102 protein-coding genes, 1 tRNA gene and 3 pseudogenes (2 of these 106 only partly in view) are annotated in these 113,943 nt (G+C 71.4%); 62 read left to right on the forward strand and 44 right to left on the reverse strand.

Going from position 1 to position 113,943, the window contains the following annotated elements; all coding sequences use genetic code 11:
• Together ACWD5D_RS15510 and ACWD5D_RS15515 are read right to left on the reverse strand one after the other, a co-directional pair.
• Positions 1 to 140: the start of an LON peptidase substrate-binding domain-containing protein gene (locus tag ACWD5D_RS15510; RefSeq protein WP_451373201.1), read on the reverse strand. It extends 601 nt beyond the left edge of the window; only the first 140 of its 741 coding nucleotides appear in the window; the start codon lies at positions 138 to 140; its stop codon lies beyond the left edge, outside the window.
• A 451-nt stretch (positions 141 to 591) separates the two neighbouring features.
• Positions 592 to 2,169 (reverse strand): oxidoreductase, encoded by a 1,578-nt coding sequence (locus tag ACWD5D_RS15515; protein ID WP_451373202.1) that lies wholly within the window; start codon positions 2,167 to 2,169, stop codon positions 592 to 594.
• Between the two features lie 203 nt (positions 2,170 to 2,372).
• Between ACWD5D_RS15515 and hisD the strand changes: the two genes are divergently transcribed.
• The 9 genes and pseudogenes from hisD to ACWD5D_RS15560 all read left to right on the forward strand — a co-directional run.
• Complete coding sequence (hisD, locus tag ACWD5D_RS15520) at positions 2,373 to 3,698, forward strand: histidinol dehydrogenase (RefSeq protein ID WP_451373203.1); 1,326 nt, start codon at positions 2,373 to 2,375, stop codon at positions 3,696 to 3,698.
• The gene (locus ACWD5D_RS15525) at positions 3,695 to 4,804 is read left to right on the forward strand and encodes a histidinol-phosphate transaminase (RefSeq protein ID WP_451373204.1); all 1,110 of its coding nucleotides are present in this window, start codon (positions 3,695 to 3,697) and stop codon (positions 4,802 to 4,804) included. The genes hisD and ACWD5D_RS15525 overlap by 4 nt, the downstream gene beginning before the upstream one ends.
• Positions 4,801 to 5,394 carry an imidazoleglycerol-phosphate dehydratase HisB gene (gene hisB / locus ACWD5D_RS15530; protein WP_031166423.1) on the forward strand — a complete coding sequence of 198 codons (594 nt, stop codon included), beginning with the start codon at positions 4,801 to 4,803 and terminating at the stop codon, positions 5,392 to 5,394. Before ACWD5D_RS15525 ends, hisB begins: the two co-directional genes overlap by 4 nt.
• Positions 5,395 to 5,398: 4 nt before the next feature.
• A complete protein-coding gene (locus ACWD5D_RS15535) occupies positions 5,399 to 5,563 on the forward strand; it encodes a hypothetical protein (protein WP_451373205.1) in 165 nt (54 codons plus the stop codon).
• Entirely contained in the window at positions 5,554 to 6,201 is a 648-nt protein-coding gene (hisH, locus tag ACWD5D_RS15540) for an imidazole glycerol phosphate synthase subunit HisH (protein WP_451373206.1), read from the forward strand. Before ACWD5D_RS15535 ends, hisH begins: the two co-directional genes overlap by 10 nt.
• A 3-nt stretch (positions 6,202 to 6,204) precedes the next feature.
• Positions 6,205 to 6,927, forward strand: a complete 723-nt coding sequence (priA, locus tag ACWD5D_RS15545) for a bifunctional 1-(5-phosphoribosyl)-5-((5-phosphoribosylamino)methylideneamino)imidazole-4-carboxamide isomerase/phosphoribosylanthranilate isomerase PriA (protein ID WP_451373207.1) — start codon at positions 6,205 to 6,207, stop codon at positions 6,925 to 6,927.
• A 16-nt stretch (positions 6,928 to 6,943) separates the two neighbouring features.
• The gene (locus ACWD5D_RS15550; protein WP_451373208.1) at positions 6,944 to 7,336 is read left to right on the forward strand and encodes a RidA family protein; all 393 of its coding nucleotides are present in this window, start codon (positions 6,944 to 6,946) and stop codon (positions 7,334 to 7,336) included.
• A 24-nt stretch (positions 7,337 to 7,360) separates the two neighbouring features.
• A complete protein-coding gene (gene hisF, locus ACWD5D_RS15555) occupies positions 7,361 to 8,116 on the forward strand; it encodes an imidazole glycerol phosphate synthase subunit HisF (protein ID WP_451373209.1) in 756 nt (251 codons plus the stop codon).
• 37 nt (positions 8,117 to 8,153) lie between these two features.
• Positions 8,154 to 8,783: pseudogene (locus tag ACWD5D_RS15560) on the forward strand (MFS transporter); the annotation flags it as partial.
• A 34-nt stretch (positions 8,784 to 8,817) separates the two neighbouring features.
• On the opposite strand, the gene ACWD5D_RS15565 reads toward ACWD5D_RS15560, so the two are convergent.
• Complete coding sequence (locus tag ACWD5D_RS15565) at positions 8,818 to 9,216, reverse strand: VOC family protein (RefSeq protein WP_451373210.1); 399 nt, start codon at positions 9,214 to 9,216, stop codon at positions 8,818 to 8,820.
• Between the two features lie 9 nt (positions 9,217 to 9,225).
• Positions 9,226 to 9,861, reverse strand: a complete 636-nt coding sequence (locus tag ACWD5D_RS15570) for a TIGR03085 family metal-binding protein (protein WP_451373211.1) — start codon at positions 9,859 to 9,861, stop codon at positions 9,226 to 9,228.
• Between the two features lie 153 nt (positions 9,862 to 10,014).
• On the opposite strand from ACWD5D_RS15570, the gene hisI reads away from it, so the two are divergent.
• From hisI to lgt, 11 genes are all read left to right on the forward strand, one after another.
• Positions 10,015 to 10,416, forward strand: coding sequence for a phosphoribosyl-AMP cyclohydrolase (hisI, locus tag ACWD5D_RS15575; RefSeq protein WP_451373212.1), 402 nt, complete (start codon positions 10,015 to 10,017; stop codon positions 10,414 to 10,416).
• Positions 10,417 to 10,427: 11 nt separating this feature from the next.
• On the forward strand, positions 10,428 to 11,906 hold the full coding sequence (locus ACWD5D_RS15580; RefSeq protein ID WP_451373213.1) for an anthranilate synthase component I: 1,479 nt from the start codon (positions 10,428 to 10,430) through the stop codon (positions 11,904 to 11,906).
• A gap of 52 nt (positions 11,907 to 11,958) precedes the next feature.
• On the forward strand, positions 11,959 to 12,597 hold the full coding sequence (locus ACWD5D_RS15585; RefSeq protein WP_451373214.1) for a TIGR02234 family membrane protein: 639 nt from the start codon (positions 11,959 to 11,961) through the stop codon (positions 12,595 to 12,597).
• A 186-nt stretch (positions 12,598 to 12,783) separates the two neighbouring features.
• Positions 12,784 to 13,041: an HGxxPAAW family protein gene (locus ACWD5D_RS15590; protein ID WP_451373215.1), complete on the forward strand. Its 258-nt coding sequence runs from the start codon at positions 12,784 to 12,786 to the stop codon at positions 13,039 to 13,041.
• A 243-nt stretch (positions 13,042 to 13,284) separates the two neighbouring features.
• Positions 13,285 to 13,686 carry a DUF2752 domain-containing protein gene (locus ACWD5D_RS15595; protein WP_451373337.1) on the forward strand — a complete coding sequence of 134 codons (402 nt, stop codon included), beginning with the start codon at positions 13,285 to 13,287 and terminating at the stop codon, positions 13,684 to 13,686.
• 134 nt (positions 13,687 to 13,820) lie between these two features.
• Entirely contained in the window at positions 13,821 to 14,630 is an 810-nt protein-coding gene (gene trpC, locus ACWD5D_RS15600; protein ID WP_451373216.1) for an indole-3-glycerol phosphate synthase TrpC, read from the forward strand.
• Between the two features lie 22 nt (positions 14,631 to 14,652).
• The gene (gene trpM / locus ACWD5D_RS15605; protein WP_451373217.1) at positions 14,653 to 14,847 is read left to right on the forward strand and encodes a tryptophan biosynthesis modulator TrpM; all 195 of its coding nucleotides are present in this window, start codon (positions 14,653 to 14,655) and stop codon (positions 14,845 to 14,847) included.
• A 284-nt stretch (positions 14,848 to 15,131) separates the two neighbouring features.
• Positions 15,132 to 16,421 carry a tryptophan synthase subunit beta gene (gene trpB, locus ACWD5D_RS15610; protein ID WP_451373218.1) on the forward strand — a complete coding sequence of 430 codons (1,290 nt, stop codon included), beginning with the start codon at positions 15,132 to 15,134 and terminating at the stop codon, positions 16,419 to 16,421.
• The gene (trpA, locus tag ACWD5D_RS15615) at positions 16,418 to 17,236 is read left to right on the forward strand and encodes a tryptophan synthase subunit alpha (protein ID WP_451373219.1); all 819 of its coding nucleotides are present in this window, start codon (positions 16,418 to 16,420) and stop codon (positions 17,234 to 17,236) included. Before trpB ends, trpA begins: the two co-directional genes overlap by 4 nt.
• Before the next feature lie 128 nt (positions 17,237 to 17,364).
• On the forward strand, positions 17,365 to 18,138 hold the full coding sequence (locus ACWD5D_RS15620; protein WP_451373220.1) for a DsbA family protein: 774 nt from the start codon (positions 17,365 to 17,367) through the stop codon (positions 18,136 to 18,138).
• An 84-nt stretch (positions 18,139 to 18,222) separates the two neighbouring features.
• Positions 18,223 to 19,239, forward strand: coding sequence for a prolipoprotein diacylglyceryl transferase (gene lgt / locus ACWD5D_RS15625; RefSeq protein ID WP_451373221.1), 1,017 nt, complete (start codon positions 18,223 to 18,225; stop codon positions 19,237 to 19,239).
• A gap of 106 nt (positions 19,240 to 19,345) precedes the next feature.
• Here lgt and ACWD5D_RS15630 read toward each other — a convergent pair whose 3' ends face one another.
• The 7 genes and pseudogenes from ACWD5D_RS15630 to ACWD5D_RS15660 form a co-directional block, all read right to left on the reverse strand.
• On the reverse strand, positions 19,346 to 20,158 hold the full coding sequence (locus tag ACWD5D_RS15630) for an HpcH/HpaI aldolase/citrate lyase family protein (protein WP_451373222.1): 813 nt from the start codon (positions 20,156 to 20,158) through the stop codon (positions 19,346 to 19,348).
• Positions 20,155 to 21,378, reverse strand: a complete 1,224-nt coding sequence (locus ACWD5D_RS15635) for a CaiB/BaiF CoA transferase family protein (RefSeq protein WP_451373223.1) — start codon at positions 21,376 to 21,378, stop codon at positions 20,155 to 20,157. Before ACWD5D_RS15635 ends, ACWD5D_RS15630 begins: the two co-directional genes overlap by 4 nt.
• A complete protein-coding gene (gene rbsK / locus ACWD5D_RS15640) occupies positions 21,375 to 22,271 on the reverse strand; it encodes a ribokinase (RefSeq protein ID WP_451373224.1) in 897 nt (298 codons plus the stop codon). Before rbsK ends, ACWD5D_RS15635 begins: the two co-directional genes overlap by 4 nt.
• The gene (locus ACWD5D_RS15645; RefSeq protein WP_451373225.1) at positions 22,268 to 23,629 is read right to left on the reverse strand and encodes an ADP-ribosylglycohydrolase family protein; all 1,362 of its coding nucleotides are present in this window, start codon (positions 23,627 to 23,629) and stop codon (positions 22,268 to 22,270) included. The genes rbsK and ACWD5D_RS15645 overlap by 4 nt, the downstream gene beginning before the upstream one ends.
• Positions 23,617 to 24,801 carry an ADP-ribosylglycohydrolase family protein gene (locus tag ACWD5D_RS15650; protein ID WP_451373226.1) on the reverse strand — a complete coding sequence of 395 codons (1,185 nt, stop codon included), beginning with the start codon at positions 24,799 to 24,801 and terminating at the stop codon, positions 23,617 to 23,619. The genes ACWD5D_RS15645 and ACWD5D_RS15650 overlap by 13 nt, the downstream gene beginning before the upstream one ends.
• A gap of 8 nt (positions 24,802 to 24,809) precedes the next feature.
• Positions 24,810 to 25,922: an ADP-ribosylglycohydrolase family protein gene (locus ACWD5D_RS15655; RefSeq protein ID WP_451373227.1), complete on the reverse strand. Its 1,113-nt coding sequence runs from the start codon at positions 25,920 to 25,922 to the stop codon at positions 24,810 to 24,812.
• 578 nt (positions 25,923 to 26,500) lie between these two features.
• Positions 26,501 to 27,517: pseudogene (locus ACWD5D_RS15660) on the reverse strand (ADP-ribosylglycohydrolase family protein); the annotation flags it as partial.
• A 277-nt stretch (positions 27,518 to 27,794) separates the two neighbouring features.
• On the opposite strand from ACWD5D_RS15660, the gene ACWD5D_RS15665 reads away from it, so the two are divergent.
• From ACWD5D_RS15665 to ACWD5D_RS15675, 3 genes are all read left to right on the forward strand, one after another.
• Positions 27,795 to 28,526: a VIT1/CCC1 transporter family protein gene (locus ACWD5D_RS15665; protein ID WP_451373228.1), complete on the forward strand. Its 732-nt coding sequence runs from the start codon at positions 27,795 to 27,797 to the stop codon at positions 28,524 to 28,526.
• 406 nt (positions 28,527 to 28,932) lie between these two features.
• The gene (gene gltB, locus ACWD5D_RS15670; protein ID WP_451373229.1) at positions 28,933 to 33,525 is read left to right on the forward strand and encodes a glutamate synthase large subunit; all 4,593 of its coding nucleotides are present in this window, start codon (positions 28,933 to 28,935) and stop codon (positions 33,523 to 33,525) included.
• Complete coding sequence (locus ACWD5D_RS15675) at positions 33,518 to 34,981, forward strand: glutamate synthase subunit beta (RefSeq protein WP_451373230.1); 1,464 nt, start codon at positions 33,518 to 33,520, stop codon at positions 34,979 to 34,981. Before gltB ends, ACWD5D_RS15675 begins: the two co-directional genes overlap by 8 nt.
• A gap of 118 nt (positions 34,982 to 35,099) precedes the next feature.
• On the opposite strand, the gene ACWD5D_RS15680 is transcribed toward ACWD5D_RS15675, so the two are convergent.
• Positions 35,100 to 35,975: a rhomboid family intramembrane serine protease gene (locus tag ACWD5D_RS15680; RefSeq protein WP_451373231.1), complete on the reverse strand. Its 876-nt coding sequence runs from the start codon at positions 35,973 to 35,975 to the stop codon at positions 35,100 to 35,102.
• A 142-nt stretch (positions 35,976 to 36,117) separates the two neighbouring features.
• Here ACWD5D_RS15680 and ACWD5D_RS15685 point away from each other — a divergent pair, with 142 nt between their 5' ends.
• Complete coding sequence (locus ACWD5D_RS15685) at positions 36,118 to 36,843, forward strand: vWA domain-containing protein (RefSeq protein ID WP_451373232.1); 726 nt, start codon at positions 36,118 to 36,120, stop codon at positions 36,841 to 36,843.
• A 65-nt stretch (positions 36,844 to 36,908) separates the two neighbouring features.
• Positions 36,909 to 37,520 (forward strand): TetR/AcrR family transcriptional regulator, encoded by a 612-nt coding sequence (locus ACWD5D_RS15690; protein WP_451373233.1) that lies wholly within the window; start codon positions 36,909 to 36,911, stop codon positions 37,518 to 37,520.
• Between the two features lie 56 nt (positions 37,521 to 37,576).
• On the opposite strand, the gene ACWD5D_RS15695 is transcribed toward ACWD5D_RS15690, so the two are convergent.
• A complete protein-coding gene (locus tag ACWD5D_RS15695; RefSeq protein WP_451373234.1) occupies positions 37,577 to 38,458 on the reverse strand; it encodes a hypothetical protein in 882 nt (293 codons plus the stop codon).
• 92 nt (positions 38,459 to 38,550) lie between these two features.
• Entirely contained in the window at positions 38,551 to 40,308 is a 1,758-nt protein-coding gene (locus ACWD5D_RS15700) for a glycoside hydrolase family 35 protein (protein WP_451373235.1), read from the reverse strand.
• Between the two features lie 99 nt (positions 40,309 to 40,407).
• On the opposite strand from ACWD5D_RS15700, the gene ACWD5D_RS15705 reads away from it, so the two are divergent.
• The 5 genes from ACWD5D_RS15705 (at position 40,408) to ACWD5D_RS15725 (ending at position 47,573) form a co-directional block, all read left to right on the forward strand.
• On the forward strand, positions 40,408 to 41,286 hold the full coding sequence (locus ACWD5D_RS15705; RefSeq protein ID WP_451373236.1) for a helix-turn-helix domain-containing protein: 879 nt from the start codon (positions 40,408 to 40,410) through the stop codon (positions 41,284 to 41,286).
• 56 nt (positions 41,287 to 41,342) lie between these two features.
• A complete protein-coding gene (locus ACWD5D_RS15710; protein WP_451373237.1) occupies positions 41,343 to 41,699 on the forward strand; it encodes a chorismate mutase in 357 nt (118 codons plus the stop codon).
• Positions 41,700 to 42,056: 357 nt separating this feature from the next.
• Positions 42,057 to 44,537 (forward strand): aminopeptidase N, encoded by a 2,481-nt coding sequence (gene pepN, locus ACWD5D_RS15715; RefSeq protein WP_451373238.1) that lies wholly within the window; start codon positions 42,057 to 42,059, stop codon positions 44,535 to 44,537.
• A gap of 286 nt (positions 44,538 to 44,823) precedes the next feature.
• Positions 44,824 to 46,182 carry a pyridoxal phosphate-dependent decarboxylase family protein gene (locus tag ACWD5D_RS15720; RefSeq protein ID WP_451373239.1) on the forward strand — a complete coding sequence of 453 codons (1,359 nt, stop codon included), beginning with the start codon at positions 44,824 to 44,826 and terminating at the stop codon, positions 46,180 to 46,182.
• On the forward strand, positions 46,179 to 47,573 hold the full coding sequence (locus ACWD5D_RS15725) for a lysine N(6)-hydroxylase/L-ornithine N(5)-oxygenase family protein (protein WP_451373240.1): 1,395 nt from the start codon (positions 46,179 to 46,181) through the stop codon (positions 47,571 to 47,573). Before ACWD5D_RS15720 ends, ACWD5D_RS15725 begins: the two co-directional genes overlap by 4 nt.
• 21 nt (positions 47,574 to 47,594) lie before the next feature.
• Here ACWD5D_RS15725 and ACWD5D_RS15730 read toward each other — a convergent pair whose 3' ends face one another.
• Positions 47,595 to 49,406, reverse strand: coding sequence for a bifunctional metallophosphatase/5'-nucleotidase (locus ACWD5D_RS15730; protein WP_451373241.1), 1,812 nt, complete (start codon positions 49,404 to 49,406; stop codon positions 47,595 to 47,597).
• A 316-nt stretch (positions 49,407 to 49,722) separates the two neighbouring features.
• On the opposite strand from ACWD5D_RS15730, the gene pyk reads away from it, so the two are divergent.
• A complete protein-coding gene (gene pyk, locus ACWD5D_RS15735) occupies positions 49,723 to 51,159 on the forward strand; it encodes a pyruvate kinase (RefSeq protein WP_451373242.1) in 1,437 nt (478 codons plus the stop codon).
• A gap of 13 nt (positions 51,160 to 51,172) precedes the next feature.
• Here the strand turns inward: pyk and ACWD5D_RS15740 are convergent, their stop codons facing one another.
• Both ACWD5D_RS15740 and ACWD5D_RS15745 read right to left on the reverse strand, forming a co-directional pair.
• Positions 51,173 to 51,961 (reverse strand): helix-turn-helix domain-containing protein, encoded by a 789-nt coding sequence (locus tag ACWD5D_RS15740; RefSeq protein ID WP_451373243.1) that lies wholly within the window; start codon positions 51,959 to 51,961, stop codon positions 51,173 to 51,175.
• A gap of 80 nt (positions 51,962 to 52,041) precedes the next feature.
• Positions 52,042 to 52,124, reverse strand: a tRNA-Leu gene (locus ACWD5D_RS15745).
• Positions 52,125 to 52,216: 92 nt separating this feature from the next.
• Between ACWD5D_RS15745 and ACWD5D_RS15750 the strand changes: the two genes are divergently transcribed.
• A complete protein-coding gene (locus ACWD5D_RS15750; RefSeq protein ID WP_451373244.1) occupies positions 52,217 to 52,873 on the forward strand; it encodes an ANTAR domain-containing response regulator in 657 nt (218 codons plus the stop codon).
• A gap of 69 nt (positions 52,874 to 52,942) precedes the next feature.
• Here ACWD5D_RS15750 and ACWD5D_RS15755 read toward each other — a convergent pair whose 3' ends face one another.
• From ACWD5D_RS15755 to ACWD5D_RS15795, 9 genes are all read right to left on the reverse strand, one after another.
• Entirely contained in the window at positions 52,943 to 53,659 is a 717-nt protein-coding gene (locus ACWD5D_RS15755) for an ABC transporter ATP-binding protein (RefSeq protein WP_451373245.1), read from the reverse strand.
• A complete protein-coding gene (locus tag ACWD5D_RS15760; RefSeq protein WP_451373338.1) occupies positions 53,656 to 54,582 on the reverse strand; it encodes an ABC transporter ATP-binding protein in 927 nt (308 codons plus the stop codon). The genes ACWD5D_RS15755 and ACWD5D_RS15760 overlap by 4 nt, the downstream gene beginning before the upstream one ends.
• A gap of 5 nt (positions 54,583 to 54,587) precedes the next feature.
• The gene (locus tag ACWD5D_RS15765) at positions 54,588 to 56,420 is read right to left on the reverse strand and encodes a branched-chain amino acid ABC transporter permease (protein ID WP_451373246.1); all 1,833 of its coding nucleotides are present in this window, start codon (positions 56,418 to 56,420) and stop codon (positions 54,588 to 54,590) included.
• A gap of 5 nt (positions 56,421 to 56,425) precedes the next feature.
• Complete coding sequence (locus tag ACWD5D_RS15770; RefSeq protein WP_451373247.1) at positions 56,426 to 57,358, reverse strand: branched-chain amino acid ABC transporter permease; 933 nt, start codon at positions 57,356 to 57,358, stop codon at positions 56,426 to 56,428.
• 109 nt (positions 57,359 to 57,467) lie between these two features.
• Positions 57,468 to 58,700, reverse strand: coding sequence for a branched-chain amino acid ABC transporter substrate-binding protein (locus ACWD5D_RS15775; RefSeq protein ID WP_451373248.1), 1,233 nt, complete (start codon positions 58,698 to 58,700; stop codon positions 57,468 to 57,470).
• Between the two features lie 288 nt (positions 58,701 to 58,988).
• Positions 58,989 to 59,597 (reverse strand): Tat pathway signal sequence domain protein, encoded by a 609-nt coding sequence (locus ACWD5D_RS15780; RefSeq protein ID WP_451373249.1) that lies wholly within the window; start codon positions 59,595 to 59,597, stop codon positions 58,989 to 58,991.
• On the reverse strand, positions 59,594 to 60,088 hold the full coding sequence (locus ACWD5D_RS15785) for a hypothetical protein (protein ID WP_451373250.1): 495 nt from the start codon (positions 60,086 to 60,088) through the stop codon (positions 59,594 to 59,596). Before ACWD5D_RS15785 ends, ACWD5D_RS15780 begins: the two co-directional genes overlap by 4 nt.
• Positions 60,089 to 60,192: 104 nt before the next feature.
• Entirely contained in the window at positions 60,193 to 60,657 is a 465-nt protein-coding gene (locus tag ACWD5D_RS15790; protein WP_451373251.1) for a PaaI family thioesterase, read from the reverse strand.
• A gap of 56 nt (positions 60,658 to 60,713) precedes the next feature.
• Positions 60,714 to 63,020 carry an FdhF/YdeP family oxidoreductase gene (locus tag ACWD5D_RS15795; RefSeq protein WP_451373252.1) on the reverse strand — a complete coding sequence of 769 codons (2,307 nt, stop codon included), beginning with the start codon at positions 63,018 to 63,020 and terminating at the stop codon, positions 60,714 to 60,716.
• A 285-nt stretch (positions 63,021 to 63,305) separates the two neighbouring features.
• On the opposite strand from ACWD5D_RS15795, the gene polA reads away from it, so the two are divergent.
• The 5 genes from polA to ACWD5D_RS15820 all read left to right on the forward strand — a co-directional run bounded on the left by polA (position 63,306) and on the right by ACWD5D_RS15820 (position 70,466).
• Positions 63,306 to 66,029: a DNA polymerase I gene (polA, locus tag ACWD5D_RS15800; protein ID WP_451373253.1), complete on the forward strand. Its 2,724-nt coding sequence runs from the start codon at positions 63,306 to 63,308 to the stop codon at positions 66,027 to 66,029.
• Between the two features lie 395 nt (positions 66,030 to 66,424).
• Complete coding sequence (locus ACWD5D_RS15805; protein ID WP_451373254.1) at positions 66,425 to 66,862, forward strand: hypothetical protein; 438 nt, start codon at positions 66,425 to 66,427, stop codon at positions 66,860 to 66,862.
• Positions 66,863 to 67,341: 479 nt separating this feature from the next.
• Positions 67,342 to 69,087: a lytic transglycosylase domain-containing protein gene (locus tag ACWD5D_RS15810; protein ID WP_451373255.1), complete on the forward strand. Its 1,746-nt coding sequence runs from the start codon at positions 67,342 to 67,344 to the stop codon at positions 69,085 to 69,087.
• 224 nt (positions 69,088 to 69,311) lie between these two features.
• Entirely contained in the window at positions 69,312 to 69,446 is a 135-nt protein-coding gene (locus ACWD5D_RS15815) for an SPW_0924 family protein (RefSeq protein ID WP_451373256.1), read from the forward strand.
• Between the two features lie 27 nt (positions 69,447 to 69,473).
• Complete coding sequence (locus tag ACWD5D_RS15820; protein ID WP_451373257.1) at positions 69,474 to 70,466, forward strand: DUF3068 domain-containing protein; 993 nt, start codon at positions 69,474 to 69,476, stop codon at positions 70,464 to 70,466.
• On the opposite strand, the gene ACWD5D_RS15825 is transcribed toward ACWD5D_RS15820, so the two are convergent.
• Entirely contained in the window at positions 70,456 to 73,116 is a 2,661-nt protein-coding gene (locus ACWD5D_RS15825; protein WP_451373258.1) for an ATP-dependent RNA helicase, read from the reverse strand. The genes ACWD5D_RS15820 and ACWD5D_RS15825 overlap by 11 nt on opposite strands.
• A gap of 135 nt (positions 73,117 to 73,251) precedes the next feature.
• The gene (locus ACWD5D_RS15830; protein ID WP_451373259.1) at positions 73,252 to 74,091 is read right to left on the reverse strand and encodes a class I SAM-dependent methyltransferase; all 840 of its coding nucleotides are present in this window, start codon (positions 74,089 to 74,091) and stop codon (positions 73,252 to 73,254) included.
• A gap of 374 nt (positions 74,092 to 74,465) precedes the next feature.
• On the opposite strand from ACWD5D_RS15830, the gene rpsA reads away from it, so the two are divergent.
• From rpsA to ACWD5D_RS15850, 4 genes are all read left to right on the forward strand, one after another.
• Positions 74,466 to 75,956, forward strand: coding sequence for a 30S ribosomal protein S1 (gene rpsA, locus ACWD5D_RS15835; protein ID WP_451373260.1), 1,491 nt, complete (start codon positions 74,466 to 74,468; stop codon positions 75,954 to 75,956).
• Between the two features lie 420 nt (positions 75,957 to 76,376).
• Positions 76,377 to 77,315: a PAC2 family protein gene (locus tag ACWD5D_RS15840; protein ID WP_451373261.1), complete on the forward strand. Its 939-nt coding sequence runs from the start codon at positions 76,377 to 76,379 to the stop codon at positions 77,313 to 77,315.
• A gap of 87 nt (positions 77,316 to 77,402) precedes the next feature.
• Positions 77,403 to 78,020, forward strand: coding sequence for a dephospho-CoA kinase (gene coaE, locus ACWD5D_RS15845; RefSeq protein ID WP_451373262.1), 618 nt, complete (start codon positions 77,403 to 77,405; stop codon positions 78,018 to 78,020).
• Between the two features lie 180 nt (positions 78,021 to 78,200).
• A complete protein-coding gene (locus ACWD5D_RS15850; RefSeq protein ID WP_451373263.1) occupies positions 78,201 to 78,581 on the forward strand; it encodes a tetratricopeptide repeat protein in 381 nt (126 codons plus the stop codon).
• Positions 78,582 to 78,593: 12 nt separating this feature from the next.
• On the opposite strand, the gene ACWD5D_RS15855 is transcribed toward ACWD5D_RS15850, so the two are convergent.
• Positions 78,594 to 78,887, reverse strand: a complete 294-nt coding sequence (locus tag ACWD5D_RS15855; protein WP_451373264.1) for a DUF6343 family protein — start codon at positions 78,885 to 78,887, stop codon at positions 78,594 to 78,596.
• Positions 78,888 to 78,964: 77 nt separating this feature from the next.
• On the opposite strand from ACWD5D_RS15855, the gene ACWD5D_RS15860 reads away from it, so the two are divergent.
• From ACWD5D_RS15860 to ACWD5D_RS15870, 3 genes are all read left to right on the forward strand, one after another.
• A complete protein-coding gene (locus ACWD5D_RS15860; RefSeq protein ID WP_451373265.1) occupies positions 78,965 to 79,876 on the forward strand; it encodes an acyltransferase domain-containing protein in 912 nt (303 codons plus the stop codon).
• A 74-nt stretch (positions 79,877 to 79,950) separates the two neighbouring features.
• The gene (locus ACWD5D_RS15865; protein WP_451373339.1) at positions 79,951 to 80,631 is read left to right on the forward strand and encodes a class I SAM-dependent methyltransferase; all 681 of its coding nucleotides are present in this window, start codon (positions 79,951 to 79,953) and stop codon (positions 80,629 to 80,631) included.
• Between the two features lie 75 nt (positions 80,632 to 80,706).
• Positions 80,707 to 81,171 (forward strand): DoxX family protein, encoded by a 465-nt coding sequence (locus ACWD5D_RS15870; protein ID WP_451373266.1) that lies wholly within the window; start codon positions 80,707 to 80,709, stop codon positions 81,169 to 81,171.
• Between the two features lie 147 nt (positions 81,172 to 81,318).
• Here ACWD5D_RS15870 and ACWD5D_RS15875 read toward each other — a convergent pair whose 3' ends face one another.
• Positions 81,319 to 82,005 (reverse strand): RNA-binding S4 domain-containing protein, encoded by a 687-nt coding sequence (locus tag ACWD5D_RS15875; protein ID WP_451373340.1) that lies wholly within the window; start codon positions 82,003 to 82,005, stop codon positions 81,319 to 81,321.
• A gap of 86 nt (positions 82,006 to 82,091) precedes the next feature.
• On the opposite strand from ACWD5D_RS15875, the gene ACWD5D_RS15880 reads away from it, so the two are divergent.
• Complete coding sequence (locus tag ACWD5D_RS15880; RefSeq protein ID WP_451373267.1) at positions 82,092 to 82,862, forward strand: uracil-DNA glycosylase; 771 nt, start codon at positions 82,092 to 82,094, stop codon at positions 82,860 to 82,862.
• Positions 82,863 to 83,038: 176 nt separating this feature from the next.
• On the opposite strand, the gene ACWD5D_RS15885 is transcribed toward ACWD5D_RS15880, so the two are convergent.
• Positions 83,039 to 83,722: a GntR family transcriptional regulator gene (locus ACWD5D_RS15885; RefSeq protein WP_451373268.1), complete on the reverse strand. Its 684-nt coding sequence runs from the start codon at positions 83,720 to 83,722 to the stop codon at positions 83,039 to 83,041.
• A 151-nt stretch (positions 83,723 to 83,873) separates the two neighbouring features.
• On the opposite strand from ACWD5D_RS15885, the gene ACWD5D_RS15890 reads away from it, so the two are divergent.
• Both ACWD5D_RS15890 and ACWD5D_RS15895 read left to right on the forward strand, forming a co-directional pair.
• On the forward strand, positions 83,874 to 85,334 hold the full coding sequence (locus tag ACWD5D_RS15890) for an NCS1 family nucleobase:cation symporter-1 (RefSeq protein ID WP_451373269.1): 1,461 nt from the start codon (positions 83,874 to 83,876) through the stop codon (positions 85,332 to 85,334).
• A gap of 5 nt (positions 85,335 to 85,339) precedes the next feature.
• Entirely contained in the window at positions 85,340 to 86,062 is a 723-nt protein-coding gene (locus ACWD5D_RS15895; protein ID WP_451373270.1) for an aspartate/glutamate racemase family protein, read from the forward strand.
• 76 nt (positions 86,063 to 86,138) lie between these two features.
• Here ACWD5D_RS15895 and ACWD5D_RS15900 read toward each other — a convergent pair whose 3' ends face one another.
• Positions 86,139 to 86,609 carry a GNAT family N-acetyltransferase gene (locus ACWD5D_RS15900; protein WP_451373271.1) on the reverse strand — a complete coding sequence of 157 codons (471 nt, stop codon included), beginning with the start codon at positions 86,607 to 86,609 and terminating at the stop codon, positions 86,139 to 86,141.
• Between the two features lie 318 nt (positions 86,610 to 86,927).
• On the opposite strand from ACWD5D_RS15900, the gene ACWD5D_RS15905 reads away from it, so the two are divergent.
• From ACWD5D_RS15905 to ACWD5D_RS15920, 4 genes and pseudogenes are all read left to right on the forward strand, one after another.
• Positions 86,928 to 87,695, forward strand: a complete 768-nt coding sequence (locus tag ACWD5D_RS15905; protein ID WP_451373272.1) for a nucleotidyltransferase domain-containing protein — start codon at positions 86,928 to 86,930, stop codon at positions 87,693 to 87,695.
• Between the two features lie 125 nt (positions 87,696 to 87,820).
• Positions 87,821 to 88,429: pseudogene (locus ACWD5D_RS15910) on the forward strand (amidohydrolase family protein); the annotation flags it as partial.
• 117 nt (positions 88,430 to 88,546) lie between these two features.
• Positions 88,547 to 89,191 (forward strand): DUF899 domain-containing protein, encoded by a 645-nt coding sequence (locus ACWD5D_RS15915; protein WP_451373273.1) that lies wholly within the window; start codon positions 88,547 to 88,549, stop codon positions 89,189 to 89,191.
• Positions 89,192 to 89,365: 174 nt separating this feature from the next.
• Complete coding sequence (locus tag ACWD5D_RS15920; RefSeq protein WP_451373274.1) at positions 89,366 to 89,542, forward strand: hypothetical protein; 177 nt, start codon at positions 89,366 to 89,368, stop codon at positions 89,540 to 89,542.
• A gap of 52 nt (positions 89,543 to 89,594) precedes the next feature.
• Here the strand turns inward: ACWD5D_RS15920 and ACWD5D_RS15925 are convergent, their stop codons facing one another.
• Positions 89,595 to 90,020: a hypothetical protein gene (locus tag ACWD5D_RS15925; RefSeq protein WP_451373341.1), complete on the reverse strand. Its 426-nt coding sequence runs from the start codon at positions 90,018 to 90,020 to the stop codon at positions 89,595 to 89,597.
• Between the two features lie 176 nt (positions 90,021 to 90,196).
• The gene (locus tag ACWD5D_RS15930; RefSeq protein ID WP_451373275.1) at positions 90,197 to 90,853 is read right to left on the reverse strand and encodes an ATP-binding protein; all 657 of its coding nucleotides are present in this window, start codon (positions 90,851 to 90,853) and stop codon (positions 90,197 to 90,199) included.
• Positions 90,854 to 91,074: 221 nt separating this feature from the next.
• On the opposite strand from ACWD5D_RS15930, the gene ACWD5D_RS15935 reads away from it, so the two are divergent.
• Together ACWD5D_RS15935 and ACWD5D_RS15940 are read left to right on the forward strand one after the other, a co-directional pair.
• Positions 91,075 to 91,935, forward strand: a complete 861-nt coding sequence (locus ACWD5D_RS15935) for a helix-turn-helix domain-containing protein (protein WP_451373276.1) — start codon at positions 91,075 to 91,077, stop codon at positions 91,933 to 91,935.
• A complete protein-coding gene (locus ACWD5D_RS15940) occupies positions 91,936 to 92,190 on the forward strand; it encodes a DUF397 domain-containing protein (protein ID WP_451373277.1) in 255 nt (84 codons plus the stop codon). It abuts the gene before it with no gap.
• A gap of 283 nt (positions 92,191 to 92,473) precedes the next feature.
• Here ACWD5D_RS15940 and pdxR read toward each other — a convergent pair whose 3' ends face one another.
• Positions 92,474 to 93,922, reverse strand: coding sequence for a MocR-like pyridoxine biosynthesis transcription factor PdxR (gene pdxR, locus ACWD5D_RS15945; RefSeq protein ID WP_451373278.1), 1,449 nt, complete (start codon positions 93,920 to 93,922; stop codon positions 92,474 to 92,476).
• A 38-nt stretch (positions 93,923 to 93,960) separates the two neighbouring features.
• Here pdxR and ACWD5D_RS15950 point away from each other — a divergent pair, with 38 nt between their 5' ends.
• Complete coding sequence (locus ACWD5D_RS15950; RefSeq protein ID WP_451373279.1) at positions 93,961 to 94,512, forward strand: carboxymuconolactone decarboxylase family protein; 552 nt, start codon at positions 93,961 to 93,963, stop codon at positions 94,510 to 94,512.
• Between the two features lie 124 nt (positions 94,513 to 94,636).
• Here ACWD5D_RS15950 and ACWD5D_RS15955 read toward each other — a convergent pair whose 3' ends face one another.
• The 3 genes from ACWD5D_RS15955 to ACWD5D_RS15965 form a co-directional block, all read right to left on the reverse strand.
• A complete protein-coding gene (locus ACWD5D_RS15955; RefSeq protein ID WP_451373280.1) occupies positions 94,637 to 96,124 on the reverse strand; it encodes a glutamate synthase subunit beta in 1,488 nt (495 codons plus the stop codon).
• A 281-nt stretch (positions 96,125 to 96,405) separates the two neighbouring features.
• The gene (locus tag ACWD5D_RS15960; protein ID WP_451373281.1) at positions 96,406 to 96,885 is read right to left on the reverse strand and encodes an anthrone oxygenase family protein; all 480 of its coding nucleotides are present in this window, start codon (positions 96,883 to 96,885) and stop codon (positions 96,406 to 96,408) included.
• 130 nt (positions 96,886 to 97,015) lie between these two features.
• A complete protein-coding gene (locus tag ACWD5D_RS15965; RefSeq protein WP_451373282.1) occupies positions 97,016 to 97,708 on the reverse strand; it encodes a DUF2293 domain-containing protein in 693 nt (230 codons plus the stop codon).
• A gap of 71 nt (positions 97,709 to 97,779) precedes the next feature.
• On the opposite strand from ACWD5D_RS15965, the gene ACWD5D_RS15970 reads away from it, so the two are divergent.
• Entirely contained in the window at positions 97,780 to 98,412 is a 633-nt protein-coding gene (locus ACWD5D_RS15970) for a uridine kinase (protein ID WP_451373283.1), read from the forward strand.
• A gap of 58 nt (positions 98,413 to 98,470) precedes the next feature.
• Here ACWD5D_RS15970 and ACWD5D_RS15975 read toward each other — a convergent pair whose 3' ends face one another.
• Positions 98,471 to 99,598 (reverse strand): magnesium and cobalt transport protein CorA, encoded by a 1,128-nt coding sequence (locus ACWD5D_RS15975; protein ID WP_451373284.1) that lies wholly within the window; start codon positions 99,596 to 99,598, stop codon positions 98,471 to 98,473.
• A gap of 176 nt (positions 99,599 to 99,774) precedes the next feature.
• Between ACWD5D_RS15975 and ACWD5D_RS15980 the strand changes: the two genes are divergently transcribed.
• Positions 99,775 to 100,569 (forward strand): methyltransferase, encoded by a 795-nt coding sequence (locus ACWD5D_RS15980; protein ID WP_451373285.1) that lies wholly within the window; start codon positions 99,775 to 99,777, stop codon positions 100,567 to 100,569.
• A 324-nt stretch (positions 100,570 to 100,893) separates the two neighbouring features.
• On the opposite strand, the gene ACWD5D_RS15985 is transcribed toward ACWD5D_RS15980, so the two are convergent.
• From ACWD5D_RS15985 to ACWD5D_RS16000, 4 genes are all read right to left on the reverse strand, one after another.
• Positions 100,894 to 101,844, reverse strand: a complete 951-nt coding sequence (locus ACWD5D_RS15985; RefSeq protein ID WP_451373286.1) for a carbohydrate kinase family protein — start codon at positions 101,842 to 101,844, stop codon at positions 100,894 to 100,896.
• The gene (locus tag ACWD5D_RS15990; protein WP_451373287.1) at positions 101,829 to 102,737 is read right to left on the reverse strand and encodes a pseudouridine-5'-phosphate glycosidase; all 909 of its coding nucleotides are present in this window, start codon (positions 102,735 to 102,737) and stop codon (positions 101,829 to 101,831) included. Before ACWD5D_RS15990 ends, ACWD5D_RS15985 begins: the two co-directional genes overlap by 16 nt.
• Positions 102,738 to 103,023: 286 nt before the next feature.
• Positions 103,024 to 103,578: a methylated-DNA--[protein]-cysteine S-methyltransferase gene (locus ACWD5D_RS15995; RefSeq protein WP_451373288.1), complete on the reverse strand. Its 555-nt coding sequence runs from the start codon at positions 103,576 to 103,578 to the stop codon at positions 103,024 to 103,026.
• 52 nt (positions 103,579 to 103,630) lie between these two features.
• Positions 103,631 to 104,500, reverse strand: a complete 870-nt coding sequence (locus tag ACWD5D_RS16000) for a glycerophosphodiester phosphodiesterase (protein ID WP_451373342.1) — start codon at positions 104,498 to 104,500, stop codon at positions 103,631 to 103,633.
• 286 nt (positions 104,501 to 104,786) lie between these two features.
• Here ACWD5D_RS16000 and ACWD5D_RS16005 point away from each other — a divergent pair, with 286 nt between their 5' ends.
• The 6 genes from ACWD5D_RS16005 to ACWD5D_RS16030 all read left to right on the forward strand — a co-directional run bounded on the left by ACWD5D_RS16005 (position 104,787) and on the right by ACWD5D_RS16030 (position 113,034).
• The gene (locus ACWD5D_RS16005; protein ID WP_451373289.1) at positions 104,787 to 105,665 is read left to right on the forward strand and encodes an MHYT domain-containing protein; all 879 of its coding nucleotides are present in this window, start codon (positions 104,787 to 104,789) and stop codon (positions 105,663 to 105,665) included.
• Between the two features lie 40 nt (positions 105,666 to 105,705).
• On the forward strand, positions 105,706 to 107,862 hold the full coding sequence (uvrB, locus tag ACWD5D_RS16010) for an excinuclease ABC subunit UvrB (RefSeq protein WP_451373290.1): 2,157 nt from the start codon (positions 105,706 to 105,708) through the stop codon (positions 107,860 to 107,862).
• Positions 107,863 to 108,019: 157 nt separating this feature from the next.
• Complete coding sequence (locus ACWD5D_RS16015; RefSeq protein WP_451373291.1) at positions 108,020 to 108,598, forward strand: TerD family protein; 579 nt, start codon at positions 108,020 to 108,022, stop codon at positions 108,596 to 108,598.
• Positions 108,599 to 108,657: 59 nt separating this feature from the next.
• Positions 108,658 to 110,547, forward strand: coding sequence for a TerD family protein (locus ACWD5D_RS16020; protein ID WP_451373292.1), 1,890 nt, complete (start codon positions 108,658 to 108,660; stop codon positions 110,545 to 110,547).
• A 223-nt stretch (positions 110,548 to 110,770) separates the two neighbouring features.
• On the forward strand, positions 110,771 to 111,772 hold the full coding sequence (locus tag ACWD5D_RS16025; protein WP_451373293.1) for a TerC family protein: 1,002 nt from the start codon (positions 110,771 to 110,773) through the stop codon (positions 111,770 to 111,772).
• 161 nt (positions 111,773 to 111,933) lie between these two features.
• Positions 111,934 to 113,034, forward strand: a complete 1,101-nt coding sequence (locus ACWD5D_RS16030; RefSeq protein WP_451373294.1) for a calcium:proton antiporter — start codon at positions 111,934 to 111,936, stop codon at positions 113,032 to 113,034.
• A gap of 14 nt (positions 113,035 to 113,048) precedes the next feature.
• Here ACWD5D_RS16030 and ACWD5D_RS16035 read toward each other — a convergent pair whose 3' ends face one another.
• Positions 113,049 to 113,943, reverse strand: the 3' portion of a protein-coding gene (locus ACWD5D_RS16035) for an MFS transporter (RefSeq protein WP_451373295.1). It continues 377 nt past the right edge of the window; 895 of the gene's 1,272 nt are visible here — the last part of the coding sequence; its start codon lies beyond the right edge, outside the window; the stop codon is at positions 113,049 to 113,051.

The following is a 113,943-nucleotide window of genomic DNA, read 5'->3' on the forward strand; positions in this document are numbered from 1 at the left end:
CGGCGCGGTTCGTCCTCGGGGGTCTTCAGAAGTTCGCGCATCATGGCGCGATAGCGCTCCTCGAAGACGTTCAGAGGGAGGACGAGTCCCGGGAACAGCGCCGAGTTCAGCGGGAAGAGGGGGAGACGGACGGTGGTCACGGCGCCCCAGCCTAATGGTCGAAGACGTGACCGTGTCCGCGGTGCCCGCCCGAGGACCCCGGCGATGTCGGTGACAGCCCGGCCGCAGCGGTGCGCACGGCACCCGTTCCACGCTCTGTCAGCCAACAGCCGCCGCGGGCGCCCCCGCGCCTGCGGCAGCCGCGTCGGCCCTTCGGGTAGGCGGCCCTCGCTCACCCTTGCCGGAGTAGTCGCGTCGCCCTTCGGGCGACCGTCTCCGCCCGCCCCGGCCGCAACAGCCGTGTTGGTCCTTCGGGCAGCCGCCCTCCGCTCACCCCGGCCGCAGCAGCCGCGTCGGCCTTCGGACGACCGTCTCCGCTCGCCCCGGCCTTTGGACGGCCGTCTCCGCTCATCCCGGCCGCGAGCAGTCGTGTCGGTCCTTCGGGCAGCTGCCCTCGCTCGCCCCTGCCTCAGTAGCCGTGTCGGCCCTCGCTCACCCTCGCCGCAGCAGTCTCGTGGCCCCCGCCGCGATCGTCGTCGCCAGGATCCAGCCCAGCAGGATCATCGCCGCGGCCAGCCACAGCCAGCCGCCGCGCAGTTGCCACTGGCCGACCTGGCCCAGGTCGATCACCGGCAGCAGCAGGTCCAGCGTGAACAGGGCGGGGCTCCAGGTCGGGTGGCCGCCCGGGTTCACCGGTGGGTGGCCGGCGTGCGCGAAGGCCAGGGTGCCCGCCGCCCACAGCACCGCCATCCACACCGCGGCCCGGCCCGGCCGGTAGCCGTAGGCCACCGTCCAGTCCTGCGCGTACCCCCAGAGTTTGGCGGCCAGCGGCAGCGTCTCGCGGCGCCGGCGCTGCTTGGCGAGCAGCACCTCGCGCGCGTCCTCGTCCTCGCCGGCCGCGCGCAGCACCGCCGCCAGCCGCTCGTACGGCTCCGGGTTGTACTCGGCGGTGGCCGCCGCCACCCAGTCCAGCCGCCGGGTCAGCGGGAACGGGCCCTGCGGCACCAGGTTCTCGTACGCGAAACCGCCCATGTGCAGGTTGCCTGTTTCCGGCCAACTGCCCGCGTGGTCCACGAGGTTGACGACCCGGGCGCCGGACAGCACGACCTTGCCGCGCGGCGGCCTGTCCCCGAGGAAGCGCAGCTCCGGTGCCTGGACGCGGCGAAGGGACAGCTCCTGGTCGTCACTGAGGGCGAACCGGGCCCGCTCCATGTCGACGGCGTCCCCGAACCGCCCGTCGTCCAGCCGCAGTCCGCCCCGGCACTCGAACCGCTGGATCCGCGTCCCGCGCGCGGGCGTGGTCCCGCTCAGCATGGGGCTGCCCACACCGGCCGGGGTCAGGTACAGGGTGCGCTCCACGGTCAGCTGGGGGGCGTTCAGCGCGAGCCGGGCGTAGGGGTTGGACAGTCGGGCGCCGCGCAGGCTCAGCGATACCCCGACCTTGGCGCTGCGCAGGCTCAGCTCGCCGTGCGACTCCAGCAGCTCCGCCTGGAGGTCCTGGCCGACGGTCATGCCGTCCGCGGCGATCGAGCGGCCGCTGCGGTCCCGGTACACGACCGCCTGGTTGAGCAGCAGATCCGTGCCGATGTGCGCGTCGGTGAGCCGTACCCCGTTCTGGAAGCGGCAGCGCGGCAGATGCAGGTCGCCCTCGGTGTGCACCCGGGCCGCCTCCAGGCGCGGCACCGCGCAGTCCACCAGGCGCAGGGTCGTGAAGCGGGCCTCCGGCAGCAGGACCTCGTCGTCGAAGCGGCAGCCGCGCAGCTCCACGTACGGGGTGACCGTGCCGCCCGCCAGGTCCAGCGCGCCGGTGATCCGCACGCCGATCAGCTTCAGGGAGGGCACCCGGCCCGCGAGCGCAGGCGGGCCGTCCAGCAGCAGCCAGCAGACGATGCGCGCCCGCACGCTCCGCTCGGGCCCCCAGGGATGCCCGCCGTGCGGATCGTCCACGACCGCGTCCCCGGTGCTCAGGTCGTACACGCTGCCGTCGCGGAAGGCCTGCCACATGCCCGCCTCGGCCGCGGTCAGGTCCTCCGGCAGGTCCCCGGCGTGCAGGCCGGTCCCCTCGGTCACCCCGGTTCCCTCTTTCTCGACTACTCGCGGGTCACACCTCTCGTACAGGCCGTTGATGCCCGCTGAGTGACACCCGCAACACAAGACGTGAAGGGGATCTTCCGGGTTCCGGCCAGTGTCTGTAGCGGTCGTTGTCCCACGTTCTGTATCAGCCATTGATACGCGCCGACGACCCCCGGCGCCGGTCTGAGAGAATTGGGACTGTGATCTCCCGAATCGATCTGCGCGGCGACGCCCTCCCCGAGGGTCCCGCCCTGCGCGACCTGCTGCCCCGAGCCGACTTCGACGTCTCGGCCGCCCTGGAGAAGGTGCGTCCGATCTGCGAGGCCGTGCATCATCGTGGCGACGCGGCGCTGATCGACTTCGCCGAGAAGTTCGACGGAGTACGGCTGGAATCGGTCCGTGTCCCGGCCCAGGCGCTCATCGACGCGCTGGAGGCCCTCGACCCCGCCGTGCGCGCGGCCCTGGAGGAGTCCATCCGCCGGGCCCGCCTGGTCCACCGCGAGCAGCGCCGCAGCACGCACACCACCCAGGTGGTGCCGGGCGGCTCCGTGACCGAGAAGTGGGTGCCGGTCGAGCGCGTCGGGCTGTACGCGCCCGGTGGCCGCTCGGTGTACCCGTCGTCCGTGATCATGAACGTCGTACCGGCCCAGGAGGCCGGGGTCGAGTCCATCGCGCTCGCCTCACCGGCGCAGGCCGAGTTCGGCGGACTGCCGCACCCGACGATCCTCGCCGCGTGCGCGCTGCTCGGCGTGGACGAGGTGTACGCGGCCGGCGGCGCCACCGCCGTCGCGATGTTCGCCTACGGCACCGAATCCTGCCCGCCCGCGAACATGGTCACCGGCCCCGGCAACATCTGGGTCGCCGCCGCCAAGCGCTACTTCACCGGCAAGATCGGCATCGACGCCGAGGCCGGGCCCACCGAGATCGCGGTCCTCGCGGACGACACCGCGGACCCGGTGCACGTGGCCTCCGACCTGATCAGCCAGGCCGAGCACGACCCGCTCGCGGCGGCCGTCCTGGTCACCGACTCGGCCGAGCTGGCCGACGCGGTGGAGAAGGAGCTGGAGCCGCAGATCGCGGCCTCCAAGCACATCGAGGACCGGATCCGCCCGGCGCTGGCGGGCAAGCAGTCCGCGATCGTCCTCGTGGACGGCCTCGAGGAGGGCCTCCGGGTCGTCGACGCGTACGGCGCCGAGCACCTGGAGATCCAGACCGCCGACGCCGCCGCGATCGCCGACCGCGTGAAGAACGCGGGCGCGATCTTCATCGGCCCCTGGGCGCCCGTGTCGCTGGGCGACTACGCGGCCGGGTCCAACCACGTCCTGCCCACCGGCGGCTGCGCCTGCCACTCCTCCGGCCTGTCCGTGCAGTCCTTCCTGCGCGGCATCCACATCGTCGACTACACGCAGGACGCGCTGGCCGACGTCGCGCACCACGTGGTCACGCTGGCGGAGGCGGAGGACCTGCCCGCGCACGGCGCGGCGATCAAGGCGAGGTTCGGGTGGAAGGTACCGACGAGCAAGTGAGCTTCGGAATCGACGATCTCCCCGTACGGGACGAGCTGCGCGGCAAGTCCCCCTACGGCGCGCCCCAGTTGGACGTCCCCGTACGGCTGAACACGAACGAGAACCCGTACCCGCTGCCCGAGCCGCTCGTCGAGCGGATCGCGGAGCGGGTGCGCGAGGCCGCCCGGAACCTGAACCGCTACCCCGACCGGGACGCGGTCCAGCTGCGCACCGAGCTGGCCACGTACCTGACGAGGACCGGGAAGTACCCGCTCGGCATCGAGAACGTGTGGGCCGCCAACGGCTCCAACGAGGTCATCCAGCAGCTGCTGCAGACCTTCGGCGGACCGGGCCGCAGCGCCCTCGGCTTCGAGCCGTCGTACTCGATGCACGCGCTCATCGCGCGCGGCACCGGCACCGCCTGGATCTCGGGCCCGCGCACCGAGGACTTCGACATCGACCTCGGCGCGGCCGAGCGGGCCATCGCCGAGCACCGCCCGGACGTCGTCTTCATCACCACCCCCAACAACCCCACCGGCAACGCGGTACCGCCCGAGACGGTCCTCGCGCTGTACGACGCGGCCCAGGCGGCCAGGCCGTCGATGGTGGTGGTGGACGAGGCGTACATCGAGTTCAGCCACGGCGACTCGCTGCTGCCGCTGCTGGAGGGCCGGCCGCACCTCGTGATCTCCCGGACCATGTCGAAGGCGTTCGGCGCGGCCGGCCTGCGCCTCGGCTACCTCGCCGCGCACCCCGCGGTCGTGGACGCCGTACAGCTCGTCCGGCTGCCCTACCACCTCTCGGCGATCACCCAGGCGACCGCCCTGGCCGCCCTGGAGCACACCGACACGCTGCTCGGCTACGTCGAGCAGTTGAAGGCCGAAAGGGACCGGCTGGTCGCCGAGCTGCGCGCGATCGGCTACGACGTCGTCGAGTCCGACGCGAACTTCGTACAGTTCGGCCGGTTCGAGAACGCCCACGAGGCCTGGCGGAAGATCCTCGACCAGGGCGTCCTGGTCCGGGACAACGGCGTACCGGGGTGGCTGCGGGTGTCCGCCGGAACCCCCGACGAGAACGACGCGTTCCTGGACGCGGTACGGGAACTGAAGAAGGAGCTGGCGGTATGAACCGCGTTGGACGCGTGGAGCGGACCACGAAGGAGACGTCCGTCCTGGTCGAGATCGACCTCGACGGCACCGGGCGGACCGACATCGCCACCGGCGTCGGCTTCTACGACCACATGCTCGACCAGCTCGGCCGGCACGGGCTGTTCGACCTGACGGTCAAGACCGACGGCGACCTGCACATCGACTCGCACCACACGATCGAGGACACCGCCCTCGCCCTCGGCGCCGCCTTCAAGCAGGCGCTCGGCGACAAGGTGGGCATCTACCGCTTCGGCAACTGCACGGTCCCGCTGGACGAGTCCCTCGCCCAGGTCACCGTCGACCTCTCCGGCCGCCCCTACCTCGTGCACACCGAGCCCGAGAACATGGCGCCGATGATCGGCGAGTACGACACCACCATGACCCGGCACATCCTGGAGTCCTTCGTGGCCCAGGCCCAGATCGCGCTGCACGTGCACGTGCCCTACGGGCGCAACGCACACCACATCGTGGAGTGCCAGTTCAAGGCCCTCGCGCGCGCTCTGCGCTACGCCAGCGAGCGCGACCCGCGCGCGGCCGGCATCCTCCCGTCGACGAAGGGCGCGCTGTAACCCCATGAACGGTCTGTCCACCATCCTGATCGTCGTCGGTCTCTTCCTCGTCGGCGGAATCGTCTCCTTCGTCAAGCAGAAGATGCCCGCGAGCCTCATCGCCGTGCTGTCCATCGGCGCGGCCATGTGCCTCGTCGCCGGGATCATGCGGCTGGAGGTGTGGAATTGAGCAACCCGAAGAAGGTCGTGGTCTTCGACTACGGCTTCGGCAACGTCCGCTCCGCCGAGCGCGCCCTCGCGCGCGTGGGCGCCGATGTCGAGATCACCCGTGACTTCGACAAGGCGATGAACGCCGACGGCCTGCTGGTACCGGGCGTCGGCGCGTTCGCCGCCTGCATGCGGGGGCTGCGCGACGCCCGCGGCGACTGGGTCGTCGACCGCAGGCTCTCCGGCGGCCGGCCCGTGATGGGCATCTGCGTCGGCATGCAGATCCTGTTCGCGCGCGGCATCGAACACGGCGTGGAGACCGAGGGCCTGGACCAGTGGCCCGGCACGGTCGGACCGCTCGAGGCCGAGGTCGTCCCGCACATGGGCTGGAACACCGTGGACGCCCCCGCGGACTCGGAGCTGTTCGCCGGACTCGCCCCCGACGCCCGGTTCTACTTCGTACACTCGTACGCCGTCCGGGACTGGACCCTCGAGACGTTCAACCCGGCCATGCACCCGCCCACGGTGACCTGGTCGACGTACGGCACGCCCTTCGTGGCCGCCGTGGAGAACGGCGCCCTGTGGGCCACCCAGTTCCACCCCGAGAAGTCCGGCGACGCCGGAGCCCAGCTCCTCACCAACTGGATCGGAACCCTCTAGACCATGGCCAAGCTCGAACTGCTCCCCGCCGTCGACGTCCGTGACGGCCAGGCCGTTCGCCTCGTGCACGGCGAGTCCGGCACCGAGACCTCCTACGGCTCCCCGCTGGAGGCCGCCCTCGCCTGGCAGCGCGCGGGTGCCGAATGGCTGCACCTGGTCGATCTGGACGCCGCCTTCGGTACCGGTGACAACCGGGCGCTGATCTCCGAGGTGACCGGGGCGATGGACATCAAGGTGGAGCTGTCCGGCGGCATCCGCGACGACGACACCCTCGCCGCCGCCCTCGCCACCGGCTGCACCCGGGTGAACCTCGGCACCGCCGCCCTGGAGAGCCCGGAGTGGGTCGCCAAGGTCATCGCCGAGCACGGCGACAAGATCGCGGTCGGCCTGGACGTGCGCGGTACCACCCTGCGCGGCCGCGGCTGGACCCGTGACGGTGGCGACCTCTACGAGACGCTGGCGCGCCTCAACAAGGAGGGCTGCGCCCGCTACGTCGTCACCGACATCGCCAAGGACGGCACCCTCCAGGGCCCCAACCTGGAGCTGCTGAAGAACGTGTGCGCCGCCACCGACCGTCCGGTCGTGGCCTCCGGCGGCGTGTCGTCGCTGGACGACCTGCGCGCCATCGCCGACCTGGTACCCCTCGGTGTCGAGGGCTCCATCGTCGGGAAGGCCCTCTACGCGAAGGCGTTCACCCTGGAAGAGGCCTTGGAGGCTACGTCGTGAAAATGGGTGCAGTGTCATGACGTCCGAAGCCGTACGGCGCGTGCAGAGCAAAAACCCCTGGGAAGAGAGTTTCGGGTTCGCTCGCGCCGTGGCGGCGGGTGACCGTGTGCTGGTGGGCGGCACGTCCTCCTTCAAGGGGCGCGTGCTGTACGGGGAGGGCGATCCCTACGAACAGGCCAAGGTGGCCTTCACCAGCGCGCTGGAGGCGATCGCCGAGTTCGGGCTCGGTCCCGAATCGGTGCTCCGGACCCGGATGTACCTCACCCATCTGCGGGACGTGGACGAAGCGGGCCGCGCGCACAAGGAACTGTTCGACTCCGTGCGCCCGGTCTCGACCCTGCTGGTCGTGGAGGGCTTCGTCGACCCGCGCATCCTGGTCGAAGTAGAAGTAGAAGCATTCAGAGGCTGAAAGCCTTTAAGGAGCCGTGGATTCATGACCCTGGCGGTCCGAGTCATTCCCTGCCTGGACGTGGACAACGGCCGGGTCGTCAAGGGCGTCAACTTCCAGAACCTGCGCGACGCGGGCGACCCCGTCGAGATGGCGAAGGTGTACGACGCCGAGGGCGCCGACGAGCTGACGTTCCTGGACATCACCGCGTCCTCGGGCAACCGGGAGACGACGTACGACGTGGTGCGCCGCACCGCGGAGCAGGTGTTCATCCCGCTGACGGTCGGCGGCGGCGTCCGCACGGCCGAGGACGTGGACAAGCTGCTGCGGGCCGGCGCCGACAAGGTGGGCGTGAACACGGCCGCGATCGCCCGCCCCGACCTGATCCGGGAGATCGCCGAGCGCTTCGGCCGGCAGGTCCTGGTGCTGTCCGTGGACGCCCGGCGCACCGAGGCCGGGTCCTTCGAGGTCACCACGCACGGTGGCCGCCGCGGGACCGGCATCGACGCCGTCGAGTGGGCGCACCGGGCCGCCGAACTGGGCGCCGGGGAGATCCTGCTCAACTCCATGGACGCCGACGGCACCAAGGACGGCTACGACCTGGAGATGATCGCGGCCGTTCGCAAGCACGTGACCGTCCCGGTGATCGCGTCCGGCGGCGCGGGCAAGCTGGCCGACTTCCCGCCGGCCGTCGCCGCGGGCGCGGACGCGGTGCTGGCCGCCTCCGTCTTCCACTTCGGTGACCTGCGGATCGGCGAGGTCAAGCAGACCCTGCGGGAGGCGGGCCACCCGGTGCGCTGACGCCGCGCTGAGCTCGGGCACCGAGGACAGCGCCGACGCGGCCGGCACGCGCGGCGCCACCGCCTGGGGCGACCTCGCGGCCGGACTGCGCTACATCCGCGGCCACCGTGTCCTCGGCCCGCTGATGCTCGCCACCGCCCTCGGCGACTTCGGCTTCGTCGGCCCGCTGGGCGTCGGCCTCACCCTGCTCGCCGACCACCGCGGCTGGGGCGCCTCCGGCATGGGCTGGGTGCTCGCCGGGTTCGGGACCGGCGCGGGCGCCGCCTCGCTGCTGCTGGCCGTCCGGGGGCGGCTCCCGCACGCGGCACTGGTCGCCGGCGGCACGATCCTCGCCGGCTCCGTCGCCATCGGCGCGTTCGCCTACGTCCCGACCCTCACCGGGGCCGTCGGCGTCTCCCTGGCCGTCGGCCTGCTCGCCGGGCTCAGCGGCGCGATGTGCGGGGCCCTGCTGCAGACCCACGTCGACCCCGCCTGTCTCGGCCGCGTCACCGCCGTCGCCGGCCTGGTCAGCCTCGGTCTCGCCCCGCTCAGCATGCCGTTCGCCGCCGCCGCGATCGGCGCCTGGGGACTGCGCCCGGTGTTCGTGGTCAGCGCCGCCGTCTGCGGGCTCGGCGGCGTCGTCACCCTGTGCTTCCCGGACCTGCGCCGGGCCGAACTCCCCGCCTGACCCACCGGGCCGGGCGGCACGATCACCCCGGCGCTCACCCCAGCGGCTGGGTCAGCTGCACCAGATTGCCGACCGAGTCGTCGAACACCGCCGCGAGCACCGGCCCCTGCTCCTGCGGCGGATGCGTGAACCGCACCCCGAGGCCGCGCAGACGCTCGTACTCCGCCCGCAGGTCGTCCACCGAGAAGACGATGCACGGGATCCCGGCCGCGTACAGGGCCGTGCGGTACGGCTCCGCGACCGGCCCCTGACCGGGCTCCAGCAGCAGCTGGAGATCCCGCTGGGCCCCGTGCGGAGCGCCCACCGTGACGAACGGCGTGCCACCGCCGAGATCCATGTCCAGCCGGGTCTCGAAGCCCAGGACCCGCGTGTAGAAGGCGTGCGCCTTCGCCACGTCGTCCACGTACACGCTGGTCATCGCGACCTTGATCATGCCGGGACCTCAGAGTCCCAGTTCCTTGGAGTCGTGCAGCTTCGTGATCGCGTCCGCGTCGCCCTCGAGCTGCACGTCGGCCGTGTCCTGCCGGCCGAACGCGAACATCAGCAGCTCCGCCGGCTCCCCGGTCGCCGTGACCACCGGAGTGCCCCGGTGCGCCACCGCCGTCTGGCCGTCCGGGCGGCGCAGCACCAGCCCGGTCGGCGCGCCCCGGCCCATCACGCGGGCCATCCGGTCCAGACGCGACCACAGGGCGTCCTGGAAGACCGGGTCCAGCTCGCGCGGGCTCCAGTCCGGTTGTGCGCGGCGCACGTCCTCGGTGTGGACGTAGAACTCGACCGTGTTCGACGCCTCGTCCACCTGCTTCAGCGCGAACGGCGAGAACCGCGGCGGACCCGTCCGGATCAACTGGAGCAGCTCCTCGTACGGCTTCGCCGTGAACTCGGCCATCACCCGGTCCAGGCGCGGGGCGAGCTGTTTGACGAGGAGGCCCCCGGCCGCGTCCGGGCGCCGCTCGCGCACCACGACATGGGCGGCCAGGTCCCGGGTCGTCCAGCCCTCGCACAGCGTCGGGGCTTCGGGACCCATGGTCTCCAAGAGGTCGGCGAGCAACAGCCGTTCACGCTTGGCGAAGGTCGACATGGGATCAGCCTACGACCATACAGGCCGTCCTCCCACCCGCCGCCCGACCGCCACCCCTCGACGAGGCTCCCCCAGAGGGGCCCCGTCGCGCCGCAGTGCCCATTCGATGGACACCCACCGTCACGCCCCCCGCCACGCGGCACAATGGCATCCATGACCAGTACGTCCGGCAGCCCCCGCCCCACCAGCCTCGATCCCGACATCGCCGCCCGCCTCAAGCGCAGCGCCGACGGGCTCGTTCCCGCCATCGCCCAGCAGTACGACACCGGCGAGGTGCTGATGCTCGGCTGGATGGACGACGAGGCGCTGCACCGCACCCTGACCACCGGCCGCTGCACGTACTGGTCCCGCAGCCGGCAGGAGTACTGGGTCAAGGGCGACACCTCGGGCCACTACCAGTGGGTCAGGTCGGTCGCGCTGGACTGCGACGCCGACACCCTGCTGGTCAGGGTGGACCAGGTGGGTGCCGCCTGCCACACCGGCGCCCGCACCTGCTTCGACGCCGACGTCCTGCTGAAGGACGAAGTCTCCGGCACGTCGGCCCAGGATCAGTAAGGTCTGCCGCCATGGACCTCGAGACCTTCCGCAAGCTCGCCACCGACCGGCGCGTCATCCCGGTCACCCGAAAGCTCCTCGCCGACGGCGACACGCCGGTCGCGCTCTACCGCAAGCTCGCCGCCGAACGCACCGGCACCTTCCTGCTGGAATCCGCCGAGAACGGCCGCTCCTGGTCCCGCTACTCCTTCGTCGGTGTCCGGTCCGCCGGGACACTGACGGAGCGCGACGGACAGGCGCACTGGCTCGGCGTCCCACCGGTCGGCGTACCCACGGACGGCGACCCGCTCGCCGTCCTGCGCGCCACCCTCCAGGCCCTGCACACCCCGCACCAGGAGGGTCTGCCGCCCTTCACCGGCGGAATGGTCGGCTACCTCGGCTACGACATCGTCCGCCGCCTGGAGAAGATCGGCCCCGGGGAGCGCGACGACCTGAAGCTGCCCGAGCTGACCATGCTCCTCACCAGCGACCTCGCGGTCATGGACCACTGGGAGGGCTCCGTCCTGCTGATCGCCAACGCGATCAACCACAACGACCTGGACACCGGCGTCGACGAGGCGTACGCCGACGCCGTGGCCCGCCTGGACGCCATGGAGGCCGACCTGGCCCTGCCGGTCGCCCAGCCCCCGGCCGTCCTGCCGCCCTCCGAACTGCCCGAGTACACCGCGCTGTGGGGCGGCCCCGACTTCCAGGAGGCCGTCGAGGACGTCAAGGAGCGCATCCGCGCGGGCGAGGCCTTCCAGGTCGTACCCTCCCAGCGCTTCGAGACCGGGTGCACCGCGAGCGCCCTGGACGTCTACCGGGTCCTGCGGGCCACCAACCCGTCCCCGTACATGTACCTGTTCCGCTTCGACGGGTTCGACGTCGTCGGTTCCTCCCCCGAGGCACTGGTGAAGGTCGAGGACGGGCGCGCGATGGTCCACCCCATCGCCGGCACCCGGCACCGCGGCGCCACCCCGCAGGAGGACCAGGCCCTCGCCGAGGAACTGCTCGCCGACCCCAAGGAGCGCGCCGAGCACCTCATGCTCGTCGACCTCGGCCGCAACGACCTCGGCCGGGTCTGCGAGCCCGGCTCGGTGGAGGTCGTCGACTTCATGTCGGTCGAGCGCTACTCGCACGTCATGCACATCGTCTCCACGGTCACCGGCCAGGTGGCCGACGGCCGTACCGCCTTCGACGTGCTCACCGCGTGCTTCCCGGCGGGCACCCTCTCCGGCGCCCCCAAGCCCCGCGCCATGCAGATCATCGACGAACTCGAACCGTCCCGGCGCGGCCTGTACGGCGGCTGCGTCGGCTATCTCGACTTCGCCGGCGACTCCGACACCGCCATCGCCATCCGTACGGCCCTGCTGCGCGACGGCACCGCCTACGTGCAGGCCGGCGCGGGCATCGTCGCCGACTCCGACCCGGTCGCCGAGGACCAGGAGTGCCGCAACAAGGCGGCGGCCGTGCTGCGGGCGGTGCACACGGCCAACCGGCTGGGACGGTAGGGCGCTTCTCATAGGAACCCCGGGTGACGCTTCGCCCGGGGTTCGGGCGATAGTGGAGTACGTGACTGCCCTACCTCACCCCCGATCCGAAGCCGCCGCACCCACCCGGTCCGGTCGGCGGAGCCTCGCCATGGCCCTGCTGTTCGGCGCCCTCGGCGCGGCCGTGACGCTGCTCGCGACCCGGCAGCGCTGGTCCGAGGGCACCGCGACGGTGGCCGGGGGCGCGTTCCCGCTGACCGCCAAGGGCAGCGACGTCACCGGTGTGCCCGCCGCCCTCGCCATAGTGGGCCTCGCCGCACTGGTCGCCGTGTTCGCCGTCCGCCGGGCCGGCCGACTGGCCGTGGCCGGGCTCCTCACGCTCTCCGGCGCCGGCATCGTCGCCGCCGCCCTCGCCGGCGCCTCGGACAGCTCCGCGCTGGACGACAAGGCCGCCGAGGCCACCGGCGACACCGCCGCGACGGTCGCCGCCCTCACCCACACCGGCTGGCCGTACGTCGCGGCCGCCGGCGGTGTCCTGATCCTGCTCGCCGGGCTGCTCGCGCTGCGCTACGGCAGCCTGTGGCCGGCCATGTCGGGCCGCTACGAGCGCGGTGCCGGCCGCCCGCGGGCCAAGGCCCGCCCGGTCGACCCCGAGCGCCCCGAGGAGATCTGGAAGGCCCTGGACCGCGGTGAGGACCCCACCGGCGCCTGAGCCTCGGGCGCCCCGCCGCGCCGTCGCCCGATGTGGCGAACCAGACGCCACCCCAGCGTCCGGCACGCGTGCGCGTACGGGACAATGGAGGACGAGCGTCCGGCTCGGAAAGTGACGGACCGGCCCGGAAACGTACGACACGTACGACGCGTACTACGACACGTCCACAGCAACGAGGAGCAAGTCATGGCGGGCAGCAGCCACGGTCACACCCCGGCCGCCTGGACCGGCGTCACCATCGCCTTCATCGGTTTCTGCGTCGCGGGTGCCTTCATGGTGATGGCCCAGCCGCTCGGTTTCTGGGCCGGAATGGTGATCGTGGTCCTCGGTGGCGTCGTCGGCGTCATCATGCGCGGCATGGGCCTCGGCCAGCCGAAGCAGGCGCAGGCCGTCGTGACCCAGGCCCCCGCGGCGACCCGCGAGCCGGTCGGCGCCGAGAGCTGACGTCCGGCACGCCCCCGAGGGGCGGCCCCGCGCACCGGGAAGGTGCCGGGCCGCCCCTCGCGTGTTTCCGGGCGACGGGGCGCGGAGGATCCGGGCGGGGATCCACGCGCGTACGGCCGTACCGGCGGGCAGAATACGAGCGTGACTGCCGACAGCGGGACCACCCCGCGCACCTTTCCGCCCGCCGGACCGGTGGCGGCCCCGCCCGAGCCTCCCCCGCTCTCGGCTCCGCTCGTCGAGCGGGTGGATCCCCTTTGGCGCCGGCTCGCCGTGCCGGGCGGCATCCTCGCGGCCGTGGCCGGCGCCTTCGCGTACGTCGGTGCCGTCGATCCGAACCAGCCAGGCCACTACCCGGTGTGCCCGCTGTACCGGTTCACCGGGCTGTACTGCCCCGGCTGCGGCGGGCTGCGCAGCGCCCACGCCTTCATCCACGGCGACCTGCTCGGCGCCCTGCGGGACAACGCCGCGGGCGTGGCCGCCTACCTGGCCTTCGCCGTGGTGTGGACCGTCTGGGTGGTCCGCGCGGTACGCGGCCGGCCGATGCGGATCGGGCTCGGACCGGTCCCGATGGGGGTCGTCGGCGCGTTGCTGCTGGTCTTCAGCGTTGTCCGGAACCTGCCGTTCGGTGGCTGGCTGCATCCTTGATCGAACCGGGAACGTCCAGGTAATGGGACCGGCCCGCACTGGATGCGAAGCCTTGGCCCTCCTGCGGATACCATCGCAGTGACCATGGGTTTTCGAACCCGGCACGAACCACCGTCTGGAAGGGGGCCGCTCGCGTGAGTGTGCTCGACGAGATCATCGACGGGGTCCGGGCCGACCTCGCGGAGCGGCAGGCACGCGTCAGCCTCGACGAGCTCAAGGAGCGCGCGGCCAAGGCTCCCGCCGCCAAGGACGGCGTCGCGGCCCTCAAGGGCGACGGCGTCAAGGTGATCTGCGAGGTCAAGCGCTCCAGCCCCTCCAAGGGCGCGCTGGCCGCGATCGCCGACCCGGCGGCACTTGCCGCGGACTACGAGGCGGGCGGCGCCGCCGTCATCTCCGTCCTCACCGAACAGCGCCGGTTCGGCGGCTCGCTCGCCGACCTCGAGGCCGTCCGCGCCCGCGTGGACATCCCGGTGCTGCGCAAGGACTTCATCGTCACGTCGTACCAGCTGTGGGAGGCCCGCGCGTACGGCGCCGACCTCGCGCTGCTGATCGTGGCCGCCCTGGAGCAGCCGGCCCTGGAGTCGCTGATCGAGCGTGCCGTCTCCATCGGTCTCACCCCGCTCGTCGAGGTCCACGACGAGGACGAGGTCGAGCGCGCCGTGGACGCCGGCGCCAAGATCATCGGTGTCAACGCGCGCAACCTGAAGACCCTGGAGGTCGACCGCGGCACCTTCGAGCGGGTCGCCCCGGAGATCCCCGACCACCTTGTGAAGGTCGCCGAGTCCGGTGTGCGCGGGCCGCACGACCTGATCGCCTACGCCAACGCGGGCGCCGACGCGGTCCTGGTCGGCGAGTCCCTCGTCACCGGACGCGACCCCAAGGCGGCCGTCGCCGACCTGGTCGCGGCGGGCGAGCACCCCGCACTGCGGCACGGCCGCGGCTGATCATTCGCTAAGCTGGACGGCGATGAACGTTCCGATCACCCTGGCGACGCGGGATCCCTATGCCCGCCTCGCCCGCGGCTGCCGGCCCCGTGGCTGTCGTGCCCCCGCGCGGCGGGTGCACGGGCGGCGGGTCCGCTATGTGATCGGTGACGAACCCGGCCAGGTGAACGGCATGCGATGGCGCCATGATGCGCGCGTGTCACCTGCGGTGAGCTGAACCGTCTCTCCCTGCGAACTCCGGTTGCCTTTGTGGCCTTTTGGTGCACGATGGGGGCACAGCCGGTCCGCCACCGCCGGACTCCGACGTCATGATCGAGTGCCCCCCACGGCGCACCGATCAGGACCGGCGGACCTCGATGGCACCGGTGTCCGTGAGATCTTCGCCCGTTCCCGCCGACCGCGCGGGCGGGCAGGTGGGACAGCACGCCCGAGCACAGCGCGCACGCCAAGCACGTACCCCAAGTCCAGCAACCCGGGGCCAAGCCCCTGCGAGGTATCCGCATGCCCAGCCAGTTCTTCATCCCCGACCCCGAGGGTCAAGTCCCCAGCGCCGAGGGCTACTTCGGCGACTTCGGCGGCAAGTTCATCCCGGAGGCGCTCGTCGCCGCCGTGGACGAGGTCGCCGTCGAGTACGACAAGGCGAAGCACGACCCCGAGTTCGCCCGCGAGCTCGACGACCTGCTCGTCAACTACACCGGCCGGCCCAGCGCCCTCACCGAGGTGTCGCGGTTCGCCGAACACGCCGGTGGCGCTCGGGTGTTCCTCAAGCGCGAGGACCTCAACCACACCGGATCCCACAAGATCAACAACGTGCTCGGGCAGGCCCTGCTCACCAAGCGCATGGGCAAGACCCGCGTCATCGCGGAGACCGGCGCCGGCCAGCACGGCGTCGCCACCGCCACCGCCTGCGCCCTGTTCGGCCTCGACTGCACCATCTACATGGGCGAGATCGACACCCAGCGCCAGGCCCTCAACGTGGCCCGCATGCGCATGCTCGGCGCCGAGGTCGTCGCGGTGAAGTCCGGCAGCCGCACCCTCAAGGACGCCATCAACGAGGCCTTCCGCGACTGGGTCGCCAACGTCGACCGCACCCACTACCTGTTCGGCACGGTCGCAGGCCCGCACCCCTTCCCCGCGATGGTCCGCGACTTCCACCGCGTCATCGGCGTGGAGGCCCGCCGCCAGCTCCTCGAGCGCGCCGGCCGGCTCCCCGACGCCGCGATCGCCTGCGTCGGCGGCGGCTCCAACGCCATCGGCCTCTTCCACGCCTTCATCCCCGACGCGGACGTCCGCCTGATCGGCTGCGAGCCGGCCGGGCACGGCGTGGAGACCGGCGAGCACGCGGCCACCCTGACCGCGGGCGAGCCCGGCATCCTGCACGGCTCCCGCTCCTACGTCCTGCAGGACGAGGAGGGCCAGATCACCGAGCCGTACTCGATCTCGGCCGGCCTCGACTACCCGGGCATCGGCCCCGAGCACTCCTACCTCAAGGACAGCGGCCGCGCCGAGTACCGTGCGGTCACCGACGACGCCGCCATGCAGGCGCTGCGCCTGCTGTCGCGCACCGAGGGCATCATCCCGGCCATCGAGAGCGCGCACGCCCTGGCCGGTGCCCTGGAGGTCGGCAAGGAGCTGGGCAAGGACGGCCTGATCGTCGTCAACCTCTCCGGCCGCGGCGACAAGGACATGGACACCGCCGCCCGCTACTTCGGTCTCTACGACACGGCCGCCGACGCCGAGGTGGCCGCCAACGAAGCCGACACCGCCGAGATCGAGGGGGACGCCAAGTGAGCGGGAACATTCAGCTGCTGTCCGACACCCTCGCCGCCGCCAAGGCGGAGGGCCGGGCCGCGCTCATCGCCTACCTCCCGGCCGGGTTCCCGACCGTGGACGGCGGCATCGAGGCGATCAAGGCCGTCTTCGACGGCGGTGCCGACATCGTCGAGGTGGGCCTGCCGCACAGCGACCCCGTCCTCGACGGCCCCGTGATCCAGACCGCGGACGACATCGCCCTGCGCGGCGGAGTCAAGATCGCGGACGTCATGCGCACCGTCCGCGAGGCGCACGAGGCCACCGGCAAGCCGGTCCTCGTGATGACGTACTGGAACCCCATCGACCGCTACGGCGTGGAGCGCTTCACCGCCGAACTGGCCGACGCGGGCGGCGCGGGCTGCATCCTGCCCGACCTGCCGGTCCAGGAGTCCGCCCTGTGGCGGGAGCACGCCGAGAAGCACGGACTCGGCACGGTCTTCGTCGTCGCCCCCAGCAGCAAGGACGAGCGGCTCGCCCGGATCACCGCGGCCGGCAGCGGCTTCGTCTACGCCGCCTCGCTGATGGGTGTCACCGGCACCCGCGAGTCCGTCGGCGCGCAGGCCCAGGACCTGGTGGAGCGCACCCGCGCCACCGGCACCGGCCTGCCCGTCTGCGTCGGCCTCGGCGTCTCCGACGCGACCCAGGCCGCCGAGGTCGCCGGCTTCGCCGACGGCGTCATCGTCGGCTCGGCGTTCGTGAAGCGGATGCTGGACGCCGCCGACCACGCAACCGGGATCGAGCAGGTCCGCGCCCTCGCCGGGGACCTCGCGAAGGGTGTCCGCCGACAGGCGTAACCCCTCCGACGTACCGTCACCATCTGCTCACCGACCGTCACTTTTCCCTGGCAGGGCATGTGGTCACTCGAACGGGTGGACCTCCGGCCGGGGAGGCGCGCAGCGCCTCCCCGGTTCGTTCTGGGGGTGTGAGCGAGAAGAACCGTGACGGAAAGCGCACCGCCCGGGAGCGGCTGGCGGCGGAGCGCGAGAAACAGAAGTCCGCGGACAAGCGACGACGCGCGCTGATCGTGGGCGGTGGTGTCGTCTGCGTCCTCGGGCTCGCGGCGGTGATCGGCGTGATCGCCGCCAACGCGGGCAAGGACAAGGGCAAGAACAACGAGGGCCCGGTCGTGGCACCCTCGGGCGCGCAGGGCAAGGACAGCCTCGCGATCCCGGTCGGCAAGGACGGCGCCAAGGCGACGCTCACGGTCTGGGAGGACTTCCGCTGCCCGGCCTGCCAGAACTTCGAGACGCGGTACCGCCCGGTGCTCCACGAACTGGTCGACTCCGGCAAGCTCCGCATCGAATACCACCTGGTCCGGCTGATCGACGGCAACCTCGGCGGCACCGGCTCGCTGCGCGCGGCCAACGCGGCGGCCTGCGCCCAGAGCGCCGGAAAGTTCCGCGACTACCACGACGTGCTCTACGAGAACCAGCCGTCGGAGCTCGACGACGCCTTCGCCAACGACGCGAAGCTGATCGAGCTGGCCGGCAAGGTGAAGGGTCTGGACACCCCGGCGTTCCAGAAGTGCGTCAAGGGCGGCACCCACTACAGCTGGGTGAACAAGTCCCACCAGGCCTTCAAGGCCGGTCAATTCCACGGGACGCCCACGGTGCTGTTCGGCGGCAAGAACATCTACCAGGACCAGACGCTGACGCCGGACAAGCTCAAGCAGATGGTGGAGGCCGCCCAAGGGTGAGCGGGATTCTCACCCGCCCGTTATGGACCCGTAGCCGGGCTGCCCGCCGTCCTCGGTGCCCGGCACGGTAGCGTCGACCTTGCCATGGAACTTGCCTACATTCCCAGCCCGTCGCACGGGGTCTGGAACCTCGGTCCCATTCCGCTGCGCGCCTACGCGTTCTGCATCATCGCCGGCGTCTTCATTGCCGTCTGGCTCGGCAACAAGCGCTGGATCGCCCGCGGCGGGCGGTCCGGCACGGTCGCCGACATCGCGGTCTGGGCGGTGCCCTTCGGCCTCGTCGGCGGCCGCCTCTATCACGTGATCACGGACTACGAGCTGTACTTCAGCGAGGGCCGTGACTGGGTGAACGCCTTCAAGGTGTGGGAGGGCGGCCTGGGCATCTGGGGCGCGATCGCCCTGGGCGCCGTGGGCGCGTGGATCGGCTGTCGGCGCCGGGGCATCCCGCTGCCCGCGTACGCCGACGCCATCGCCCCGGGCATCGCCTTCGCGCAGGCCATCGGCCGCTGGGGCAACTGGTTCAACCAGGAGCTGTACGGGCGCGAGACGCATCTTCCGTGGGCGCTGCACATCACCTCCTCCGAGGGCGGCCGGGTGCCGGGCTACTACCACCCGACCTTCCTCTACGAGTCCCTGTGGTGCATCGGCGTCGCCCTCCTGGTCATCTGGGCCGACCGCCGCTTCACCCTCGGCCACGGGCGGGCCTTCGCCCTGTACGTCGCCGCGTACTGCGTGGGCCGTGGCTGGATCGAGTACATGCGCGTCGACGACGCCCACCACATCCTCGGCCTGCGCCTCAACGACTGGACCGCGCTGATCGTCTTCCTGCTGGCGGTCGTCTACATCGTGATCTCCGCGAAGAAGCGCCCGGGCCGCGAGGCCGTGGTGGAACCGGCGGCCGTCTCCGAGAGTGCCTCCGGCGACGAGGCGGCGGAGACCGAGGCCGACGACGCGGCCAAGGGCGAGGACACGGCCGAGGACAAGGGCGTGGACATGGACAAGCCCAAGGCCGAGCCGGAGCCGGATCCCGGCCCCGAGCCCGCATCGGACTCCGCGGCGGAGCCGAAGGACGAGACCGAGTCGGCGACCAAGAAGAGCTGACACCTGCCGTACGACACAGAGGGCGCCCGGAATTCCTCCGGGCGCCCTCCGCGCATGTGAGCCCGGGAGCGGAGGCGAGTTCGCGGTCGCCCCTCTCCTGGTCGTCTCACCCCCTCCGGGTCAGGGAGAGGGTTCGCTGGGCCATCGTCACCACCGCCGCGTCGATGAAGCGGCCGTCGGGGAGGGCCTGGGCGCCTTCGTTGGTGGCGGCGGCCTTGATGATGGTTTCGGCGTGCTCGATCTCGGAGGAGGTGGGGAGGTAGGCCCGCTCGATCACCGGGAGCTGGCGGGGGTGGATCGCCGCGCGGCCGAGGAAGCCCAGGGTGCGGCCGCGGGCGCAGGAGGTGGCCAGGCCGTCCAGGTCGCGGATGTCGGGGTGGACGGACTGGGACGGTGGAGCGAGGCCGGCCGCGCGGGCGGCGACGACCACGCGGGAGCGGGACCAGTCGAGACCGGCGTCGGCCCGTACGCCCAGGTCGGCGCGGAGGTCGGCCTCGCCGAGGGAGACGCCCCGCAGGGACGGGTGGGCCGAGGCGATGGCATAGGCGCGTTCGATGCCGAGGGCCGACTCCAGCAGGGCGTAGAGGGGGAGGGGAGTGGCCGTGGCCACGTGTCGTACCTGGTCGGGGGAGGCCACTTTGGGCAGTCGCAGCCCGGACAGGCCGGGCAGCCGTGCGAGGCGGGCCAGGTCCGCTGCCGCCCAGTCGGTGTCGAGGGAGTTCACGCGGACGTGGACCGGGACCGGCTGAGGGTCGGCGAGGAGCTCCGCGGTGGCCTCGCGGGCGTACTCCTTGCGGTCGGGGGCGACCGCGTCCTCCAGGTCGATCACCACCACGTCCGCGCCCGCGACCAGCGCCTTGGCCACCACGTGCGGGCGATCGCCCGGGACGTAGAGCCAGGTCAGCGGCAACGGCGTCACAGGGCACCCTCCTCGCGCAGGGCGTCCAGCTCGGCCGGCGTGAGACCCAGCTCCGTGAGCACCGCCTCCGTGTCGGCACCGTGCGGCCGGCCCGCCCAGCGGATCGCGCCGGGCGTCGCGGAGAGGCGGAAGAGGACGTTCTGCATCCGCAGAGGGCCCAGCTCGGGGTCGTCGACCGTGGTGACCGAGTCCAGGGCCTGGTACTGAGGATCCTCCAGCACGTCCCGCACGTCCTGGACCGGGGCCACCGCCGCCTCCGCCTTGTCGAAGGCCGCGAGGACCTCGTCCCGGGTCCGGGCCCCGACCCAGGCGCCGACCGCCGCGTCCAGCACATCGGCGTGCGCGGCACGCTCCGCGCCCGTGGCGAACCACGGCTCCTCGATCAGCTCCGGCCGCCCCACCAGCCGCATCACCCGCTCGGCCACCGACTGCGCGGACGTGGAGACGGCGACCCACTGGCCGTCGGCGGTGCGGTAAGTGTTGCGCGGGGCGTTGTTCGCGGACCGGTTGCCGGTGCGCTCCTGGACGTAGCCGAGCTGGTCGTACCAGGTGGGCTGGGGGCCGATGACCGCCAGGATCGGCTCGATGATCGCCATGTCCACGACCTGGCCCTCGCCGGTCCGCTCCCGGGCGGCCAGGGCTGTCAGCACGGCGTACGCCGTCGCCAGCGCCGCGATCGAGTCCGCCAGCCCGAACGGCGGAAGCGTAGGAGGCGAGTCCGGTTCGCCGGTGAGGGCCGCGAAGCCGCTCATCGCCTCGGCGAGGGTGCCGAATCCGGGCCGGTGGGCGTACGGGCCGAACTGGCCGAAGGCCGTGACCCGGGCGAGGATCAGCCGTGGGTTGGCGGCGGACAGCTCCGCCCAGCCAAGGTCCCACTTCTCCAGCGTGCCGGGCCGGAAGTTCTCGATCACCACGTCGGCGGAGGCGGCGAGCCGCAGCAGCGTGGCACGGCCACCCGGCTTGGACAGGTCGAGGGTGACCGTGCGCTTGTTGCGGCCGAGCACCTTCCACCACAGGCCGACCCCGTGCTTGGCCGGACCGTGTCCCCGGGACGGGTCGGGGCGGCCCGGATGCTCCACCTTGATCACCTCGGCGCCGAAGTCGCCGAGCTGCGTGGCGGCCAGGGGGCCGGCGAAGAGGGTGGCCAGGTCCAGGACCCGCAGACCGTCGAGGGGCTGGGGGCGTGGGGCGTTCACAGGGGGACTCACGGACGTGTTCATGCGGTGTACTGCGCCTCGATCTCCGGGCGGTACGGCATCGACACCGACGCGCCTTCCCGCTGTACGGACAGCGCCGCCGCCGCGGCGGCCCAGGACAGTGCCTCCCGTACCGGCTTCTCCTCGGCGAGGGCGACCGCGAGCGCGCCCACGAAGGTGTCGCCCGCGCCCGTCGAGTCCACCGCCGTCACCTGGGGCGCGGGCACCAACAGCGGCTCGGAGGTGCCCCGGGACCGGTACAGGCTGCCGGCCGCGCCCAGGGTGACGACGACCTCCGGCACCACGTCCAGCAGCGCGCCGGCCGCCTCGCGCGGGTCGGTGCGGCCGGTGAGCGTGACCGCCTCGTACTCGTTGGCCACCAACAGCTCGGTCGCTTCGAAGAGTTCGGGCGGCAACGGCTGGGCCGGGGAGGGCGTGAGCACCGTACGGACACCCTGCCGGCGGGCGGCCTCGGCGCCCGCGACGACCGCGGCCATCGGGATCTCCAGTTGCAGCAGCAGGGCGTCGGCGGAGGCGATCACCCCCTCGTCACCGGGGGAGAGGTGGTCGACGGTGCCGTTCGCGCCCGGGACGACGACGATCGCGTTGCCGCCCTCGTCGTCCACCACGATGTGCGCGGTGCCGGACGGGCCCTCGACCGTGCGCAGGGAGTCGGTGTCCACACCGGAGTGTTCGAGGGTGTCGCGCAGCCGGACCCCGTACGCGTCGTTGCCGACCGCGCCGATCATCGACACCGTGGCGCCGGCGCGGGCGGCGGCGATCGCCTGGTTCGCGCCCTTGCCGCCGGGGATCGTACGGAACTCCCGCCCCGTCACGGTCTCGCCGCGCTGCGGAGCCTTGCTGACATAGGTGACGAGGTCCATGTTCGTGCTGCCGAGGACGGCGATATGGGTCATGGGCGGGTCGCCTCCAGGTGGGTGAGGTGGGCGAGGGTGTCGAAGCCGGTGCCGTCGAAGTCGGCGACGGTGGTGGCGAGCCGGTTCTTCAGCGGGGCCGACCAGCGCTCGGGCAGCGCGTCGGGAGTGCCGGTGAGGAGGCCGACGACGCTGCCGGCGGTCGCGCCGTTGGAATCGGTGTCCCAGCCGCCGGACACCGCACGGCAGACGGAGCCGGAGAAGTCGCCGTCGGCGTGTGCGAGAGCGGCCGTGATCAGGGCGGTGTTGGGGACGGCGTGCACCCAGTGGTGGGTGGGGCCGTGAACGGCGTGCAGCGCGTTCACGACGTCGTCGAAGTCCGCGTGCTCCTCGGCCAGTCGCAGGGCGTGGCCGACGGCCCGCGCCAGCCGGGAGCGGGCCGGGACCACGGTACGGCCGGTGCGCAGGCAGGCGTGGACGTCCTGGGTGCCGGTGGCCGCGGCGGCGATGACGGCGGCCGTGAACATCGCCGCGTAGACGCCGTTGGCGGTGTGGGTGAGGGTCGCGTCGCGGTACGCCTGTTCGGCGGCGGCCGCCGGGTCGCCCGGGTTGGTCCAGCCGTGGACGTCGGCGCGGATCAGGGCGCCGATCCATTCCCGGAACGGGTTGCGGTGGCGGGCGGTGTGCGGGGGTTCGATGCCGCACAGGAGGTTGCGGTGGGCGATGCGTTCGGCGGTGAAGGTGCGGCCGGGCGGGAGTTCGTCGAGCCAGAGCCGGGCCACGTCGGCGGTGGTGAAGGTCCTGCCGTGCCGCCTGAGGAGGAGGAGATTGAGAAGGGGGTAGTTGAGGTCGTCGTCCTCGGGCATGCCGTCGATGTTCTCGGCCAGGGAGGTGGTGGCCGAGCGGCGGTTCCAGGGGTACCGGGCGAGGAGGTCGTCGGGCACGCCTCGGGCGGTGAACCAGGTGGTGAGGGGCCAGTTGCCGGTGGCACGGGCGAGGGCCCGGATGCCGTCGAGGGGGAGCTTCTCGACCGGTTTGCCGAGGAGGCAGCCGACGGCCCGGCCGAGCCAGGCGGCTTCGAAGGCGAGCGGGGACGGCCGGGTGCGGGCGCGTGCGCCGGGCCAGTCCGGACAGGCGGCCTTGATCCGCGTCAGGTCGGTCGGCTCGTCCTCGGCCAGCGTGCTGGGCAGATCGGCCAGTTCGTCCAGGAGGTCCTCGGCCAGGAGGCGCAGGTAGCGCGATGCCCGGCCCGGGGAGGCGCCCGCGCGTTCCGGGGCGCCCAGGCCGCCGGCGGCACGCCAGCGGGCCTCGATCCTCGAGGGTTCGCGGCCGTCCAGACGCGCCTGGCGGAGTTCATGGCCGAGCAGGTCCTCGGGCTGGACCCAGGTCAGTCGGAGCATACGACGCCTCCCAGGGCGCCGAAGGCCCGTTCGTGGGCGCGGCGTCGCCGCACGTCGAGCGCGAAGATCTCGCGGCCGACCGCGGCCAGTTCGCGGGCCGGCGCCCACAGGTCCAGACGGCTCGCCTCGGCCACCGTCTTCGACCAGTCCTCGGGGACCGGTGAGCCGAGGGCGCCCGCGAGGGCGCCGGACATCGTGGCGATCGAGTCGCAGTCGCGGCCGTAGTTGACCGAGCCGAGGACCGCGCGGCGGAAGTCGCCGCCGGAGACCAGCAACATGCCCAGGGCGACGGGGAGTTCCTCGATGGAGTGCAGACGGGAGGGGCGGCGGGCGCCGAGCGAGGGGGCGCGGTAGTCGGGGCCGACCGTGTCGTACGGGGCCACCGCCTCCCGCAGGGGGACCAGGGCCGACTCGAAGTCGCCATGGCCGCGCGCCACTTCGCAGACCTTCTCGACCGCCTCGCGGGTGCCGTCCTTGGCCAGCGACAGGCAGGCCGTCACCACCGAGTCCGGGGTCGCGCCCGGCGCGGCGGCGGCGGCGACGGCCGCGGCGAAGACTCCGGCGGCCTCACGGCCGTACGACGACTGGTGCGCGCCCGCGATGTCCAGCGCCTCGGCGTACGCGGCGGCCGGGTTCGCGGCGTTGACCAGGCCGACGGGAGCCATGTACATCGCCGCGCCGCAGTTGACGATGTTGCCGACGCCCGCTTCCCGGGGATCCACATGACCGTAGGCGAGCCGCGCCACCAGCCACTTCTCGGCGAGGAAGATCCGCTGCAGCGGCAGGGCCTCGGCCTCCAGCTCGGGGATCCAGCGCGGGACGGTCATCAGGTCCGGGACCAGGTGGTCCGCGACGGCGTACGCGTCGAGGTGGTCGCGGACCCGGGCGTAGACCCGGACCAGCGCGTGGGTCATCAAGGTGTCGTCGGTGACGTGGCCGTCGCCCTTGTGGTACGGGGCGATGGGGCGGGCCGTGCGCCAGTCGTCACCGTGCCAGGGGCCGACGACTCCGTGGACGCGGCCGCCGTGGCGGTCGGCGATCTGCTCGGGGGAGTAGCCCTCGACGGGACCGCCGAGGGCGTCGCCGACGGCGGCTCCGACCAGGGCACCGGTGATCCGGTCGTCGAGACCGATCGGGGACGATTCGCCGCTTTCTTCTCCAGTGGGCGTCATGCCCCGAATCATCCTCCTGGTCGGGTCCGTTGCGCGGCTTCCAGGAGCCCGGCGAGTTCCACCAGATCGGTGCCGGTGAGACGGGGCAGCGCGCAGCCGGAGAGGGTGCGGCAGGCGTCCCGCCAGGTGGCCGGGACGGACGCGCCGCCGCCCAGCGCGCCGGTGAGCGCGCCGGCGAGGGCGGGTGCGGAGTCGGCGACCCGGGACAGACAGGCGGCGGCGGGTACCGCCTCGGCGATGCGGCCGCGGGCGGCGGCGGTCAGGGCGAGGGCGACGGGGACCGTCTCGGCGGCGGCGATGCCGTAGCTGTAGACGTGGTCCACGATCTGGTGCTCGAGAAGGGGGACGAGCGCGAAGGCGGTGCCGGTGTCCTCGGCCAGGACGAGCGCGTGGCGGGTGTTGCGGCCGATCTCCGTCTGCGCGGGGAGTTCGGCGAGGGCCGCCGCCACGCAGTCGTCCGTGTCGGAGCCGGCCAGGGCCAGCGCGAGCGCCGCCGCCATCGCGCGGGCGCCGTGCACGCCGTCGCCGTCCTGGGTGTAGCGGGCGTCGAACTCGGCGAGGTCGGCGGCGCGGCGGGGGTCGCCGGGATGGGCCACCGCGAGGACGCAGGCGCGGACGCAGGCCGCGTCGTCGAAGTAGTGCGGGTTGTCGTGGCCGGTGGCGGGCGGGCGCAGGCCGGCGGCGAGGTTGCCGAGCCCGGCGCGGACGGAGATGCGGGCGCGCAGCGGGAGGACGGCGGACTCGATCTCGGGGGCGCGGTCCGCCGCGGCCGCGACCTCGGAGGCCACGGCGGTCCAGGTGAGGTCGATGGCGGCGCGCATACGGCGGTCCCGGCCGAGGTCGCCGAGCGCGTCCTCGTCGCCGGCCCGCAGGACCGCTTCCGCCGCGAAGGCCGCCCACTCGGCGTCGTCGGAGGGGCCGAGGCGGAGGGGCTCGGGAGGCTGGTTGAGCGCGATCGGCACGGGGAGGGTGGTGGTCGCGTTCTGCTCGGCGAAGGTGTCCAGCTCGCGGGTGAGGCGGCGGGTCCACTCGGGCATGCGGGCCGCCCGGTGGCGAGCGGCGGGCCAGCCCGCGGCATCGCCCGCGGCGAGCCCGAGCAGCAGTCCCTCGATACGACGCATCACAACCGACCCTCACTGTCCTGATGCCCCGGGTTCCCGGCGCCAACCAGGCCGCCGCGCCCCCTGGCCCCCCGGCCCTCCGCCCGCCCGTCATCCGGCTCGGTCCGCTGGAAGGCGGACGGCAGGGGCGTGGCCGGCTCGGCCGGCTCGGAGGCGGACGGGGGCGCCTGGGCGGGCCTGCGGGCGGGTCGTTCGGTGACCGGGACCGGGGAGGCGGGCGTGAGAGGGGAGTCGGTCCCAAGGGGGGTGGGTGGCAGTGGCGAGGTGGGCTCGGCGGCCGGCTCGCCGGGTAGGCGGTCGGCCGGCGGCGGGGGCGTCGGCTCGGCCGGTCGGGAGGGCGGCCGGAGAAGCGCCGGGTGCCGCGCCGTCTCCTGCCCGGACGGTCCGACCGCCTCCAGCGCCGCGCCGGCCTCCACCGCCTCCGCCGCCGCAATCGGAACTGTCGCCTCCCGCGGCCCACCGGCCCCGGCCACCTCTGCGGCAGCACGTGCCCCGATCGCCGCCGGCGCCCCACGCGCTCCCTCCAGTTCGAGATCCCGTACGGCGATCGGCAGGGAATCCGGCATCACCAGCCCCTCCCCCCACTTGCCCCCCTCCTCCGGTACCAGCAGCTCCGCCACGTCCAGGACGTGATGGCCGGCCATCGACGGCAGGCAGCGTCCGCGCGCCGGGCCGATGGCGGCGGCCCAGTGGGCGGGGATGGCGGAGATGCCCTGGGTGGCGCCGGCCAGGGCGCCCGCGACGGCCGCCGTGGTGTCGGCGTCGCGGCCCATGTTGACCGCGGTGAGGACGGCGTCGCGGAAGTCGCCGTCGGCCGCCGCGTACGCGCCGAAGGCGAGGGCGACGGCCTCGGGAGCCAGGTCGGTCCAGGGGTAGCCGCCGATGACCACGGCGGAGCGGACCGCGCGTTCGCCCCGGTGGGCCACGGCGACGGCGCGGCGCAGGGAGCGGGCCGTCCAGGAGTCCTCGGGGACGGCGGCGAGGGCGGCGGCGACGACCACGGGCGGGGACGCCCCCGCCATCGCCGCGGCGACGCCGGCCGCGACCGCCTGGCCGCCGTAGATGCCCTCGCCCTCGTGGCTGACCGAGCCGTCGACGGCCACCAGGCGGGCGGCCTCGGCCGGGCGTCCGGCGGCGAAGACCCCGAAGGGCGCCGCCCGCATCGCCAGGCCGTCGCTCCAGGCGTGCCGGTGCTGGGCGGAGATGGGGGCGGCGAGGCCCCGCCGGAGGTTCTCCAGCGTGCCGCGCTCGCTGAAGCCCGCGCCGCGGAAGGGGCCCTCCGCCCGGTCGGCGATCCACTCGTGCCAGGCCGCCTCGACATGCGCGGGGGTGAGGGCCGAGCCGTGCCGGGCCAGCAGCAGCCCGGAGAAGATCGCGTACTCGGTGTCGTCCGTGCCCGACGGGCGCTCGCTCACGTACCCGGTGATGCGGCCCCAGCGGGCGCGGATCTCGGAGGGCCGGAGGTTCTCCGCGGGCGCCCCGAGCGCGTCGCCGACGGCCAGGCCGAGCAGTGCGCCGCGCGCCCGCTCCCGCAGTCCGGCCGAGTCCCCGGGCGCCGGTGCCGACGCCGGGGGAGTGCACGCGATCGATGCCATGGACGCCTCTCCTTCAGCGAGGGCCGCGAGGCCCTGTGCGCGCGAGGCCCTTTGCGGATGTCTCCCACACAAGCGCCGCACACCTTCCTCCGGTGGCCCAGCGTCACCCGCTCGGCATCTGAGCAGCTGTCGGCACGGATGAGCAAAGAAGGTAAAGCCGCAGGTTAGCTCAGCCTTTCCTTGCTGGCACGAGCGACGCGATGGACGTACATTCGGTGTAGTCGAAAAGTAGAACGCGTCCAAAGTTAGCTTTGGCTAAGCTTCCTGGAGATCCCGCATGGCCATCATCGAAACCGAGGCGGCGCTGCACGCGGCGCACCGCGACAACCACACCCACCGGGATGTCAACGGCGGCTGGCTGCGCCCCGCCGTCTTCGGTGCCATGGACGGCCTGGTCTCCAACCTCGCCCTGATGACGGGTGTCGCCGGCGGTTCCGTCGGCCAGCAGACCATTGTGATCACCGGGCTCGCGGGTCTCGCGGCCGGTGCCTTCTCCATGGCGGCCGGTGAGTACACCTCCGTCGCCTCGCAGCGCGAACTCGTCGAGGCCGAACTCGACGTCGAGCGCCGTGAACTGCGCAAGCACCCCCAGGACGAGGAGGACGAGCTGGCGGCGCTCTACGCGGCCCGCGGGGTCGAGCCCGCGCTGGCCCGTGAGGTCGCCCGGCAGCTGTCCAGGGATCCCGAGCAGGCGCTGGAGATCCACGCCCGCGAGGAGCTGGGCATCGACCCCGGTGACCTGCCGTCGCCGCTGGTCGCGGCCGTGTCGTCGTTCGGGTCCTTCGCGCTGGGCGCCCTGCTGCCCGTCCTGCCGTACCTGCTGGGCGCGACCGTCCTGTGGCCGGCCGTCCTCCTCGCGCTCGCCGGGCTCTTCGGCTGCGGTGCGGTGGTGGCCAAGGTGACCGCGCGGACCTGGTGGTACAGCGGACTGAGGCAGCTCGCGCTCGGCGGTGCGGCGGCCGGTGTGACGTTCGCCCTGGGCAGCCTGTTCGGAACCGCCGTAGGATGACGCGAGTGGATCTTATGCGTCGGGCCGCATGAGTCGCCGTTACTCGCTGGTTTCGAATACGTAATCATCGGGCATGAGCCGTAAGCGCTGTGGGCAACGACGCCTGTGGTGCACGCACGGGACGGGCGAAGGCGCCCCTCCCGCCCCCCTCTCGGGCCGACCGGCACTGATCTGATCGATCTCGTCCGGTTCGGTCCCCCTCATACTTCCGGCCGCCGAACGCGGCGCCCTGCCGTGACCCCACGGCACCCGCCGTCACCCGTACGGCGTCCGCATGCTGGAACGGAGTATCCGGTTCCCGGGAAACGATCCATCATGTAATCTGCGTGAAATTTTGTAGCTCCGCAGAGGGCCAACGTCGTCCCTCGGCACCTGAACTTGCCACTTGACGACGACGGGAGAGCCGATGCGTTCGACGCGCCAGCCGTCCCAGCATTCCACGAATGGCCGAAACTGGTCCTTCATGGATGCTCGCCCTGCCGCGCAGGGTATGTACGACCCCCGCAACGAGCGCGACGCCTGTGGCGTCGGCTTCGTGGCCACCCTCACCGGTGAGGCGAGCCATGCGCTGGTCGAGCAGGCGCTGACTGTTCTGCGCAATCTCGAGCACCGCGGCGCCACCGGTTCCGAGCCGGACTCCGGCGACGGCGCGGGAATCCTCTCCCAGGTGCCCGACGCCTTCTTCCGGGAGGTGGCCGGATTCGACCTTCCCGCAGCGGGCTCGTATGCCGTAGGCATCGCCTTCCTGCCGGAGGAGGAGACCCAGGACGCCGTCTCGCGGATCGAGACGATCGCCGCCGAGGAGGGCCTCACGGTCCTCGGCTGGCGCGAGGTCCCGGTCGCCCCCGAACTGCTCGGCGCCACCGCCCGCTCCACCATGCCGGCCTTCCGGCAGATCTTCGTGAACGACGGCGTCAGCGAGGGCATCGCGCTGGACCGCAAGGCGTTCGCGCTGCGCAAGCGCGCCGAGCGTGAGGCCGGGGTCTACTTCCCGTCCCTGTCCGCCCGCACGATCGTCTACAAGGGCATGCTGACCACCGGCCAGCTGGAGCCCTTCTTCCCGGACCTGTCCGACCGCCGCTTCGCCTCCGCGATCGCGCTCGTCCACTCGCGCTTCTCCACGAACACCTTCCCGTCGTGGCCGCTCGCGCACCCCTACCGCTTCGTCGCGCACAACGGTGAGATCAACACCGTCAAGGGCAACCGCAACTGGATGCGCGCCCGCGAGTCCCAGCTGGTGTCCGAGCTGTTCGGCGAGCGCAACCTCGACCGGATCTTCCCGATCTGCACCCCGGACGCCTCCGACTCCGCGTCCTTCGACGAGGTCCTCGAACTCCTCCACCTGGGCGGCCGTTCGCTGCCGCACTCCGTGCTGATGATGATCCCGGAGGCGTGGGAGAACCACGACGCCATGGACCCGGCCCGGCGTGCCTTCTACGAGTTCCACTCCACGATGATGGAACCCTGGGACGGCCCCGCCTGCGTCACCTTCACCGACGGCACCCAGGTCGGCGCCGTCCTCGACCGCAACGGTCTGCGCCCCGGCCGCTACTGGGTCACCGACGACGGCCTCGTCGTCCTCGGCTCCGAGGTCGGCGTCCTGGACATCGACCCGGCCAAGGTCGTCCGCAAGGGCCGGCTCCAGCCCGGCAAGATGTTCCTCGTCGACACCGCCGAGCACCGCATCATCGAGGACGACGAGATCAAGGCGGCCCTCGCCGCCGAGCAGCCGTACGGCGAGTGGGTGGAGGCCGGCGAGATCGAGCTGGGCGACCTGCCCGAGCGCGAGCACATCGTCCACACCCACGCCTCGGTCACCCGCCGCCAGCAGACCTTCGGCTACACCGAGGAGGAGCTGCGCGTCCTGGTCGCGCCGATGGCCAAGGCCGGCGCCGAGCCGATCGGCTCCATGGGCACCGACTCGCCGATCGCCGCGCTGTCCGAGCGCCCGCGGCTGCTCTTCGACTACTTCACGCAGCTGTTCGCGCAGGTCACCAACCCGCCGCTGGACGCGATCCGCGAGGAGCTGGTCACCTCCCTGCGCAGCTCGCTCGGCCCGCAGGGCAACCTGCTCGACCCGACCGCCGCCTCCTGCCGGTCCGTCGTGCTGCCCTTCCCGGTGATCGACAACGACGAGCTGGCCAAGCTCATCCACATCAACGCCGACGGCGACATGCCCGGCTTCAAGGCCGCGACCCTCTCCGGCCTGTACCGGGTCGGCGGCGGCGGTGACGCGCTCGCCGCCCGTATCGACGAGATCTGCGCCGAGGCCGACGCGGCCATCGACAACGGCGCCCGCCTGATCGTCCTCTCGGACCGCCACTCGGACGCCGAGCACGCGCCGATCCCCTCGCTGCTGCTCACCGCGGCCGTCCACCACCACCTCATCCGCACCAAGCAGCGCACCCACGTGGGCCTGCTGGTCGAGGCCGGAGACGTCCGCGAGGTCCACCACGTCGCCCTGCTCATCGGCTTCGGCGCCGCCGCCGTCAACCCGTACCTGGCGATGGAGTCCGTCGAGGACCTGGTCCGCGCGGGCACCTTCCTGTCGGACATCGAGCCCGAGAAGGCCATCCGCAACCTGATCCACGCCCTCGGCAAGGGCGTCCTGAAGGTCATGTCCAAGATGGGCATCTCGACCGTCGCCTCCTACCGCGGCGCCCAGGTCTTCGAGGCCGTCGGCCTGGACGACACCTTCGTCGAGAAGTACTTCAACGGCACCGCCACCAAGATCGGCGGCGTCGGCATCGACGTCATCGCGGCGGAGGTCGCCGCCCGCCACGCCAAGGCCTACCCCGCCTCCGGCATCGCTCCCGCGCACCGCGCGCTGGAGATCGGCGGCGAGTACCAGTGGCGCCGCGAGGGCGAGCCGCACCTGTTCGACCCGGACACGGTCTTCCGCCTCCAGCACTCCACCCGCTCGGGCCGCTACGACATCTTCAAGAAGTACACCGAGCGCGTGAACGAGCAGTCCGAGCGCCTGATGACGCTGCGCGGCCTGTTCGGCTTCTCCTCCGACCGCGAGCCGATCTCCGTCGACGAGGTCGAGCCGGTCAGCGAGATCGTCAAGCGCTTCTCCACCGGCGCCATGTCGTACGGCTCCATCTCCAAGGAGGCGCACGAGACCCTCGCCATCGCCATGAACCAGCTGGGCGGCAAGTCCAACACCGGTGAGGGCGGCGAGGACCCGGACCGCCTGTACGACCCGGCGCGCCGCTCGGCGATCAAGCAGGTCGCCTCCGGCCGCTTCGGTGTCACCTCCGAGTACCTGGTCAACGCGGACGACATCCAGATCAAGATGGCCCAGGGCGCCAAGCCCGGCGAGGGCGGCCAGCTGCCCGGCCACAAGGTCTACCCGTGGGTCGCCAAGACGCGTCACTCGACGCCGGGCGTGGGCCTGATCTCCCCGCCGCCGCACCACGACATCTACTCCATCGAGGACCTGGCGCAGCTGATCCACGACCTCAAGAACGCCAACCCGGCGGCCCGCATCCACGTGAAGCTGGTCTCCGAGGTCGGCGTCGGCACGGTCGCGGCCGGTGTGTCCAAGGCGCACGCGGACGTCGTCCTCATCTCGGGTCACGACGGCGGCACCGGTGCCTCCCCGCTGACCTCCCTCAAGCACGCGGGCGGCCCCTGGGAGCTGGGCCTGGCCGAGACCCAGCAGACCCTGCTGCTCAACGGCCTGCGCGACCGGATCGTCGTCCAGACGGACGGCCAGCTCAAGACCGGCCGCGACGTGGTCATCGCCGCGCTGCTCGGCGCCGAGGAGTTCGGTTTCGCGACCGCTCCGCTCGTCGTCTCCGGCTGCGTGATGATGCGCGTGTGCCACCTGGACACCTGCCCGGTCGGCATCGCCACCCAGAACCCGACCCTGCGCGACCGCTTCACCGGCAAGGCCGAGTACGTGGTGAACTTCTTCAAGTTCATCGCCGAGGAGGTCCGCGAGCTCCTCGCCGAGCTGGGCTTCCGCTCCATCGAGGAGGCCGTCGGCCACGCCGAGGTCCTCGACGTGGCACGCGCCGTCGACCACTGGAAGGCGCAGGGCCTGGACCTGGAGCCGCTGTTCCACGTGCCGTCGCTGCCCGAGGGCGCGGTCCGCCACCAGGTCGTCACCCAGGACCACGGCCTGGAGAAGGCCCTGGACAACGAGCTGATCAAGCTGGCCGCGGACGCGCTCGCCGCCTCCGACACCACCGAGGCCCAGCCGGTGCGCGCCCAGCTCGCCATCCGCAACATCAACCGCACGGTCGGCACCATGCTCGGCCACGAGGTGACGAAGAAGTTCGGCGGCGCGGGCCTGCCCGCCGACACCATCGACATCACCTTCACCGGCTCCGCCGGCCAGTCCTTCGGCGCGTTCCTGCCGCGCGGCGTCACGCTGCGCCTGGAGGGCGACGCCAACGACTACGTCGGCAAGGGCCTCTCCGGCGGCCGGATCGTCGTCCGCCCGGACCGCGCGGCCGACCACCTCGCCGAGTACTCGACCATCGCGGGCAACACCATCGGCTACGGCGCCACCGGCGGCGAGCTGTTCCTGCGCGGCCGCAGCGGTGAGCGGTTCTGCGTGCGAAACTCCGGCGCGCTGGTCGTCTCCGAGGGCGTGGGCGACCACGGCTGCGAGTACATGACCGGCGGACGCGCGGTGGTCCTCGGCCCGACCGGCCGCAACTTCGCGGCGGGCATGTCCGGCGGCATCGCCTACGTCATCGACCTCGACCGCGACAACGTCAACGTCGGCAACGCCGGCTCGGTCGAGGCCCTGGACGAGGCGGACAAGCAGTGGCTGCACGACGTGGTGCGCCGCCACGCCGAGGAGACCGGCTCGACGGTCGCCGAGAAGCTGCTCGCCGACTGGGACGAGGCCGCCCAGCGGTTCAGCAAGATCATCCCCAGCACCTACAAGGCAGTGCTCGCCGCCAAGGACGCCGCCGAGCGAGCCGGTCTCTCCGAGACCGAGATCACCGAGAAGATGATGGAGGCGGCGATCAATGGCTGACCCGAAGGGCTTCCTGAACCACGGCCGCGAGGTCGCCACGTCCCGCCCCGTCGCCGAACGCGTGAGGGACTGGAACGAGGTCTACGTCCCCGGCTCCCTGCTGCCGATCATCAGCAAGCAGGCCAGCCGCTGCATGGACTGCGGCATCCCGTTCTGCCACAACGGCTGCCCGCTGGGGAACCTGATCCCCGAGTGGAACGACTACGCCTACCGCGAGGACTGGGGCGCCGCCTCCGAGCGCCTGCACGCGACCAACAACTTCCCGGAGTTCACCGGTCGCCTCTGCCCGGCCCCCTGCGAGTCGGCGTGCGTGCTCGGCATCAACCAGCAGCCGGTCACCATCAAGAACGTCGAGGTCTCGATCATCGACAAGGCGTGGGAGACCGGGGACGTCGCCCCGCAGATCCCCGAGCGCCTGTCCGGCAAGACGGTCGCCGTCATCGGCTCGGGCCCGGCGGGACTCGCCGCCGCCCAGCAGCTGACCCGGGCCGGCCACACCGTCGCCGTCTACGAGCGCGCGGACCGCGTCGGCGGCCTGCTGCGGTACGGCATCCCCGAGTTCAAGATGGAGAAGCGGCACATCAACCGCCGCATCGAGCAGATGCGCGCGGAGGGCACCCGCTTCCGCACCGGCGTCGAGGTCGGCCGCGACATCAAGGCGACGGACCTGAAGAAGCGGTACGACGCCGTCGTCCTGGCCGTCGGCGCCACCACCGCCCGCGATCTGCCCGTCCCCGGACGGGAGTTGAAGGGCATCTACCAGGCGATGGAGTACCTGCCGCTGGCCAACAAGGTCCAGGAGGGCGACTACGTCACCACGCCGCTGTCCGCCGAGGGCAAGCACGTCGTCGTCATCGGCGGCGGTGACACCGGCGCGGACTGCGTGGGCACCGCCCACCGCCAGGGCGCGGCATCCGTCACCCAGCTGGAGATCATGCCCCGCCCGAACGACGAGCGGCACGTGACCAACCAGCCCTGGCCGACCTTCCCGATCCTCTACAAGGTCACCTCTGCCCACGAGGAGGGCGGCGAGCGGATCTACTCCGCCTCCACCACCCACTTCGAGGGTGACGAGGACGGCAACGTGCAGTGGCTGCACCTCGCCGAGGTCGAGTTCGTCGACGGGAAGCTGACCTCGAAGCCGGGCACCGAGCGCAAGATCCCCGCCCAGCTGGTCACCCTCGCCATGGGCTTCACCGGCACCGACCGGGAGAACGGCCTGGTCGAGCAGTTCGGTCTGGAGCTGGACCAGCGCGGCAACATCGCCCGCGACGCCGACTTCCAGACCAACGTGCCGGGCGTGTTCGTCGCCGGTGACGCCGGCCGCGGCCAGTCCCTCATCGTGTGGGCGATCGCGGAGGGCCGCTCGGCCGCCCGCGGCGTCGACCGCCACCTGACCGGAGCCAGCGACCTGCCGGCCCCGATCCGCCCGACCGACCGCGCGCTCGCGGTCTGACGGCCCCCGAGACCTGAGAAGGCCTCACCGAACGTCCCGTACAACGACGTACGGAACACCCGGCGCCTGCCCGAACCCGTCCCCGACCGGACACTGGGCAGGCGCCGTCGTACGTCCGTCAGACCGCGCCGCCCGTCAGGCCCGACACCTTCACCCAGGCCAGGACCAGCAGCAGTGCGAGCAGGGCGACACAGGTGCCCGCCTGGATGAGGGTGCGGCGGCTGTCCCGGGGTGCGTAGGCGTAGGCCAGCGTCACCACGCCGCCCGCGAGCAGGCCGCCGAGGTGGCCCTGCCAGGAGGTCGCCCAGGCGGAGACGACCAGCCAGAGCAGCAGGCCCGCCATGTAGCGGTTGACGGCCCGCATGTCGTAGCCGAGCCGGCGGGCCATGACCCAATAGGCGGCGCCCAGACCGAAGATGGCACCGGACGCGCCGACCGTGAAGGACGTGGGGGCGAGCAGCAGCACCAGCACCGAGCCGCCCAGCGCCGACAGCAGATACAGCGCGAGATAGCGGACCCGGCCCAGCTGCGCCTCGACCACCCGGCCGACGTTCCACAGCGCGAGCATGTTGAACAGGATGTGCGTGAGGCCGAAGGTGCCCTCGTCGGGCGTCAGATGCAGGAACGCGCCGGTCAGCAGCCGGTACCACTCGCCGTGCGCGACGCCCTCGGGGAGGTACCCCGCGGGCACGGTGCCGAGCATGGCGAAGCGGTCCTCGACCGAGGGCCGGGCCAACTCGGCGAGATAGGCGAGCACATTGAGCCCGAGGAGCACGTACGTCACCAGCGGCACCGTGCTGATGCGGCCGCCGAACGCGGTGCGCGCCTGCCGTACCGACCGCGCTCCCTCCTTCACGCACTCCACGCACTGATGGCCGACGGAGGCCTCGCGCATGCAGGACGGGCAGATGTAGCGGTCGCAGCGGGTGCAGCGGACATGGGACTCCACCTGCGGATGACGGAAGCAGGTGGTGAGAACGGAATCGGCGGCCACGGCCGGCTCCTCGGAGGGGAGAAGGGGACGGAAAGAGCCGGTGGGGTCGGCAGCGCACAAAATAGCGAACAGATGTGACGGGAGCGACAGCTGGGGCTGTTGATCACATAGGCTCGGCGCTCCGGACAGCCGAGGGGGGACCATGGCCGCGATCAGCCTCAGCAAGGTGGCGGAGACCGCGCCCGCGCTCGTCGGCGCCTACAGGTCGGCCGGGGTGTCGCTCACCAAGCACGGCCTGGACGACCTGCGCGCCGCCGTCTACCTGGTCGTCGACCACTCCGGCTCCATGAAGCCGTACTACAAGGACGGCAGCGTGCAGGCGCTCGCCGACCGGGTGCTCGGCCTGTCCGCGCACCTCGACGACGACGGCCGGGTACCGGTGGTGTTCTTCTCCACGGACATCGACGCGGTCACCGACATCGCCCTCACCGGCCACGAGGGCCGCATCGAGCGCATCGCCGCCGGGCTCGGGCACATGGGGAAGACCAGCTACCACCTGGCGATGGACGCCGTCATCGACCACTACCTCGACAGCGGCGCCACCGCCCCCGCCCTCGTCGTCTTCCAGACCGACGGCGGCCCGATCAACAAGCTCGCCGCCGAGCGCTACCTGTGCAAGGCGTCCGCTCTCCCGCTGTTCTGGCAGTTCGTCGGCTTCGGCGACCCGGACAGCCGGCAGTTCGAGTTCCTGCGGAAACTGGACGAACTGGCGGTCCCCGGCAAGCGGCTCGTGGACAACGCCGGCTTCTTCCACGCCGGGCAGGACCCGCGGCGCATGTCCGACACGGAGTTGTACGACCGCCTCGTCGGCGAGTTCCCCCACTGGCTGGCGGCCGCACGCGCCGCGGGCATCACAGGGCCGACGTGAGCCGGCGTGAGCCGGCAGAGACCGCCGATGCGGGTGCCCCGGCCTCGCGGGGACAGAATGGGTCCGTGCCGACCAAGAAGAAGCCCCAGGTGACCGCAGCAACCGAACGCCGCGGCGAAATCCTCGGCACCGCCGCCGAGGTGTTCGCCGAGCAGGGCTACAACGCCACCACCGTCCGCAAGATCGCGGACCGTGCCGGGATGCTCGCGGGCAGCCTCTACTACCACTTCGACTCCAAGGAGTCGATGCTGGAGGAGATCCTTCGCACCTTCCTCGACGAGCTGTGGGACGGCTACGACACCGTCCTGGCCGCCTCTCTCGGGCCACGCGAGACGCTGGAGGCCCTCGTCACCGAGTCCTTCCGGGAGATCGACCGGCACCGCGCCGCCGTCGCCATCTACCAGAAGGAGAGCAGGCAGCTCGTCGCGCAGGACCGGTTCGCCTTCCTCGCCGAGTCGCAGCGCCGGTTCGAGAAGGCGTGGCTGTCCACGCTGGAACGCGGGGTCGCCGACGGGGTGTTCCGCGCCGACCTCGACGTCCGGCTGGCCTACCGCTTCGTGCGCGACACCGTGTGGGTCGCCGCGTCCTGGTACCGGCCCGGTGGACAGCACAGCCCGGAGGAGATCGCCCGGCAGTACCTGTCGATGGTGCTGGACGGGATCGCCGTCCACGCATGACGTGATGCGGGCGCCGGACGGCGTGGGTGCGGGCGGGAACGTCACGTGTCGAACGGTTACGTGTCGCAGTCCAGGACGGTGCGGCACAGCCCGCAGCGGGCCCGGACGCGCCCCCGCACCGGGACTCGGACGCGCTGGTGGCAGGTGGGGCAGGGGAAGCTCACGCGGAGGCCGGCGCCGGTGTCGGCGGTGAAGGCGTACGGCGTGCCCGAGGGGGCGCCGGGTGCGTGGCGCCGGTCGTGGGCGTAGCGACGGCGGCCCGCCCAGCCGGCGGCCGTGAGCGGAGGCTGCTGCTCGTCCCGGCGGGCGCGGGCCATGCCCTTCGTGTACGCCGTGTAGGCCTGCGGACTGGTGAACCACACGGACGGATCCTCGTGGAAGAGCAGCGACCGCTTGGCCAGGACGTACCCGAACTCCTCCGGGGTGAGATACCCGAGCTTCTGCGAGGAGGCGCCGTCCTCGCGGTAGGCGTCCAGCAGCAGCCAGCCCGCGCCGAGATACGTCGTCACCGTGTCCGTGAGGATCTCGTTCTCCGCCGTGGTGGGGAAAGCGAGACCGAGGCGGTGCAGGTAGACGTGGGTCACCTCGTGCGCGAGCGCCGCGCCGATGTCCCTGCGATGTGTACGGAAGCGGTCGTTCAGCTCGACGAAGTACTCGGGACCCGCCGTCAGTTCGACGTTCGCCGCGTGCGTCATGTCCCGGAAGCCGACGATCAGCCGGGCGTCCGGCAGCCGGAAGTGCCGCACGATCTCCCGGGCCACGCGCTGCGCGCCCAGATGGAGATCGTCGGTGTCGCAGAAGGCCACGTCCGCGGGGGCCACGCTGGCCGAGAAGGTCTGGACGGTGTCGTACGACAGCCGCCGGTACAGCGCGGTGACGGCGGCCCGCACCGTGTCCAGGTGCGGATAGCCGTGCTCGACCGGTCCGCCGTTCGCCACGTCCGCACCCCCAAAGACGCCGGGAAGTCCCTTTCACTGTATGACTGCCCCGACGCGCCCGGGAGGTCGCGCCGCCCGCCCCGCGCGCGGGATCACGGCGGGCCGAGCAGACGCGGCGCGGGCGCCCCCGGGGCGGTCTCCTGCAGTTCCAGCACCCACACCTCGTTCTCGCCCTCCCGCAGCACGGGACCCGGCACGTACAGGGACCCCTGCGGCCCCACGGACCAGTAGCGGCCCAGGCCGAAGCCGTTGATCCACACGAAGCCCCGGGTCCGTCCCGGCAGTTCGAGCCGCGCGTCCCCGGCCCGGCGCACCGTGACGGTGCCCCGGTACAGTCCCGGCGCACCGTCCGGGGGCAGGGCCCCGAAGGGCACCGACCCCACACCGTCGTCGAACGCGTCCAGGTCCAGGCCACGCGCGCGTACCCCGTGCAGATACTGCCGCTCGTGCAGGACACCCCCCGTGACGCCCTTCGCCTCGCCGGTCCGCGGCCCGTAGTTGACCCGCCCCAGGGACTCCACCCACAGCACCACCCGCGCGGGCCCCGCCACGGACTCCTTCAGCCGGGGCTCCTCCTCGGTGAGCACCCCGGCCCGCTCGCCGTCGACGTACACCACGGCGAGATCCCGCAGCCCGCGCACGGTCAGCGGATACGGCCGGCGCGGCCCCGGCACCCCCACCTCGTAGCGGACGACTCCCCGGGCGACACCAAGCTCCTCGAAGGACGGCGGCACCGGCGTGACGGTCTCCGGGCCGCCGAGCGCCTCCAGCACACCCTCCAAAGGCGCCCATCCGGTCAGGGCCACGTCGGCCGGAGAATCCAACCGGGCGGGCACGGGCGGCGGTTCGGGCAGCGGGTCCGGGTGGTACGCGGCCAGCACCTCACGAAAGCGCCAGAACTTCTCCGTCGGGCGCCCGTACTCGTCCACCGGCGCGTCGTAGTCGTAGGAGGTCACATCCGGCTCCAGCGGACCCTCGTGCAGCTCACCACCCCGGTTCGCGCCCGCCCAGCCCCCGAAACTCGTGCCCCCGTGCGCCATGTACAGGTTCACCGACGCACCGCACTGCAGGATCTCCCGCAGCACCTCTGCAGCCTCCCCGGGATCCCGTACGACAGGCTTGCCGCCCCAGTGGTCGAACCAGCCGCACCAGAACTCCATGCACATGAGCGGACCCGCGGGCCGATGACGGCGCAGCGTCTCGAAGGCCACGCGCGCGTCGGAGCCGAAATTCACCGTGGCGAGCACCCCGGGCAGCGAACCACCGGTGAGCATGTGGTCCTCCGGCCCGTCCGAGGTGAACAGCGGGACCGTGACCCCCGTGGCGCGCAGCAGCTCGGCCAGCCGCTCCAGGTAGTCCGCGTCGGAGCCGTGACTGCCGTACTCGTTCTCGACCTGCACCATGATCACCGGACCGCCGCGGTCGATCTGCCGGGAGACGATCTCGGGCATCAGCCGGTGGAACCAGTCCCGCACCGGCGACAGGAAACGCTCGTCGCCGGTACGCACGCGCGTACCCGCCCCGGCGGTCACCGAGTGCGGCAGACCGCCGTTCTCCCACTCGGCGCAGATGTACGGCCCCGGCCGCACGATCGCCCACATCCCGGCCGCACGGACCGCGTCCAGGAAGCGGCCGACCGCCCGCACGTCCCGCACCAGCCCCGCACGCGGCTCGTGCAGGTTCCACGGCACGTACGTCTCCACACAGTTGAGGCCCATCGCCCGCAGCATCGCCAGCCGGTGTCCCCACTGCGCCTCGTGCACCCGGAAGTAGTGGAGCGCCCCGGACAGCAGCCGCACCGGCCGCCCGTCCAGCAGGAAATCGGATCGCCCCACCGTGAACTCGCTCATGAGCGCAAGCCTCGCCCCCTGGCGGTGATCGACGCCATGGACGAAGATCGGCGCTGCTTGGACAAAAATCAGCAGCCGCCGACCCCGGGAGGAGCACCGATGTACCACACCTGGATGCGGTTCTTCAGTCCCGGCCCCGCCCACCACCGCCTGGGCCTGGTCTGCCTCGGCGTCGGCCTCCAGTACGGCGCCCTGCCCACGGTCGGCCCGCGCACCCTCGACCACCACGTGGCCGTGGTGATCAGCACCGGGAGCGGCTGGTACCGGGGCGCCGACGGCCGCCGCACCACCGTCACCGCCCCCGCGCTGCTGTGGCTCACCCCCGGCGTCCCGCACCACTACGCGCCCGACCCGGACACCGGCTGGGACGAGGGCTTCGTCGACTTCGCCGGGCCCGCCGCCGCGACCTACACCGAACTCGGCTACATCGAGCCCGACCGGCACGTCGTCCCGCTCTCCGACGCCGCCGCGCCCCGCGCCGTCGTCGCCCGCATCGCCCGCGCCGCCCGCCGCGGCAACCCCCTGCTCGAGGTCGAGACCGGCGCCGCCGTCCACGAACTCCTCGTCGCCCTGCGCCGCGCCCGCGCCGACGTCGCCCCCGACGGCGACCAGGTCCTTCAGGCCCTCGCCCGGGACGCCTGCAAGCCGATGAGCGTCGCCGACCACGCGCGCGTGCACGGCATGACCCCCGCCGAACTGCGCGGCGCCGTCCGCCGAGCCGCAGGATGCAGCCCCAAGGACTACCTCCTCGGCATCCGCCTCGGCCGCGCCAAGGAACTCCTGGCCGCCACCGAACTGCCCGTCGCGGCCGTCGCCCGCCGCGTCGGCTACGACGACCCCGCCTACTTCTCCCGCCTGTTCACCCGCCGTGTCGGCCTCGCGCCGATACGTTTCCGCGCCCAGCAGGGCCGCACCGTCCCCGGCGGCTGGAGCGACCGCGTCCCGGACCCGGACGACCCGCCGACGATCGACGGGTGACCGCATGCCGAACACCCGGTGATCAGGACCCGCCGCGCCCCTTAGGGTGGACGGCCATGACCATCAGCAACACCGGTACCGGTGACGTCGACCCCGCGGTCCGCCAGGAGCTGGAGCGGCTGCGCGAGAGCATCGACAACATCGACGCGGCCGTCGTCCACATGCTGGCCGAGCGGTTCAAGGCCACTCAGCAGGTCGGCCGGCTCAAGGCGGTGCACCAGCTCCCGCCCGCCGACCCGGCACGCGAGGCCCGGCAGATCGCCCGGCTGCGCAACCTTGCCGAGAACGCCCGGCTCGATCCCGCGTTCGCCGAGAAATTCCTGAACTTCATCGTCGCCGAGGTGATCCGGCACCACGAGCGCATCGCCGAGGACACCGCCAACGGGCAGCCGACGCCGACCGACTGCCCCTGACCGACCCTGACCGACTGACCCCGACCGACCCCGACCGACCGACCTCGACCGACCGACCCCGACCGACCGACTGACCCCGGACGGCTGACCCCGAACGGGCGGAGAGCGCGCAGCACGGGGCCGACGGGCGGATCGCGGACCGCGGACGGGCGCGGACCCGGCGGGCGGACCGCAGTCCGGCGCGGAGCCGGCGGACGGACTGCGGACGTGCGCGGTCCGCCGGCCGGCGGACCGCACAAGGATGGGGCGGACACGCGGACAGCGGACACGCGGACAGCGGACCGGGCGGGAGCGGATATAAGCCTCATACCGCCCCACCCCTGTGCGCTGTCCGCGCCATCGGGCAGCATGGCCTGCATGTCCGTACTCACGCGCGACGAAGCGCAGCTCCGAGCACAGTTCCTCGACGTCCACCGCTACACGGTCGAACTCGACCTCACCACCGGGGACGAGACCTTCGGCTCCCGCACCGTGATCCGCTTCACGGCACGGTCCGACGGGGACACGTTCGTCGAACTGAAGCCCGCCGAGCTGCGCGCCGTCACGCTCGACGGACGGCCCCTCGACCCCGAGACCCTCCACGAGGGCCGGCTGCCGCTGAAGAACCTCACCGCCGGCGAGCACGAACTCCACGTCGACGCGACCATGACCTACTCGCGCACCGGCGAGGGCATGCACCGCTTCACCGACCCCTCCGACGGCGAGACCTACGTCTACACGCAGATGTTCATGGACGACGTCCAGCGCGTCTTCGCAGCCTTCGACCAGCCCGACCTGAAGGCCGTCTTCGACCTCACCGTCACCGCCCCCGAGAGCTGGACCGTACTCGCCAACGGCATCACCGAACACACCGGCCAGGGCCGCTGGCGAGCCGCCACGACCCCGCTGATCTCCACCTACCTGGTCGCCGTCGCCGCAGGCCCCTTCCACTCCGTGCGCACCGAGCACCGCGGCCTGCCCTTCGGCATCCACTGCCGCCGCTCCCTCGCCCCCCACCTCGACGCCGACGCCGAGGAGATCCTCGACGTCACGCGCGCCTGCTTCGACCGCTACCACGAGAAGTTCGAGGAGCCCTACCCCTTCGACTCCTACGACCAGGCCTTCGTCCCCGAGTTCAACGCGGGCGCCATGGAGAACCCGGGCCTGGTCACCTTCCGCGACGACTTCGTCTTCCGCTCCGCCGTCACCGACACCGAGCGGCAGACCCGCGCCATGGTCATCGCGCACGAGATGGCCCACATGTGGTTCGGCGACCTCGTCACCCTCAAGTGGTTCGACGACATCTGGCTCAACGAGTCCTTCGCCGAGTACATGGGCTACCAGACCACCCTCGAAGCCACCCGCTTCACCGAACCCTGGGTCGAGTTCGGCGTCACCCGCAAGGCCTGGGGCTACGACGCCGACCAGCGCCCCTCCACCCACCCCGTCGCCCCCGAGGACGTCGACGACACCGCCTCCGCGCTGCTCAACTTCGACGGCATCTCCTACGCCAAGGGCGCCTCCGCCCTGCGCCAGCTCGTCACCTGGCTCGGCGAGAAGGACTTCCTCGCCGGCATCAACATCCACTTCAAGCGGCACCGCTTCGCCAACGCCACCCTCGCCGACTTCATCGACTCCCTCGCCGCCGCCACCGAACGCGACGTGCCCGCCTGGGCCGACGCCTGGCTGCGCACCACCGGCGTCGACACACTCACCCCGGTGATCGAGTCCGCCGACGGCGGCCGCACCCTGACCGTCGACCGCGCGGGCAGCCGCCCGCACCGCATCACCGTCGGCCTCTACGACCGCGACCCGGGCGACGAGGGCCGCCTCTGCCTGCGCGAACGCGTCGACCTCGACGTCCCGCAGGACGCCCCGCAGCCCCTCGGCAAGCGCCCCGCACTCGTCCTGCTCAACGACGGCGACCTGACCTACGCCAAGGTCCGCTTCGACACCGAGTCCTTCGAGGCGATCCGCACCGGCCTGTCAGGGCTCCCCGACCCGCTCACCCGCGCGGTCGTCTGGAACGCCCTCAGGGACGCCGTCCGCGACGGCGAAATCCCGCCCGCCGCCTACCTGGAGACGGCCCGCGCCCACCTCCCCCTGGAGACCGACCTGGCCCTCGTCCAGGGCGTCCTCGCCTTCGCCTCCGCCCACGTGGCCGACCGCTACACCAAGCCGGAGGACCGCCCGGCCGCCCTCGCCACCCTCGGCTCCCTCTGCCGCGACCTGCTGCGCCGCACCGAGGACGGCGACAACCCGGGCCTGCGCCTGATCGCCGTACGGCACTTCATCGACGTCGCCGCCCAGCCCGACACCATCGCCGCCTGGCTCGCCGACGGCACGGTGCCCGGCGGCCCGGAACTCGACCCCGAACTGCGCTGGCGCATCCTCGGCCGGCTCGCCGTGCTCGGCGCCACCGACGAGGCCGCGATCGCCGCCGAGCTCGAACGCGACCCGTCGGCCACCGGCCAGGAGGGCGCCGCCCGCTGCCGCGCCGCCCTGCCCGACCCCGACGCCAAGCGCGCGGCCTGGGAGTCGATGTTCGCAGGCGACGACCTCTCGAACTACCTCTTCACGGCCACCGCACAGGGCTTCTGGCAGCCCGAACAGGCCGACCTGGTCCGGGAGTACGTGCCGCGCTACTACCAGGACGTCGTCGCGCTCGCCGCCCGCCGCGGCCCCGCCATCGCCGTCGCCGCCGGCAAGTGGGCCTTCCCGCACCACGCCGTCGACGCCGAGAACCTCGCCCTCGGCGAGGCCTGCCTGCGCGACGCCGACCCGGTCGTCGCCCTCCGCCGCAAACTGACCGACGAACTCGACGACCTGGCACGCGCGTTGCGCGTCCGCGGCGAATAACCCCGAGCCGCCGTCGAACGGCCGGGCTCCGGCACCCACGGGTGCCGGAGCCCGGCCGTCCGCATACCGGGGGCTCCGCTCCAACGCGTTTTCCCCGTACGGCAGTACCCACTTCCGGGTTCCGATCGTTGGGCTTTCCGGACACACAGCCCTCTTCCCGTACAAGCTGGAAGGGCACGCCCCGACACCCCGACAAAAGCCCCCGCACCCGACGACGAAAGCCGCACGGGTGATGCAGGTGGGAAACCGAACCCGGCCGAAGACCGGGTGCCCCGAGGAGTAGCCCATGCGCACGCCACCCCTCGCCTCAGGACCCGACGGCCCCGACGCCCTGCGGCCCCTGCTGGCCACCGTCCTCGACGCACTGGACAGCGGCACGCGAGCCCGCGGCGGACCCCTGCCGGCCGGCGGCCCGCAGGACGTCGCCGCACGGGCCGCAGCCGCCCTCGGGGACGCCCTGCCCGACGACGGCGACCCCGACGCCCTGCGCACCCTCGTGCACACCCTCGCCGAGGGCGCCGCCGACCCCGCCGACCCCCTGTGCGCAGCCCACCTGCACTGCCCGCCGCTCGCCGTCGCAACCGCCGCCGACCTCGCCGTCAGCGCCCTCAACCCGTCCCTCGACTCCTGGGACCAGGCCCCCGCCGCCTCCGCCCTGGAAGCCGAGGTCACCCGCGCCCTCGCCCGGCTCACCGGCCTGGCCGACGCACTCGTCACCACCGGCGGCACCGAGTCCAACCAGCTCGCCCTGCTCCTCGCCCGCGAAGCCCACAGCGGCACCGTCCAACTGGTCTGCGGAGCCAACGCCCACCACTCGCTGCCCCGCGCCGCCTGGCTGCTCGGCCTGCCCGACCCCGTCGTCGTACCCTCCCCGAACGGCACCCTCGACCCCGTCGCACTCGACCAGGCCCTCGCCGCACTCCCCGGCCCGCTGCTGGTCGCCGCGACCGCCGGCACCACCGACGCCGGGCTCATCGACCCCCTGCCCGAGATCGCCGACCTGTGCAGAGCCCACGGCGCCCGCCTGCACATCGACGCCGCCTACGGGGGAGGCCTGCTGTTCAGCGACCGCCACCGGACCAAGCTCGCCGGCCTCGAAACCGCCCACACCGTCACCCTCGACCTGCACAAACTCGGCTGGCAACCGGTCGCCGCCGGCCTCCTCGCCGTCGCCCGCCCGCACGAGCCGGCAGCCCTCCACCAGCGCGCCGACTACCTGAACGCCGACGACGACACCGAAGCCGGCCTCCCCGACCTGCTCGACCGATCCCTGCGCACCACCCGCCGGCCCGACATCCTCAAGATCGCGGTCACCCTCAAGACCCTCGGCCGCACCGGCCTCGGCGCCCTCACCGACCAGGTCTGCGCCCGCGCACAGGAGTTCGCCGACCTCGTCCAGGACCGCCCCGGCCTCGAACTGTACGACCGGCCCACCATCAGCACCGTCCTGTTCCGGCCCACAGGCGCCAACGACGACACCGTGGCCGCCCTGCGCCGCAGACTCCTGCACGAGGGACGGGCCGTCCTCGGCCGGGCCCGGCTCGACGGCCGGCTCTGGCTCAAGGCCACCCTCCTCAACCCCCACACCCGGCCGGACGACCTGGCCCACCTGCTGAAACTCGTCGAAGGAAGCACCCCCGAATGACCCTCCCCCCACGCCACGAACCCGACACCCCACGCGACCTCGTCGGCATCGGCATCGGCCCCTGCAACCTCTCCCTCGCCGCCCTCGCCCACCCGCTCGCCGAACTCGACGCCGTCTTCTACGAACAGCGCCCCGGCTTCGACTGGCACCCCGGCCTGCTCATCGACGGCGCCACCCTCCAAGTGCCCTTCCTCGCCGACCTGGTGACCCTCGCCGACCCCACCAGCCCCTGGAGCTTCCTCAACTACCTCAGAACCCGCGAACGGCTCTTCCCCTTCTACTTCGCCGAGCGCTTCCACATCCAGCGCGCCGAATACGACGCCTACTGCCGCTGGGTCTCCCAGCACCTGCCCGGACTGCACTTCCGGCACCAGGTCGAGGCCGTCCGCTGGAACCCCGAACGCGACGTGTTCGACGTCGACTTCACCCAGCTCGACACCGACGGCGAGGCCGCGGCACTGGGCCGCACCCACACCCGCAACATCGTCCTCGGCGTCGGCACCGCCCCCCACGTCCCCGCCCCCCTCAGACCCCTCGTGGACACCCCCGCCCTACCCGTCCTGCACGCCGCCGACTACCTCGACCACCGCGACACCCTCCTCGCCGCCGGACACGTCACCGTCGTCGGCTCCGGACAGTCCGGCGCCGAGGTCTTCCTCGACCTGCTGCGCCACCGCCCACCCGGCCACGAGCAACTCCACTGGATCGGCCGCACCGAGGCGTTCGCACCCATGGAGTACTCCAAACTCGGCCTCGAACACTTCACCCCGGACTACACCCGCTACTTCCACGCCCTCGACGAACCCGTCCGCGACCGGCTCGTCGCCGCCCAGTGGCAACTGCACAAGGGCATCGACGCCGGCACCCTCGCCGCCATCCACGACGAGCTCTACCGCCGCACCCTGGACGGCGGCTGGCCGGACGCCGTCCTCACCCCCGGCGTCCGCGTCCGCACCGCCGCCCGCACCGCCACCACGAGGATCGAACTCCACCTGGAGCACCTCCAGCAGGGCGACCGCTCCCGCCTCACCACCGACGCGGTCGTCCTGGCCACCGGCTACCGCGAACGCCCCCTCGACCGCATCCTCGCCGGACTCGCCCCCTACCTGCGCCGCGACAGCAGCGAACGCCCCCGCATCGACGAGGACTTCCGGCTCGACCTCGACCCGTCGGTCACCGGCCACGTCTACGTCCAGAACGCCGAACTCCACACCCACGGCGTCGGCGCCCCCGACCTCGGCCTCGCCGCCTGGCGCAGCGCCACCATCCTCAACTCCCTCACCGGCAAGGAGCCCTACCCGCCCGCCACCCGGACAGCCTTCACCACCTTCGGACTCCAGGAGGCAGGCGCCCGGGTGCCGGGGGCCAGGCAGGTCAAGCAGCCGCTCTGAACCGAACCGAACCGAACACGACTAGAACACCGGCGTGCCGTCCCGCGTCAGCTTCCAGTCCACCGACGCGAAGTCCCTCGGGTCCAGAACACCCTTCGCGGTCACCCACTCCGCGATCCGGGTACGGATCTCCGTCGACTCCGACCACAGCTCCTTCGCGGAGGCGACATGCGGGAAGGCACCGCCGCCGTTGGCACGGTAGTTGTTCACCGCGAACACGAACTGCTGCGCGTCGTCCAGCGCCGCACCCCGGAAAGCCAGGTTCCTGATCCGCGAACCGGCCGGCTGCGCGATGTCGATGTCGTACGACAGGCCCGAGACGTAGTCGTAGTTGTAGTCCGGACGGTTGCCCGCGTTCGTCAGCTTCTCCACGTCGACAGGCACGCCCGCGGCCGTCTGCACGTAGTACTGCGCCGAGTACTCCAGGTACGCCCGCACCTGCGCCCCCGTCAGCAGCTTCGCGACCAGCGTGTTGTCGTACACGTACAGGCTCGACAGATCCCGGATGGTCACGTCGCCCGCCGGGATCTCGGACGTCCGCGAGAACGGCGAGGCCTGCGCGATCACCGGCAGCGCGGCGTACTCGGTACCCGCCAGCGCGGCCTTGACCACGTCCTCCTGAACCCTGGTGATCAGATCGATGATCGGGGCGTCCTTGTAACGGGCCTCGACGGTCGTCAGGGCCTCCGTCGCCCGGCCCACGACCTGGTTGACGTAACTGACGACCTTGTCGTGCTCCGCCTTCAGCAGCCTGGTGATCTTCGGGTCGTCCGCGACCGAACTGGAGTCGCGCAGCGACGCGGACACCGACTCGACCTCCCACCGGCCCCTGCTGAACACCAGCTCGATGTCGAACAGGGTCAGCCGCTCGGCATAGCACAGCGGCTCCGACAGGACGACCGTCTTCCCCGTCCGCTCGTTGACGACCTTCAGCTCCGGGATCTCCAGGTGCGCATGCCCCACCAGGATCGCGTCGATGCCCGGGACCAGACGGGCCACATCGGCCGCCGCGTTCTCCCCGTAGGGAACCTGGTCACCGTACGACGACGTGCCCGACGTACCCGAGTGCGCCGAGACGACGACCACGTCGGCGCCCAGCGAACGCAGCTTCGGAACCCACTTCGCCGCCTGCTCCTCCAGACCCTCGAAGGCCAGCTTGCCCTGCACGTAGGCCTTGTCCCAGATCGCGATGCCCGGGTTGGTCAGACCGAGGACCCCGACCTTCACCGGCGGGGCGCCGGGCACGCGGAACTCCTTGATGAAGTACGGAGGGAACGCGGGCCGACGCGTCTTCGCGTCGACCGCGTTGGCGCCGAGCAGCGGAAAGTCCAACTGCTCCTCGAACCGGCGCAGGGTCTCGATGCCGTAGTTGAACTCGTGGTTGCCGAGCGCCGCCGCGTCGTACCCGATCGCGTTCATCGCCAGCGCCATCGGGTGCACCGGGCCGCCCTGGGCAGTGATCGGGTCGACCTTGGCGTAGTAGTACGTCAGCGGGGTGCCCTGGATGGTGTCACCCGCGTCCAGCAGCAGGGTGTGGGAACGGCCCTTCTCCGCACGGACCTGGTCGACCAGCGTCGAGATGCGGGCCAGCCCCTGCGCGTTGCCGGCCTTGTCGGCGTACTCCGCGTCCTTGAAGTAGTCCCAGTTGAAGACGTGCCCGTGCAGGTCGGTCGTGCCCATGACGGTCAGCGCGTACCGCTTCACCGGGTGGGCGGGACGCGCCGGCTCCGCGGCCTCGGCCGCCTGCGCCGCCGGAGCCGCCGCGCCGGCGACCGCCACCCCCGCCCCGGTCGCGGCGGACTTCTGCAGGAACTTCCGACGGTTCAACGGCATCTCAGGATCTCCTCAGCGGATGGTCAACGACGCGCGTAGATTCTGACCCGCTCACGACGGAATGCAACAGGTCCGTGAGGTTGCGATCTGATGACCTGTGCGGTCGACCTCCGTCGGCATCCGTCGGTCTCCGTCGACATCGGCCGTTACGGCGCCGTGGGAAATGCGCATGCGCAGAACGGATGACCGAAAAACATCGCTCATAGGAGCGAGGTCCTGCACAATTCAACACTTGTCAATAACCCTTTACTCAACGGTTGTTGAGTGGACATGTAGCCCCGAATCCCTACCCACCGGTAAGGCCTAGGCTCGAATCATGCGCCGAGCAAAGATCGTCTGCACTCTGGGCCCCGCCACCGACTCGTACGACCAGATCAAGGCACTGGTCGACGCCGGAATGGACGTCGCCCGACTCAACCTCAGCCACGGCACCCACGCCGAACACGAGGAGCGCTACCAGCGCGTGCGAAAGGCCGCCGACGAAACCGGCCGCAGCGTCGGAATCCTCGCCGATCTTCAAGGCCCGAAGATCCGACTCGGCCGCTTCAGCGAAGGCCCCGTACTCCTTGAACGCGGCGACCCCTTCACCATCACCGTCGAAGAAGGCGTCGAAGGCGACCGCCACGCCTGCGGCACCACCTACGCCGGCCTCGCCGCCGACGTCACCCCCGGCGAACGCGTCCTCGTCGACGACGGCAAGGTCTGCCTGGAAGTCACGAACGTCGACGGCCCCCGCATCCACACCCGCGTCGTCGAAGGCGGCGTCATCTCCGACCACAAAGGCCTCAACCTCCCCGGCGTCGCCGTCTCCGTACCCGCCCTCTCCAAGAAGGACGAGGAAGACCTGCGCTGGGCGCTGCGCACCGGCTGCGACGTGATCGCCCTCTCCTTCGTCCGCACCGGCAAGGACGTCGAGGACGTCCACCGCATCATGGACGAAGAGGGCCGCCGCCTCCCCGTGATCGCCAAGATCGAAAAACCCCAGGCCGTCGACGCGATCGACGACATCGTCGCCAACTTCGACGGCATCATGGTCGCCCGCGGCGACCTCGGCGTGGAGATGCCCCTCGAACAGGTCCCCATCGTCCAGAAGCGCGCCATCAAACTCGCCAAGCGCAACGCCAAACCCGTCATCGTCGCCACCCAGATGCTCGACTCGATGATCGACAACTCCCGCCCGACCCGCGCCGAGGCCTCCGACGTCGCCAACGCCGTCATCGACGGCACCGACGCCGTGATGCTCTCCGGCGAGACCAGCGTCGGCAAATACCCCATCGAAACCGTGCGCACCATGGCGAAGATCGTCGAGGCCGCCGAAGAGGACATCCTCGCCAAGGGCCTCCCACCCCTGACCGACCGCAACAAGCCCCGCACCCAGGGCGGCGCGGTGGCCCGCGCGGCGGCCGAGATGGGCGACTTCCTCGGCGCGCGATTCCTCGTCGCCTTCACCCAGTCGGGAGACACCGCCCGCCGCCTCTCCCGCTACCGCTCCCCGATCCCCCTCCTCGCCTTCACCCCCGAACAGGCCACCCGCTCCCAGCTCAGCCTCACCTGGGGCGTCGAGACCTTCCTCGGCCCGCACGTCGACTCCACCGACGCGATGGTCGACCAGGTGGACGAACTGCTCCTGCAGTACGCCCGCTGCCGCAAGGGCGACGTCGTGGTCATCACCGCGGGTTCGCCTCCCGGCGTGTCCGGCTCGACCAACATGGTCCGGGTCCACCACATCGGCGAGGACGACAGCCCGAAGTAGTGGGGGGCTGGGGTCAGTACTTGGGGCCGACGTGGGCGTCCATGAGGGCTACGGAGGCTTTGCGGGCGACGGAGATGTTGAAGGGGTCGCTGCCGCGGGCGAGAGTGGTCCACTCGACGCCGACCAGGTCGAGTGCGTCGGTGAAGAGCCGCCGGATGTCGTCCGACTTGTTGGCGAAGAGGTACCGGGGGTACTCGTAGCGCTTGCGCTCGCCGGCGACCATCCTCTCCGTCCAGTTGGTGATTCGGCATCCGTCAGAGTGGATGAGGCCGCGGATGAACTCCCAAGGGTGGGCGTCGACGATCTCCTGCTGCCAGAGTTCCAGGGCGATCAGGCGCTCGTGTTTCCTCCCGGGGCCGTGCTGGGGGAAGAGGCAGTGGAGGTGCTTTGAGTACACCTTTACGTTGCGGCAGCCGGTCTTACGGACCCGGCAGACGGAGTTGCCGGGGAACACTTTCCTCATGGCCGCTTCGCAGTCGTCCATGAGGCCCGGCCATGACTCGGTGCAGGTGATCATGAGGTTGGGCACGCGGTGTGTGGAGTACTGACTGATGTGGCCGTCACCCAGGTAGAGGCCAAGCAGGTAGCTGTAGGCCGCCTCATCGAGTTCTCGCCCTTCGCATCGAGGGCACGGCAGACTGTGTCGCCCGGGACATTCGCCGCGCTTGGCCCTGTCCAGATGCTTCCAGTAGCTGATGGTCCCCAATGGCACGTCGAGTTTCCGGGCCACCACCGAGTTCTTCGCTCCACCGCGCAGCAGTGTGAGGGCCTTCTGTCGCACTTCAGTGCCATGAAAGTTCATGCGGTCACTCTGTGTCACTGATCGTGACGGCGGGCAGCAAAAAGCGGAGGACCACGCGAACGTGATCCTCCGCTTACAGGTGCCGGGTGCGGGATTCGAACCCGCACGCCCTTTCGGACAGATGTGTTTGAGACATCAGCGTATGCCATTCCGCCAACCCGGCCGGGCACTTCGTGAGTGTACCGGTTCACTGCCCGTCCCCGCCGCTGGGTACCCTGCTTAAAAGCAGTGCCCCTGCCTGAAAGAGGAGCCTCCGTGACCGCCGAGTCGCCCCAGCCCGTAGACGCGCCCGACGACGACAAGTCGCACGTGCCTCCGCTGACGACCCGTGTCGTCATCGCCGAGGACGAGGCCCTGATCCGGCTGGATCTCAAGGAGATGCTGGAGGAGGAGGGGTACACCGTCGTCGGCGAGGCCGGGGACGGTGAGCGGGCGATCGAGCTGGCCCGCGAGCACCGGCCGGACCTCGTGATCCTCGACGTGAAGATGCCCAAGCTGGACGGTATTTCCGCGGCCGAGAAGATCGCCGAGGAGTCCATCGCGCCGGTGCTGATGCTGACGGCGTTCTCGCAGCGCGACCTCGTGGAGCGGGCCCGTGACGCCGGTGCGATGGCGTATCTGGTGAAGCCGTTCAGCAAGACCGATGTGGTCCCGGCGATCGAGATGGCCGTCTCCCGGTTCACGGAGCTGAAGCAGCTGGAGCAGGAGGTCGCCGACCTCACCCTGCGGCTGGAGACGCGCAAGCTGGTCGACCGTGCGAAGTCCGTCCTGCAGACGGAGTACGGCCTGACGGAGCCGGCGGCGTTCCGTTGGATCCAGAAGACGTCGATGGACCGTCGGATGTCGATGCAGCAGGTCGCGGAGGCGGTCATCGCGGACAGCGAGGAGAAGAAGGCCGCCAAGAAGGACTGAGTGCCGCTGTCGTACGACGAGGCCCGCGCCCCGGAGGAGAGGGGGCGCGGGCCTCGTCGTGTGCGGTGATCAGTCCTCGCCGAGGTAGGCCTTGCGTACGGACTCGTCGTGGAGCAGGTCCTGGCCGGTGCCGGACAGGACGATGCTGCCGACCTCCATGACGTGGCCGTGGTCGGCGAGCGAGAGTGCCGCCTGGGCGTTCTGCTCGACCAGCAGGATCGTCGTGCCCTGGGACTTCAGCTCGGCGATCGTCGCCATGATCTTCTGCATCATGATCGGCGACAGCCCCATGGAGGGTTCGTCGAGCATGAGCAGTTTCGGCTGGGACATCAGGGCGCGGCCCATCGCCAGCATCTGCTGCTCACCGCCGGAGAGGGTGCCGGCGGCCTGCTTCCTGCGTTCCCCGAGGATGGGGAAGAGGTCGTAGGCGCGCTGGATGTCCTTGTCGATGCCGGGCTTGTCGTTGCGCAGGAACGCGCCGAGGCGCAGGTTGTCCTCGATGGTCATGCGGGGGAAGATGTGCCGGCCCTCGGGGGAGTGGGCGAGGCCCAGCGAGACCACTTGGTGGGCGGGGACCTTCTTGAGTGACTTGCCGTTGAATTTGATCTGTCCGCCGACCGGCTTGAGGAGGCCGGAGAGGGTGCGCAGGGTGGTGGTCTTGCCGGCGCCGTTGGTGCCGATGAGGGTGACGACCTGGCCGGCCTCGACCTTGAAGGAGATGCCCTTGACGGCTTCGATCTTGCCGTAGGCGACTCTCAGGTCCTCGACTTCGAGCAGTGTGGTCATCGGTCGTTCTCCTTGCCGGGCGCGGCGTCCGTGGTGGCCTCGGCCTGTGCCTCGGCGGCCTGTGCCTCGGCGGCCTCGACCTCGGCGGCCTCTTCGTCGCCGGGGGCGTTCTCGAAGGGTTCGCCGAGGTAGGCGGCGACGACTCGTTCGTCGCCCTGCACGGTCGAGCTGTCGCCTTCGATGAGCTTCTCGCCCTGTACGAGGACGGCGACGCGGTCGCAGAGGTTGAAGATGAAGCGCATGTCGTGCTCGATGACGAGGACGGCGATGCCCATGTCCCGGATGGCGAAGACGAGTTCCTCGGTGGTGCGGGTCTCCTGGGGGTTCATGCCGGCGGTGGGCTCGTCGAGGAGCAGCAGGCCGGGTTCGCTGGCCAGTGCGCGGGCGATCTCCAGCTTGCGCTGTTCGCCGTAGGGGAGGTTGCGGGCCAGGTGCTCGGCCTTCTTCTCCAGGCCTACGAATGCCAGGAGTTCCATGGCGCGGGCGCGGGAGGCGGCTTCGGCCTTGTGGAAGCCGGGGCCGCGCAGGAGGGCGGACCAGAGGCCTTCCTTGGTGCGGGTGTGGCGGCCGACGAGCACGTTCTCCATGACCGTCATGTTGGCGAACAGGCGGATGTTCTGGAAGGTGCGGGCGATGCCGGCCGCGGTGACCTTGAAGGACTTGGGCGGCAGGACGTTGCCTTTGTAGCGGACTTCGCCCTCGGTGGGGATGTACAGGCCGGTGAGGCAGTTGAAGAAGGTGGTCTTGCCGGCGCCGTTGGGGCCGATGAGGCCGACGATTTCGCCGCTGTTGACGGTGAGGTTGACGCCTCGGACGGCGGTCAGGCCGCCGAAGCGCATGGTGACGCCGCGGGCGTCGAGTACGACCTCGCCGGGGGTGGAGGCGCCGGGGGCGGCGTCCTGGGTGGTGGTGTCGGTGGTCATGGTGGTCACGCCCCTGCCTTGCTGAGGACGGCGGGCGCTTCTGCCTCTTCGTGGAATTCGAGCTGGCGGCGCCGGTTGGGGATGAGGCCCTCGGGGCGGAAGCGCATCAGCAGTACGAGCGCGACGCCGAAGGCGAGGAGCTGGTAGTCGCCCAGGAACTGGAGCTTGGCGGGGATCAGGTACAGCAGTGCGGCGCCGACGAGCGGGCCGGAGATGGTGCCCATGCCGCCGAGGACCACTGCGGCCAGCAGGAAGGCCGAGTTGGGCGGTACGACGTGGGCGAACTGGTACTGCTCGGGGGTCACGGTGTAGGTGACGTGGGCCTGGACGGAGCCGGCGAGGCCGGCCATGCAGGCGCCGAGGGCGAAGGCGATGAGCTTGACTCGGAAGCCGTTGATGCCCATGGCGAGTGCGGCGGTCTCGTCCTCGCGGATGGCGATCCAGGCGCGGCCGATGCGGGAGTCGCTGCTGCGCCGGAACACCACGACGACGATGAGGGTGATGAGCAGCATCAGCAGGAAGTAGTTCGCGAACCGGCCGACGGTGGCGCCGAGGAGCTGGTGTTCCTGGCCGAAGTCGAAGCCGAGGATGTTCAGGTTCGGGATCGAGGAGATGCCGTTGGAGCCGTTGGTGACGTCGGGGCCGGAGGTGCCGTCCATGTTGAGGACGGTGATGCGGAAGATCTCTCCGAAGCCGAGGGTGACGATGGCGAGGTAGTCGCCGCGCAGGCGCAGGGTGGGGGCGCCGATGAGGACGCCGAAGACCATGGCGACGGCGGCGCCGCACAGCGCGGAGGCCCAGAACGGCAGGTTGACGTGCAGCGGCGAGGACGGCGAGCCGGAGACGAGGGCCGCGGTGTAGGCGCCGACGCCGAGGAAGGCGACGTAGCCGAGGTCGAGGAGGCCGGCGAGGCCTACGACGATGTTCAGGCCGAGTGCGACGGTGGCGAAGATCAGGATGTAGACGCCGATCGTCGCGTACTGGTCGTTGGACTGGGTGAAGGGGAAGGCGGCCGCGGCGAGGAAGGCACCGGTCATGGTGATGTTGCGGTGGCGCGCGGTGATCGCCGAGACCCGGGCCACGAGCCCGGCCTTGGAGAGGGCGCCGAAGCCGAAGCCGGCGGTGAGGAGGAAGCCGATGAACAGTTCGTCGTACTCGGTGCCGATGCCGTAGGTGAAGACGGTCAGGCCGAGGGCCATGGCGGCGACGATGACGAGGATTTCGGCGTAGGCGGGCAGTGGGTGCGCCGGGGCCGGGGTCTTGGGGGCGAAGGCCGCCTTGAAGACGCTCCAGTTCTGGCGCATGCCGTGGAGGAACTGCTCCCAGCCGGTGTCGTCGGGGTCGGTGAGTTCCGGCGCCGGTCGTTCGAACGGCAGGGACAGCGCGCCGAGCAGGGCGGCCAGTGTGGCGAGGGCGGCGATGAAGCCGCCGGGTTCCAGGTTCACGACGCCACCGAGTTCGCTGCTGATGGCGATGACGGTGTACCAGGCGGTGGCGAAGGTGCCGAGCGTGGCTGTTTTCAGGGCGCTGTCAGCGCTGCCGGGAGTCAGCCACTTGAGGGCCTTGATGCCGTAGGAGGCGAGGCCGAAGAGGGTGGTGAGGATGCCGCCGATGAGGACGAGGACCTGGAGGCCGCCCGGGTAGCCGTAGACGGTGAGGTCGCCGGGGAAGTCGGCGGTCCAGGTCCAGGCGAGGAACGTGGAGACGATCGTCAGGATGCCGCCGCCGGTGGCGAGGGCTCGTCCGAGCGGGGCGGGCAGGCCGATCAGGCCGGACGCGCCGGTTCCGGGAGCGCTCGGGGTCTCCGGGGTGTCGGATGTGGTGGTCTGTGTGGTCATCGGTGTCACGCCCTGTCCGCGACGCGCTCGCCGAGCAGGCCTTGTGGCCTGAACAGCAGTACGAGGATGAGGAGTACGAACGCCCAGACGTCTGCCCAGGACTGGCTGCCGAACTTGTCCATGCCGGGGATGTCCGAGATGTACGCGGTGGACAGCGCCTCGGCCACACCGAGGACGAGGCCGCCGAGCATGGCGCCGTAGATGTTGCCGATGCCGCCGAGGACGGCCGCGGTGAAGGCCTTCAGGCCGAGGATGAAGCCCATGCGGAAGTCGATCTGGCCGTACTTGAGGCCGTAGGCCACGGATCCGACGGCGGCGAAGGTGGCGCCGAGGGCGAACGCGACCACGATGATGCGGTCGGTGTTGACGCCCATCAGCTTCGCGGTGTCCGGGTCCTGGGCGGTGGCCTGCATGCCGCGCCCGGTACGGGTGCGCATCACGAAGTAGGCGAGGAACGCCATGCTGAGGGGGGCCGCGATGACCAGGAAGATGTCGCCGGTCTGGATGGTGACGTTGCCGATCTCGAAGGGGCCGCCCGGGATGCTCGGGAAGGTGCGGGCGGACTTGGCGCCCGGGTACCAGGCCCACACCGCCTGCTGGAGGGCGAGGGAGAGGCCGATGGCGGTGATGAGGGGCGCGAGGCGGGGGGCGCTGCGCAGGGGGCGGTAGGCGAACCGTTCGGCTCCGACGGCGATGGTGACGGCGACGAGGACGGCGCCGACGAGCATCAGGGGCAGGGCCACCCACATCGAGGTGCCGTCGGGAAGTATGTATGCGTAGACCGTGAGTGCGCCGAACGCACCGGTCATGAAGATCTCGCCGTGGGCGAAGTTGATGAGCTGGACAATGCCATAGACCATTGTGTAGCCGATGGCGACCAGCCCGTACATGGATCCCAGTAGCAGGCCGTTGACCAGCTGCTGCGGCAGTTCGTTCACCGCAAGTCCTCCGAGACGTTCGGAAAGTTCGACGGATGTGGCCGGATGCGAGTGCGCGCGGGGCGCCAGTGGAACAGCGCCCCGCGCGGCTCGGCAGGTGCGGGTGTGGTCAGCCGCCGTTGTAGGTGCCGGACTCCACAGCAGCCCAGGCACCGCTCTTGACGGAGTAGACGGTGAGCTGCTTGTTGGTCGCGTCACCGTACTCGTCGAAGGAGACCTTGCCGGTCACACCGTCGAAGGAGACGTTCTGCATCGCCGCGGTGACCTTCGCGCGGGCGTCGGACGGCAGCTTGCCGCCGTTGTCGTCGACGACCTTCTTCACGGCCTCGATGATCGCCCAGGCCGAGTCGTAGGAGTAACCGCCGTACGCCTCGTACGCCTCCTTGTAGCCCGCGGTCTTGTAGTTGGCGACGAACTCCTTGGCGGAGTCGAGCGTCTCGACCGGCGCGCCGACCGAGGTGGCGAGGTCACCGGTGCCGGAGGCGCCGGCCAGCTTGATGAAGTCGGCGCTGTAGACGCCGTCACCGCCGACCAGCGGGATCTTGGCGCCTGCGGCCTTGATCTGCTTGCTGAGCGGGCCGGCCTGCGGGTACTCGCCGCCGTAGTAGACCACCTCGGCGCCGGAGTTCTTCACCTTGGTGGCGACCGCGGAGAAGTCCTTGGTGTCGGGGTTGATGTGCTCGGTGCCGACGACCTTGCCGCCGAGCTTCTTGAACTCGTCGCTGAAGGTCCCGGCGAGGCCGGCGCCGTAGGTCTTCTTGTCGTCGATGACGAAGGCCTTGGTCTTCTTGGCCTTGTTGTAGATGTACTGGGCGGCGAACGGGCCCTGGATGGCGTCCGTGGTCGCGGTGCGGAAGTACGACTTGTACTGGCGCGACTTCGAGGTCCGCCAGTTGGGGCCCTGGGTCAGGTCCGGGCTGGTGTTGGCCGGGGAGACCTCGACCAGCTTCGCGTCGTCGAAGACCTTCTGCATCGACTGGGCGACGGAGGAGTTCAGCGGACCGACCACGCCGAGGACGCCCGTGTCGCCGACGAACTTGGTGGCGTTCGTCTGGCCCGAGGAGGGCTGGCCCTGGTCGTCGAGGGCCTGGACCTTGAAGGTCACGCCCTTGACGTAGTTCTTCTTGTTGGCCTGCTTGGTTGCGAGGTCCACGGAGTTCCGGATGCCCAGGCCGAGGGCGGACAGGTCGCCGGTCAGCGGGGCGTCGATGCCGATGGTGACGGTGGTGCCGCCTCCGCCGTTGCCCGAATCCGATCCCTTGTCGCGCGAGCCGCAGGCGGTGAGGGTGAGTGCACCCGCCGCCAGGGCGGCGGTGATGGCGATGAGAGAGCGTTGACGCACGATCAGTCCTTTCCGATCGACGACCGCATCCCCGTGGAAGCGGTCGAGTCGCGCGCCTCGCGGAAGTGGGAATCCGACTGCGCGGTGACTGGCCGTGACTCTAGGCGTGTGCGGGGAACGTGGAGGAGGGCTTGGCCAAGGCTGTGACGCTCTTGTTATGACACGAGGTAATGCAGAGCGATACGCGGTGGGGGGAACGCCGGAATTCGGGCCGATTCGCCCCGTCCGCATGGTGAGAACCCGCAGGACCCATCGCGATCCGTTCAGGTGTCTCAGGGGTTTTGGTGATTACGCGCCACTGGCGCCGCAGGCAACTTTCAGGGCGTGTGAGAGGTGCTGTGCGTAGCGAGGTCCGAGGATGAAACTCTGAATCTGCATTGCGCGCGTATTACGTAGAGTTACTTCCAGGAAAGGCATCCCGGCGTCCTTCGGAACCTTTCCGCATTCCGTCACATGCATGGTCATGGTGATCTTGCGCGGAGCGCCTGACTTTGTCCGGAAGGGGGCGTGCGGCGCCGCGGCGACGGAGAGGCCGGCGTACGGCTGGGACACCCGGGTCACGGTGACCGGCGGTCCCGACTCCACGCTCATCAGCACCTCGAAACTGAAGCTGCGCGCCGGCGTACCCGACGGGGTGGGCCGTTCCCGCAGGTACGACATCGCCACCACCTGTGCGGGGTACGGCACTTCGGGCGGTGGCGGCTGCTGTGGGCGGGTCGCGTAGAGATAGCCGCCGCCCGCGAGCAGGACCGCGGCGGCGGCGAGGGCCAGGGCGGCGCGGCGGTGGCGGGCGTACAGGGCCGAGAGCGGTGCGCGTCCTCGGTCGAGGGACTCCTGCCGCGCGGTGTCCCATGCGTGTGTGCCCTCGCCGGGCTCCAGGGGGCCGATGCCGCTCATTGCCACGGACCTCCGCTCGGGGTTCCGTGCCGGTATCGGCCGGTGCACGCCCTGCGGGCCTGACGGTCGATCAACTCGTCAGCGGCAGCAGTCCCTTGGTGCCGCTCGGCGGCCCGCGCCGCGTCCACGACGTGCCGCAGGATCTCGTACTGCCCGTCGGACAGCCCCATGGACTGGTAGTCGCCGTAGGTGCCGTTGTCGAGCACCTTGCGCGACCAGTGCGCCACGATCCTGGCGCACAGCTCCGCGTCGGACGTGGGTGACGCGGAGGCGGTGGGTGACGCGGAGGCGGTGGATGGCGCGGAGGCGGTGGATGGCGCGGAGGCGGTGGCCGGGCCGCGGGCCGGGCGCCCGGGGCCGCTGGATCCGCCCGCGTCGCCCCGCCCGGCGCGGTCCGTCCCGCCGCAGCCGGTCGTCCACAGGAGTGCCGGCAGCGCCAGTCCGCACACCAGGAACCTCACCCCCGGCCGGGGGCCCCCATGCCGTCCCATGTGCCGAAGTTAAGGGGCGGGCGGCGAGGGGGCAACGGGGCGGCGCGGACAATGCCGAGGCCGGTCCGCCTGACCGGCCCCTCACGCCCCTGCCTGTCGAGGCGTCAGTCGCCGGTGGGCACGTCCCGCAGCAGGCAGGTCAGCCGGGCGCTGCACACCCGGCGGCCCTCCTCGTCGCTGATCACGATCTCGTACGTCGCGGTCGAACGGCCCCGGTGCACGGGCGTGGCCACACCGGTGACCACTCCGGAGCGGGCCCCGCGGTGGTGCGTGCAGTTCAGGTCCACACCGACGGCGAGCTTCGAGGGGCCGCCGTGCAGCATCGAGCCGACCGAGCCCAGGGTCTCGGCGAGCACGGCGGAGGCGCCGCCGTGCAGCAACCCGTACGGCTGGGTGTTGCCCTCCACCGGCATCGTGCCGACGACCCGGTCCGCCGAGGCCTCCGTGATCTGCACGCCCATCCGGGTGCCGAGGTTCCCCGCCGAGAAGAGCGCGGGCAGGTCGACCCCCAGGGCGGCGTACTCGTCGATGACCTCTTGAGGGAATTTCACTTCCTGCTGCTCGCCCATGCGGCCAGGCTCCGTTCTCGTTCGTTCGCGTCGATCCGGCGACACTGAGCAAACGCTCAGTCGGTCGCCGATTGTTCCAGACGGACGACGACGGACTTGCTGGCCGGGGTGTTGCTGGTGTCCGCGGTGGCGTCCAGCGGCACCAGCACGTTGGTCTCCGGGTAGTACGCCGCCGCGCAGCCCCGGGCCGTCGGATAGGGCACGACCCGGAAGCCGGGCGCCCGCCGCTCCACGCCGTCCTTCCACTCGCTGACCAGGTCCACGTACGACCCGTCGGCGACCCCCAGCGCCCGTGCGTCCTCGGGGTGCACCAGCACCACCCGGCGGCCGTTCGTGATGCCCCGGTAGCGGTCGTCCAGGCCGTAGACCGTGGTGTTGTACTGGTCGTGCGAGCGCAGCGTCTGCAACAGCAGCCGGCCCTCGGGCAGTTCCGGGTACTCCACCGGCGCCGCGGTGAAGTTCGCCTTCCCGGTGGCCGTCGGGAAGCGCCGCTCGTCGCGCGGCGCGTGCGGCAGCGCGAAACCGCCGGGGCGGCCCGCGGAACCGGTCACGCGCGCGTTGAAGTCCTCGAAACCGGGGATCACGCGCGCGATGCGGTCACGGATCGTCGCGTAGTCCCTCTCGAACTCCTCCCACGGCACCACGCTGTCCTCGCCGAGCACCCGGCGCGCCATCCGGCACACGATCGCCGGCTCGGACAGCAGCTGCGGGCTCGCCGGAGCCAGCCGCCCGCGCGAGGCGTGCACCATGCCCATGGAGTCCTCGACGGTCACGAACTGCTCCGTGCTCTTCCCGTCCGGGCCGACCTGGAGATCGCGCTCGGTACGGCCGAGGGTGGGCAGGATCAGGGCACGCGTGCCCGTGACGGCGTGCGAGCGGTTGAGCTTGGTCGACACGTGCACGGTCAGCCGGGCCCGCCGCATGGCCGCCTCGGTGACCTCGGTGTCGGGGGAGGCGGCGACGAAGTTGCCGCCCATCGCGAAGAACACCTTCGCCTCGCCGTCGCGCAGCGCGCGGATGGCCCGTACGACGTCGAAGCCGTGCTCGCGCGGCGGCGCGAACCCGAACTCCTTCTCCAGCGCGTCCAGGAACGCCGGGGCGGGCCGCTCGAAGATGCCCATCGTGCGGTCGCCCTGCACGTTCGAGTGACCGCGCACCGGGCACACGCCCGCGCCCGGACGGCCGATGTCGCCGCGCAGGAGCAGGAAGTTGACCACCTCGCGAATGGTGGGGACGGCGTGCTTGTGCTGGGTGAGCCCCATGGCCCAGCAGACGATGGTCCGCTTCGAGGCGAGGACCATCTTCAGGGCCTGCTCGATCTCCGCGCGCGTGAGGCCGGTCGCGGCGAGTGTCTCGTCCCAGTCGGCGGCGTGGGCGACGGCGGCGAACTCCTCGTAGCCGTGCGTGTGTTCGCGTACGAACGCCTCGTCGACCGCGCCGTCGGTCTCCAGGATCAGCTTGTTGAGGAGCCGGAACAGCGCCTGGTCGCCGCCGATGCGGATCTGCAGGAACAGATCGGTGAGCGCGGCGCCCGTGAGCATGCCCTGCGCGGTCTGCGGGTTCTTGAACCGCTCCAGGCCCGCCTCGGGCAGCGGGTTCACGCTGATGATCCTCGCGCCGCCCGCCTTGGCCTTCTCCAGCGCGGAGAGCATGCGCGGGTGGTTGGTCCCCGGGTTCTGGCCCGCGACGATGATCAGGTCGGCCTTGTAGAGGTCCTCGAGCAGGACGCTGCCCTTGCCGACGCCGATCGTCTCGCTCAAGGCCGACCCGGACGACTCGTGGCACATGTTCGAGCAGTCGGGCAGGTTGTTCGTGCCCAGCTCGCGCGCGAACAGCTGGTACAGGAACGCGGCCTCGTTGCTGGTGCGGCCCGAGGTGTAGAAGAGGGCCTCGTCCGGGGAGGCGAGGGCGGCGATCTCCTCGGCGACGATGCCGAAGGCCCGCTCCCAGCTGACGGGCTCGTAGTGCTCGCCGCCCTCGGGCAGGTACATGGGGTGCGTGAGCCGCCCCTGCTGCCCCAGCCAGTACCCGCTGCGCCCGGCGAGATCGGCGACGGAGTGCGCGGCGAAGAACTCGGGGGTGACCCGGCGCAGTGTGGCCTCCTCGGCCACCGCCTTGGCGCCGTTCTCGCAGAACTCCGCCGTGTGCCGGTGGTCGGGCTCCGGCCACGCGCAGCCCGGGCAGTCGAAGCCGTCCTTCTGGTTGACGCTCAGCAGCGTCAGCATGGTGCGCCTCAGGCCCATCTGCTGCTGGGCGATGCGCAGCGTGTGCCCGATGGCCGGCAATCCCGCCGCCGCGCGCTTCGGCTCCGCGACCTGCGGCGCGTCCTGAACCGGATCACCCTTGGGCGGCTTCGTCGCCATCGCCCGCTCCCCTTCGCCTGCGCGAGACACATACGCGCCCGATCCTCCCACGCCCGGTGACAGGGCGGTGGGGGGGTGCGGGGACGGCGGTGGGGGGGGTGCGGGGACGGCGGTGGGGGTGTGCGGAGACGGCGGTGGGAGGGTGCGGGGACGGGGCGGGCCTCGGCCGCGGACGGTTCGGTGCGGTTACGGCGTCCGGGGTACGCGTCCCCTCGGACCGGGCCGGCGCCATGAGGAGCCGACGGCGGACATCGAGTGTCAGTGGGCCGTGGCAGGATCGGGGGCGTGGCAGAGACAGCATCGAAGCAGACCGACACCAACCCCGGCGGCCGCCCCCGCCTGATGCTCATGGACGGGCACTCGCTGGCGTACCGCGCGTTCTTCGCGCTGCCCGCGGAGAACTTCACCACCGCGACCGGCCAGCCGACGAACGCGATCTACGGCTTCGCCTCGATGCTGGCCAACACCCTGCGTGACGAGGCGCCCACGCACTTCGCGGTGGCCTTCGACGTCTCCCGCAAGACCTGGCGTTCCGAGCAGTTCACCGAGTACAAGGCCAACCGTTCCAAGACCCCGGACGAGTTCAAGGGCCAGGTCGAGCTGATCGGCGAGCTGCTCGACGCGATGCACGCCCCACGCTTCGCGGTGGCGGGCTTCGAGGCGGACGACGTCATCGCCACCCTCGCCACCCAGGCGGAGGCCGCGGGCTTCGAGGTGCTGATCGTCACCGGTGACCGCGACTCCTTCCAGCTGGTCACCGAGAACACCACCGTGCTCTACCCGACGAAGGGCGTCTCGGAGCTGACCCGGTTCACCCCGGAGAAGGTTCTCGAGAAGTACGGATTGACGCCCGCGCAGTACCCCGACTTCGCGGCCCTGCGCGGCGACCCGTCCGACAACCTTCCCGGCATCCCGGGTGTCGGCGAGAAGACCGCCGCGAAGTGGATCAACCAGTTCGGTTCGTTCGCCGAGCTGGTCGAGCGCGTCGAGGAGGTCAAGGGCAAGGCCGGGCAGAATCTCCGCGACCACCTGGAGTCGGTCAAGCTCAACCGCCGCCTCACCGAGCTGGAGCGCGAGGTCGAGCTGCCGAGGACGGTCACCGATCTGGAGCGGGGCCCGTACGACCGCAAGGCCGTCGCGATGATCCTCGACACCCTGGAGATCCGCAACCCGTCCCTGCGCGAGCGCCTCTTCGCCGTCGACCCCGGCAGCGAGGAGGCCGAGGAGGCCCCGGTCCCGGCGGACGGCGTGGAACTGGACGGCGCGATCCTGCGCACCGGTGAGCTGGCCCCCTGGCTGGCCGAGCACGGCACCGGCACCCTCGGCGTCGCCACGGTCGGCACCTGGGCGCTGGGCACCGGCTCGGTCGCCGAGGTCGCGCTCGCCGCCGCCGGGGGAGCGGCCGCCTGGTTCGACCCCTCCGAGCTGGACGAGGCCGACGAGAACGCGTTCGCGGCCTGGCTGGCCGACGCCGGCCGGCCCAAGGTGTTCCACAACGCCAAGGGCGCCATGCGCGTCCTCGCCGAGCACGGCTGGAGCGTCGAGGGCGTCGCCATGGACACCGCCCTCGCCGCCTACCTGGTCAAGCCCGGCCGCCGCTCCTTCGACCTGGACGCGCTGTCCCTGGAGTACCTGCACCGCGAGCTGGCCCCCGCCGCCGCGGCCGACGGCCAGCTGGCGTTCGGCGCGGACGAGGGTGCCGAGGCCGAGGCGCTGATGATCCAGGCCCGCGCCGTCCTCGACCTGGGCGAGGCCTTCGAGGAGCGCCTCCAGGAGGTCGGCGCCGCGGACCTCCTGCGGGACATGGAGCTGCCCACCTCCGCCCTCCTCGCCCGCATGGAGCGCCACGGCATCGCGGCCGACCGCGCGCACCTCGAAGCGATGGAGCAGATGTTCGCGGGCGCCGTCCAGCAGGCCGTGAAGGAGGCGCACGCGGCCGCCGGCCACGAGTTCAACCTGGGCTCGCCCAAGCAGCTCCAGGAGGTCCTCTTCGGGGAGCTGGCGCTGCCCAGGACGAAGAAGACCAAGACCGGCTACACCACCGACGCCGACGCTCTCGCCTGGCTCGCCGGCCAGACCGACAACGAACTGCCGGTGATCATGCTCCGCCACCGAGAGCAGGCGAAGCTGCGCGTCACCGTCGAGGGCCTGATCAAGACCGTCGCCGGCGACGGCCGTATCCACACCACCTTCAACCAGACGGTGGCCGCGACCGGCCGTCTGTCCTCCACGGACCCGAACCTGCAGAACATCCCGGTCCGCACCGACGAGGGCCGGGCGATCCGCCGCGGCTTCGTCGTCGGCGAGGGCTTCGAGTCCCTGATGACCGCCGACTACAGCCAGATCGAGCTGCGCGTCATGGCCCACCTCTCCGAGGACGAGGGGCTGATCCAGGCGTTCACCTCCGGCGAGGACCTGCACACCACGGTCGCCTCCCAGGTCTTCTCCGTCGAGCGGGACGCCGTCGACGCGGAGATGCGCCGCAAGATCAAGGCGATGTCGTACGGCCTCGCGTACGGCCTGTCCGCCTTCGGCCTCTCCCAGCAGCTGAACATCGAGGCGGGCGAGGCGCGTGCCCTGATGGACACCTACTTCGAGCGCTTCGGCGGCGTACGGGACTACCTGCACCGGGTGGTCGACGAGGCCCGGGCGACCGGCTACACGGCGACGCTCTTCGGCCGCCGCCGCTACCTCCCCGACCTCAACAGCGACAACCGCCAGCGTCGTGAGGCGGCGGAACGGATGGCCCTCAACGCCCCCATCCAGGGCACGGCGGCCGACATCGTCAAGATCGCCATGCTCGACGTCGACCGGGCCCTGCGCGAGGCTGACCTGAAGTCCCGCCTGCTTCTCCAGGTCCACGACGAAATCGTCCTGGAGATCGCCCCCGGCGAGCGGGTGGCCACCGAGGAGATCGTCCGTCGCGAGATGGCCGCCGCTGTCACGCTCCGTGCCCCCCTGGACGTCTCGGTGGGCGTGGGCCCGGACTGGGAGTCCGCGGCCCACTAGCCTCCGGCAACCGTGGAGGAGGGTGCGTCGCCCCGACAGCGCGACACCCTCCGCCACGGCGTTCCACGGCATCCCACGGCGTTCCACGGCATCCCATGGCGCCTTCCGCCGACGCCGACCCCCCCGGTGCCCCGGAACCCGCCGACCCCGGAACCGGGCGCGCCCTGGACTTCCCACGGCCCCGGAACCCATCGCACCCCGTCCGGAAACCCGCAGCCCCGGAACCCGTCGCACGCCCGGGAAACCCACCCACGAACCCACGTCCCCGGAACCCACCGGGCCCCCCGGAAACCGCCCCCGGCCGGCACCGCCGCCCACTTTCACCCGGAGGGCGCTTCACTCACGTGGCCCCCGCCAAAACGCCCCGCGCCCTCCGCACCCGCAACACTGCGTGCATGGGTATACGCATGCTCCACCGCCGGACGCCCGAGGCACACAAAGCCACCGCGGCCTGGGCGGACACCGCCTCGGACCGGGTCACGCACGCTTCGCCGGTCCCGCCCCTCGCGGCCGACGCAAGCACCGCCCGCATTCCCGCCGACCCGGCCGCGACCATGCGCAGGGCCACGGTGGACCTCCGGCGTCGGCTGACCGACCGGACGTACCACGCCCCGGACTGGCGCGCGTGGACCGACCTCGCCCGCGGCTATCTCGCGCTGCTGCTCGCGCTGATCCCGAAGGCGCGCCCTCGGCGCACCCTCACCGTCTTCGTCGCGTCCCTCACCGAGCGTCCGGTCCGCCCGGCCGCGCATCGGTCGCCTCGGCCGGACGCGGCAGGCTTCCATGATCCCAAGGGCAACCTGGACGCCCAGGATTCCCGGGATCGTCCGTAGCCCTGCTCCCGTCCGCCGGCGAACCTGCTCCATCTCCGCCGGTACACCTGCTCCAGCCCCGCTGGTAGCCCTCTGGCAGCGCTGCCCGTAGTGCTCCCGTAGGTGGCGCCCCGGCCCTGCCGCCGGAGCCGCCCCGGCCCTGTCCGTGACGCCGTCCCGTGCCCCGTCCCCTCCCGGCGGGTCACGGGCGGGACGGCCGCCGTCCGCGCCGAGCCGATCCGTCCGGTATGCACATGCCTGTCCCGAGTCGGGGCCAGGCAACGGCAGTTGTCCAACCGGTGAATACGGGTGCGAACGGGTCCCTCCTCACGGCAAGTTGTCGTAGGGTCACCTGGGTCGTCGTTCCGGTCGCTGGGACGCACACATGTCTCACAGGGGCAATTGCGGAACAAGGGCAACCAGAACAGAGGGTCGACCGTCACACCAGAGACGGACAGACGGAGAAGGACGCCACAGACGTCCACGGGAGGGTTCACTCTATGGCGGCGCATTTCGGCAGGCGGTTGCGCAAGGGGGCGGCGACCACCGCGGTGGCCGCGGCGGCGGTCGCGGCTCTGTCCGCGTCCCAGGCCCCGGGAGCGACCGGCACCGGTACCGACCAGGGTGGCCAGGCCTCCACCGGCGTCAGCGCCCCCGCACCGGACCCGGTCGCCGAGGGTGACGCGACCGGCAACTCGCCGTACTTCACGGACCTTCCGCCGCTGGACAGCCCCAACCCCAGCCCGTCGTCGTCGCCCGCCGCCGGCACGCCCGTCACCGAAGGGCCCGCCGAGGCCGGTATCCCCGCGACGGTCCTCGACGCCTACAAGAAGGCCGAGGCCGAACTGCGCACCTCCAAGCCGGGCTGCAACCTGCCCTGGCAGCTCCTCGCCGCCATCGGCAAGGTGGAGTCCGGTCAGGCCCGCGGCGGCCGCGTGACCGCCGACGGCACCACCCTGACCCCGATCCTCGGCCCCCAGCTCGACGGCAACGGCTTCGCACTCATCAGGGACACCGACCACGGCGCGTACGACGGCAACAGCCAGTACGACCAGGCCGTCGGCCCGATGCAGTTCATCCCGTCCACCTGGGCCTGGGCCGGCCGTGACGGCAACGCCGACGGCAAGGCGGACCCCAACAACGTCTACGACGCCGCCCTCGCCGCCGGCCACTACCTGTGCCGCTACGACTGGAACCTGTCCCAGGACGCCGACCTGCACCGCGCGATCCTCAGCTACAACAACTCGCAGGACTACCTGAACCTGGTCCTCAGCTGGATGGAGTACTACCGCAAGGGCACCCACTCCGTGCCCGACGGCACCGGCACCCTGCCCCGCGACCGCAGCGACGACGGCGACAAGAAGAAGCCCTCCGACCCGCCGAAGACCGAGCCGGCCCCGCACAAGCCCGGCGGCGCCCCGAAGCCTGCCCCGAAGCCCGACCCGAAGCCGCCGGTCCCGCAGACCCCCTCCGACACCGTGGACCACCTGGAGGACACGGGTACCGCGCAGCTCACCGCGATGGCCGGCGACACCTTCGGCCAGCGGATCGGCACCCGCGCCGAGACCAAGGCCGGGGTGGCCGTGGCCAAGGTCCGGATCCGGTTCACCATCACCGGCGACACCGACGCCACCTTCGCCGGCGGCGAAACCGTGGCCACCGTCTCCACCGACGCCAAGGGCGTGGCGCTCGCGCCGGCGCTCAAGGCGGGTGAGAAGACGGGCCACTTCACGATCACCACCGCCGTCGTCGGCCACAAGACCAAGACCGTCGACTACCCGGTCACCGTCACCCAGCGCGCCGCCGACACCCTCGTCCGCACCAGCGACACCCCGCTGACCTGCACCCCGGGCGCCGAGTTCGCCGACCAGGTCCAGGTGAAGGCCACGTTCAAGGGCACGGTCGCCGACAAGGTCGCGGCCGCCGCCACGCTCGTCAAGTCGGACACGGACCCCACCGAGAACGACAAGGGTCCCTACTTCAAGGACGCCGACGGCAAGCCCCTGCGTACCCTCACCGGCCTCCAGACCGACGACAAGGGCCTGTTGACGCTGCCGAAGCTGTACGCGGACGACACCACCGGCACCTTCCTGCTCCGCATCACCACCCCCGGCGGCGCGACCCTCACCGTCGAGCTGACGGTCGCCGCGCCCGACACCCCCGCCAGCCCCTCGCCGAGCCCTTCCGCCAGCCCGTCGGGCACTCCCTCCACCAGCCCCTCGCCGAGCCCGTCCACGACCTCCTGACGTCCGACGGACGGTACGCACGCTACGGACGACACGCACGGCACCCAGGGCACAGGGCCAGGGCACAGGGCCAGGACAATGGGCCGGACCCACAGGGCGCCCCCTCCGTCACGGAGGGGGCGCCCTCGTCCGTGTGCGCAATCTGTTCTCATCTCGGCCGCCCGTTGCTACGGTGCCTGCCGCACCTGACGATCCATCAGGAATTGTCCGCCGGGAGGCCCCGCATGCGTGCCCTGATCGCCGCCGCGACCGGCCTCGCCCTCGCGCTCGCCCTTGTCCTGACCGTGACCGCCATGGGCACGCCGACGGGCCGGACGTCGCCCAAGCCGCTGCTGTCGACGGTGCCCACGCACCCGTAGCCGCGCCCGTCCCGGAGGGAGGCCCGTATGCGCCGCAAGGCAAGCCTGGTCCTGCTCGCCTGTGCCGTGTTCTTCGCGGCGCTGTCCCCGCTGATGCGCTGGTACGCCTTCCCGCGCCTGGCCCGGATCCCCGCGGACCAGTATCAGGACATGGTCCTGGTGGCCAAGGACGCCACCCTCCTCGACTACGGCACCATGCGTGCGCGGAAGGTCCCCGAGGTGACCATCGTGCAGACCCTCAAGGGCGACGTGGAGGCCGCGAAGAAGATCGAGAAGACGGCGGGACGGCCCGTCGTCGTCTGGGACGGCCTGTCCTACGTCCAGGGCCCCGACGGCAAGATGGTCTCCCGCGTACCCGAGCGCTACATCTTCGACGCCCACAGCCAGGACCCCGTCCACGCCACCGGCGAGTCGGTCGACGGCGACCCCGTCAAGCGGGTCGGCATCGAGTTCAAGTGGCCCTTCCTGACCCAGAAGCGCGACTACGAGTACTTCGACGCGCAGACCCGCACCACCAGCCCCATCCACTACAAGGGCACCCGGACCTTCCGCGGCCTGAAGGTCTACTACTTCGAACAGACCATCCCCTGGACCAAGGTCGCCATGCCCAAGGCCATGCCCGTCCAGGGCATCACCCCCGAGTCGGTCGCCAGGACCGGCACCACGCGCTGGTACAGCACCGTGCGGAAGTTCTGGGTCGAACCGGTCACCGGAGCGCCCGTCTACGGCGAGGAGGACCACAAGGAGGAGCTGCGCGGCGGCACCCTGCTCGGCGGCCGCGCCAAGGTGACCGCGTTCGCAGGGGACGTGAAGATGCGCGAGGACTACATCGACCACACGGTCGCCCTCGTCAAGCACAACCGCACCCTGGTCCTGACGCTCACCTCGTACGTCCCCTGGGGCTCCCTGACGCTCGGTCTGCTCCTCCTCGTGCTCTCCCTCCACCTGGAGGCCCGCTCCCGCCGCCCGCAGGATCCCGAGCCCGGCCGGACGGCGCACCCCGAACCCGTCAGCGCCTGAGACGCGCGTTGGTGTGCCGGGTGGGCTCGGCGGAAGCCGGGTCCTCGGGCCACGGATGCTTCGGATAACGCCCGCGCAGTTCCGCGCGCACGGACCGGTACCCGTCCCGCCAGAAGGAGGCGAGGTCGGCCGTGACGGCCGCGGGCCGGCCCGCGGGGGAGAGCAGATGGACGAGCAGCGGTACGCCCGCCACGGCCGGCGTCTCCTGCAGCCCGAACATCTCCTGAAGCTTCACCGCGAGCACCGGCCGCTCCGGGTTCCCGTAGTCGATCCGGATCCTGGACCCACTCGGTACGGCGATCCGCTCGGGCGCCAGCTCGTCCAGCCGGGCGGCGTCCCCGCTCGCCCACGGCAGCAGGCGTGCGAGCGCCTGCCCGGCGTCGATCCGCCCGAGGTCGGCCCGCCGCCGGGCCCGGCCCAGCTCCGGCTCCAGCCACTCGTCCACGCGCGCGTGCAGCGCCTCGTCCGACACGTCCGGCCACGGCTCCCCGAGGTGCGCCCGCAGGAACGCCAGCCGCTGCCGCAGCACCTCCGCATCCGGCGACCACCGCAACAGCCCGAACCCTTCCTGGCGGAGGCCCTCGAGGAGCGCCGCGCGGACGAGGGCCGGTTCGGTGTCCTTCAGGGGCCGCACGGCCAGCTCGACGGCCCCCAGTCGCTCGACGCGCCGGGCCACGACGTCCCCGTCGGCCCAGTGCACCTCGTCCCGCTCCGTCACCAGCGCTCCGGCCGCGGCCCGCGCCACCTCCTCGGACACGCCCGCCCCGAGCCGCACGCGCGCGTGCCCCTTCCCGGCGGGCCGGTCGGCGACGGCGACGACGATCCAGGGCGCCCCACGCAGAGCCGACCCCTCGGCCACCTCGGCCCGCGTCCCCGAGGCCATGAGATACGACCCCCCGTCCAACTTGGCCACCCGCTCGGGAAAGCCGAGAGCGGCGACGATCCCGGCGCCGCCGTCCTCCCCTGCGCCGAACCGCCCGCCCGCCCCGACAGGGGTTGCGACGGGCGAAGAAGCATTGGTCGCGGTGGTCCTGCCGTCCGCACGCCCCTCGTCGCCCCTGACGCCACCGCGCGGCCGATGGTCCCTGCCTTCTGCCGGGACGCCCGGCCCGCCCTGGCCGGTGCCTTCTGTCCGGCGGTGATCGGTGGGCGGGCGGGAGAACTCCCCCGAGAGGGCCCGCAGCCGCCGTACCTCCGCGGTCCACCGCCCCGCATAGGCGTCACCCCCACGCCGAGCCCTCCTCAACGCGCCGGCGAGATCATCCCCGTACTCCCGCGGCACCTCCTCGGAGAGGAGCGCGACGACCTCGGCCCCCTCGCCCCACGTGTCCAGCAACGCCCGCCCCAACCGCGGATGCACCCCCAGCCGGGCCAGCCGCACCCCACGCTCGGTGGCCCGCCCGCCGGAGTCCACCGCCCCCACGGCCGTGAGGACGTCCCGCGCCGCCGCCATCGCCCCGCCCGGCGGCGGATCCAGCAGCGCCAGCCCCGAGGCGTCCGGATCGCCCCAGCAGGCCGCCTGAAGGGCGAACGCGGTCAGGTCGGCCACCTTGATCTCCGGCGCCGGGAAAGCCGGCAGACGGACGTCCTCCGCCTCCGGCCAGCACCGGTACACCACACCCGGCGCCTCACGCCCGGCACGCCCCGCCCGCTGCCTCCCGGCCGCCCGCGACGCCCGCACGGTCACCAGCCCGCTCAACCCGCGCGCGTGATCCACCCGCGGCTCCCGCGCCAGCCCGGAGTCGACTACCACCCGCACCCCGGGCACCGTCAGGGACGACTCCGCCACCGACGTCGCCAGCACCACCCGGCGCCGCTTCCCGGGTGCCAGCACCGCGTCCTGGACGGAGGCCGGCGCCCTCCCGTGCACCTGGAGCACGTCCACGGCCCCCAGATCCCCGAGCTGCCCCGCCACGCGCGCGATCTCGCCCACACCGGGCAGGAAACACAGCACGTCCCCCTCCCGCTCGGCCAGCGCCCGCCGCACCACCGAGGTCACGTGCGCGAGCAGCGCGGGATCCACGCGCATCCCGTGCGGCGGCCGCACCGGCCGTACCGGAGGCGCCCACACGACCTCGACGGGATGCGCGACGCCCGCCGCCTCCACCACCGGCGCCCCGCCGAGCAGCCGCGCCCAGCCCTCCGCGTCCGTGGTCGCCGACGCGGCCACCAGTCGCAGCTCCGGCCGCAGCGCCTGCCGCACGTCCCACAGGAACGCGGCCACCGTGTCGGCGTCCAGGTGCCGCTCATGACACTCGTCCAGCACGACGACGTCGACGCCCGCCAGCTCCTGGTCCCGCTGCAGCCGCTGCAACAGCACCCCGGTCGTCACGACCTCCACGCGCGCGTGGCGCCCCACGACCCGCTCGCCGCGCACCGTGTAGCCGACGCTCTCACCGGTCCGCTCGCCCAGCAGCCACGCCATCCGCCGGGCCGCCGCCCGCGCCGCGATCCGCCGCGGTTCGGCCACCACGACCCGCCGCGCGGGACCGCCGCCGACCAGCCCCGCCAGCACCAGCGGCACCAGCGTCGTCTTGCCGGTGCCGGGCGGCGCCACCAGAACGGCGGTGCCGTCCCCGTCCAGCGCTTCGGTCAGAGCGGGCACGGCGGAACGCACGGGCAGCGCGTCCAGGGAGTCGTAGCGGATCACGCCCCTAGTGTCGTACGGCGGCGAGCGCGCCCCTCACGCGCGCGTACGAGGAAGGTGAGCGCGGCCGTGCACGCGCGCGTGCACGGAAGACGTACGGAGGAGCCGACGGACGGCGTACGCGGAAGCGAAGTGGGCTCAGTCCCGCTCGCAGACGAAGATCGCCGTCCCCGGGATCAGGTTCCCGCGCAGCGGGGACCAGCCGCCCCACTCGGAGGTGTTCCAGGCCGGCCACTCCGGCTCCACCAGGTCCACCAGGCGCAGGCCCGAGGCCGTGATGTCGCGCACCCGGTCGCCGAGCGTCCTGTGGTGCTCCACGTAGACGGCACGGCCCTCCTCGTCCTGCTCGACGTAGGGCGTGCGGTCGAAGTACGAGGCCGCCACCGACAGGCCCTCGGGGCCGGGCTCGTCCGGGAACGCCCAGCGGATCGGATGCGTCACCGAAAAGACGAACCGGCCGCCCGGCCGCAGTACCCGGCGCACCTCGGCCAGCACCAGCCGCGGATCGGCCACGAACGGCAGCGCCCCGTACGCCGAACACGCCAGGTCGAAGGAGCCGTCCGCGAAGGGCAGCGCGCCGGCGTCGGCACAGATGAGGGGAAACGATCCGCCGATGCGCAGGGAGTGCTGCAGCTGGCGGTGCGAGAGGTCCAGCGCCACCGGACGGGCGCCCTGGGCGGCCAGCCAGCGCGAGCACTGCGCCGCGCCCGCGCCGATCTCCAGGACGTCCTTGCCCTTCAGCTCCTCCGGCGGCCCGAGCAGCTCGGCCTCCACCTCGTCCAGGCCCTCCGGGCCCCACACGAACCGGTCGTCGCCGAGGAACGTGCCGTGCTCGATCTGGTACTCGTCCGCGTTGCGGTCCCACCAGCCGCGGTTGGCCCGGCTGCTCTCCGCGACACCCGCGTCACGTCGGGTTGCTTCGGGCTCGAGCCCCTCGGGGTCGAGCTGTTCCGGCTCTTGGATGACAGGCTCCCTCATCGTACTCTTCCGTCGAACCCGCCGGGCGCGTGTCACGGAGAAGGTCCCGCAGCCCCTGCGTGACCTCCTGGGACGAATCTTGTGCCGGTTATGTGGCGATCCGCCCCGGGTGTGCGCCTTCGCGCATTGACCCTGCCCGGCTGCCCCCGTATGCTACAAGTTGCGCTGCGGGCCTGCGCGCCTCAGACGTAGCAGGCTGCGCTCGCATCTGTTGTATGTCCCCTCGGTTGTCGAGGCGCCACAGGGCATCTGGTCGTGTACCTGGTGTTCGCAGTGTGGCGCTTCCTTGGCTGTCCGGCTTCATCAGAGCGAAACAGGCTCCCGGCGTAAGCAGTACCTACGACTTCAATGTCCGTACCGGAGCCCTTTCCCACATGACGAGCAGCACCGAGACCACCGCCACCACCCCGCAGGTTGCGGTCAACGACATCGGTAACGAGGAAGCATTCCTCGCCGCGATCGACGAGACGATCAAGTACTTCAACGACGGCGACATCGTCGACGGCGTCATCGTGAAGGTCGACCGGGACGAGGTCCTGCTCGACATCGGTTACAAGACCGAAGGTGTCATCCCGAGCCGCGAGCTCTCGATCAAGCACGACGTCGACCCGAACGAGGTCGTTGCCGTCGGCGACGAGATCGAGGCCCTCGTCCTCCAGAAGGAGGACAAGGAAGGCCGCCTGATCCTCTCGAAGAAGCGCGCCCAGTACGAGCGTGCCTGGGGCACCATCGAGAAGATCAAGGAAGAGGACGGCATCGTCACCGGTACCGTCATCGAGGTCGTCAAGGGTGGTCTCATCCTCGACATCGGCCTCCGTGGCTTCCTCCCGGCCTCCCTGGTCGAGATGCGCCGCGTCCGCGACCTCCAGCCGTACGTCGGCAAGGAGCTCGAGGCCAAGATCATCGAGCTGGACAAGAACCGCAACAACGTGGTCCTGTCCCGCCGTGCCTGGCTGGAGCAGACCCAGTCCGAGGTCCGCCAGACGTTCCTCACGACCCTCCAGAAGGGTCAGGTCCGCTCCGGTGTGGTCTCCTCGATCGTCAACTTCGGTGCCTTCGTGGACCTGGGTGGCGTCGACGGTCTGGTCCACGTCTCCGAGCTGTCCTGGAAGCACATCGACCACCCGTCCGAGGTTGTCGAGGTCGGCCAGGAAGTCACCGTCGAGGTTCTCGACGTCGACATGGACCGCGAGCGTGTCTCCCTGTCGCTGAAGGCGACGCAGGAGGACCCGTGGCAGCAGTTCGCCCGCACGCACCAGATCGGTCAGGTCGTCCCGGGTAAGGTCACCAAGCTCGTTCCGTTCGGTGCGTTCGTCCGCGTCGACGAGGGCATCGAGGGCCTGGTCCACATCTCCGAGCTGGCCGAGCGCCACGTGGAGATCCCGGAGCAGGTCGTCCAGGTCAACGACGAGATCTTCGTCAAGGTCATCGACATCGACCTCGAGCGCCGCCGCATCAGCCTCTCGCTGAAGCAGGCCAACGAGGCCTTCGGTGCCGACCCGGCCTCGGTCGAGTTCGACCCGACCCTGTACGGCATGGCCGCGTCCTACGACGACCAGGGCAACTACATCTACCCCGAGGGCTTCGACCCCGAGACCAACGACTGGCTCGAGGGCTACGAGACCCAGCGCGAGGCGTGGGAGCACCAGTACGCCGAGGCGCAGGCTCGCTTCGAGCAGCACCAGCAGCAGGTCATCAAGTCCCGCGAGGCCGACGCGGCTGCTGCCGCCGAGGGCGGCGAGGCTGCGGCTCCGGCCGCGACCGGTGGCTCGTACTCCTCCGAGGGTGCGGACACCTCCGGTGCCCTGGCTTCGGACGAGGCGCTTGCCGCGCTGCGCGAGAAGCTGGCGGGCGGCCAGAGCTGAATGCTCGCCGCTGAGGCTTAGCCGATAGCAGGCTGAGGGGCCGTACCTTTCGAGGTACGGCCCCTCAGTGTTGTGCGTGCCGTTTTCAGTGGTTGTAGGGATGCGGGGCGTGGTGTGGGCGCCGGCCGTCCGGGGTTCGTCGCGCAGTTCCCCGCGCCCCTGGGGGGTTGGACGCACGTCCCTCGAGGAACCGCCCGGATATTCGATCAAGCCCTTGCCGCCGATCGTGGTCAGCGCGTTGGCGGGCGGATCTTGTACGTGAGCGGCGGCTCTCGGATGTGAACGGCGGCCTGGTGAAGGCGGGACCAGTTGACGGGGCGTCACGGCGCGCGGAACGAGGTCCTGATCAGCGGCGTGGCGCGGGAATGCGGGCGCTCCCAGACGTGTTGCGACATACGAACACGAGGAGGAGCGGTCACAGTGCTTGATCCGCAGGGTTTGTACGCATGGGAGCCGAAGGGCCTCGCCGTCGTCGACATGGCGCTCGCCCAGGAGTCGGCCGGACTTGTCATGCTCTACCACTTCGACGGATACATCGACGCAGGGGAGACCGGCGACCAGATCGTCGAGAGGCTCCTCGACTCACTGCCCCACCAGGTCGTGGCCCGTTTCGACCACGACCGGCTCGTCGACTACCGGGCCCGCCGCCCCCTGCTGACCTTCAAGCGGGACCGCTGGACCGACTACGAGGTGCCCTCCATCGAGGTCCGCATCGTCCAGGACACCACCGGCGCCCCCTTCCTGCTGCTGTCCGGTCCCGAGCCGGACGTGGAGTGGGAGCGGTTCGCGGCCGCCGTCCAGCAGATCGTGGAGCGGCTCGGTGTCCGCCTGTCCGTGAACTTCCACGGCATCCCCATGGGCGTCCCGCACACCCGCCCCGTGGGCCTCACCCCGCACGGCAACCGCACCGACCTCGTCCCGGGCAGTCGCAGCCCCTTCGACGAGGCACAGGTGCCCGGCAGCGCCGCCTCGCTCCTCGAGTACCGCCTCATCGAGGCCGGCCACGAGGTCCTGGGCGTCGCGGCGCACGTTCCGCACTACATCGCCCGTTCGGCCTACCCGGACGCGGCGCTGACCGTCCTGGAGGCCGTCACGGGCGCCACCGGACTCGTCCTCCCCGGCATCGCGCACTCCCTGCGGACGGACGCGCACCGCACGCAGACGGAGATCGACCGGCAGGTCCGGGAGGGTGACGAGGAGCTGACCGCGCTCGTCCAGGGCCTGGAGCACCAGTACGACGCCGCCGCGGGCGCCGAGACCCGGGGCAACATGCTCGCCGAGCCGGTCGACATCCCGTCCGCCGACGAGATCGGGCTCGAGTTCGAACGGTTCCTGGCGGAGCGGGAGGGCGAGAACTAGCGGGGATTCGGGAACCATGGCGGTCCACTGGTGGTCCGGGCAGCGCCGGAGGCGGCCCTGTCAGTGGCAGGGCCTAAGCTGCCGCTCATGTTGAAAGTGGGCCTGACCGGTGGCATCGGCGCCGGCAAGAGCGAGGTGTCGCGGCTGTTCGTGGAGCACGGAGCCGTGCTGATCGACGCGGACCGCATCGCGCGGGAGGTCGTGGCGCCCGGGACTCCCGGTCTCGCCGCGGTCGTCGAGGCCTTCGGCGCGGAGATCCTGACCGCGGACGGCAGCCTGGACCGGCCCCGGCTCGGCTCCATCGTGTTCGCCGACCCTGACAGACTCGCCGTTCTCAACTCGATCGTGCATCCCCTGGTGGGCGCCCGCTCCCTCGAACTGGAGAGCGCCGCCGCCCCTGACACCGTCGTGATCCACGACGTTCCCCTCCTCACCGAGAACAGCCTTGCGCCGCTCTACGACCTGGTGATCGTCGTCGACGCGAGCCCCGAGACCCAGCTCGACCGGCTGGTCCGGCTGCGCGGCATGACAGAGGAGGACGCCCGCGCGCGGATGGCCGCACAGGCGACCCGCGAACAGCGCCGGCAGATCGCGGACATCGTGATCGACAACGACGTACCCCTGGACGAGCTGCACAAGCGCGTGGCGGAGGTGTGGGACGACCTCGTACGGCAGGCGCGCGAGGGCGGGAACGGGGAGTCGTAGCCCGACGGCGGGGGCCGGGCCGCCGTGCGGATCGGGCGCGGTACCGGCCCGGCGCGGATCAGTCACGGTGCGCACCGGGTCGGCAGTGCCTGAGCACGGCATGGACCGGGCGCTCCGGAGGCATGGAATAGCGGTTCCCGCACCGGCGTTGAAGTACCGCAGTGAGGGAAGGACTTTGACGTGCCCGAGACCAGCGGTTCGACCGGACGTACTCCGGAGACGCATGTCATCGACTTCCGCGCCGCCGAGCAGTTGCTCAACGCGCGGGACCCGCGGGGCGCGGTGAAGCTGCTCGACGAGGTCATCGCCGCGCACCCCGAGAACACCGCGGCCCGCCTGCTCCGCGCTCGGGCCTTCTTCGCGGCGGCCCAACTTCGGCCCGCCGAACTGGAGTTCACCATCGTTCTGGAGCGCGAGCCGGACAACGCGTTCGCACACTTCGCGCTGGCCCGCACCTACGAGCGTCGGGGCAGGACCGGTCAGGCCCGGCGCCACTTCCGGCTGGCCGCCGCGCTCGATCCCAACCCGGAATACCTGAAGGCGGCCCGTTTCGACTCCTGAGCGGCTCCCGAGTCAGGGGTGACGGTGCCGTGGGGGCCGCCGGAAGGGCGGACCGTCCGGCGGTGGGTACGGCGGTATGTTCCGGCCCGGCTGGTAGTGCGGGCCCTGCCGGATGTGCCTCAGGACCATGGCCATGTCGACCGTGGCCACCAGCCACAACACGCCGCAGGCAGCCGCCCAGCCGGGACGCCCGACGAGCGCGAAGGCCGCCGTACCGAAGACCGCCCAGACCACGCCCCAGACGCTCAGCCACAACCGCGCCCGCAGTGCACTGCGCGCGGTCGCCGGCTCACTACCTGTACGCATCGGATCTCCGCTCCTCCTTGCAACGTACTCTTCGTCCGGGACGTTCATCAACGACGTGCGTCGAAGGGGGATGCGCCGTGCTGCCGGACGCCGACGACCTGCCCGAACTGCTCCTCGACCTGGCCGTGCCGCACGAGGACATCAACGAGATGGTCGCGCTGCGGCGCACGGTGGCCGCGGATCCGGGCCTGCTCAGGCTTCTCGCCGAGTGTGCCGAGGAAGTGCTGCGGGACCCGGACGAGCCGGGCCGGACACCCGACCTCGACGGACGGCTCGCCTCGGTGCCCGCCGCGCTGGGCGGCACCTTCGCCGTGTTCGTCTTCCTCGCCGTGCTCCCGCACACCCGTGCCCGGCACCGGGAACGCGGCATCCCCTCCGAGATCTCCCGGCGCACACTCGCCGACCTGGGGCGGCACCTGGCGGTGCATCGCAGGCGGCACGGCACGGCCGGGGTGCAGTCGTGGCGCTGGCTCGCCCATCACTTCCGCGGCGAGCTGTACCAACTGGGGCGGCTCCAGTTCGAGCGGGCGCGGCTCGGACAGCGCTCGGCCCTGGTGATCCGCGCCGCCGGTCTCGACGCGGCGCCCGGCATGCCCTGCCTGAACCTGCACATCCCCGACTTCCGCGGTCCCCTGACGCCGTCCGCCTGCGACCGCTCGCTGGAGCTGGCCAGGCAGTTCTTCACCCTGCACTTCCCACAGGAGCGGCCGGTGGCCGCCCTGTGCCACTCCTGGCTGCTCGACCCGCAGTTGAAGCGATACCTGTCGGCGCAGTCGAACATCATCCGGTTCCAGGAACGGTTCCGCGTCGTCCGTGAGGAGTCCGAACAGGCCGACACCGAACCCGTCCAGTTCGTCTTCGGGGACCCTGACCTGCCCGTCGCGGAGCTGCCGCGGCGCACGTCGGTGGAGCGTGCCGTCGGTGATCATCTGCGGGCCGGCGGGCACTGGTACATCGGGCACGGATGGTTCCCGCTCTGGGGCGAATAACTCGAACGGGTGAACCGGGGGAGGATGGGAACGGCCTTGCGGAGACTGTCCGTTGTTCGGGCATGACGGTCGAAATGCGTGAGGGATACGAGGGAACGGGACCCGGAGCGATCACCCCGGACGGCTGCGCGGTCGAGCTGTACGCACGCCTTCCGGTGCGAGAGGAACCGGACGTCATCGCCGCGGCCGTGCCCGCCGGGGCGCACATCCTGGAGCTGGGCAGCGGCGTGGGCCGGGTGACCCATCCCCTGCTGGAGCGCGGCTTCACGGTCACCGCGGTCGACGAGTCCGCGGAGATGCTCGGCCGCGTCCGCGGGGCGCGCACGATATGCAGCCCGATCGAGGACCTGGACCTGGGCGAGCGGTTCGACGTGGTCATGCTCGCGTCGTTCCTCGTCCACAACGGCGACGTCGAGGTGCGCCGGGGCATGCTGCGCACCTGCGCCCGGCACGTGGCGGAGGGCGGCTGCGTGCTCATCCAACGGGAGGGAGCGGACTACCACGAGAAGCTACCGAGAGAGCGGGTCGACCCCAGCGGCTTCACCGTCCGGATCGCGTCCTCGGAGCCGGTCGGCGACGGAGTGAACTCGGTGCGGGCCGAGTATGTGTTCCCGGACGCGGTCTGGACCCAGACGTTCCGGAGCCGGCCGCTGACGAAGGAAGAGTTCGAGGAAGCATTGGCGGAGGCGGGACTGGAGGTGGACACGTACCTGACCCCGGACGGGATCTGGGTGAGGGCGATTCCGGTGACGTGAACGCGATGAGTTTTCTGGGTCCGGCCGGTCTATCCCGGTGACAGCAATCGAGACCGCTTCACCCAGGAGAACCTCATGTCCGAGACCACCGCTCCCGTCACCACCGCCGCATCCGTCCACTCCACCACGGCCTCCCTGCCGGCCCGCCGCCGCGTCGCCCGGATCGCGCTGCGCACGGTGCAGGTGCTGCTCGCTCTGTTCTACGGGATCGCGAGCGCGCTGCCCAAGCTCATCGCGCATCCATCGGCGGTCGAGTCCTTCGACAAGATGGGCTGGGGCAGCGCGGGCATGTACACCATCGGCGCGCTCGAACTGGCCGGTGCGGTCGCGCTGCTGGTGCCGGTCCTGCAGTCGGTGGCGGCGCTGGCGCTGAGCGCGCTCATGGTGGGAGCGTTCGTCGTCCAGCTCACCGCCTTCGACGGCCAGAACGCGGCGACCCCGCTGATCCTCATGGTGCCGCTCGCGCTGATCGCCTGGGCCCGGCGCGGCCACAACGCGGACCTGCTGCGGCTGGTGCGGGGCGGGGGACACCGAGCGTGAGCTTCGCGGGCACCGCGGGCGACGTCGGCCGGGCGCGGGGGCTCGGTCGGCGTCACGGGTGTGGGTGTGGACACTGGGGTGGTTGATGCCCTGGGTGTGCGTCCGCGGGGGCGGGGGCGGCGCCGGCGGGGTGCTGCCGTGGGTGGCTCAGCGCCCTCGGGAGCGTCCGCCCGGTTCGCCGAAGCCGCTGGGGCCGCCCAGACGGCCTGGGCTGCTCGGGCCGCCGGGGGTGCCTGGGCTGCCCGGACCGCCAGGGGCGCCTGGCCCGCCTCGGCCACCCAGCGGGCCCGGACCGCCCAGACCCCGCAGTCGTTCCATCTCGCGGCGGTCCCGCTTGGTGGGGCGGCCGGTGCCGCGGTCGCGGAGGCCGGCCGGGGCCGTGGCCTCGCGGGGCGGCGGCGGAGGAGAGTTGTCGATGTAGCACTGGGCGGCGACCGGGGCGCCGACGCGCTTGCGGATCAGGCGCTTGACGATGACGATCCGTTCCCGGCCTTCGTTCCGCAGACGCACCTCGTCACCGACGCGCACGGAGTGGGCGGGCTTCACCCGCTCGCCGTTGACGTGGACGTGGCCGCCACGGCAGGCGGTGGCACCGAGAGAGCGGGTCTTGATCAGACGGACGGCCCAGATCCAGCTGTCGATCCGCACCGTCTCGCCGGCTGCCGGACCGGCGGCCTCGGCGGCGGCCACCGCGGCGGCGACCTCCGGGTCGGTCGGCTGTGTGTCCCGCCGGGTGTCGGCGGCTCCGGAACCCTCGGCGTCCGGGGCGGGGGCGGTACCGCCCGGGCCACCGGTGCCACGGTTCACGTTCTCGTCCGCGTTTTCGGGAGCCAAAGCCATAGGCCGACCCTAACGCGCCGGGGCGGTGGATCTGGACGCATTTTTCCGCCCGCTCGCCTCTCCGGCATACCGTGACCGGTATGGACGACAGCAGCGCCCTGGCGCGGCTCGACCGGCGTATCGCGGGCTGCAGGGCCTGCCCTCGCCTCGTCGAGTGGCGGGAGGAGGTGGCCCGTACCAAGCGGGCCGCGTTCGCGGACTGGACGTACTGGGGGCGGCCGGTGCCCGGTTTCGGGCCGGCCGACGCCCGACTGGTGATCATCGGGCTGGCCCCGGCCGCGCACGGAGGCAACCGCACGGGTCGCATGTTCACCGGCGACCGTTCCGGAGACCTGCTCTACCAGGCGCTGTACGACGTCGGGCTGGCCTCGCAGCCCACCTCCGTCAGCGCCGACGACGGCCTGGAACTGTACGGCGTGCGTGTCACCGCGCCCGTGCACTGCGCCCCGCCCGCCAACAAGCCCACCCCGGGCGAACGCGACACCTGCCGGTCCTGGCTGGTGCAGGAACTGAAACTGCTGCGCCCGACGATCAGGGCCGCCGTGATCCTCGGCGCCTTCGGCTGGCAGGCGGCGCTGCCCGCGTTCGCCGACGCGGGCTGGGCCGTGCCCCGGCCCCGCCCGGCCTTCGCCCACGGCGCGCGCGTCACCCTCGCGGATCTGGACGGTGCAGGCGGCGCAGGCGGCCCAGCAGGCCGGGGCGGCCCGGATGCTCCGGAGGGCTCCGCCGGCCTGGATCTGTTCGGCTGCTTCCACGTCAGCCAGCGCAACACCTTCACCGGCCGGCTCACCCCCGAGATGCTGCGCGACGTCCTGCGCACGGCGGCACAGGCGGCCGGCCTACTGCCGTAGCGGACCCCGGACCGTGCGAACAGGCTGGGCCACTGCCGTAGCCGACCCCGGACCGTGCGAACAGGCCGGGCCACTGCCGTAGCCGAGACCCCGGGCAGAGCGAATAATCCGGCTAGCCGTAGCCGTAGCCGTAGCCGTAGCCGGTCCCGGTCCGGTCCGGGGAGCAGGCGCCGCTCTCAGAGGGCTTCGGCGTCGTCGCCGAACAGGTGCCGTACCGTCGAGCGGTAGTTGGCGCGGACGTGCTCAAGCGTGTGATCGCGGGCGCGGTCCGGGTCGCCGGAGGCGATGGCGTCGTACAAGTCTCGGTGTTCGGTGAGGAGTTGGGGCCACTCCTCGTTCTGCCGGGTGAGCCAGCGCAGGCGGCCGTCGACCGGTTCCATGACCGAGGTGAGCAGGCCGTTGCCGGCCATGGCCAGGATCCGGGTGTGGAAGCGGGTGTTGATGTCCGTGATCGCCTCGGCCTCGCCGGCTTTCGTCGCCGTTGCCGCCTCGTTCAGCAGCTCGCGCAGTTCCGCCAGTGCCTCGGGCGTCGCCCGGGCAGCGGCCAGTCCGGCCGCGTAGACCTCCAACGCCTCGCGCAGCTCGAAGAGTTCCTTGACGTCGGCCGGGGTCAGCCGGCGCACGACCGTGCGGCGCGCCGACTCGAAGAGGATGAAGCCCTCGGCGACCAGGGCGCGGATCGCTTCCCGTACCGGCACCCGGGAGACACCGAAACGCTCGGCCAGCTCACGCTCGACGAGCCGGTCACCAGGGAGGAGCCGGCCCGCGATGATGTCCTGCCGCAGGGTGGCCAGGACACGCTCGCGCACTGCGCCGAGGGGTTCGGGCTTGGCCGTCGAAGGGCTCGTCGTGGGGCTCATGAGGTTCATCTTCGCCGACTCGGACCTGCTTTTACGGAGAAGTAACGGCAACGACATCGGTCCGGGCTCTTGACGACGAGAGGATGAGGCAGTTTGGTATACCAAACGAACGGCCGCCGTCCTCCTCCGTCCCTACGTTCAGGGAGGCCCCGTGTCTCTAGCCGACCGCGCCGAAGCCCCAGGCGCCACCGAGTTCGTCCCCGACCCGCGCCTCACCAACGAGGACCTCGCCCCCGCCAAGCAGCGGAACTGGAAGGTCTTCGACCTGTTCGCCATGTGGATGTCCGACGTCCACAACCTCGGCAACTACACCTTCGCCGCAGGTCTGTTGGTCCTCGGCATGAACGTCTGGCAGGTCTTCTCGTCCCTGCTGGTCGGTTTCGTGGTGATCTTCATCGGCATGAACTGGATGGGCCGGATCGGCCAGCGCCACGGCGTGCCCTTCCCGGTCGTCAGCCGCATCAGCTTCGGCATCTGGGGTGCCAACATCCCCGCGCTGATCAGAGCCGTGATCGCCATCATGTGGTACGGCATCCAGACCTATCTGGCCTCCGTCGCCGTCAACGTGATGCTGCTGGCGGCCTGGCCCGGCCTGGAGTCGATGACGCACAACTCCTTCCTCGGCCTGGACTCCCTCGGCTGGATCTCCTTCCTCTCCCTCTGGCTGATCCAGGCACTGATCATCAGCCGGGGCATGGAGTCCGTGCGCAAGTTCCAGGACTTCTGCGGTCCCGCGATCTGGATCGTGATGATCGCGCTGGCCCTCTGGGTCCTGGCCAAGGCCAACTGGAGCATCTCGCTCACCTCCACCCCGCACCCGGTCTCCGTCGGTGAGCAGTGGCGGCAGTGGTTCGGCGCGATCGGCCTGATCATCGCCACCTACGGCACCCTGATGCTCAACTTCTGCGACTTCTCCCGCTTCGCACCCGACTACCGGACCGTCCGGCGCGGCAACTTCTGGGGTCTGCCCATCAACTCGACCGCCTTCGTCGTCGTCTCCGTCATCGTCACGGCCGGCTCGCTGAAGGTCTTCGGCAAGGCGATCACCGACCCGGCCGAGCTTGTCGCCAAGGTCGGCAACACCTGGGTGCTGGTGGTCGCCGCGCTGACGTTCGCCGTCGCCACCATGGGCGTCAACATCGTCGCCAACTTCGTCTCACCGGCGTACGACCTGGCCAACGTCTGGCCGCAGAAGATCACCTTCAAGGTCGGCGGCATGATCAGCACGGTCGCCGCGCTGGTCGTCACCCCCTGGAACCTCTTCTCCAACCCGACGGTGGTCAACTACTTCCTCGGCGGACTCGGCGCCTTCCTCGGACCGCTGTTCGGCGTGATCATGGTCGACTACTACGCCGTCAAGCGCGGCCGGGTGAACGTGGACGAGCTCTTCGACGCCACCCCCGGCTCCCGCTACCACTACACCAAGGGCGTCAACCCCAAGGCGCTGTGGGCGTTCCTGCCCTCCGCCGGGGTCGCCGCGGTGCTGGCGCTGGTGAAGACCTTCAGCGACGTGGCGCCGTACTCCTGGTTCATCGGCACGGCACTGGGAGCCGGGCTGTACATGGTGCTGTGCCGCGACGAGCGGGCCCGGACGGCCGGGACGGAGGTCTGACGAACGTGCGGATCGTCATCACCAACTGCAACACCACGCAGGAGATGACCGAGGAGATCCTCCGTGGTGCCCGGGCCGCCGCCGCTCCGGGCACCACCGTGGCCGGACTCACCCCCACCTGGGGCCCGGCGTCGGCCGAGGGCTGGCTCGACAGCTACCTCTCCGCGGCCGCCGTCCTCGACACCCTGCGCACCTACGACGGGCCGCCGTACGACGCCGTCGTCATGGCCGGCTTCGGCGAGCACGGACGGGAAGGCGTCCGGGAGTTGGTCGACGCGCCGGTGGTCGACATCACCGAGGCCGCCGCCCACCTCGCCTGTCTTCTCGGACGGCGCTACGGCGTCGTCACCACCCTCGACCGGTCCTGTGGCCAGATCGAGGACAGCCTGGAGACCGCCGGCGTGGCCCGCAACTGCGCCGTCGTCACCGGCACCGGCCTCGGCGTCCTCGATCTCGCGGACGACCCGGCACGCACCGAGGCCGCCTTCCTCTCCGCCGCCGAACGAGCACGCGAGGCCGGCGCCGAGGTCCTGGTGCTGGGCTGCGCCGGGATGACGGGACTTCAGCGGGTGGTGGGGGAGAAGCTCGGGCTCCCGGTCGTCGACGGGGTCGGCGCGGCGGTGAAGCTCGCGGAGTCGCTGGTCACGCTGGGGCTCACGACGAGCCGCACGGGCGGGTACGCGAAGCCGCTGCCGAAACGGAGGACGTGGGGCCGACCGCCGGCCTGAACGCCCGCAAGCCGCGAGGATCAAGCCGCGAGGATCAAGCCGCGAGGATCAAGCCGCAAACGTCGAGCCGCAAGGCTCAAGGCCGCCAGACATACCGCACGTCCGGCTCCCGCTCCTCGTTCGCGCTGCCGTCCGTGTACTCGGCGGCGACGAATCCGTGGCGCTCGTAGAACCGGTGGGCGGGCTTGTTGACCTGGAAGGTCCACAGGTTCAGCCCACCGGGACTGCGCTCCTTGGCCAGCGCGACGAACCGGTCGCCGATGCCGCGCCCCCGCCAGTCGGGGTGGAGATAGAGCTGCGACAGCAGATCCCCGGCGAGCACCATCATGCCGACGACGCCGGCGCCGCCACCCGCCTCGGCGACCCAGGTCTCCCGCGACGGCACCACGACGTCCCGGATGTACTCACGCACCTCGTCGTCGGAGCGCGCCCGGACGACCGAGGGCAAGGCGGCGGTGTACGACCGCAGCCAGACTTCCGCGACAGCGGCCGCATCCGGGCCGTCCGCTCGGCGCAGCACCACGTCCGTCCGGTCACCAGCGCTCACGAACGCGCCTCCTCGGTTACGACGGCCGCGGCCGTGATCGCCAACTCCTGCTCCTCGCCCGATGATCGGCCATGGCCGGCCGTGACCGCATCCGAATATCCATGACGCCTGCGACGCGTATCCATGACGCCCGTGAGGCGCATCCATGACGCCTGCGACGCGTATCGACGGCACCTGCGACGCGCGGTTTCGGCAGGGGCGTCCGCGGGGTTGGCGTAATCGTCTCGCGGGTCGAGTGGCGCGCGCATACGCTCGCCGCGACTTCGCACCGCGGTCCCACTCCACCCCACATCCCCAAGCCACCCGCCGGAGCCGCTCATGCCGTCCGACACCGACCGGACGTTCCTGGACACCGTCGCCGACCGCCTCGCCGCCCTCCCCACCGTCCTGGCCGTCGCCCTCGGCGGATCCCGGGCCCAGGGCACCCACACGCCGGAGAGCGACTGGGACCTCGCCGTCTACTACCGGGGCCCGTTCGACCCCGGCCACCTGCGTGCCGTCGGTTGGGAAGGGGAGGTGTCGGAGGTCGGCGGCTGGGGCGGGGGCGTGTTCAACGGCGGGGCCTGGCTGACCATCGACGGACGGCGGGTCGACGTGCACTACCGGGACCTGGACGTCGTGGAGCACGAGCTGGCCGAGGCGGAGCAGGGGCGGTTCAAGGTGGAGCCGTTGCTGTTCCATCTCGCCGGGATCCCCACCTACCTCGTCGTCGCCGAGCTGGCCGTCAACCAAGTACTGCGCGGACGGCTGCCCCGGCCCGGCTCCTACCCCGACGCGCTGCGCCGCACCGCCCCGGAGCGCTGGTCCGGCACCGCCCGCGCGACGCTCGGCTACGCCAAGGCCCATCACGCCCCGCACGGCCGTCTCACCGAGGTCGCCGGTGCCCTGGCCACCGCCGCGGTGCAGGCCGGCCACGCGGTGCTCGCGGCGCGCGGGGAGTGGGTGACGAACGAGAAGCGGTTGCTGGAGCGGGCCGGGCTGCGCCGGATCGACGAGGTGGTGGGCGCGCTGCGGCCGGAGCCGGACGCCCTGGTGCGTGCCGTGGCGGATGCCGAGGGAACCCTGGGGCTGAGGTCGGACCGATAACCTGAAGACTCCCCGGTCCTTCGTGACCGGGGTGCGCGAGGAGCGCAAGCTGAAGCTTGTCGTGATGAGCGGTTCCCCGCCTGAAGGGCGGACCGCGTTCAATCTCATACTCTCGCTCCAGACTCCTGCTCATCGCCCACGGCACCGGCATCATCGAGCGCGACCTGCCGCTCCTCGCCCGCACCGGCGGCCGTGCTGCGGTGGCGACCGCACCCCGTGGCTACCTCAAGTTCGCCTGGCCCGACATCACTCCGGTACGGGCCCTGCGCGCGATCGGCGTCCCCGTCGGGCTCGCCACGGACGGAGCCGCCTCCAACAACTCCCTCGACGTCTGGGAGTCGATGGCTCTGACATCCCTGGTCCAGAAGTCCACCGAGGGCGACCCGCGCTGGCTGACCTCCCGTCAGGCCCTGCACCACGCGACCCTGCAGAGCGCCCGCGCCGTCGGCCTCGGCGACAGCGTCGGCACCCTCGCTCCAGGCCGGCGTGCCGACATCATCCTGGTCGACCTCACCGGCCCGCACACCCGGCCCGTCCACGACCTCGCCGCCACCCTCGTCCACAGCGCCCGCTCGGCCGATGTCCGCACCACCATCGTCGACGGCCGGATCCTCATGCGCGACCGCGAGCTGCTGACCCTCGATGTGCCCGCCATCGCCGCCGAGTTGGAGCGACGCCTGCCCGCACTTACGGACCGGAGCCACGGGGAGCGCGTCCAGGAGTACGACACCTGAATACGGCCCCGCCGCATTCCCCTCCACAGCGCCCGGAAAAAAATCTCGGCGCGCGGCGATGAGTCTCGCTCGCCCCGGCGGTCAGCACCCAGAACCGACCGCAGGACTGGAGGGACCATGTCGCTTCCGGAGATCGTCTCGCGTGAGCAGTGGCGGGCGGCGCGCGAGACGTTGCTGCGCAAGGAGGAGGCGGTCAGCCGGGCGCGGGAGGTGCTCAGCGCCGAGCGGCGGCAGCTGCCCATGGTGGAGATCGACCCCGAGTACATCTTCGAGGGCGGCGACGGCAAGGCCACCCTCCTCGACCTCTTCGAGGGCCGGGCCCAGCTGATCGTCCACCACTTCATGTTCGCCCCGCGGTGGGTGGCCGGCTGCCCCTGCTGCTCGGCCTTCCTCGACCAGGTCGGCCAACTGGCCCATCTGCGTGCCCGCAACACCGCCTTCGCGGCCGTCTCGCAGGCGCCCTTCACCCGGATCCTGCCGTTCAAGGCGCGGATGGGCTGGACGGTGCCCTGGTACTCCTCGTGCCACAGCGACTTCAATCGCGACTTCGAGGCGACCGTGGAGCGGGACGGGGAGCCGGTCGAGCGCCCCGGACTCAGCTGCTTCCTGCGGGAGCGCGACCAGGTCTTCCACACCTACTCGGTGTACGACGACGGGCTGGACGGACTCGGCACCGTCGCCGGGCTGCTGGACCTGACCACGCTGGGCCGGCGGCCTTACGGCAGCGACCGGCTGCGGTTCCACGACGAGTACGAGAACTGACACGGAACGTACCGTTACGGTCGCCTTACGTGTCGTTCGTGTCGCAACGTGAACGGAACCTCACGGTCCGCAATGAAACGGTGTCGGCTACGTCTCAGTCGGGTCACCAGGTGAGGCGTCCGCCCACTCCAGGGCGTTAACTCCAATGAGTACGACGCCTTCTGGAGGTGCGAGATGGTGAACGGGCGAACGGTGCTCGAGCGCTTTCCCGCCGGTGGACCGCGCGGATCGTGGCCCGCGGAGGAGTTCGCCCACGCGCGGCGACTCGAAGGGCTGCCCGCCGAGGTTGTGATGGACCTCGCCACGGACGCGTTCCTGGTGATCGTTCGTGGTGGTGACGCCGCCGAGTGAGACGGCTCGGCCGCCTTCGAGGCCGAGGCGGAGCCGGTCGCCGGGGACGCGGTTACGCGGAGAGAGGGCGGGACCAGTCCGGGGTCGTGCCGGTCACCCGGCACAGGGCCAGGTACAGAGGGATCGGCGGGGTGTAGGGGACCGTGCCCTCCGGGCGGTGGATCAGGCGGGCGGCGCGGGGGGCCAGGGCGCCGGGGGCGTAGTGGGCGGGCTTCGGCCAGGGCAGGGCGTAGTCGGAGTCCGACGGGACGATCCACCACCAGCGCGTGCCATCGGTGTACACGCACCCCACCCGGGGCAGGCGCGGGACGATCTGCTGCCCGATCCGGTCCGGCACGGCCACGGCGTCACAGCCGAGCGGCGCTGTCATGCCCTCCGGTACCGACAGCCGCAGGGGCGTCGGGTCCGGTGTGTGACGGCGGCGTCCGAGACGGACCAGGGTGTCCAGACCCATCGCCCCTCCAGGACCGTCGCCCATCGCTCCTCCGGGGCCGTCCGTGCTGCCGAGGCGGGCTCGGCTGGTGACGACGCCCCGTCCGGAGTCGCCGGCGCTGCTCGTCCGGGTTCGGCCGTAGCCGTCGGCGCTGTTCACGTACGCCCCTCCGAAGCCGTCGGACCCGTTCACGTACGCCCCTTTGAAGTCCTCGGCACCTCTCACGCCCGCTCCCTTCCGTGCTCGTGCGCCGCCGGGGTCGACGGGGCCGCGGGAGTCCCGTGCTGAGGCTTCGTCGGCTCGCCCTCGCCCGGGCCGCGCGAGGTACCCGGCTTGGGGCGCGCGCCCCAGCCGAGGTCGTTGTGCGGCTCGGCGATGTCGTGGGCCGCGTCGGTCTGCCGGGCCAGCTCGGCCCAGACCAGCAGCCCCGGCCCCTGCTCATGGGCGCCCCAGGCCCGGCACAGCGTGTCGACGAGAAGCAGTCCCCTCCCGTGCTCCTCGTCGGGCCGCTGGGCGGCCGGGTGGGGTTCACCGGGCGCACAGCCCTCGTCGCGCACGGCTATGCGCACCATGTCGTCGTGGTCGTGCAACTCACACACCACACGGCTGCTCGCGGTGTGCACGATCGCGTTGGTGACCAGCTCGGTGATGACCAGGGCCGCGTCGTCACAGGTGTCGGCGCACACCGACCAGCCGGCCAGCCGGGCGCGCGTCAGGCGTCTCGCCTGTGCGGGGGAACCCGGATGTGCGGCCAGCTCGAAGCGGAACCGGCGCTCGGCACCGTCCCCACCAGGGGATTCTGCCGTTGCCGCACCGAGACCGGAACGGTCTGCGGCGGCTTCTGTTCCTAAGGGCGCAGACGGAATCACGCTTGCCACTATCTCCCCGCCGTGAACACTTGGCAAGTGTCACTATGAAAAGTGCAGAGTGCTGTGTGACTCGGTCAAGGAGCGTGGCACACTGCTCGCAACAGCACGTCGAGCGGCGCCAATTGGGACCGTCGTCGATCCCGGCCGGATCTTCGAATGAGTCTTCGAACGGCGCCGCAGGGCTGTCGGGATTCTTTTGCCGGAGCGGGTCTGTCAGTTGGAGGTGCGACGTGAGCGAACCGCGGTCCGCGCCGACCGTGGGCCAAGTGGTCCTCGGCCGCCGCCTGCTGGACCTGCGGGAGCGCGCCGGGCTCAAGCGCGAGGACGCCGCCCGTGTCCTGCGTGTCGCCCCCGCCACCGTCCGGCGCATGGAGATGGCCGAGGTCTCCCTGAAGATCCCGTACCTGCAACTCCTGCTGAAGGCCTACGGCGTCTTGGACGACGAGGCCGACGTCTTCGTGCAGCTCGCCGAGGAGGCCAACAAGCCGGGCTGGTGGCAGCGGTTCCACGACATCATGCCGGGCTGGTTCTCCATGCACGTCAGCCTGGAGGGCGCGGCTTCCCTCATCCGCTCCTACGAGCCGCACTTCGTCCCCGGCCTGTTCCAGACCGAGGACTACGCGCGTGGCGTGCTCCGGTCCGGCGCCATCGGCCAGACGAGCCCCGACGACATCGAGCGCCATGTCGCCCTGCGCATGCAGCGTCAGGAGCTGCTCACCCGTCCCGACGCCCCCCGTTTCTGGGTGGTGATGGACGAGACCGCCCTGCGCCGCACGGTCGGCGGTCCCGAGGTGATGCGCGCACAGATCGACCGACTGCTCGAGGCCGCGAAGCTGCCCCATGTGACGCTCCAGGTCGCACCGTTCGCCAACGGGCCGCACCCGGGGACGTACGGGCCCTTCGTGCTCTTCCGGTTCGCCATGCCGGAACTGCCGGACATGGTCTACAGCGAGTACCTGACCGGCGCCGTCTATCTGGACGCGCGCTCCGAGGTGGCGACCCACCTGGAGGTCATGGACCGCATGGCGGCGCAGGCCGCTACGGCACAACGCACGAAGGAGATCCTGCGGGATCTCCGCAAGGAGCTGTGAATGGATCACATCACGTCACGCAGTCGCGTCTACAACGGCATGCCCGCGCGGGAGCTGGGCAGCGTCGGCTGGCACAAGCCCTGGAGCGGCGGCAACGGCGGCAACTGTCTGGAGGCGATGAAGCTGTCCGACGGACGGATCGCCGTACGCCAGTCGACCGACCCGGACGGTCCGGCGCTGATCTACACCACGGACGAGATGACCGCCTTCATCGAGGGTGCGAAGGCGGGGGAGGCGGACTTCCTGCTCTCCTGACCCGATCGGCTTGTTTTTACTTCTTGCTCGACCACCTTGCTCGACCATCTTGCTCGACCTCGATGCCCTGGTCCCCACCCGCCGCGATCCGAGAAGCGAACGCAGAAGCCGGAGAAGCAGGAGAAGCAGGAGAAACAACCGCAGAAACACCCTGAGGAGCGATCCGCGAAGCAACCTGGGAAGCGACGCGCGAAGCCGTCCGAGAAGCGCGCTCCTCGAAGCAACCCGTGAAGCAACCCGTGAAGCAACGTCAGAAGCCGCCCTGGAAGCCGTGCGGGCGCCGTCACTCAGGCGGCAGCACCCCGCACAGTGCCTCCAGGGCGGCTGTGTAGGCGTGTTCCGGCGGGGTGGCGTACCCGACAACCAAGCCGTCCGCCGCCGGCATGTCCGTCTCCGGATGCCGGAAGGCGGCGAGGCCGTCCAGGGCGACGCCATGCCAGGCGGCCGCCTTCACCGTGGACCGCTCGGTGCCGGGCGGCAGCCGCAGCACCGCGTGCAGCCCGGCCGCGATGCCGGTCGCCTCGATGTGCGGCGCGTGCGCGGCGAGTGCCGCGACCAGCCGGTCACGGCGGCGCCGGTAGTGCTGCCGCATCCGCCGCACATGACGGTCGTACGACCCCGAGACCACGAAGTCCGCGAGCGCGAGCTGCTCCGGCACGCTCGCCCACGCCTCCCGCTCGCCCTTGACCGCGAGCACCGGCGCGACGTACCGCTCCGGCAGGACCATCCAGCCCAGCCGCAGCGCGGGCGACAGGCTCTTGCTGACCGAGCCGATGTGGATCACCCGCTCGGGATCGAGACCCTGGAGCGCGCCGACGGGCTTGCGGTCGTACCGGAACTCACCGTCGTAGTCGTCCTCCAGAACCACCGTCCCACGCGCGCGTGCCCAGTCGATCACCGCGGCCCGCCGCTCCGGATGCAGCGGACCCCCGGTCGGGAACTGGTGCGCGGGCGTGAGCAGCACCGCCCGCTCCCGCCCCAGTTCCGCCACGCGCGCCCCGTGCTCGTCCAGTGGAAGCGGTACGGTCCGTACGCCCGCGGCCGCGAGCACCTCCCGGTGGAAGCCCAGTCCGTACGCCTCCACGGCCAGCGGACCGCGCAGCACACCGCCGCCTCCCGGCCCGCCAGGCCTGCTCGGCCCGCCCTGTGCGAACAGCAGTCTCAGCGCGGGCGCGAAGCCGGAGCAGACGACGATCCGGTCGGGCGTCGTGCGTACGCCCCGCGCGCGTGCGAGGTACTCGGTGAGCGCCTCGCGCAGCTCGCGCCGCCCGGCGGGATCCCCTGGCCCGAACGCCTCGTTCGGCGCCGCCTGCAGAGCCCTGCGGTAGGCGGCCGACCAGGCAGCTCGAGGGAAGGCCGACGCGTCCGGCGTGCCCTGCCTGAGGTCGTGCCGCAACCCACGCGCGCGTGCGGGGGTCTTCTTGGGCACCCGCTCGGCGGGGCGCAGCGGCTGCGCACGGTCCGCGACCCGGGTGCCCGAGCCCTGGCGGGCGGTCAGCCAGCCCTCCGCGACCAGTTCCGCGTACGCGTCGGCGACCGTGTTCCGGGCCACGCCCAGGTCCGCGGCGAGTGACCGGTACGGCGGCAGCCGCGTGCCGGGCGCCAGCCGGCCGTTGCGCACGGCCTCGCGCAACGCCTGGATCAACGCGGCCCGCCGCCCGCCGGGCCCGGTCAGATCCAGGTGCAGGTCGGACCCGATCCGCTCCGCCGAATTGACCCATGAATCAGTCATGGAAATGCACCCTACAGCCGGTCTTTCCGGCCCGTAGGTTGAAGCACACGACGACGAACACGACGCACACGACGCCCACCGCCTCTGCCGCTGCCTCTGTCGGCACCGCCACCGCGATCACCGGGGCCGAGACTGCCCGCACGCGCCTGGACTTCGCGAAGTCCGTTCCGAAGGTCTTCCGCGCCCTCATCGGCTTCGACGCCGCCGCCCGCACGGGTCTGGACCCCGCGCTGGTCGAGCTGATCCAGATCCGCGCCTCGCACCTCAACCACTGCGCCTACTGCCTCCACATGCACACCAACGACGCCCGAAAGGCCGGCGAGAGCGAGGACCGGCTGCACATGGTCGCCGTCTGGCGCGAGGCCCGGCACTTCTTCACCCCGAAGGAGCAGGCGGCCCTCGCCCTGACCGAGGCGGTCACCCTCGTCGCCGACGCGGGCGTGCCCGACGACGTCTACGCCCAGGCGGCCGCCCAGTTCGACGAGCAGGAACTTGCCCACGTCCTCGCCCTGATCCTCACGATCAACACCTGGAACCGAGTGGCCCTCGCCACGGGCAAGGTCGCGGGAGCGGACGAGCGGAACAAGTGACAGCCGGCCGTCACGCCGATGACCGTTCCGGCTCGGCGGCCGGCTCAAGCCGCCCCACGGCCCCACGGACCCACGGACCCACGGCCCCACGGACCCACGGCCTCACGGATCCACGGCCATACGGTCACACGGTCATCGGGCGGTCGTGCGGGGATATCGGCGCCGGCAGAACCGAACGGCCCGTCAGATAGTGGTCGACGGCCGCGGCCGCGGCCCGTCCCTCCGCGATCGCCCACACGATGAGCGACTGCCCGCGGGCCGCGTCCCCGGCCGCGAACACCCCGCGCACGTTCGTCGCGAAGCCACGGTCCCGGGCGATCGTGCCGCGGGGCTCCATCCTCAGCCCCAGCTGATCGATGATCCCGTCCTCGCGATCGGGCCCGGAGAAGCCGAGCGCGAGCAGGACCAGGTCGGCGGGCAGCGCCTGTCCACTGCCCGAAACCGGCTGACGCCGCTCGTCGACCTCGACCAGATGCAGCGACCGCACATGCCCCCTCCCGTCCCCGTCGAAGTGAAGCGTGGACGCCGCGAACAAGCGCGCGTCCGCGTCCGCCGCGGGAGCCGTCCGCAGGTCCCGCGCCTCCTCGTGCGCGGCCGACAGCCGGTAGACCTTCGGGTACGTCGGCCACGGCTCGGCCTCCTCGTCCCGCTCCGCGCCCGGCTGCGCGTAGATGTCCAGCTGGGTCACGGAGGCGGCCCCGTCCCGTACCGCGGTCCCCAGACAGTCCGCCCCGGTGTCCCCACCCCCCACGATCACCACGTGCTTGCCCGCCGCGGACAGCGGGGAGACCTCCAGGTCCCCCTCACACACCCGGTTGGCCAGCGGCAGATACTCCATCGCCTGGTGTATCCCGTCCAACTCCCGGCCCGGCACCGGAAGTTCCCGCCACGCCGTGGCGCCCGTGGCGATCACCACGGCGTCGTACCGTGCCCGCAACTCCGCCGCCGGGACATCCCGCCCGACCACCGTCGACGTACGGAACCGCGTCCCCTCCGCCCGCATCTGCTCCAGCCGGCTCTCCAGATGCCGCTTCTCCATCTTGAACTCGGGGATGCCGTACCGCATCAGCCCGCCGACCCGGTCGTCCCTCTCGTACACGGCCACGGTGTGCCCGGCCCGCGTCAGCTGCTGCGCGGCGGCGAGCCCGGTCGGCCCCGAGCCGATCACCGCGACGGTCTTCCCGGTCAGCCGGTCCGGAGGCCGGGGCGGGATGAAGCCCTCCTCCCAGGCCCGGTCGGCGATCGCGCACTCGACGTTCTTGATGGTGACGGCCGGCTGATTGATCGCGAGCACACACCCCGCCTCGCACGGCGCCGGACACAGCCGACCCGTGAACTCGGGGAAATTGTTCGTGGCGTGCAGCCGGTCACTCGCCGCCCGCCAGTCCTCCCGCGACACCAGGTCGTTCCACTCGGGGATCAGATTGCCCAGCGGGCACGCGTCGTGGCAGAACGGGATACCGCAGTCCATGCACCGGTCCGCCTGCTTGCTGATGATGGGCAGCAGCGCGCCCGGGACGTAGACCTCGTCCCAGTCCCGGACCCGTTCCTCGACGGGCCGCCGCGGCCACTCCTGGCGCGGCGTGTTCATGAACCCCTTGGGATCCGCCATGGCCGGCTACCTCGCGTACACGTACCGGGGTACTGCGATCACGGCGGGCCGTGCGTCCTCGGGCGGCACTCATCCGGCATCCACGTGGCCGTACGGCGCTCTCGTTCGGCACTCTCACGACGCTCTCGCGGCACTCTCCCGGCCACGATACGTCCCCGCCGTCACCTGCGCAGAGCGGCGGACGGCGCTGACCGCGAGGCAGCCTCCCACGCGTGGCGGGCCTGCTGCCCCAAACCGCTCAAGGAACGGCCGGCGCCTGTGAGGGGAGGGGAGCAGGAGGCTCAGGCCAGGGCGAGCACGTACGCGAGGGCGGCAGCCGCGGAGGCGACGGTCCGGACGTGGTTCCAGAAGGTCCATTCGCGCACGTAGGACGGCCAGTACTCGGCCGCCTCCGCGGCACCCGGCGTCATCCGGGCGAGTCTGTCGTTGCGCGGCACGTTCGCGACCACGGTCAGTCCGAAGGAACCGAACAGATACAGCGCGCTGCCCAGCAGCAGTTCCACCTTCCCGTCGGCCGGCCACACCACGAACGTCACCACGGCGATCATCGCGCACAGCACCGCCGTACCCGCGAACACCAGCATGAAGGCGGGCGCCACCGCGGCCACGTTGATCGCGTTCATCGCCGCCACGCCCTGCGCGGGCGGCAGCGAGGCCAGGCCCCGCATCACGAACGTCGAGAACGCACAGAAGACGCCCGCCACCAGCCCGGCCCCCAGGACCCCCAGCACCGCCAACACGAAGAACGGCCCCTCGACCATCTCCACACCCCGCTTTCACGTCGCCCCGACCGACCACCCCACAACCCGTCACCCCGAGTGAACTCCCAAACCCCGCCTCCTGCCCATGTCCGAGGGCCGCCGGCCCATACGCCGGCGTCCACCGCCCGCCTCACCCTGCCTCCGCAACCTCCCCCCACCCCCGCAGCACGCCCTCCACGACCCCCGCGATCCGCCGCCGCGCCTCATACCTGTGCAGGCCCGTCATCAGCAGCTGGTCGTACGGCGTGTCCACGTGCCGTACGGAGGCCACGACCGCCGAGATCACCGCTCCCTCCGACAGCGCTCGCCCGGCCGCACTGCGCCCCACCCGCCCGCTGCCCCGCGCGGACGCGTGCGCCGCGATCTCCCGGGCCCGCTCCTGCGGACACCCGGGGAACAGCCGCCGGATCTCGGCTGCGAAGGCGGTGGCGAAGCGCTCGTCCTCCGCCTTCCTGCGCCTCGCGTCCCGTACCCGCCGACGGCGCCGTGCCTCGGCGTCCGCCAGGCACCGTGCCTCGGCCCGCGCCAGGGCGTCCTCCTCCACGAGCACGCCCTGCCGTTCGTACCGGCTCCGGCGCCGGTTGTACCGCACCACCACCGCCGACAACGTACTCTCCTCCCGCGACCGGCGGGTCAGCGCGGTGTCGCCACGCGGCAGGAGCACCAGGTGCCCCAGGTCGGCGCAGTCGAGACAGCGAGGCGCCCCGTCCTCCAGCACGAGCAGCGACAGCGGCCCACGCCGGCACCCGGCACAGCGCTTGCGCCGCAGCGGCTGGACGACGACAAGTCCGCCGACGGAGAGGGAAGTTGTGAGTCGTGCCATACGCGCTTCATTCCCCGTCCGCACCCACCGCTCCCACGCCGGTCTCCGGCCGCGCCAGGCATCATGGGCGCGTGCGACTCGAAGCGATCACCTGGGACCGGCTCGCGGAGCTGCTGGCCGACCGGCTCGTCGAGCTGGAGCCGGGCGACGGCGGAGCCTGGCCGCGTGTGGGCTTCGACGGGGCGCCTGCCGCCCGCCCAGGTGACCTGGCCGAGCGCGTCGCCGGGGCGCTGCGCGTGCGCGGCCGGCCGTCGCTCGTCGTCGGCTCCGAGGGCTTCCTGCGCCCCGCCTCACTGCGCCTGGAACACGGTCGGCGGGACGCGGAGTCGTACTACAGCGGCTGGTTCGACACGAACGCCCTCTGGCGCGAGGTCTTCTGCCCGCTCGACCCCGGAGGCGACGGCCATGTCCTGCCCGACCTGTGGGACCCGGCCACCGACCGCGCCACCCGCAGCTCCTACGTCCAGCTACCGCCGGGCGGGATCCTGCTGCTGCACGGTCCCCTCCTTCTGCGTCACTGGTTCCCCTTCGACCTGACCGTCCACGTCCTCCTCTCTCGGGGCGCCCTTCGCCGCCGTACCCCCGAGGCCGACCACTGGACGCTCCCCGCCTTCGAGCGCTACGAGGCCGAGACCGACCCGGCCGGCACGGCCGATGTCCTGGTGCGCGCGGACGATCCTCGGCACCCCGCCTGGAACGGCTGAGCCGCGGGCCCCGGGCACGCCTCCTCCGCGAGCTGTCGGCCCTCTCGGCGTGACGGCGTCAGAGCCAGCCGTTGCGCCGGAAGCCCCGGTACAGCGCGGCGCAGGCGAGCGCCATCACGCCCATGACGAGCGGGTAGCCGAACCGCCACCGGAGTTCCGGCATGTGGTGGAAGTTCATGCCGTACACCCCGCAGACCATCGTCGGCACGGCGATCACCGCCGCCCAGGCAGTGATCTTCCGCATGTCCTCGTTCTGCGCGACCGTCACCTGCGCGAGGTGCGCCTGCAGGATGGAGTTGAGCAGGTCGTCGAACGCGGCGATCTGGTCCTTGGCCCGCATCAGATGGTCCAGCACGTCCCTGAAGTAAGCCTGTATCTCGGGGGCGACGACCGCTATCGGCCGGGAGGCCAGATCCTCCACGGGGCGTGCGAGCGGCACCACCGCCCGCTTCAGTTCGAGGAGTTCACGCTTCATCTGGTAGATGCGTCCCGGATCCGTCCGCTCGCCGCTCTCCGAGAACACGTCCGCCTCGACCTGGTCGATGTCGCCCTGCACCGCGTCCGTGACGTTCAGATAGTCGTCGACGACATGGTCGGCGATCGCGTGCAGCACCGCCGCCGGCCCCTTCGCGAGCTGCTGCGGATCCGCCTCCAGTTCCTCACGCAGCGGCCCCAGCGAGCCATGCCGACCGTGCCGCACCGTGATGACGAAGTCCTCACCGACGAACACCATGATCTCGCCGGTGTTCACCACCTCGCTCGTCGCCGTCAGCTGCTCGTGTTCCACGTAGCAGACGGTCTTGAACACCGCGAAGAGCGTCTCCCCGTACCGCTCCAGCTTCGGGCGCTGATGGGCCTCGACCGCGTCCTCCACCGCCAGCGGATGCAGGTCGAACAGCTCGGCGATGCCGGCGAACTCCCCGTCGGTCGGTTCGTGCAGCCCCAGCCAGACGAAACCGTCGCCGCGCTTGCGCACCATCTTCACGGCATCCACCAGGTCGGCGCACCCCGGTACCCGGACGCCGTCCTGATACATCACGCAGTTCACCACCGAGGAACCCAGCGGCGACCTGGCGGGGTGGCTCAGGTCCACGCGTGACCGCTGCCGGGTCAGCCGCGCCACCTTGCGCAGGCCACCGACCCTGCTCAGCCTCGTGACCTTCCGCAGATTCCCCGCCATGGACATCTGGGTCTCCTTGCCTGGATCTCCTCGCAGAACGCTTTCGCGTCTTGCCCGGAAAGTCTGCCAGCCCTGCGCAAGGGGCGCGTAAGCCTGTGGGAACAGGACGTTCCGCTTTGTTCCCGCCTGTGGACGGAGCGTCGGCAGCTTCGGACAACACGGGCGACTGGGATGATCGCGGCATGACGCGATCCGACGGGTACCTGCTCGACAACCAGCAGACGGAGGCGGGAGAGCGCTTCGACGCCTTCGCCACCCTCTTCGATCCCACGACGTTCCGGCACCTTGAAGCCTGCGGACTCGGACCCGGCTGGCGCTGCTGGGAGGTAGGGGCCGGCGGCACTTCCGTGGTGTCCTGGCTCGCCAAGAAGGTCGGTCCCACCGGCAAGGTGGTCGCCACCGACATCGACACCTCGCGGCTTACCGCCGTGGACCGGTACCCGGTGGAGGTGCGGGTCCACGACGTGGGCGCGGAGGAGCCTCCGGGCGAGGGCTTCGACCTCGTGCACGCCCGTCTGGTCCTCGTCCATGTCCCGGACCGGGAGAGGGCGCTGCGGTCCATGGTCAAGGCACTGCGGCCCGGCGGACGACTGCTGATCGAGGACGCCGATCCCGCCCTGCAGCCCCTCATCTGCCCCGACGAGTACGGCCCCGAGCAGCAGCTCGCCAACCGGCTGCGGCAAGGCTTCCGCAAACTGCTCGCCCGCCGAGGCGCCGACCTGGAGTACGGCCGCAAGCTCCCGCGCCTGCTCCGCGAGGCCGGACTGCACGGGGTGGAGGCCGACGCGTACTTTCCCGTCACGTCGCCCGCCAGCGCGGCGCTGGAGTCCGCCACGGTCCGCCAGATCCGCGACCAGCTCGTCGCCGCTGGCCTGGCCACCGACGTGGAGATCGACCGGCACCTGGCCAACGTGGAGGCGGGCGGCATGGACCTGGCGACGGCGCCGATGATCTCGGCGTGGGGCCGCAAGGGGTAGGCCGTAAGGGACAGGACGAGGAGGCGCAGGGGGCAAAGGGCCGGGCGTCTGCGTTCTGCCGTGCAGCCGGTGCGGCGAGGCTCCACCGGGGCCGGCCGTGACGAGGGGGCGAATGTCGGGCGTACGGGTGCCGGGCGTGTGTGTGGGGTGTGCGTGGGTGTGCGTGTGCCAGGTGTGCGGGTGAGGGGCCTGGTGCGGACCCGGTGGGCTGCCACGCCGGAGTTCGGACCGGCTGGCGCCGGGTGGAGTCGAGGCTTGCCGGTGCCGGGTGGGGCCTCGAACCGCTGGTGCACGGCCGGCGCCGACTTCAGGCCGGGTGTCTGCCTACGGGCGTGAGCCCCGGCTCCCGGTGCCCCGATGCGGTGGCCTGCCACCCACGCGTTCCACCGCCCGCGCGCCCGCCCGGCATCCGTCCCGCGCCGCCTCCTCGGGATCCGCACCCGCGAGCAGCGCGGCGAGGAAGGAGCCGGTGAAGGCGTCACCGGCGCCGGTGGTGTCCCGGGGCGTCGCCGCCGCTGCCGGAACCCGGGCCAGCACGCTTCCGGACCGGGCCAGCAGCGCCCCGTCCGCACCCGACTTGGCCACCACCAGCGGGACGACCCGGCTCAGCTTGGTCGCCGCGTCCGCCCAGTCGGACAGCCCGGTCAGCAGACACGCCTCGTCCCGGCTGGGCAGCAGCACGTCCAGCCCGTCCGCGAACGCCAGGAAACGGTCCACGCCCAGCTCGACGAGGAAGCCCGCCGACGCCGGATCCATACTCACCGGCACCCCACGCGCGCGTGCCGCAGCGAGCGCCACCTCCGCGAGTGCCCGGCTTGGCTCCGAGAACAGCAGGTAGCCCGAGAGATGCAGCCGGGCGACACCGTCGAGCAACTCGTCCGACCAGTCGGCGGGCTCGAGCCGCAGCGAGGCGCCGCTGTCCGTGAGGAACGCGCGCTCGGCCGACGCACCGGTGTCGACGAGGCAGATCACCGTACCGGTCGCGGCCTGCGGATCGACCACCAGCCGCGGCCGCACACCGGCCGCGACCAGTTCGCGCTCGTGCCACTGCGCCGCATCCGCACCGACCCGACCCAGCAGCCGTACGTCCGCACAGCCCCCCTCGGCGGCCCAGCAGGCCACGTTCGCGCCCGCGCCACCCGGCAGCGTCCGGATCACGGCCGCCGTGTCGGTACCCCCGGCCAGCGGGCCCCGGTGCCGGGCGACCACATCGGTGACGACGTCCCCGACGACCAGCAGAGCCCCTGCCCGGCCCGTGGTCACCCGTTGGTCCACGCCGTGGCGATCCGCGCCGCCAGCCGTACGTTGCCGCGCACCGCCGCCAGATTGGCGCTCAGCGAGGCCCCGTCCGTGTGCCGGACCAGGTAGTCCAGCAGGAACGGGGTGACGGCCTGGCCGGTGATCGCCTCCTCCTCACAGTCACGCAGCGCGTCGGCGAGCACGCGCGCGTGGAGGGCGGGATCGAGCTGCTCCTCCCGAGGGACGGGATTGGCGACGATCAGCGCCGACTCCGGTGCGCCGAGCGCGTCCTGCGCCCGCATGACCTCCGCGACCTGCTCCGGGCCGTCCAGCGTCCAGTCGACCGGATGACCCGAGTCGGACAGGTAGAAGCCGGGGAACCGCTCGGTGCGGTACCCCGCTACGGCCACTCCGAGCGTCTCCAGGCGCTGCAGGGTCGCCGGCACGTCCAGGATCGACTTCACGCCCGCGCAGACCACGGTGATCCGGGTCCGTGCCAGCAGACCCAGGTCGGCCGACTCGTCCTGCGTCACCGTCCACTGCCGGTGCACGCCGCCCAGCCCGCCCGTGGCGAACACCCGGACGCCCGCCAGTGCCGCCAGCTGTGCCGTCGCCGACACCGTGGTCGCCCCGCTCGCCCCCGCGGCCACGGCCAGGGGCAGATCGCGGTGACCCAGCTTGCGGATGCCGTCCTCGTTGGCGACCCGCTCCAGCTGCTCCTTGTCCAGGCCGACGCGCGGGCGTCCGTCCAGCACGGCGACGGTCGCGGGCACCGCGCCCTCCCGGCGCACCACGTCCTCCAGTTCCAGAGCCACCTGAAGATTCCGCGGACGCGGGAGCCCGTGCGCGATGATCGTGGACTCCAGGGCCACCACGGGCCGCTGTGCGCCGATCGCCTCCCGGACTTCTTCCGACATCACCAGCACCACGCGCCCGCCTCCTGTCCGTCGGTCCTTCCTCATCTCTGGCGGTCCGCACGCCCGGCTAAACGCTTGTGGTCGGTGGTCGGTGGTCGGTGGTCGGTGGTCGGTGGTCGGCTTCGACGCTCTGCGTGACCGCCCGGCCGAGCACGGTCTCCCCCTGAGTCAACGGCCGCTCTTCCTGCGGCGCCCGTGGCCAGGTCATGCGTGACTTCTGCTTCCGCGCCCCGACGGCAACGTCTTCGAAGCCCGTCACTTTGCGTGATCGCGCCCGGCGCGTGCGGCCCCGAACGTGTCAGAACAGCGGCTCGGGCAGCACACCCTCCAGGGCGAGCAGCTTCCGCTTGGCCTCCAGACCGCCCCCGAACCCCCCGATCCCTCCGTCGCTCTCCACCACCCGGTGACACGGCACGACGACCGGCAGCGGATTGGCGCCCATCGCCGCGCCCACCGCCTGCGCCCCGCCAGGCTGCCCGACCCTCCCGGCCAGATCGCCGTAGCCCACCACCGTCCCGTACGGGACGCCGGAGGCCAGCTCGCGGAGCACCTGCCGGTTGAAGCCGGAGATCAGCGACCAGTCCAGGGGCAGATCGAAATCGTGACGCCCGCCCGCGAAGTAGGACTCGATCTGGCGTATCGCCTCGGCCAGCAGCGGCGAACCCGGATCCTCGAGGGGCTCGGTCCCCAGCCGTGTCGCGAGGCGCTCCAGCGTCCGCTCGCGCACGGCGTCCGTGGCGTGGAAGACGACGTTGACCAGACCGGCACGCGTCGCCGCCAGCATCAGCGGGCCGATGTCGGTGCCCACGACGGTCCACACGACCTGCTGCTCGTCCTGCCCATGGCTGTCCATGCGCCCACCGTACGGCCCGCCACTGACAACGCTCCCGGCCAGGGAGCACGGCTCAGTTCGCGCGCAGCGCCGCCTGCACCACGTCGGGCTTGTTCGTGATGATCCCGTCGACGCCGTAGCCCGCGACCTGCCAGGCGGCGACCGCGTCGTTCACCGTCCAGGCGAACACCCCGAGCCTCCTGCCGTGCGGACCGGTGACGGCGTGCACGGAGGAGACGTAGCCGGCGGAGATCGACCCGTACGAGGGATTGATCAGATCGGCGAAACGCGCGTACTCGTGCAGTTGCGCCACGGGCGGCTTGCCCAGGAAGGCGGTGGTGAGTGCGGGCTTCAGCTCGTGCACGGTCCGCACACTGTCCGCGCTGAAGCTCTGCACGATCAGCCGCCCGACGTGCCGCTGGTCCAGCCAGCCATCGTTGCCGAGGAGCTTCAGGGTCTGCCGCTCGATGCCGGGGTACAGCTCCGGGTTCTTGATCTCCAGGAGCAGCCGCTCGTGATTGTGCTCGACCCGGCGCATGTACTGCTCCAGTGTCGGAACGCGCGTGCCCGCGTAGGCGGGGGAGTACCAGCTGCCCGCGTCCAGCCGGGCGATCTCGGCCGCGGTGAAGTCCTTCACCTTCCACGGTGCCCGGCCGGGGAAGACGTCCTCGACGTTCGTGGTGCGGGCCAGGCTGTCGTCGTGGATGACGACCAGCCGGCCGTCCTTGGTGCGCTGGACGTCGTTCTCGACCCAGGTGAAGCCGAGCCGTGCCGCCTTGTCGATGGAGGCGAGGGTGTTCTCGGGAGCGTAGGCGGAGGCGCCTCGGTGGGCGATCACCGTGGTGTTGCCGGTCTCGCCCGCCCGGGCGACTGAAGAGGGACTCAGCAGCGTCACCGTTCCCAGGATCGCGACGGCCGTGGCGGCGACAGCGGGCGCGTGCACGTGCATACGTACTCCTCGCGTCGAGTGAACACCGACAGCACCAGATTTTCTCAGCCGAAGGCCGACGACACGCGCGCGCACGAAGGCCACAGGATGAATACCGCCGTGCGAGTCCGCTACGGGTGCCCCACAACTGAGGCAGGGGCGTGTTTCTTTGCCGGAAAATCGTTCGACCATTCCGGTGGGGGTCATACTCTCTGCGTCTGCCCTGACCGCCGCCGCGGTCCTGGGACGGGGGCACATTTCAGGTATTCCGGGACGCACGAAGGCGGAAGGGCAGCCGCGCATGCAAGGCACGGTCGACGGATTCAGTTACGGGGTCGTCACCCCGCTGGTCGCCTATGTGATGGCGTGCCTCGGCGGCGCCCTCGGCCTGCGCTGCACGACCCGGTCCCTGCTGGTCAGCCACTCCTGGCGGCCTGCCTGGCTGGCCCTCGGCTCGGCCGCGATCGGCTCCGGCATATGGACCATGCACTTCGTCGCCATGATGGGCTTCAGCATCAAGGACACGCCCATCCACTACGACAAACCGATGACCTACGCGAGCCTCGGCATGGCCATCGTCATGGTCGGTGTCGGGATCTTCATCGTCGGTTACCGGGGCGCCACCGGCATCCCCCTGTTCACCGGTGGCACGGTCACCGGTCTGGGCGTGGCCTCGATGCACTACCTCGGCATGGCGGGTGTGCGCTTCCACGGCCGGTTCACGTACAACACATTCACCGTGGCCGTCTCCGTCGTCATAGCGGTCGTGGCCGCCACCGCCGCCCTGTGGGCCGCCGGGCGGGTCCGGGGCCTCCTGTGGAGCGTGGGAGCCAGCCTCGTCATGGGCCTGGCCGTCAGCGGGATGCACTACACCGGCATGGCCGCCCTCAGCGTCCAGCTCCACGGCGCCCCCGACACCACCCCGGGCGACTCGCCGACATCCGTGCTCGCGCTGATGCTGATCGGCCCGCTGGCCTTCCTGCTCCTCGCGGGAGTCGTCGTGATGTTCGACCCGCTGATCGTCATGGGCAAGCCCGCGCTGCCCCCGGTCGAGTTCAAACCGGGTGTCCCGGCGGCCGCCGTCACCTCCCACCACGTCCGGCACCTGCCGCCGCACGCCGCCCGGAGGCCGCTCCGCCACGCCGGGTCCCAGGCTTCCCGCACTCCCCAGAACCGCTGATCGGAACCGGTTGTCAGTGCGGGGCCGTACGGTGGATTCCATGCGGCCCGTTTCCCACATCGAACGCACGGTGGCGCCCTTCGAGGTCGTCAGCTCCTACCAGCCCAGCGGCGACCAGCCGGCGGCCATCGCCGAGCTGGCCAAGCGCGTCGAGGCCGGTGAGAGGGACGTCGTCCTGCTCGGCGCGACCGGCACCGGCAAGTCCGCCACCACCGCGTGGATGATCGAGAAGCTTCAGCGCCCCACTCTGGTGATGGCGCCGAACAAGACGCTGGCTGCCCAGCTGGCCAACGAGTTCCGCGAGCTCCTGCCGAACAACGCGGTCGAGTACTTCGTCTCGTACTACGACTACTACCAGCCCGAGGCCTACGTCCCGCAGTCGGACACCTACATCGAGAAGGACTCCTCGATCAACGAGGAGGTCGAGCGCCTGCGCCACTCGGCGACGAACTCGCTCCTCACCCGCCGTGACGTCGTGGTGGTCGCCTCGGTGTCCTGCATCTACGGCCTCGGTACTCCGCAGGAGTACGTGGACCGGATGGTCCCCCTCAGGGTCGGCGACGAGATCGACCGGGACGAGCTGCTGCGCCGCTTCGTCGACATCCAGTACACGCGCAACGACGTGGCCTTCGCCAGAGGCACCTTCCGGGTCCGCGGTGACACCATCGAGATCTTCCCGGTCTACGAAGAGCTGGCCGTGCGCATCGAGATGTTCGGTGACGAGATCGAGGCGCTGTCCACGCTCCACCCGATCACCGGCGAGATCATCAGCGACGACCAGCAGCTGTACGTCTTCCCCGCCTCCCACTACGTCGCCGGCCCCGAGCGCATGGAGCGGGCCGTCAACGACATCGAGAAGGAGCTGGGGGAGCGCCTCGCCGAGCTGGAGAAGCAGGGCAAGCTCCTGGAGGCCCAGCGCCTGCGGATGCGGACCACGTATGACATCGAGATGCTCCGCCAGATCGGCACCTGCTCCGGTGTCGAGAACTACTCGATGCACTTCGACGGCCGCTTGCCCGGCTCCCCGCCCAACACGCTGCTGGACTACTTCCCGGACGACTTCCTGCTCGTCATCGACGAGTCGCACGTCACCGTGCCGCAGATCGGCGCCATGTACGAGGGCGACGCCTCCCGCAAGCGCACCCTGGTCGAGCACGGCTTCCGGCTTCCCTCCGCGCTGGACAACCGGCCGCTGAAGTGGGAGGAGTTCCAGGAGCGCATCGGGCAGACCGTCTACCTGTCGGCGACCCCGGGCGCCTACGAGCTGTCCCGCGGGGACGGCGTCGTCGAGCAGATCATCCGCCCGACCGGCCTGGTCGACCCGGAGGTCGTGGTCAAGCCCACCGAGGGGCAGATCGACGACCTGGTCCACGAGATCCGCAAGCGCACCGAGAAGGACGAGCGCGTCCTTGTCACCACGCTCACCAAGAAGATGGCCGAGGACCTCACCGACTACTTCCTGGAGCTCGGCATCCAGGTGCGCTATCTGCACAGCGACGTCGACACCCTGCGCCGTGTGGAGCTGCTGCGCGAGCTGCGTTCCGGCGAGTTCGACGTGCTGGTCGGCATCAACCTGCTGCGGGAGGGCCTCGACCTGCCCGAGGTTTCCCTGGTGGCGATCCTCGACGCCGACAAGGAGGGCTTCCTGCGCTCCGGGACCTCGCTGATCCAGACCATCGGCCGCGCGGCGCGCAACGTCTCCGGTCAGGTCCACATGTACGCCGACAAGATCACCCCGGCGATGGAGAAGGCCATCGACGAGACCAACCGGCGCCGGGAGAAGCAGGTCGCGTACAACAAGGCCAACGGCATCGACCCCCAGCCGTTGCGCAAGAAGATCAACGACATCGTCGCGCAGATCGCTCGCGAGGAGGTGGACACCGAGCAGCTGCTCGGCTCCGGCTACCGCAAGCTGAAGGACGGCAAGGGCGCCAAGGCACCCGTCCCGTCGCTCGGCGACAAGGCGGCCAAGGGAGCGACTGCCGCAAAGGCCGGCAAGTCCGCCAAGGGCAAGGCGGGGGCCGCGGTGCCCACGGACCGTCCGGCGGCCGAACTCGCCGAGCAGATCGAGGAGATGACGGAGCGCATGCGCGCCGCCGCCGCCGAGCTTCAGTTCGAGATCGCCGCCCGGCTGCGTGACGAGGTCTCCGAGATGAAGAAGGAGCTGCGCCAGATGCGGGAGGCGGGTCTCGCCTGAGTCCGCGCCGCAGTGCCGGACCTCGGTATATGCGCGCAGTGTTGCAACACCGACACAAAGCGCGGGCCGGGGTTCGGCACTGTCAGTGCCCCTGCGTAGGGTTCTCGACAACCGCGCATCGCGCGGCAACAGGGGAACACCGAGAGGGGAAGCAGCCGTGACCGTCAACTTGTCCAAGGGTCAGGCCATCAGCCTGGAGAAGAAGGACGGTGGCAGCCTGACCGCGGTCCGTATGGGGCTCGGCTGGAAGGCGGCCAAGCGGCGCGGTCTGTTCGGCTCACGCACACGGGAGATCGACCTGGACGCCTCGGCGGTGCTGTTCGCCGACAAGCAGCCGGTCGACGTCGTCTTCTTCCGGCACCTGGTGAGCGACGACGGCTCCGTGCGTCACACCGGAGACAACCTCGTCGGTGGCGTCGGCCAGGGCGGTGACGACGAGGCCATTCTCGTGGACCTGCAGCGCGTCCCGGTCCACATCGACCAGATCGTCTTCACCGTCAACTCCTTCACGGGGCAGACCTTCCAGGAAGTGGAGAACGCGTTCTGCCGCCTGGTGGACGAGACCAACGGCCAGGAGCTCGCCCGCTACACGCTGGCCGGCGGTGGTGAGTACACCGCCCAGATCATGGCCAAGGTGCACCGTGCCGGTGCGGGCTGGACGTTGACGGCCCTGGGTACCCCGGCCAACGGTCGCACCTTCCAGGACCTGATGCCCGCCATCAGCCCCCACCTGTAGAACGGGGTCCGTTCGAGGGCCGTACGCGCACGACAACACGACACAGGGGGGCGACGGCGATGACGGCCGAGCTGGTGCGGGGGCAGAACCACCCGCTGTCCCAGAGCCGGTTGGAGATCCGGATCTCGGCCGGAGCGCCGGTCCTGGCGGGGGCCACCCTCGGCGACGAGCACGGCCGCGTGCACGGCGCCCAGTGGGTGGCCCACCCCGGCGCCCCCGCACTGCCCGGGATCGAGATCCCCGGACAGGCCGCCGCCGAGCACCGTCTGGCCGTCGACCTGGCCGCCGTACCCGAGGCCGTCCACCGCGTCACCGTGCTGCTGGCCCTGCCCGCGCGGCCGGGAGCGGTGCTCCGCTTCGGCGCGGTCGCCGCACCGCGGGCGGCGGTCATCGCTCCGGACGGCACCGAGATCGTCCGCTTCGCCCTCGCCGGCCTGGACGCCGAATCGGCCGTCGTCGCCCTGGAGTTGTACCGCAGGCAGGGAGCCTGGAAAGTACGCGCGGTCGGACAGGGCTACGCGGGCGGGCTCGGCGCGCTCCTCGCCGACCAGGGCGTGCCCGGGGCCGCCGAACTCGCGGCGGACATCGAGGAGGCGGTCGCGCGAAGCCTCGCCCGCGCGGTACCGCTGCAACAGCCCCAGGAGACGCCCGCTGCTTCGGCGCCCCACCCGACCCCCGCGCACGACGACGCTCAGGACCCGCACGAGGCGCGGACATCGGGCGGCCTGATCGACTACACGCACCCGGGTCGGCGTCGTACGCCTGTCGCCCCGCCCCCGCCCATACCCGCAGCCTCCGCGGATCCGAGCGGGCGGCCCGAGCGGCCCGTCGCGGGCGACGCGGTGGGCTGGTCCATGGAGGAGCGGCTGTACAACCAGGTCTGGGGCATGTTCGAGGACCTGGCCCGCACCACGGCCGCGCTCCGCAGCGCCGTCGACTTCGCCGACTCACGTCTGGAGAAGGAAGTCGACCAGCTCCTCGCCGACCCGCGCGGCAGGCTCGGCGGTGCCGGCGACACCGCACGCGAGGACGCCCACACCCGGCATGCCCAGCTGGTCGACCAGGCGCGGGCGGTCTTCGACCGCGATCTCGCCCAGCTCACCGCCGAGTCCGAGGTCGTCGAGCCGGCACTCCCGCCGGCGTACGCCGGCTGGGACAAACCGGTCTGGCACGGCTATCACGTGCCGGCCGAGCCGCCCATGGCCGTCCGGCTCGGCGATCTCCACCTCCCCGAGAGTGCGCCGTTGCGCATTCCGCTGCTGGTCAGGCTGCCGTTGGCGCGGGGCCTGTGGATCGACAGCGGGCCTGCGGCAGGATTCGGGGGCGCCTTTCCGGACTCTGTCGAATCGCGTCGGCTCGCACTGGAGACGGCGGTCGCGGTGGCGGTCCGACTGCTGGCCGTCCATCCCGTGGGCGATTTCGCCCTGCAGGTCATCGACCCGGCCGGCGCCGGCGCCCAGACTTTCCAGCCGTTGACCCGGACCGGGACCCTGGCCGCGCCGCCCGGCATCGGCGCGGCCGGAGTGACGGATGCTCTGGCACGCCTCACACGGAGGGTCGACCTGGTGCAGATGGCGCTCCGCGGCGGAGCTGCCGAGTCACTGCCGGCCGACGTCGACACCGCCCAGCAGCTGCTGATCGTCAACGACTTCCCGCACGGCTTCGACGACCGGGCCCTGACCCAGCTGCGCTATCTCGCGGACGAGGGCCCGGCCGTCGGTGTCCACCTCCTGATGGTCGCCGACCGCGAGGACGCCGCCGCGTACGGCCCGTTGCTCGACCCCTTGTGGCGTTCGCTCATGCGACTCACTCCGGTACCCGACGATCACCTCGCCGACCCCTGGGTCGGGCACGCCTGGACGTACGAACCTCCGCTCGTGCCTGCGGGCAGCGAGATCCTCCAGCGGGTGCTGGCCGAGATGTCGAGAGCTCGCACCAAGCATCAGTAAAGTCCATCCGACCTGGGAATTTGTATCTTTCTTTACCTTTGACTTTACCTTTCCTTGGTGATTGGGGTACTGTTTTCCGTGCGGAGGGGAGTACTCCCTGCTGCGGCGCGCCCGTCAGTACGGATCGATGTGGATCCCGGGGCGCCGGCCCGTATCCGGGTGGAAGAGACCTCCGGCAGCGACAACGCTGATGTGTTTGCCGTCTCGAAATGCCGGAGGTGCAGTGGAAGTCTCCCCGACCCTGTGGGTGCTGACGATCGCGGGCCTGGCCGCCCTGATCGCGGTCGACTTCTTCATCGGTCGTAAGCCCCACAACGTGTCCATCAAGGAAGCGGGCATCTGGACCGTCGTCTGGATCGCCCTGGCCGGGCTCTTCGGTCTCGGTCTGTACGTCTTCGGCGGCGGCCGGCCGGCCGGCGAGTTCTTCGCGGGCTTCATCACCGAGAAGTCGCTGAGCGTCGACAACCTCTTCGTCTTCGTGCTGATCATGGCGAAGTTCGCGGTACCCACGCAGTACCAGCAGCGTGTTCTGCTCTTCGGCGTCCTCATAGCCCTGATCCTGCGGGCCGTGTTCATCGCCGCGGGAGCCGCGATCCTCGCCAGCTTCTCCTGGGTGTTCTACCTCTTCGGCGCCTTCCTGATCTGGACCGCCTGGAAGCTCATCCAGGAGGCCCGCGCCGAGGAGCAGGACGAGGAGTACGAGGAGAGCAAGCTGCTCAAGGCCGTCGAGCACAGGTTCGGCGTCGCCGACCGGTACCACGGCACCAAGCTGTGGATCCAGCAGAACGGCAAGCGGGTCATGACCCCGATGCTGGTCGTGATGCTCGCCCTCGGGACGACCGACGTGCTGTTCGCCCTGGACTCCATCCCTGCCATCTTCGGCCTGACCCAGGACCCGTACATCGTCTTCACCGCCAATGCCTTCGCCCTGATGGGTCTGCGGCAGCTGTACTTCCTCATCGGCGGTCTGCTGAAGAAGCTGGTCCACCTGTCGTACGGCCTGTCCGTCATCCTCGCCTTCATCGGCGTCAAGTTGGTGCTGCACGCGCTCCATGAGTCCGGTGTCCACGTCCCCGAGATCAGCACACCGGTCTCCCTCGGCGTGATCTGCGCGGTGCTGGTCGTCACCACCGTCACCAGCCTGATGGCGTCCCGGAAGCAGGCGGCCGTCGAGGCGACGCAGTCCCAGGGCGAAGGCGCGCCGAAGGACAGGGCCGACGCCTGACCGCGGCGGAAGCAGACGGCGACGCCGGGGCCCGCACCGAACCTCCACGTTCAACCGCGCCCCAGAAAGGATGAGGAAGGATCCAGCAAGAGCAGACAGAGATCAAGGCGGATCGGAAAGCGCGGAATGCGAACCCTGCGGGCGTCTGCAACCATCGCCCCATGATCACTCGGCTCAGGTCGCTCTCCACTCAGTGGACGTTCCTCGTGCCGGTGCTCGCGGTCGTCCTGCTGGTCTTCACCTGGGGCCGCAACCTGCCCGGCGCGGTCGTCGTGCTGGTGACCCTGGTCCTCGCCGTGTCCGTCCTCGCGGCGGTGCACCACGCCGAGGTGATCGCCCACCGCGTCGGGGAGCCCTTCGGCTCCCTGGTGCTGGCCATCGCCGTCACGATCATCGAGGTGGCCCTGATCGTCACCCTCATGGCAGACGGGGGCGCCAAGAGTTCCACCCTGGCCCGCGACACCGTCTTCGCCGCCGTGATGATCACCTGCAACGGCATCGTCGGTCTCTGTCTGCTCGTCGGCTCCCTGCGTCACGGCACCGCGGTGTTCAACCCCGAGGGCACCGGAGCCGCGCTGGCGACCGTGGCGACCCTGGCCACACTCAGCCTGGTGCTGCCGACGTTCACCACCAGCAAGCCCGGCCCCGAGTTCTCGTCCGTCCAGCTCACGTTCGCCGCACTGTCCTCGTTGATCCTCTACGGCCTGTTCGTGGCCACCCAGACCGTGCGGCACCGTGACTACTTCCTGCCGATCACCCGGCAGGGCGAGGTCATCACCGCCGACAGCCATGCCTCGCCTCCGTCGGCACGCGACGCCTGGATCAGCCTCGGTCTGCTCGGCCTCGCACTGATCGGCGTGGTCGGCCTGGCCAAGGGCGTGTCGCCCACCATCGAGGCCGGGGTGGAGGCGGCGGGCCTGCACCAAGCGGTCGTCGGTGTGATCATCGCGCTTCTCGTGCTGCTGCCCGAGACGATCGCCGCCGTGCGCGCCGCACGCCGCGACCGCGTGCAGACCAGCCTCAACCTCGCGCTCGGCTCGGCGATGGCCAGCATCGGCCTGACCATTCCCGCCGTCGCCCTCGCCTCCATCTGGCTGCCCGGACCGCTCGTCCTCGGACTCAGCCCGACGCACATGCTGCTCCTCGCACTGACCGTGGTCGTCAGCTCCTTGACCGTGGTCCCGGGCCGGGCGACGCCCCTCCAGGGCGGGGTCCACCTGGTGCTGTTCGCGGCCTATCTGGAACTGGCCATCAACCCGTAGCGCGGCCCGCCCGGTCAGCCCGTGACCGGCTCCGCCGCCGGTGCGGGTACCGGCCGGGTCTCCGGCAACAGCGCGAAGCAGACCAGGCTCAGCAGAGCGATGCCCGTCAGATACACGCCCACGCCCCACGGAACGCGCCCGCCGTGCGCGGCCAGCTCCGTGGCCACGATCGGGGTGAGAGCGCCGCCGAGGACCCCGCCGAGGTTGTAGCCCACGGCGGCCCCCGTGCAGCGCACCCGCGCCTCGTAGAGTTCCGGCAGATACGCGGCGACCACCGCGAACATGGTGATGAAGGCGACCAGCGCGCCCAGGATGCCGAGGAACATCAACAGCGGCTCACCGGTCGCCAGCAGCGCGACCATCGGCAGCATCCACAGCGCACACGCCGTACACCCGACCAGGCACAGGGCACGGCGTCCGTACCGGTCGCCCAGCAGCGCCATGAGGGGCGTGAGCGCTCCCTTCACCATCACGGCGGCCATGACGCAGGTCAACATGACGGTACGGCTCACGCCGAGCCGCTCCGTCGCGTACGCCAGCGACCACGTCGTCACGGCGTAGAACACGGCGTACCCGACGGCCAGCGCCCCGGCCGTCAGCAACACCAGCCGCCCGTGATGCCGCACGACCTCCACCAGCGGTACGCGCGCGTGGTCGTCGATCTCCAGGAACCGGGGACTCTCCGTGATCGACGAACGCAGCCACAGCCCGGCCAGTGCCAGCACGCCGGCGGCCCAGAACGGCACCCGCCAGCCCCACTGCGCGAACTGCGCGTCGGACAGCGACGCCGACAGCACGAGCATCACCCCGTTGGCGAGCACGAAGCCCAGCGCGGGCCCTACTTGAGGGAAGCTCGACCACAGACCGCGCCGCCCCGGGGGCGCGTGCTCGGCCGTCAGCAGCACCGCC

The sequence above is a fragment of the Streptomyces sp. NPDC002520 genome (genome assembly GCF_053595235.1).

Excerpts from the sequence above, each read along its gene's own strand:
- ACWD5D_RS15885 (WP_451373268.1), bottom strand. The coding sequence starts at position 83,722 with ATGAGCCCCACGACGAGCCCTTCGACGGCCAAGCCCGAACCCCTCGGC.
- ACWD5D_RS15905 (WP_451373272.1), top strand. The coding sequence starts at position 86,928 with ATGCCGTCCGACACCGACCGGACGTTCCTGGACACCGTCGCCGACCGC.
- ACWD5D_RS15700 (WP_451373235.1), bottom strand. The coding sequence starts at position 40,308 with ATGAGCGAGTTCACGGTGGGGCGATCCGATTTCCTGCTGGACGGGCGG.
- ACWD5D_RS15665 (WP_451373228.1), top strand. The coding sequence starts at position 27,795 with ATGGCCATCATCGAAACCGAGGCGGCGCTGCACGCGGCGCACCGCGAC.
- ACWD5D_RS15995 (WP_451373288.1), bottom strand. The coding sequence starts at position 103,578 with ATGGACAGCCATGGGCAGGACGAGCAGCAGGTCGTGTGGACCGTCGTG.
- hisB (WP_031166423.1), top strand. The coding sequence starts at position 4,801 with ATGAACCGCGTTGGACGCGTGGAGCGGACCACGAAGGAGACGTCCGTC.
- pyk (WP_451373242.1), top strand. The coding sequence starts at position 49,723 with ATGCGCCGAGCAAAGATCGTCTGCACTCTGGGCCCCGCCACCGACTCG.
- ACWD5D_RS15805 (WP_451373254.1), top strand. The coding sequence starts at position 66,425 with ATGGGTATACGCATGCTCCACCGCCGGACGCCCGAGGCACACAAAGCC.
- rbsK (WP_451373224.1), bottom strand. The coding sequence starts at position 22,271 with ATGACCCATATCGCCGTCCTCGGCAGCACGAACATGGACCTCGTCACC.
- rpsA (WP_451373260.1), top strand. The coding sequence starts at position 74,466 with ATGACGAGCAGCACCGAGACCACCGCCACCACCCCGCAGGTTGCGGTC.
- pdxR (WP_451373278.1), bottom strand. The coding sequence starts at position 93,922 with ATGACTGATTCATGGGTCAATTCGGCGGAGCGGATCGGGTCCGACCTG.
- ACWD5D_RS15635 (WP_451373223.1), bottom strand. The coding sequence starts at position 21,378 with ATGAACACGTCCGTGAGTCCCCCTGTGAACGCCCCACGCCCCCAGCCC.
- ACWD5D_RS15655 (WP_451373227.1), bottom strand. The coding sequence starts at position 25,922 with ATGCGTCGTATCGAGGGACTGCTGCTCGGGCTCGCCGCGGGCGATGCC.
- ACWD5D_RS15705 (WP_451373236.1), top strand. The coding sequence starts at position 40,408 with ATGTACCACACCTGGATGCGGTTCTTCAGTCCCGGCCCCGCCCACCAC.
- ACWD5D_RS16005 (WP_451373289.1), top strand. The coding sequence starts at position 104,787 with ATGCAAGGCACGGTCGACGGATTCAGTTACGGGGTCGTCACCCCGCTG.
- ACWD5D_RS15570 (WP_451373211.1), bottom strand. The coding sequence starts at position 9,861 with ATGTCGACCTTCGCCAAGCGTGAACGGCTGTTGCTCGCCGACCTCTTG.
- ACWD5D_RS15795 (WP_451373252.1), bottom strand. The coding sequence starts at position 63,020 with ATGGCGACGAAGCCGCCCAAGGGTGATCCGGTTCAGGACGCGCCGCAG.
- hisI (WP_451373212.1), top strand. The coding sequence starts at position 10,015 with ATGACCAGTACGTCCGGCAGCCCCCGCCCCACCAGCCTCGATCCCGAC.
- trpB (WP_451373218.1), top strand. The coding sequence starts at position 15,132 with ATGCCCAGCCAGTTCTTCATCCCCGACCCCGAGGGTCAAGTCCCCAGC.
- ACWD5D_RS15880 (WP_451373267.1), top strand. The coding sequence starts at position 82,092 with ATGGACGACAGCAGCGCCCTGGCGCGGCTCGACCGGCGTATCGCGGGC.
- coaE (WP_451373262.1), top strand. The coding sequence starts at position 77,403 with ATGTTGAAAGTGGGCCTGACCGGTGGCATCGGCGCCGGCAAGAGCGAG.
- ACWD5D_RS15760 (WP_451373338.1), bottom strand. The coding sequence starts at position 54,582 with ATGACCACCGACACCACCACCCAGGACGCCGCCCCCGGCGCCTCCACC.
- ACWD5D_RS15580 (WP_451373213.1), top strand. The coding sequence starts at position 10,428 with ATGGACCTCGAGACCTTCCGCAAGCTCGCCACCGACCGGCGCGTCATC.
- ACWD5D_RS15685 (WP_451373232.1), top strand. The coding sequence starts at position 36,118 with ATGGCCGCGATCAGCCTCAGCAAGGTGGCGGAGACCGCGCCCGCGCTC.
- pepN (WP_451373238.1), top strand. The coding sequence starts at position 42,057 with ATGTCCGTACTCACGCGCGACGAAGCGCAGCTCCGAGCACAGTTCCTC.
- ACWD5D_RS15915 (WP_451373273.1), top strand. The coding sequence starts at position 88,547 with ATGTCGCTTCCGGAGATCGTCTCGCGTGAGCAGTGGCGGGCGGCGCGC.
- ACWD5D_RS15740 (WP_451373243.1), bottom strand. The coding sequence starts at position 51,961 with ATGAACTTTCATGGCACTGAAGTGCGACAGAAGGCCCTCACACTGCTG.
- ACWD5D_RS16020 (WP_451373292.1), top strand. The coding sequence starts at position 108,658 with ATGACGGCCGAGCTGGTGCGGGGGCAGAACCACCCGCTGTCCCAGAGC.
- ACWD5D_RS15565 (WP_451373210.1), bottom strand. The coding sequence starts at position 9,216 with ATGATCAAGGTCGCGATGACCAGCGTGTACGTGGACGACGTGGCGAAG.
- ACWD5D_RS15720 (WP_451373239.1), top strand. The coding sequence starts at position 44,824 with ATGCGCACGCCACCCCTCGCCTCAGGACCCGACGGCCCCGACGCCCTG.
- ACWD5D_RS15820 (WP_451373257.1), top strand. The coding sequence starts at position 69,474 with ATGCGCCGCAAGGCAAGCCTGGTCCTGCTCGCCTGTGCCGTGTTCTTC.
- gltB (WP_451373229.1), top strand. The coding sequence starts at position 28,933 with ATGCGTTCGACGCGCCAGCCGTCCCAGCATTCCACGAATGGCCGAAAC.
- ACWD5D_RS15960 (WP_451373281.1), bottom strand. The coding sequence starts at position 96,885 with ATGGTCGAGGGGCCGTTCTTCGTGTTGGCGGTGCTGGGGGTCCTGGGG.
- ACWD5D_RS15785 (WP_451373250.1), bottom strand. The coding sequence starts at position 60,088 with ATGGGACGGCATGGGGGCCCCCGGCCGGGGGTGAGGTTCCTGGTGTGC.
- ACWD5D_RS15810 (WP_451373255.1), top strand. The coding sequence starts at position 67,342 with ATGGCGGCGCATTTCGGCAGGCGGTTGCGCAAGGGGGCGGCGACCACC.
- uvrB (WP_451373290.1), top strand. The coding sequence starts at position 105,706 with ATGCGGCCCGTTTCCCACATCGAACGCACGGTGGCGCCCTTCGAGGTC.
- ACWD5D_RS15675 (WP_451373230.1), top strand. The coding sequence starts at position 33,518 with ATGGCTGACCCGAAGGGCTTCCTGAACCACGGCCGCGAGGTCGCCACG.
- ACWD5D_RS15645 (WP_451373225.1), bottom strand. The coding sequence starts at position 23,629 with ATGCTCCGACTGACCTGGGTCCAGCCCGAGGACCTGCTCGGCCATGAA.
- ACWD5D_RS15650 (WP_451373226.1), bottom strand. The coding sequence starts at position 24,801 with ATGACGCCCACTGGAGAAGAAAGCGGCGAATCGTCCCCGATCGGTCTC.
- ACWD5D_RS15590 (WP_451373215.1), top strand. The coding sequence starts at position 12,784 with ATGGCGGGCAGCAGCCACGGTCACACCCCGGCCGCCTGGACCGGCGTC.
- ACWD5D_RS15790 (WP_451373251.1), bottom strand. The coding sequence starts at position 60,657 with ATGGGCGAGCAGCAGGAAGTGAAATTCCCTCAAGAGGTCATCGACGAG.
- priA (WP_451373207.1), top strand. The coding sequence starts at position 6,205 with ATGGCCAAGCTCGAACTGCTCCCCGCCGTCGACGTCCGTGACGGCCAG.
- ACWD5D_RS15965 (WP_451373282.1), bottom strand. The coding sequence starts at position 97,708 with ATGGCACGACTCACAACTTCCCTCTCCGTCGGCGGACTTGTCGTCGTC.
- ACWD5D_RS15830 (WP_451373259.1), bottom strand. The coding sequence starts at position 74,091 with ATGAGGGAGCCTGTCATCCAAGAGCCGGAACAGCTCGACCCCGAGGGG.
- ACWD5D_RS15925 (WP_451373341.1), bottom strand. The coding sequence starts at position 90,020 with ATGGGCGACGGTCCTGGAGGGGCGATGGGTCTGGACACCCTGGTCCGT.
- ACWD5D_RS15975 (WP_451373284.1), bottom strand. The coding sequence starts at position 99,598 with ATGTCCATGGCGGGGAATCTGCGGAAGGTCACGAGGCTGAGCAGGGTC.
- ACWD5D_RS15955 (WP_451373280.1), bottom strand. The coding sequence starts at position 96,124 with ATGGCGGATCCCAAGGGGTTCATGAACACGCCGCGCCAGGAGTGGCCG.
- ACWD5D_RS15550 (WP_451373208.1), top strand. The coding sequence starts at position 6,944 with ATGACGTCCGAAGCCGTACGGCGCGTGCAGAGCAAAAACCCCTGGGAA.
- ACWD5D_RS15710 (WP_451373237.1), top strand. The coding sequence starts at position 41,343 with ATGACCATCAGCAACACCGGTACCGGTGACGTCGACCCCGCGGTCCGC.
- trpM (WP_451373217.1), top strand. The coding sequence starts at position 14,653 with ATGAACGTTCCGATCACCCTGGCGACGCGGGATCCCTATGCCCGCCTC.
- ACWD5D_RS16030 (WP_451373294.1), top strand. The coding sequence starts at position 111,934 with ATGATCACTCGGCTCAGGTCGCTCTCCACTCAGTGGACGTTCCTCGTG.
- lgt (WP_451373221.1), top strand. The coding sequence starts at position 18,223 with ATGGAACTTGCCTACATTCCCAGCCCGTCGCACGGGGTCTGGAACCTC.
- ACWD5D_RS15920 (WP_451373274.1), top strand. The coding sequence starts at position 89,366 with ATGGTGAACGGGCGAACGGTGCTCGAGCGCTTTCCCGCCGGTGGACCG.
- ACWD5D_RS15865 (WP_451373339.1), top strand. The coding sequence starts at position 79,951 with ATGCGTGAGGGATACGAGGGAACGGGACCCGGAGCGATCACCCCGGAC.
- ACWD5D_RS15725 (WP_451373240.1), top strand. The coding sequence starts at position 46,179 with ATGACCCTCCCCCCACGCCACGAACCCGACACCCCACGCGACCTCGTC.
- ACWD5D_RS15780 (WP_451373249.1), bottom strand. The coding sequence starts at position 59,597 with ATGAGCGGCATCGGCCCCCTGGAGCCCGGCGAGGGCACACACGCATGG.
- ACWD5D_RS15870 (WP_451373266.1), top strand. The coding sequence starts at position 80,707 with ATGTCCGAGACCACCGCTCCCGTCACCACCGCCGCATCCGTCCACTCC.
- ACWD5D_RS15730 (WP_451373241.1), bottom strand. The coding sequence starts at position 49,406 with ATGCCGTTGAACCGTCGGAAGTTCCTGCAGAAGTCCGCCGCGACCGGG.
- ACWD5D_RS15815 (WP_451373256.1), top strand. The coding sequence starts at position 69,312 with ATGCGTGCCCTGATCGCCGCCGCGACCGGCCTCGCCCTCGCGCTCGCC.
- ACWD5D_RS15755 (WP_451373245.1), bottom strand. The coding sequence starts at position 53,659 with ATGACCACACTGCTCGAAGTCGAGGACCTGAGAGTCGCCTACGGCAAG.
- ACWD5D_RS15535 (WP_451373205.1), top strand. The coding sequence starts at position 5,399 with ATGAACGGTCTGTCCACCATCCTGATCGTCGTCGGTCTCTTCCTCGTC.
- ACWD5D_RS15855 (WP_451373264.1), bottom strand. The coding sequence starts at position 78,887 with ATGCGTACAGGTAGTGAGCCGGCGACCGCGCGCAGTGCACTGCGGGCG.
- ACWD5D_RS15980 (WP_451373285.1), top strand. The coding sequence starts at position 99,775 with ATGACGCGATCCGACGGGTACCTGCTCGACAACCAGCAGACGGAGGCG.
- ACWD5D_RS15765 (WP_451373246.1), bottom strand. The coding sequence starts at position 56,420 with ATGACCACACAGACCACCACATCCGACACCCCGGAGACCCCGAGCGCT.
- ACWD5D_RS15940 (WP_451373277.1), top strand. The coding sequence starts at position 91,936 with ATGGATCACATCACGTCACGCAGTCGCGTCTACAACGGCATGCCCGCG.
- hisF (WP_451373209.1), top strand. The coding sequence starts at position 7,361 with ATGACCCTGGCGGTCCGAGTCATTCCCTGCCTGGACGTGGACAACGGC.